General features: G+C 73.1%; 96 protein-coding genes and 4 pseudogenes (2 of these 100 running past the window's edge). 61 read left to right on the top strand and 39 right to left on the bottom strand.

Features of this window, described 5'->3' with window-relative positions:
• From OG594_RS21225 to OG594_RS21215, 3 genes are all read right to left on the bottom strand, one after another.
• Positions 1-820: the 5' end (the start) of a SpoIIE family protein phosphatase gene (locus OG594_RS21225; protein ID WP_266601241.1), read on the bottom strand. Its footprint begins 1,694 nt before the window's first position; 820 of the gene's 2,514 nt are visible here — the first part of the coding sequence; its start codon is at positions 818-820; the stop codon falls past the left edge of the window.
• Entirely contained in the window at positions 817-4,845 is a 4,029-nt protein-coding gene (locus OG594_RS21220; RefSeq protein ID WP_266601239.1) for a HAMP domain-containing protein, read from the bottom strand. The genes OG594_RS21225 and OG594_RS21220 overlap by 4 nt, the downstream gene beginning before the upstream one ends.
• Positions 4,846-5,001: 156 nt before the next feature.
• Positions 5,002-5,349 (bottom strand): STAS domain-containing protein, encoded by a 348-nt coding sequence (locus tag OG594_RS21215; RefSeq protein ID WP_266601237.1) that lies wholly within the window; start codon positions 5,347-5,349, stop codon positions 5,002-5,004.
• 350 nt (positions 5,350-5,699) lie between these two features.
• Between OG594_RS21215 and OG594_RS21210 the strand changes: the two genes are divergently transcribed.
• The 7 genes from OG594_RS21210 (at position 5,700) to OG594_RS21180 (ending at position 10,338) form a co-directional block, all read left to right on the top strand.
• The gene (locus OG594_RS21210; protein WP_266603113.1) at positions 5,700-6,497 is read left to right on the top strand and encodes a SigB/SigF/SigG family RNA polymerase sigma factor; all 798 of its coding nucleotides are present in this window, start codon (positions 5,700-5,702) and stop codon (positions 6,495-6,497) included.
• Positions 6,498-6,506: 9 nt separating this feature from the next.
• Positions 6,507-6,953, top strand: coding sequence for a lipid asymmetry maintenance protein MlaB (locus OG594_RS21205; protein ID WP_266601236.1), 447 nt, complete (start codon positions 6,507-6,509; stop codon positions 6,951-6,953).
• On the top strand, positions 6,950-7,933 hold the full coding sequence (locus OG594_RS21200) for a sensor histidine kinase (protein WP_266601234.1): 984 nt from the start codon (positions 6,950-6,952) through the stop codon (positions 7,931-7,933). Before OG594_RS21205 ends, OG594_RS21200 begins: the two co-directional genes overlap by 4 nt.
• 169 nt (positions 7,934-8,102) lie before the next feature.
• Positions 8,103-8,513 carry an ATP-binding protein gene (locus OG594_RS21195; RefSeq protein ID WP_266601232.1) on the top strand — a complete coding sequence of 137 codons (411 nt, stop codon included), beginning with the start codon at positions 8,103-8,105 and terminating at the stop codon, positions 8,511-8,513.
• A 134-nt stretch (positions 8,514-8,647) separates the two neighbouring features.
• Complete coding sequence (locus OG594_RS21190) at positions 8,648-8,770, top strand: hypothetical protein (protein ID WP_266601230.1); 123 nt, start codon at positions 8,648-8,650, stop codon at positions 8,768-8,770.
• Positions 8,771-9,058: 288 nt separating this feature from the next.
• Entirely contained in the window at positions 9,059-9,508 is a 450-nt protein-coding gene (locus OG594_RS21185; RefSeq protein WP_266601228.1) for an SRPBCC family protein, read from the top strand.
• A gap of 5 nt (positions 9,509-9,513) precedes the next feature.
• Positions 9,514-10,338 carry a DUF1206 domain-containing protein gene (locus tag OG594_RS21180; RefSeq protein WP_266601226.1) on the top strand — a complete coding sequence of 275 codons (825 nt, stop codon included), beginning with the start codon at positions 9,514-9,516 and terminating at the stop codon, positions 10,336-10,338.
• A gap of 37 nt (positions 10,339-10,375) precedes the next feature.
• Here the strand turns inward: OG594_RS21180 and OG594_RS21175 are convergent, their stop codons facing one another.
• Positions 10,376-10,810, bottom strand: coding sequence for a VanZ family protein (locus OG594_RS21175; protein ID WP_266601224.1), 435 nt, complete (start codon positions 10,808-10,810; stop codon positions 10,376-10,378).
• Positions 10,811-11,068: 258 nt separating this feature from the next.
• Here OG594_RS21175 and OG594_RS21170 point away from each other — a divergent pair, with 258 nt between their 5' ends.
• Positions 11,069-11,554, top strand: coding sequence for a DUF6328 family protein (locus OG594_RS21170; RefSeq protein ID WP_266601222.1), 486 nt, complete (start codon positions 11,069-11,071; stop codon positions 11,552-11,554).
• A gap of 13 nt (positions 11,555-11,567) precedes the next feature.
• Here the strand turns inward: OG594_RS21170 and OG594_RS21165 are convergent, their stop codons facing one another.
• From OG594_RS21165 to OG594_RS21150, 4 genes are all read right to left on the bottom strand, one after another.
• On the bottom strand, positions 11,568-12,692 hold the full coding sequence (locus OG594_RS21165) for a glutamate--cysteine ligase (protein ID WP_266603111.1): 1,125 nt from the start codon (positions 12,690-12,692) through the stop codon (positions 11,568-11,570).
• Between the two features lie 216 nt (positions 12,693-12,908).
• Positions 12,909-13,082 carry a CsbD family protein gene (locus tag OG594_RS21160; protein ID WP_078913400.1) on the bottom strand — a complete coding sequence of 58 codons (174 nt, stop codon included), beginning with the start codon at positions 13,080-13,082 and terminating at the stop codon, positions 12,909-12,911.
• Between the two features lie 122 nt (positions 13,083-13,204).
• Entirely contained in the window at positions 13,205-13,360 is a 156-nt protein-coding gene (locus tag OG594_RS21155) for a DUF6131 family protein (RefSeq protein ID WP_266601219.1), read from the bottom strand.
• Between the two features lie 150 nt (positions 13,361-13,510).
• The gene (locus tag OG594_RS21150; protein ID WP_266601217.1) at positions 13,511-13,894 is read right to left on the bottom strand and encodes a PRC-barrel domain-containing protein; all 384 of its coding nucleotides are present in this window, start codon (positions 13,892-13,894) and stop codon (positions 13,511-13,513) included.
• A 335-nt stretch (positions 13,895-14,229) separates the two neighbouring features.
• On the opposite strand from OG594_RS21150, the gene OG594_RS21145 reads away from it, so the two are divergent.
• The 4 genes and pseudogenes from OG594_RS21145 (at position 14,230) to OG594_RS21130 (ending at position 17,165) form a co-directional block, all read left to right on the top strand.
• A complete protein-coding gene (locus tag OG594_RS21145) occupies positions 14,230-14,958 on the top strand; it encodes a VOC family protein (RefSeq protein ID WP_266603109.1) in 729 nt (242 codons plus the stop codon).
• Positions 14,959-15,176: 218 nt separating this feature from the next.
• Positions 15,177-15,956 carry a YhjD/YihY/BrkB family envelope integrity protein gene (locus tag OG594_RS21140; protein ID WP_266601214.1) on the top strand — a complete coding sequence of 260 codons (780 nt, stop codon included), beginning with the start codon at positions 15,177-15,179 and terminating at the stop codon, positions 15,954-15,956.
• Between the two features lie 39 nt (positions 15,957-15,995).
• Positions 15,996-16,149 (top strand): annotated as a pseudogene (locus OG594_RS21135) (DUF2975 domain-containing protein); the annotation flags it as partial.
• 485 nt (positions 16,150-16,634) lie between these two features.
• A complete protein-coding gene (locus tag OG594_RS21130; protein WP_266601212.1) occupies positions 16,635-17,165 on the top strand; it encodes a hypothetical protein in 531 nt (176 codons plus the stop codon).
• Positions 17,166-17,370: 205 nt separating this feature from the next.
• Here OG594_RS21130 and OG594_RS21125 read toward each other — a convergent pair.
• The 3 genes and pseudogenes from OG594_RS21125 to OG594_RS21115 all read right to left on the bottom strand — a co-directional run.
• A pseudogene (locus OG594_RS21125) lies at positions 17,371-17,838 on the bottom strand (DoxX family protein); the annotation flags it as partial.
• 737 nt (positions 17,839-18,575) lie between these two features.
• Complete coding sequence (locus OG594_RS21120; RefSeq protein ID WP_266601210.1) at positions 18,576-18,974, bottom strand: contact-dependent growth inhibition system immunity protein; 399 nt, start codon at positions 18,972-18,974, stop codon at positions 18,576-18,578.
• An 86-nt stretch (positions 18,975-19,060) separates the two neighbouring features.
• Complete coding sequence (locus OG594_RS21115; protein ID WP_266601208.1) at positions 19,061-19,591, bottom strand: hypothetical protein; 531 nt, start codon at positions 19,589-19,591, stop codon at positions 19,061-19,063.
• A gap of 200 nt (positions 19,592-19,791) precedes the next feature.
• On the opposite strand from OG594_RS21115, the gene OG594_RS21110 reads away from it, so the two are divergent.
• Entirely contained in the window at positions 19,792-20,364 is a 573-nt protein-coding gene (locus OG594_RS21110) for a DUF4262 domain-containing protein (RefSeq protein ID WP_266601206.1), read from the top strand.
• A gap of 5 nt (positions 20,365-20,369) precedes the next feature.
• Here the strand turns inward: OG594_RS21110 and OG594_RS21105 are convergent, their stop codons facing one another.
• Positions 20,370-23,672, bottom strand: a complete 3,303-nt coding sequence (locus OG594_RS21105; protein WP_266601203.1) for a BTAD domain-containing putative transcriptional regulator — start codon at positions 23,670-23,672, stop codon at positions 20,370-20,372.
• 185 nt (positions 23,673-23,857) lie between these two features.
• Between OG594_RS21105 and OG594_RS21100 the strand changes: the two genes are divergently transcribed.
• Positions 23,858-24,871 carry an NADP-dependent oxidoreductase gene (locus OG594_RS21100; protein ID WP_266601201.1) on the top strand — a complete coding sequence of 338 codons (1,014 nt, stop codon included), beginning with the start codon at positions 23,858-23,860 and terminating at the stop codon, positions 24,869-24,871.
• A 99-nt stretch (positions 24,872-24,970) separates the two neighbouring features.
• Here OG594_RS21100 and OG594_RS21095 read toward each other — a convergent pair whose 3' ends face one another.
• Positions 24,971-27,148 carry a SpoIIE family protein phosphatase gene (locus tag OG594_RS21095; RefSeq protein WP_266601199.1) on the bottom strand — a complete coding sequence of 726 codons (2,178 nt, stop codon included), beginning with the start codon at positions 27,146-27,148 and terminating at the stop codon, positions 24,971-24,973.
• 90 nt (positions 27,149-27,238) lie between these two features.
• Entirely contained in the window at positions 27,239-27,598 is a 360-nt protein-coding gene (locus OG594_RS21090; protein ID WP_266601197.1) for an MmcQ/YjbR family DNA-binding protein, read from the bottom strand.
• 104 nt (positions 27,599-27,702) lie between these two features.
• Between OG594_RS21090 and OG594_RS21085 the strand changes: the two genes are divergently transcribed.
• From OG594_RS21085 to OG594_RS21075, 3 genes are read left to right on the top strand one after another with little or no spacing between them, the layout of a single operon-like run.
• Complete coding sequence (locus OG594_RS21085) at positions 27,703-29,823, top strand: DUF4139 domain-containing protein (RefSeq protein ID WP_266601195.1); 2,121 nt, start codon at positions 27,703-27,705, stop codon at positions 29,821-29,823.
• Positions 29,824-29,831: 8 nt separating this feature from the next.
• Positions 29,832-31,397 carry a DUF4139 domain-containing protein gene (locus OG594_RS21080; RefSeq protein ID WP_266601193.1) on the top strand — a complete coding sequence of 522 codons (1,566 nt, stop codon included), beginning with the start codon at positions 29,832-29,834 and terminating at the stop codon, positions 31,395-31,397.
• A 13-nt stretch (positions 31,398-31,410) separates the two neighbouring features.
• Positions 31,411-31,893, top strand: a complete 483-nt coding sequence (locus tag OG594_RS21075) for a hypothetical protein (protein WP_266601191.1) — start codon at positions 31,411-31,413, stop codon at positions 31,891-31,893.
• Between the two features lie 6 nt (positions 31,894-31,899).
• Here OG594_RS21075 and OG594_RS21070 read toward each other — a convergent pair whose 3' ends face one another.
• Complete coding sequence (locus OG594_RS21070; protein WP_266601189.1) at positions 31,900-32,568, bottom strand: TetR/AcrR family transcriptional regulator; 669 nt, start codon at positions 32,566-32,568, stop codon at positions 31,900-31,902.
• A 173-nt stretch (positions 32,569-32,741) separates the two neighbouring features.
• Here OG594_RS21070 and OG594_RS21065 point away from each other — a divergent pair, with 173 nt between their 5' ends.
• Complete coding sequence (locus OG594_RS21065; RefSeq protein ID WP_266601187.1) at positions 32,742-33,776, top strand: medium chain dehydrogenase/reductase family protein; 1,035 nt, start codon at positions 32,742-32,744, stop codon at positions 33,774-33,776.
• Positions 33,777-33,793: 17 nt separating this feature from the next.
• Here OG594_RS21065 and OG594_RS21060 read toward each other — a convergent pair whose 3' ends face one another.
• Positions 33,794-35,296, bottom strand: coding sequence for an alpha/beta hydrolase (locus OG594_RS21060; protein WP_266601185.1), 1,503 nt, complete (start codon positions 35,294-35,296; stop codon positions 33,794-33,796).
• Between the two features lie 319 nt (positions 35,297-35,615).
• Between OG594_RS21060 and OG594_RS21055 the strand changes: the two genes are divergently transcribed.
• Positions 35,616-36,704, top strand: a complete 1,089-nt coding sequence (locus tag OG594_RS21055) for a PI-PLC domain-containing protein (RefSeq protein WP_266601183.1) — start codon at positions 35,616-35,618, stop codon at positions 36,702-36,704.
• A 73-nt stretch (positions 36,705-36,777) separates the two neighbouring features.
• On the opposite strand, the gene OG594_RS21050 is transcribed toward OG594_RS21055, so the two are convergent.
• Positions 36,778-37,059: a WhiB family transcriptional regulator gene (locus OG594_RS21050; RefSeq protein WP_266601181.1), complete on the bottom strand. Its 282-nt coding sequence runs from the start codon at positions 37,057-37,059 to the stop codon at positions 36,778-36,780.
• Positions 37,060-37,106: 47 nt separating this feature from the next.
• Positions 37,107-38,195, bottom strand: a complete 1,089-nt coding sequence (locus OG594_RS21045; RefSeq protein WP_266601179.1) for a mechanosensitive ion channel family protein — start codon at positions 38,193-38,195, stop codon at positions 37,107-37,109.
• 136 nt (positions 38,196-38,331) lie between these two features.
• Here OG594_RS21045 and OG594_RS21040 point away from each other — a divergent pair, with 136 nt between their 5' ends.
• Positions 38,332-38,808: an ATP-binding protein gene (locus OG594_RS21040; protein WP_266601177.1), complete on the top strand. Its 477-nt coding sequence runs from the start codon at positions 38,332-38,334 to the stop codon at positions 38,806-38,808.
• A 143-nt stretch (positions 38,809-38,951) separates the two neighbouring features.
• On the opposite strand, the gene OG594_RS21035 is transcribed toward OG594_RS21040, so the two are convergent.
• Positions 38,952-39,878 carry a SigB/SigF/SigG family RNA polymerase sigma factor gene (locus OG594_RS21035; protein ID WP_266601175.1) on the bottom strand — a complete coding sequence of 309 codons (927 nt, stop codon included), beginning with the start codon at positions 39,876-39,878 and terminating at the stop codon, positions 38,952-38,954.
• A gap of 179 nt (positions 39,879-40,057) precedes the next feature.
• Here OG594_RS21035 and OG594_RS21030 point away from each other — a divergent pair, with 179 nt between their 5' ends.
• Positions 40,058-40,444: a helix-turn-helix domain-containing protein gene (locus OG594_RS21030; protein ID WP_266601173.1), complete on the top strand. Its 387-nt coding sequence runs from the start codon at positions 40,058-40,060 to the stop codon at positions 40,442-40,444.
• 25 nt (positions 40,445-40,469) lie between these two features.
• Here the strand turns inward: OG594_RS21030 and OG594_RS21025 are convergent, their stop codons facing one another.
• Both OG594_RS21025 and OG594_RS21020 read right to left on the bottom strand, forming a co-directional pair.
• On the bottom strand, positions 40,470-41,231 hold the full coding sequence (locus tag OG594_RS21025) for a YqjF family protein (RefSeq protein ID WP_266601171.1): 762 nt from the start codon (positions 41,229-41,231) through the stop codon (positions 40,470-40,472).
• A 45-nt stretch (positions 41,232-41,276) separates the two neighbouring features.
• Positions 41,277-41,503, bottom strand: a pseudogene (locus OG594_RS21020) (potassium transporter TrkA); the annotation flags it as partial.
• Positions 41,504-41,709: 206 nt separating this feature from the next.
• On the opposite strand from OG594_RS21020, the gene OG594_RS21015 reads away from it, so the two are divergent.
• On the top strand, positions 41,710-42,105 hold the full coding sequence (locus tag OG594_RS21015; RefSeq protein WP_266601169.1) for a DUF4118 domain-containing protein: 396 nt from the start codon (positions 41,710-41,712) through the stop codon (positions 42,103-42,105).
• Between the two features lie 27 nt (positions 42,106-42,132).
• Here OG594_RS21015 and OG594_RS21010 read toward each other — a convergent pair whose 3' ends face one another.
• Positions 42,133-42,837 carry a class E sortase gene (locus OG594_RS21010; protein WP_266601167.1) on the bottom strand — a complete coding sequence of 235 codons (705 nt, stop codon included), beginning with the start codon at positions 42,835-42,837 and terminating at the stop codon, positions 42,133-42,135.
• 294 nt (positions 42,838-43,131) lie between these two features.
• Here OG594_RS21010 and OG594_RS21005 point away from each other — a divergent pair, with 294 nt between their 5' ends.
• The 7 genes from OG594_RS21005 (at position 43,132) to OG594_RS20975 (ending at position 48,648) form a co-directional block, all read left to right on the top strand.
• Positions 43,132-43,374, top strand: a complete 243-nt coding sequence (locus OG594_RS21005; RefSeq protein ID WP_266601165.1) for a hypothetical protein — start codon at positions 43,132-43,134, stop codon at positions 43,372-43,374.
• Positions 43,375-43,427: 53 nt separating this feature from the next.
• On the top strand, positions 43,428-45,671 hold the full coding sequence (locus OG594_RS21000; RefSeq protein ID WP_266603103.1) for a cation-translocating P-type ATPase: 2,244 nt from the start codon (positions 43,428-43,430) through the stop codon (positions 45,669-45,671).
• Positions 45,668-46,198 carry a copper chaperone PCu(A)C gene (locus OG594_RS20995; protein WP_266601163.1) on the top strand — a complete coding sequence of 177 codons (531 nt, stop codon included), beginning with the start codon at positions 45,668-45,670 and terminating at the stop codon, positions 46,196-46,198. Before OG594_RS21000 ends, OG594_RS20995 begins: the two co-directional genes overlap by 4 nt.
• An 85-nt stretch (positions 46,199-46,283) precedes the next feature.
• Positions 46,284-46,793: an NUDIX hydrolase gene (locus tag OG594_RS20990; protein ID WP_266601156.1), complete on the top strand. Its 510-nt coding sequence runs from the start codon at positions 46,284-46,286 to the stop codon at positions 46,791-46,793.
• A gap of 78 nt (positions 46,794-46,871) precedes the next feature.
• Complete coding sequence (locus OG594_RS20985) at positions 46,872-47,735, top strand: SigB/SigF/SigG family RNA polymerase sigma factor (protein ID WP_266601154.1); 864 nt, start codon at positions 46,872-46,874, stop codon at positions 47,733-47,735.
• Positions 47,736-47,821: 86 nt separating this feature from the next.
• A complete protein-coding gene (locus OG594_RS20980; RefSeq protein ID WP_266601152.1) occupies positions 47,822-48,193 on the top strand; it encodes an STAS domain-containing protein in 372 nt (123 codons plus the stop codon).
• Positions 48,194-48,198: 5 nt separating this feature from the next.
• Complete coding sequence (locus OG594_RS20975; protein WP_266603101.1) at positions 48,199-48,648, top strand: ATP-binding protein; 450 nt, start codon at positions 48,199-48,201, stop codon at positions 48,646-48,648.
• 76 nt (positions 48,649-48,724) lie between these two features.
• Here the strand turns inward: OG594_RS20975 and OG594_RS20970 are convergent, their stop codons facing one another.
• Positions 48,725-48,970, bottom strand: a complete 246-nt coding sequence (locus tag OG594_RS20970; protein ID WP_266601150.1) for a DUF6296 family protein — start codon at positions 48,968-48,970, stop codon at positions 48,725-48,727.
• A gap of 263 nt (positions 48,971-49,233) precedes the next feature.
• On the opposite strand from OG594_RS20970, the gene OG594_RS20965 reads away from it, so the two are divergent.
• The 3 genes from OG594_RS20965 to OG594_RS20955 all read left to right on the top strand — a co-directional run bounded on the left by OG594_RS20965 (position 49,234) and on the right by OG594_RS20955 (position 51,463).
• A complete protein-coding gene (locus tag OG594_RS20965) occupies positions 49,234-50,133 on the top strand; it encodes an aldo/keto reductase (RefSeq protein ID WP_266601148.1) in 900 nt (299 codons plus the stop codon).
• Between the two features lie 422 nt (positions 50,134-50,555).
• Entirely contained in the window at positions 50,556-51,047 is a 492-nt protein-coding gene (locus tag OG594_RS20960) for a lamin tail domain-containing protein (RefSeq protein WP_266601146.1), read from the top strand.
• A gap of 140 nt (positions 51,048-51,187) precedes the next feature.
• A complete protein-coding gene (locus tag OG594_RS20955) occupies positions 51,188-51,463 on the top strand; it encodes a hypothetical protein (protein WP_266601144.1) in 276 nt (91 codons plus the stop codon).
• A gap of 47 nt (positions 51,464-51,510) precedes the next feature.
• Here the strand turns inward: OG594_RS20955 and OG594_RS20950 are convergent, their stop codons facing one another.
• Positions 51,511-52,554 (bottom strand): S66 peptidase family protein, encoded by a 1,044-nt coding sequence (locus tag OG594_RS20950; protein ID WP_266601142.1) that lies wholly within the window; start codon positions 52,552-52,554, stop codon positions 51,511-51,513.
• Positions 52,555-52,928: 374 nt separating this feature from the next.
• On the opposite strand from OG594_RS20950, the gene OG594_RS20945 reads away from it, so the two are divergent.
• Positions 52,929-53,342 carry a C40 family peptidase gene (locus tag OG594_RS20945; RefSeq protein ID WP_266601140.1) on the top strand — a complete coding sequence of 138 codons (414 nt, stop codon included), beginning with the start codon at positions 52,929-52,931 and terminating at the stop codon, positions 53,340-53,342.
• Here OG594_RS20945 and OG594_RS20940 read toward each other — a convergent pair.
• From OG594_RS20940 to OG594_RS20920, 5 genes are all read right to left on the bottom strand, one after another.
• On the bottom strand, positions 53,324-54,622 hold the full coding sequence (locus tag OG594_RS20940) for an MFS transporter (protein ID WP_266601138.1): 1,299 nt from the start codon (positions 54,620-54,622) through the stop codon (positions 53,324-53,326). The genes OG594_RS20945 and OG594_RS20940 overlap by 19 nt on opposite strands.
• A gap of 244 nt (positions 54,623-54,866) precedes the next feature.
• A complete protein-coding gene (locus OG594_RS20935; protein WP_266601136.1) occupies positions 54,867-55,463 on the bottom strand; it encodes an MBL fold metallo-hydrolase in 597 nt (198 codons plus the stop codon).
• 95 nt (positions 55,464-55,558) lie between these two features.
• Positions 55,559-56,065 carry a DinB family protein gene (locus OG594_RS20930; RefSeq protein WP_266601134.1) on the bottom strand — a complete coding sequence of 169 codons (507 nt, stop codon included), beginning with the start codon at positions 56,063-56,065 and terminating at the stop codon, positions 55,559-55,561.
• Between the two features lie 53 nt (positions 56,066-56,118).
• Entirely contained in the window at positions 56,119-57,291 is a 1,173-nt protein-coding gene (locus OG594_RS20925) for an epoxide hydrolase family protein (RefSeq protein ID WP_266601133.1), read from the bottom strand.
• 300 nt (positions 57,292-57,591) lie between these two features.
• Complete coding sequence (locus OG594_RS20920; protein WP_266601131.1) at positions 57,592-58,347, bottom strand: TetR/AcrR family transcriptional regulator C-terminal domain-containing protein; 756 nt, start codon at positions 58,345-58,347, stop codon at positions 57,592-57,594.
• A gap of 98 nt (positions 58,348-58,445) precedes the next feature.
• Between OG594_RS20920 and OG594_RS20915 the strand changes: the two genes are divergently transcribed.
• Both OG594_RS20915 and OG594_RS20910 read left to right on the top strand, forming a co-directional pair.
• Positions 58,446-59,708 carry an FAD-dependent monooxygenase gene (locus OG594_RS20915; protein WP_266601129.1) on the top strand — a complete coding sequence of 421 codons (1,263 nt, stop codon included), beginning with the start codon at positions 58,446-58,448 and terminating at the stop codon, positions 59,706-59,708.
• Between the two features lie 179 nt (positions 59,709-59,887).
• On the top strand, positions 59,888-60,532 hold the full coding sequence (locus OG594_RS20910; protein WP_266601126.1) for a ScbR family autoregulator-binding transcription factor: 645 nt from the start codon (positions 59,888-59,890) through the stop codon (positions 60,530-60,532).
• A gap of 93 nt (positions 60,533-60,625) precedes the next feature.
• Here OG594_RS20910 and OG594_RS20905 read toward each other — a convergent pair whose 3' ends face one another.
• Together OG594_RS20905 and OG594_RS20900 are read right to left on the bottom strand one after the other, a co-directional pair.
• On the bottom strand, positions 60,626-61,762 hold the full coding sequence (locus OG594_RS20905) for a hypothetical protein (protein ID WP_266601124.1): 1,137 nt from the start codon (positions 61,760-61,762) through the stop codon (positions 60,626-60,628).
• Between the two features lie 214 nt (positions 61,763-61,976).
• Positions 61,977-62,176: pseudogene (locus tag OG594_RS20900) on the bottom strand (hypothetical protein); the annotation flags it as partial.
• A gap of 105 nt (positions 62,177-62,281) precedes the next feature.
• Between OG594_RS20900 and OG594_RS20895 the strand changes: the two are divergent.
• From OG594_RS20895 to OG594_RS20885, 3 genes are all read left to right on the top strand, one after another.
• A complete protein-coding gene (locus tag OG594_RS20895) occupies positions 62,282-62,887 on the top strand; it encodes a TetR/AcrR family transcriptional regulator (protein WP_266601122.1) in 606 nt (201 codons plus the stop codon).
• A 259-nt stretch (positions 62,888-63,146) separates the two neighbouring features.
• A complete protein-coding gene (locus OG594_RS20890) occupies positions 63,147-64,829 on the top strand; it encodes a cellulose synthase catalytic subunit (RefSeq protein ID WP_266601120.1) in 1,683 nt (560 codons plus the stop codon).
• A gap of 14 nt (positions 64,830-64,843) precedes the next feature.
• On the top strand, positions 64,844-67,891 hold the full coding sequence (locus OG594_RS20885) for an acyltransferase family protein (RefSeq protein WP_266601118.1): 3,048 nt from the start codon (positions 64,844-64,846) through the stop codon (positions 67,889-67,891).
• A gap of 132 nt (positions 67,892-68,023) precedes the next feature.
• On the opposite strand, the gene OG594_RS20880 is transcribed toward OG594_RS20885, so the two are convergent.
• Entirely contained in the window at positions 68,024-68,449 is a 426-nt protein-coding gene (locus OG594_RS20880; protein ID WP_266601116.1) for a subtilase-type protease inhibitor, read from the bottom strand.
• Positions 68,450-68,846: 397 nt separating this feature from the next.
• Between OG594_RS20880 and OG594_RS20875 the strand changes: the two genes are divergently transcribed.
• Together OG594_RS20875 and OG594_RS20870 are read left to right on the top strand one after the other, a co-directional pair.
• Positions 68,847-70,022, top strand: a complete 1,176-nt coding sequence (locus OG594_RS20875) for an alpha/beta hydrolase (protein WP_266601115.1) — start codon at positions 68,847-68,849, stop codon at positions 70,020-70,022.
• Between the two features lie 127 nt (positions 70,023-70,149).
• Positions 70,150-70,989 carry a class I SAM-dependent methyltransferase gene (locus OG594_RS20870; protein ID WP_266601113.1) on the top strand — a complete coding sequence of 280 codons (840 nt, stop codon included), beginning with the start codon at positions 70,150-70,152 and terminating at the stop codon, positions 70,987-70,989.
• Positions 70,990-70,992: 3 nt separating this feature from the next.
• Here OG594_RS20870 and OG594_RS20865 read toward each other — a convergent pair whose 3' ends face one another.
• Positions 70,993-71,964: a YafY family protein gene (locus tag OG594_RS20865; protein WP_266601111.1), complete on the bottom strand. Its 972-nt coding sequence runs from the start codon at positions 71,962-71,964 to the stop codon at positions 70,993-70,995.
• A gap of 120 nt (positions 71,965-72,084) precedes the next feature.
• Complete coding sequence (locus OG594_RS20860; RefSeq protein ID WP_266601109.1) at positions 72,085-72,552, bottom strand: DUF5959 family protein; 468 nt, start codon at positions 72,550-72,552, stop codon at positions 72,085-72,087.
• Between the two features lie 83 nt (positions 72,553-72,635).
• Here OG594_RS20860 and OG594_RS20855 point away from each other — a divergent pair, with 83 nt between their 5' ends.
• Positions 72,636-73,361: a DUF2625 domain-containing protein gene (locus tag OG594_RS20855; protein WP_266601107.1), complete on the top strand. Its 726-nt coding sequence runs from the start codon at positions 72,636-72,638 to the stop codon at positions 73,359-73,361.
• 12 nt (positions 73,362-73,373) lie between these two features.
• Here OG594_RS20855 and OG594_RS20850 read toward each other — a convergent pair whose 3' ends face one another.
• Positions 73,374-73,955 (bottom strand): GNAT family N-acetyltransferase, encoded by a 582-nt coding sequence (locus tag OG594_RS20850; protein WP_266601105.1) that lies wholly within the window; start codon positions 73,953-73,955, stop codon positions 73,374-73,376.
• Positions 73,956-74,304: 349 nt separating this feature from the next.
• Here OG594_RS20850 and OG594_RS20845 point away from each other — a divergent pair, with 349 nt between their 5' ends.
• The 6 genes from OG594_RS20845 (at position 74,305) to OG594_RS20820 (ending at position 79,934) form a co-directional block, all read left to right on the top strand.
• Positions 74,305-74,952 carry a hypothetical protein gene (locus OG594_RS20845; protein ID WP_266601103.1) on the top strand — a complete coding sequence of 216 codons (648 nt, stop codon included), beginning with the start codon at positions 74,305-74,307 and terminating at the stop codon, positions 74,950-74,952.
• A 178-nt stretch (positions 74,953-75,130) separates the two neighbouring features.
• Complete coding sequence (locus OG594_RS20840) at positions 75,131-75,763, top strand: isochorismatase family protein (RefSeq protein WP_266601101.1); 633 nt, start codon at positions 75,131-75,133, stop codon at positions 75,761-75,763.
• Between the two features lie 23 nt (positions 75,764-75,786).
• Positions 75,787-76,740 (top strand): acetylglutamate kinase, encoded by a 954-nt coding sequence (argB, locus tag OG594_RS20835; protein WP_266601099.1) that lies wholly within the window; start codon positions 75,787-75,789, stop codon positions 76,738-76,740.
• A gap of 211 nt (positions 76,741-76,951) precedes the next feature.
• Positions 76,952-78,349: a lysine N(6)-hydroxylase/L-ornithine N(5)-oxygenase family protein gene (locus OG594_RS20830; RefSeq protein WP_266601097.1), complete on the top strand. Its 1,398-nt coding sequence runs from the start codon at positions 76,952-76,954 to the stop codon at positions 78,347-78,349.
• A gap of 6 nt (positions 78,350-78,355) precedes the next feature.
• The gene (locus tag OG594_RS20825) at positions 78,356-79,678 is read left to right on the top strand and encodes a condensation domain-containing protein (protein WP_266601095.1); all 1,323 of its coding nucleotides are present in this window, start codon (positions 78,356-78,358) and stop codon (positions 79,676-79,678) included.
• Positions 79,679-79,727: 49 nt separating this feature from the next.
• Positions 79,728-79,934 (top strand): MbtH family protein, encoded by a 207-nt coding sequence (locus OG594_RS20820; RefSeq protein ID WP_266601093.1) that lies wholly within the window; start codon positions 79,728-79,730, stop codon positions 79,932-79,934.
• A gap of 115 nt (positions 79,935-80,049) precedes the next feature.
• Here the strand turns inward: OG594_RS20820 and OG594_RS20815 are convergent, their stop codons facing one another.
• Positions 80,050-80,550, bottom strand: a complete 501-nt coding sequence (locus OG594_RS20815) for a GNAT family N-acetyltransferase (protein WP_266601091.1) — start codon at positions 80,548-80,550, stop codon at positions 80,050-80,052.
• 224 nt (positions 80,551-80,774) lie between these two features.
• On the opposite strand from OG594_RS20815, the gene OG594_RS20810 reads away from it, so the two are divergent.
• From OG594_RS20810 to OG594_RS20760, 11 genes are all read left to right on the top strand, one after another.
• Positions 80,775-81,014: a phosphopantetheine-binding protein gene (locus OG594_RS20810; RefSeq protein ID WP_266601089.1), complete on the top strand. Its 240-nt coding sequence runs from the start codon at positions 80,775-80,777 to the stop codon at positions 81,012-81,014.
• A gap of 37 nt (positions 81,015-81,051) precedes the next feature.
• Positions 81,052-82,395 (top strand): enterobactin transporter EntS, encoded by a 1,344-nt coding sequence (gene entS / locus OG594_RS20805; protein WP_266601087.1) that lies wholly within the window; start codon positions 81,052-81,054, stop codon positions 82,393-82,395.
• Positions 82,396-82,497: 102 nt separating this feature from the next.
• Positions 82,498-96,783 (top strand): non-ribosomal peptide synthetase, encoded by a 14,286-nt coding sequence (locus tag OG594_RS20800; protein WP_266601085.1) that lies wholly within the window; start codon positions 82,498-82,500, stop codon positions 96,781-96,783.
• Entirely contained in the window at positions 96,780-103,958 is a 7,179-nt protein-coding gene (locus tag OG594_RS20795; RefSeq protein WP_266601083.1) for an amino acid adenylation domain-containing protein, read from the top strand. The genes OG594_RS20800 and OG594_RS20795 overlap by 4 nt, the downstream gene beginning before the upstream one ends.
• A 78-nt stretch (positions 103,959-104,036) precedes the next feature.
• Positions 104,037-104,915, top strand: coding sequence for a siderophore-interacting protein (locus OG594_RS20790; protein ID WP_266601081.1), 879 nt, complete (start codon positions 104,037-104,039; stop codon positions 104,913-104,915).
• Between the two features lie 54 nt (positions 104,916-104,969).
• Positions 104,970-105,803: a 2,3-dihydro-2,3-dihydroxybenzoate dehydrogenase gene (locus tag OG594_RS20785; RefSeq protein ID WP_266601079.1), complete on the top strand. Its 834-nt coding sequence runs from the start codon at positions 104,970-104,972 to the stop codon at positions 105,801-105,803.
• A gap of 168 nt (positions 105,804-105,971) precedes the next feature.
• Positions 105,972-107,177 carry an isochorismate synthase DhbC gene (gene dhbC / locus OG594_RS20780; RefSeq protein ID WP_266601077.1) on the top strand — a complete coding sequence of 402 codons (1,206 nt, stop codon included), beginning with the start codon at positions 105,972-105,974 and terminating at the stop codon, positions 107,175-107,177.
• Entirely contained in the window at positions 107,174-108,922 is a 1,749-nt protein-coding gene (locus OG594_RS20775) for a (2,3-dihydroxybenzoyl)adenylate synthase (protein ID WP_266601075.1), read from the top strand. Before dhbC ends, OG594_RS20775 begins: the two co-directional genes overlap by 4 nt.
• A 12-nt stretch (positions 108,923-108,934) precedes the next feature.
• A complete protein-coding gene (locus OG594_RS20770; RefSeq protein WP_266601073.1) occupies positions 108,935-109,567 on the top strand; it encodes an isochorismatase family protein in 633 nt (210 codons plus the stop codon).
• Between the two features lie 53 nt (positions 109,568-109,620).
• Positions 109,621-110,283, top strand: coding sequence for a 4'-phosphopantetheinyl transferase superfamily protein (locus OG594_RS20765; RefSeq protein WP_266601071.1), 663 nt, complete (start codon positions 109,621-109,623; stop codon positions 110,281-110,283).
• A gap of 61 nt (positions 110,284-110,344) precedes the next feature.
• Positions 110,345-110,794, top strand: coding sequence for a DoxX family protein (locus OG594_RS20760; RefSeq protein WP_266601069.1), 450 nt, complete (start codon positions 110,345-110,347; stop codon positions 110,792-110,794).
• A 93-nt stretch (positions 110,795-110,887) separates the two neighbouring features.
• Here the strand turns inward: OG594_RS20760 and OG594_RS20755 are convergent, their stop codons facing one another.
• Positions 110,888-111,232: a MerR family transcriptional regulator gene (locus OG594_RS20755; protein WP_266601067.1), complete on the bottom strand. Its 345-nt coding sequence runs from the start codon at positions 111,230-111,232 to the stop codon at positions 110,888-110,890.
• Positions 111,233-111,341: 109 nt separating this feature from the next.
• Here OG594_RS20755 and OG594_RS20750 point away from each other — a divergent pair, with 109 nt between their 5' ends.
• Positions 111,342-111,914 (top strand): flavodoxin family protein, encoded by a 573-nt coding sequence (locus OG594_RS20750; protein ID WP_266601065.1) that lies wholly within the window; start codon positions 111,342-111,344, stop codon positions 111,912-111,914.
• Positions 111,915-111,934: 20 nt separating this feature from the next.
• On the opposite strand, the gene OG594_RS20745 is transcribed toward OG594_RS20750, so the two are convergent.
• Entirely contained in the window at positions 111,935-112,429 is a 495-nt protein-coding gene (locus OG594_RS20745; protein WP_266601063.1) for a cupin domain-containing protein, read from the bottom strand.
• A 467-nt stretch (positions 112,430-112,896) separates the two neighbouring features.
• Here OG594_RS20745 and OG594_RS20740 point away from each other — a divergent pair, with 467 nt between their 5' ends.
• Entirely contained in the window at positions 112,897-113,565 is a 669-nt protein-coding gene (locus tag OG594_RS20740; RefSeq protein ID WP_266601061.1) for a DUF4232 domain-containing protein, read from the top strand.
• 132 nt (positions 113,566-113,697) lie between these two features.
• Here OG594_RS20740 and OG594_RS20735 read toward each other — a convergent pair whose 3' ends face one another.
• Positions 113,698-114,471 (bottom strand): AraC family transcriptional regulator, encoded by a 774-nt coding sequence (locus tag OG594_RS20735; RefSeq protein ID WP_266601059.1) that lies wholly within the window; start codon positions 114,469-114,471, stop codon positions 113,698-113,700.
• Positions 114,472-114,608: 137 nt separating this feature from the next.
• On the opposite strand from OG594_RS20735, the gene OG594_RS20730 reads away from it, so the two are divergent.
• On the top strand, positions 114,609-115,343 hold the 5' portion of the coding sequence (locus OG594_RS20730) for an iron ABC transporter permease (protein WP_266601057.1). It continues 315 nt past the right edge of the window; 735 of the gene's 1,050 nt are visible here — the first part of the coding sequence; it begins with the start codon at positions 114,609-114,611; the stop codon falls past the right edge of the window.

Raw genomic sequence — 115,343 nt, 5'->3', positions numbered from 1 at the left:
TCCGCCCGCCGTCGGGCCGCTGGAGGTGTCCGATCGAGGGAGGTCCGTCGTGCTGGAGCCGGGTGAGGGTGACCAGTCGGCGCTCGTGCAGGGCGAGTCGGGCCACGGTGGAGACGCCCGGGGGGACGTGGCGCCAGCGCGCGGCTTCCCCGGGCGGGAAGCCGGCGTGGCCCGCGAGGGCCAGGGAGCCGTCGGGGGCCGCGCTCCAGACGGCGACGGCGTCCGCGCCCAGGGGCCCGAGGGCGTTCGTCAGGAGGGACTCGGCCACCGCCTGGGTGTCGTCGGCGGCGGCCAGCACCCCGCTTTCGGCCGTGCGCAGCCGCACGGAGACCGTGGTGGCCTCGGCCGGTTCCGGCGTGCCGGTGCGCCGGGCGAACGCGGCGGCGACCTCGCTGACGTGGTCGCGGGAAGCCTGGTTGACGATGTCGGCGGCGAGTTCGAGCGCGGACAACCCGGTCTCGCGGGACAGGTCGTCGAGCTGGCGGGCCGCGGCGGCGGGGGTGCAGCTCAGCTGTCCGATCAGGATGCCCTTGGCCAGTTCGATCAGGGCCCTGCCGTCCGCGGCGGCGTGCGCCGCCCGTACCTCGCGGCGGAGCCGTTCGACGGTGGCGACCAGGCGTCCCAGGGGTGGGGGCGCATGGTGCGGAGCCGGGTTCGAGGACGGCTCCTCGGCGATCGTTCCCGCAGCCGTTCCCGCAGCCGTGACCGGTCCCGTTCCCGAGGCCGTTCCCGCGGCCGTGACCGCGGCCGTGACCGCGGCCGTGACCGGGGCCGTTCCCGGCGGGCGGGCGTCGTCGTGCCGCTGCGTGCCGGGGGTCATCCGGTGAGCCAGTGCCGGACGCGGGCGATGAGGTCGTCGGTGTCGACCGGCTTGGTCACGTAGTCGCTGGCTCCGGCGGCCAGGCTCTTCTCGCGGTCGCCCGGCATCGCCTTGGCGGTGACCGCGATGATGGGCAGCCCCGCATAGGCGGGCATCCGCCGGATCTCGGCGGTCGCCGCGTAGCCGTCCAGTTCCGGCATCATCACGTCCATCAGGATCAGGTCGACGCCCTCGTTGCGGACGAGGGCGTCGATCCCCTTGCGGCCGTCCTCCGCGTGGAGGACGCGAACACCGTGCAGTTCCAGCACCCCGCTGAGGGCGTACAGGTTGCGCGCGTCGTCGTCGACGACGAGGACGGTGCGGCCGGCCAGGTCGTCGTCGAGGGGATGGGCGGTCTGCCGGTCCTGCGCCTCCTCGTGGACGAGGGGCAGCACGTCCCCCGGCCGCTCTGCGGACAGGTGCAGCACGATGCGTTCCCGGAGCTCGTCCAGACTCGACAGCAGTTCCAGCCGGCGCGACGCGGCCCGGTCCCGCAGCGCCCGGTCCTGCCCGCTCTGCAGGCGGGGGTTGTTGTGCGCGAGGACCGGGAGGGAGGAGAGCGCCGGGTCTCCGTCGAGCGCGTCGAGGAAGCGCAGGGCCTCGCCGCCGGGCATGTCGAGTTCGAGCACGACGCAGTGGAAGGAGTGCGAGGCCAGGGCGGCGGCGGCTTCCCGCGAGCTCGTGGCGTTGACCACCTGGACGCCCTCGCGGTGGCCCCCCGGCGGCAGGTGGTCGGGGGTGAGGTCGCGGTCGGCGCTCTCGGCGACGAGGGAGAGCAGGCCGCGGGGACGCTCCTCGATCACCAGAAGACGGCGGGCCCGCCGCTGCGGCGGTACCAGAGCGGCCGCGCCGACGGCGCCGGCGGGTACGGGACGTCCGGCGGCGGCAGCGTGCCGGGCCGCCGCGGCGTCCTCGGGGAGGGGTCCCTCCTCGTAGTCCGCCCGGCTGACCGGCAAGTAGAGGGTGAAGGTGCTGCCCTGGCCCGGTGTGCTCTCCGCTGTGACGGCACCACCGAGGAGTTGGGCGATCTCGCGGCTGATGGAGAGCCCGAGCCCGGTGCCTCCGTATTTGCGGCTGGTGGTGCCGTCGGCCTGTTGGAAGGCACCGAAGACGGACTCCAACTGCTGCTCCGGGATGCCGATGCCGGTGTCCCGTACCCGGAAGGCGAGCAGGGGCGCGCGGCCGGGGAGCCCGGCGGGGACCTCGGCCGGCGCCGCGGGTTCGATCCGCAGCTCGACGCCGCCGCGCTCGGTGAACTTCACCGCGTTGGAGAGCAGGTTGCGCAGGATCTGGCGCAGGCGGGCGTCGTCGGTGAGCAGGTCGGCCGGGGCGTCGGGGGCGGTGGTGACGGTGAAGTCGAGGCTCTTCTGCGTGGTCAGCGGGCGGAAGGTGGCGTCGACGTACTCCAGCAGCTGCGGCAGGTCGACCCGCTCGGGGTTGACGTCCATCTTCCCCGCCTCGACCTTCGAGAGGTCGAGGATGTCGTTGATCAGCTGCAACAGGTCCGAGCCCGCCGAGTGGATGATGCCCGCGTACTCGACCTGCTTCGGGGAGAGGTTGCGGGTCGGGTTCTGGGCGAGCAGCTGGGCGAGGATGAGGAGGCTGTTGAGCGGGGTCCGCAGCTCGTGGCTCATGTTGGCCAGGAACTCGGACTTGTAGGTGGAGGCGCGCGACAACTGTCGGGCGCGGTCCTCCAGCTCCTGCCGGGCCTGTTCGATCTCCAGGTTCTTGGCCTCGATGTCGCTGTTCTGGCTGGCGAGGAGGGCGGCCTTCTCCTCCAGCTCCGCGTTGGAGCGCTGCAGTTCCACCTGCTGGACCTGGAGCTCCTCGGAACGTGCCTGGAGCTCCCCGGTCAGCCGCTGGGACTCTTCCAGGAGTTCGTCGGTACGGGCGTTGGCGACGATGGTGTTGAGGTTGACGCCGATGGTCTCCATCAACTGGCCGAGGAAGTCCCGGTGCACGGGGGTGAAGGCGGAGAAGGAGGCGAGCTCGATCACCCCGAGGACCTGGTCCTCCACGACGATGGGCAGGATGATCAGGCTGCCCGGGGTGGTGTGGCCGAGCCCCGAGGAGATGACGTAGCCGCCGGGGACCTGGTCGGTGGCGATGATCCGGTGGCTGCGCGCGGCCTGCCCCACGAGGGACTCCCCGAGGGCGAAGCCGGTGCCCTCGTCGGTGCCCGCGGGGCGGCCGTAGGAGCCGACCAGGATGAGCAGGGGGCCGGCGGGGCCGTCCTCGGCGAGGTAGAAGGCCCCGTACTGGGCGGCGACGAGCGGCGTCAGTTCGTCCATGACGAGGTCCGCGACGGCGGCGAGGTCACGGTGGCCCTGCATCAGGCCGGAGATCCGGGCCAGGTTGGACTTGAGCCAGTCCTGCTCCTGATTGGCCCGGGTGCTCTCCCGCAGCGAACCGACCATGGAGTTGATGTTGTCCTTGAGCTCGGCGACCTCGCCCGAGGCGTCGACGGTGATCGAGCGGGTCAGGTCGCCCTCGGCGACCGCGCTGGCGACCTCGGCGATGGCCCGTACCTGGCGGGTGAGGTTGCCGGCCAGCTCGTTCACGTTCTCGGTCAGCCGCTTCCACGTGCCGGAGACGCCCTCGACCTCGGCCTGGCCGCCGAGCCGGCCCTCGCTGCCGACCTCGCGGGCGACGCGCGTGACCTCGGCGGCGAAGGAGGAGAGCTGGTCGACCATCGTGTTGATGGTGGTCTTCAGCTCCAGGATCTCGCCCCGCGCGTCCACGTCGATCTTCTTGGACAGGTCGCCGTTGGCGACGGCCGTCGTGACGAGCGCGATGTTGCGGACCTGGCCGGTGAGGTTGTTCGCCATGGAGTTGACGTTGTCGGTGAGGTCCTTCCAGGTGCCCGCGACGTGGGGAACCTGTGCCTGGCCGCCGAGCCGGCCCTCGGTGCCGACCTCCCGGGCCACCCGGGTCACCTCGTCGGCGAACGCGGACAGCGTGTCGACCATCGTGTTGATGACGCCGGCCAGCGCGGCGACCTCGCCCTTCGCCTCCACCATGATCTTCTGCGAGAGGTCGCCGCGGGCGACGGCGGTGGCCACCTGGGCGATGGAACGCACCTGGCCCGTCAGGTTGGACGCCATGACGTTGACGTTGTCGGTGAGGTCCTTCCACGTGCCGGAGACCCCGCGGACCGTGGCCTGGCCACCCAGGTTGCCCTCGGTGCCGACCTCGCGGGCCACCCGGGTCACCTCGTCGGCGAACGCGGAGAGCTGGTCGACCATCGTGTTGATGGTCTCCTTCAGCTCGAGGATCTCGCCCCGCGCGTCCACCCGGATCTTCTGCGTCAGATCGCCCTGGGCCACCGCGGTGGTGACCTCGGCGATCGAGCGCACCTGGGCGGTCAGGTTGTCGGCCATGACGTTGACCGACTCGGTGAGGTCCTTCCAGGTGCCGGACACGTCCTTGACGTCCGCCTGACCGCCGAGCCGCCCCTCGGTGCCGACCTCCCGGGCGACCCGGGTGACTTCGCCGGAGAAGGCGGACAGCTGGTCGACCATCGTGTTGATGGTCTCCTTCAGCTCGAGGATCTCCCCGCGCGCGGTGACGTTGATCTTCTGCGAGAGGTCGCCCTTGGCCACGGCCGTGGCGACCTGGGCGATGGAGCGCACTTGGGCCGTGAGGTTTCCGGCCATGAAGTTGACCGAATCCGTGAGGTCCAGCCAGGCGCCCCCGACTCCCGGTACGTCCGCCTGGCCGCCGAGCATTCCCTCGGTGCCCACCTCGCGGGCCACCCGGGTCACCTCGGACGTGAACAGCGACAGTTGGTCGGCCATCCCGTTGAACACGGTGGCGATCTCGCCGAGCAGCCCGTCCGCCGTATCGGGCAGCCGGGTACGGAAGTCCCCGTCCCGTACGGCCGTCAGGCCGGCCAGCAGCTGGCGCAGTTCCGATTCGCCGATCCCGTCCTCGCCGGGGACCGCCGGTGACCCGCCCGGTGCCTGCCTGCCCGTTCGCTCAGCCATCCGCCAACCTCACTCTAGACAACGACCGTGCCGGCACGGGGACAGGACGTGATGGGGTTCCGCCGTCGCCGCACGACCGGTGATGAAGGCTATCGTCGACGGGAGCACACCTGATCACCCGGTCGCGCGGACGGTGACGGACGGCGGCCCGGCCGGTCACGTCCCGCCGACCGCGTCCTCGACGCTCGGGTGGAGGGAGAGGACCGTATCGGCGCCCGTCAGGGCGAAGAGACGGCGGAGTTGCTCGCCCGGGGCGGCGATGCGCAGCGTGGTGAGGTGGTGCATCCGCAGCAGCAGGTTCAGGAACGAGGAGTCTCCGAAGGTGATGGAGCCCGCGTCCAGGACCACCAGCCCGTGCTGGTCCGCGGCAGAGGCGAGCGCCTCCTGGAGCGGGGCCAGCGTGTCCTGGTCGAGCTCCCCGTGCGCGGCCACCACCCACCCGGCTCCGGCCAGGTAGCTGTCCCCGACGACGCCTTGGTGGTTCGCGTCCCCTGCTCCGGTCATGTCCGCCTCCCCGGATCGTCACCTGTACGGCTTCCGAAGGGAGTATGCCTGCTCGCCGGCCGATCGAGGGCGCCGAGCCCCGCGGCGCTCGCATCCGGGGGCCGGCGCCACCTCATCGGCGGCAGCCGCGCAGAAAACTTTCCGCGAGGAGTGTGTAAGGGCGTCAAGTGCGGGCACAAGCGCCCGAGCAGCCGTCAGTCAATCGGGAGGGAACGGCCACCATGTCTCGCTCGGCCACCGTCGCAGGCCCCATTCGTGCAACAGACGCGCACCTGGCGCCGGCTGTGCCCGGCGCCGCGGAAGCCCCAAGGCAGGACGTGGAACTGCCCGAGGTGAAGGACGCCCGGGAGATGGCGCCCGCCGACGCGCGCGAGCTGTCGAAGCTCTTCTTCCTACGGCTCGGCACCCTGGAAGAGGGCACCCGCGAGTACCAGTACGCCCGCAACACCCTGATCGAGATGAACCTGTCGCTGGTTCAGTTCGCCGCGCGGCGCTTCCGCTCCCGCGTGTTGGGCGGGGGTCTGGACATGGACGACATCATTCAGGTGGGGACCATCGGTCTCATCAAGGCCATCGACCGCTACGAGCCCGAACGCGAGGTCGAGTTCTCCACCCTGGCCCTCCCCTACATCACCGGCGAGATCAAGCGCTACTTCCGTGACACCACCTGGGCGGTGCACGTCCCGCGCCGTCTGCAGGAACGGCGTACGGAGCTCGCCAGGGCCCAGGAGGCGCTGACCGAGTTGCTGGGGCGCTCCCCCACGGTCAAGGAGGTCGCCCAGCACCTCGAACTGACCGAGGAACAGGTCGTCGAAGGACTGGTCGCCGCGAACGGCTACACGAGCGGTTCCCTGGACACCTGCGCCGAGGGCGACGAGCCGTCGACGACGACGAGCCGGACGACGCGTCCGCTGGCGGACCGGATCGGTGAGGTCGATCCCGCCATGGAGCTCTTCGAGGAGTTCCACACCCTCGCGCCCCTGCTGGAGCAACTGGACGAACGCGACCGGACGATCCTGCGGCTGCGCTTCGGCGAGGACAGGACGCAGGCGGAGATCGGCGCGGAACTGGGCATCTCGCAGATGCAGGTCTCGCGCCTGCTGTCGCGGACCCTGGCCCGGCTGCGCGCCGGAATGCTCTCGGTGTAGGCAGCGGGCATGCCCTCACCCCACCGGCACGACGGACCCGTCCCGCCCGGCCCACTCGTCCCGCCCGTCGGCGCGCAGGCGCTCTACGACGACGGGACGTGGGCGGACGCGGTCGTGCGGAGCGCCAACGCCGCGACGGGTACGGCGGCGACGCTGACCGCCCGGCCGTTGCGCGACCGGCCCGGTGCCCTGCTGAGCGGCAGCTGCGACCTCGACACCCGGGCAGTCCTGGGCGCGGCGCTCGGCGTCGTCACCCGGATCCCCGGTCCGGTCGTCCATCTCGACCTCTCCGCCGTGGCCTTCCTGGACACGGCCGCAGTCGCCGCCCTGGTGCAGGCCAACGCCACCGTCACCGGCCAGGGGCGCCGCCTGCTGCTCCACCACCCCCCATACTCGCTCCGCAAGCTCGTGGAGATGTTCCCGGACGAATGCGCCGCGCTGGAGGTCGCAGCATGATCCGATTTCCTGCGTCCTGCGCCTCCGGGGCCTTCGTCCACCCCGCCCTCTTCTACCGGGGGCAGGCGGACTACCTGGCAGGCGTGGGCGGGTTCGTACGGGCCGCCCTCGCGGCCGACGAGCCGGTGCTCGTGGCCGTGCCCGGCCCGCGGCTGGACGCCCTGCGCGAAGACCTGGGCACCACGACCGGGGTCACCTGGACGGACATGACGCACCTGGGCCGCAATCCCGGCCGCATCCTGGCCGCCCTACAGGACTTCGCCGACCGGCACGCGGGCCGGCCGGCCCGGATCGTGGGCGAGCCGATCTGGCCCGGCCGCTCGCGGGCCGAGGTGCTGGAGGCCACGCGTCACGAGGCGCTCATCAACACCGCCTTCGCGGGGCGGCCGGCCACCGTCCTGTGTCCGTACGACGTCCTCGGCCTGCCGGCCGCCGTGGTGTCCGATGCCCGGCGTACGCATCCCACGCTGCTGGAGGACGGCACGGCCCTGCGGAGCCCGGACTACGCGGACGCCCCGTCGGTCTGCGCCGACTGCGACGCCCCACTGCCCGAGCCCGACGGCGGTGCGCCCTGGCTCGCCTACACCTACGGGCAGCTGAGCGAGGTACGTGCCTACGCCGAGGCCTTCGCCCGCGGCACGGAACTGAGTGCGGCGCGGCGCGGCGACCTCGTCCTGGCGGTCGGTGAGGCCGCCGCCAACTCCCTCGCCCACGGGGGCGGGAGCGGCGCGCTCCGGCTGTGGAGCACCGCCGGAGCCGGTACGGGTGCGGGTACGGGTGCGGGTGCGGGTGCCGAGGTCGTGGCGGAGATCCGCGACGGCGGTCATCTCGCCGACCCGTTGGCGGGGCGCCGCCGCCCCTCCCTGGCATCGGTCGACGGCGGCCGGGGCCTGTGGATGATCCACCAACTGTGCGACTTGGTGGAGATCCGCGCCGCGGACGACGGCTTCGCTCTAAGACTGCACATGACAACCTTCTGAGCGACCGGCGGTCCCCTTAGACTGTCACTCGCGTACTGGGGTGTCCTCGGCCCCACGGGGCCTGTTCGTTCCCGCGAACAGAGACCAATGTCAACGGTGGGGGTGGAAGACCACAGTGGAAACGATCGGGCCGGAAACCGGCGATCGTAGGCCTGCCGGGCTTTCCGTCGTGGGGCAGCGCCGTCGGCTGGCCCTGGCCGGCGTACGCGGACCCGTGGCCAAGGGCCGCGACTTCACGCGCCAGGCCCTGCTCGACTGGGGCTGGAGCGGGACCGAGACGTCCGAGGACGCCCTGCTCCTGGTGTCCGAGCTGCTGACCAACGCGTCACTGCACGCGGGTGGTTGCATCGAGCTCGCACTCTCGGCCGGTGAGGTCCTGCGGATCGAGGTCTTCGACGGCACGACGACGCCGCCCCGCCGCCACCCGTCCCCGCAGCGCGCCCTGCCCGGCGGCCACGGCCTCTACATCGTGGAGCGCGTCTCCGATCGCTGGGGCACGCACACCCACGAGGACGGCAAGGCCGTCTGGGCCGAGATCGAGGCGTCACGGCTGACCTCGGGCAGGTCCACGGGTCTGTGACCCGGCCGGGCCGCGCGGGGCCGCCCGTACCACCGGGCCGCCCCGCACCCGCGTACCCCGTACCACCGGGCCGCCCCACACCCGCGTACCCCGTACCCGAGCTTCGTTCCGCGTGACGGGGGCAGGCGCGCGGTATGACATCCCACGCGCTCGACTCCCTGGCCCTGACCCCGGCGCCCGGCCCCGCCTGGCTCCATCTGGCCGTCATCGCGTTCGCCCTCCTCGTCCTGCTCCACAGCCTGGCCCGGCACCGGTAGGCGCCTGCGGAACGGTGGTCCGACCACCCGGCGGGCGAGCAGACCGAGGCGGCACGGCACGAATTCTTTCCCCCGGTTCTGTTTGAGCCCTCGATTCGGGGCCAGACGCGTAGGTGTCGGCGGGTCGCCGTTTCGAGCGGGGCGGCGACCCGCCGAGATCCGCGGCCGCACGCCGGTGCCCCCTCCCCCCGGGCACCGCGTGCGGCCGCGGTCCTACAGGGTCCTGGCGGCGGTGCCGCCCTCGCGGGGACGCGGGGCGGGGCCGCCGACGACACGGAAGGGGTACGCATGTCGCACGTGGAGGAGTACGTCGAGGTCAACGTTCCGGCACGGACGGCCTACAACCAGTGGACGCAGTTCGAGGAGTTCCCCGCTTTCATGGAGGGGGTCGAACGCATCGAACAGCGCACGGACACGCTCACCCACTGGGTGACGAACGTGAACGGCGTGCGGCGCGAGTTCGACGCGCAGATCACCGAGCAGTTCCCGGACCGCCGCGTCGCGTGGATGACGGTGGGCGGGGAGACGCGCCAGGCCGGGTTGGTGACCTTCCAGCCGATCGACGCGACCACCACCAAGGTCGTCCTGCACATGAACTGGGTGCCCGAGGGGCTGGCCGAGAGCGCCGCCGACAAGCTCGGCTTCGTCAAGCGCCAGGTCGCCGGGGACCTGAAGCGGTTCAAGCAGTTCATCGAGTCCCGCGGAGCCGAGACGGGCGCCTGGCGGGGCGAGGTCTGACCCCGATGGGGAACGGCCGGGCACGCAGCGGCGTCCGGGCCGCGTCCCGCGGTGGCGGGGGCCGGGAGGTCACGGCGCGCTGCGGGCTGCTGGCCCGCGGGGTGCTGTACGCACTGGTCGGAATGCTGGCCCTGCGCGTGGCCTCGGGTGATCCCGGGGGCGGGGAGGCCGACCGCCAGGGCGCCCTCGAGGAGCTCGTGGGAAGGCCCTTCGGCGGCGTCCTCGTCTGGGCCGTGGGCATCGGGCTCGTCGGCATGGTGCTGTGGCGCCTGTCGGAGGCGGTGTTCGGCGCGGCCGGGCCCGAGGGGAACAAGCCGGTGAAGCGGCTGGCCGCGGCGGGCCGGACCGTCTGCTACGTCGCGGTCGCCTTCTCCGTCCTGTCGTTCGCGATGGGCGGGGGCGGGCGCTCCGGAGACCAGCAGTCCCGTGACATGACGGCGCGGGCACTGGACCTGCCCGCCGGCCAGTGGCTGGTGGGTGCGGCCGGGCTCGGCATCGCCCTCGCGGGCGCGGTCATCGCGGTGCAGGCGGCGCGGCGCCGCTTCCGCAAGCACCTCGCCATGGGCGGGGTCTCGGCGCGTTGGCGGGCGGCCGTCGGCTTTCTCGGGGTGACCGGCGGCCTGGCCCGGGGCGCCCTGTTCGCGGCGGTCGGCGGTTTCGTCGTGTACGCCGCCGTGCGCTTCGACCCGGCGCAGGCGAAGGGCACCGACGACACCCTGAGGTCCTTCGCCCTGACGCCGGTGGGGCCGTGGCTGCTGGTCGCGGTCGCCCTCGGGCTGATGCTCTTCGGGGCGTTCTCCTGGGCGATGGCCCGGTGGCGCGAGGTCTGATCCGGTGCGACCGGGCCGCTGCACGACCCGTCCGGGCTCAGCGGTGCCACCAGTGCCTGCGGCGCGGGTGAACGGCCCGCCCCAGCCGCAAGCCGATGAACAAGTACCCGATGAGCGCTCCGGCCGTGTTGAGGATGACGTCGTCGATGTCGAAGACGCGTCCGGTGATCAGGGCTCCCTGGGTGAGCTCCACCAGGGTCATCAGGGCGACGGTCACCACGGCGACCCGCACCAGTCCGCGTGCCGGGGGCAGCAGGACCGGCAGGAGCACCCCGAACGGCAGCCCCAGCAGCAGGTTCCCGCCCAGTTGGCGCACCGCCTCGATCGTCGACGTCCCGTCCAGATAGGCGCCGATCGAATGACCGGGGCGGACGTTGCTGTGTACAAGGGCCTCCGACGCGGCGGACGGTTCGAGCGTCAGCCGCGCCAGGGCCGCGCCGAACAGGACGGTGCCGACGAAGGCGATCACCATGGCCAGCGCCCGAACGGCCGGGTGTGCCGGACGGCGTTGCCGCCCGCCGGCTGCCGCGGTCCCTTCTCCGGACCTTCCGGTGTTCTCCGATCCCTCGAATTCCTCCGGTACCTCACCACGCCGTCGTGCGTACCTCCATGTCATGCGGGCGCGTTTACCCTGGGCACCGCTGCGTACGCGTGCTCCGCCGGCAGTCCGCCACGGCCGCACGGCGGTCCCCCGCGTGCGCGACGGCCCCGGCGGACACGAGGAGGCTTCATGGCGCAGGATGCCCGGAACGGGCGGAGCGAGAGCGCGGAGGAACGCGCGGACCGGCAGTGGCAGGAGCTCATCCAGGAGATCCGCGTCGCGCAGACGGGCGTGCAGATCCTCTTCGGCTTCCTCCTGACCGTCGCCTTCACCCCGCACTTCCAGGCCCTGCCCCAGACCGACAAGGTGATCTACATCGTGACCGTGGTGCTGGGCGCACTGGCCACGGGGGCGCTGATCGGCCCGGTCTCCTTCCACCGCATCGTCTCGGGCCGCCAGATCAAACCCGAGGCGGTCGCCTGGGCCTCGCGGCTGACCTTCACCGGACTGATCCTGCTCCTGGCCACCTGCACGTCCGCCCTGTTCCTGGTGTTGCGGGTGGCCACCAACAACGCCGTCGTGCCGTGGCTGGTCGCGGGCGTACTGGCCTGGTACCTCCTGTGCTGGTTCGTCCTCCCCCTCTGGGCACGCGTTCGCTACACCGCGGCCGACTGAGCGGCGGACGGCCTCAGAGGGCGGGTGTGGCCGTCGTCGTGTCGGCGCAGCCCAGGACCACGCCGGCGAGATCGCCCCGCTCGGCCAGCAAGGCGCGTTGGACGCGGGCTCCGTTGCCCCGTTCCAGGAGGGTGGCGATCTCCGCACTCACCCGTTCCTGGTCGCCGTGATCGACGAGCGCCTGGCGGACGTGCTCGTGGAGTGCCCGTACGGCGGCGGCGGGAGCGGTTTCCCGCATCGTCAGGGGGTGCAGCAGCGGTCCGTCCAGCCCTGACCGCCCGGCCCGCCAGCCGGCCAGTCGCAGCAGGCCCGTATCGACCCGGGCGGGCGGCTCCCCGGCCCGCCAGGCCCGGGCGGCCGTTTCGACCAGCGCGCGGACGAGGGAGGCCAGGAGCACCGTGGTCCCCGCCTCCAGGCACACGTCCGCGACCCGGATCTCCACCGTGGGGTAGACCGCCGACAGGCGCGCGTCGAAGTAGATCATCCTTTCGTCGTGCAGCACGCCGGTGTCCACCATCGTGCGGACCTGTTCGTGGTAGCGGTCGGCGGACCCGAAGACGTCCACCGGCCCGGCCGAGGGCAACCGGTTCCACACCCGGCTCCGGTAGCTTCCGTATCCGCTGTCCGTGCCCTGCCAGAAGGGGGAATTCGCGCTCATCGCGATCAGTACGGCGAGCCAGGGGCGGATCCTGTCCAGGACGGCCACGCCCTCCTCGTCCGACTCGACCGAGACGTGGACGTGGCATCCGCAGGTGAGCTGCTCCTGCGCGGTCAGGCCGAACTGCTCGGCGATCCACTCGTACCGCTGGCCGGCGCTGCGCGAGGGCCGCACGGGCAGGGGTGACGTGCCGAGGGCCGCCACGAGGGCGCCGGCGGACGCCGCGTGCCGGGCCGCCTCCGTGCGCCACCGGACGATCTCCTCCCGGAGCTCGCCCATCTCCGTCACCGGCTTGGTGCCGAACTCCACCTGCTCCCTCTGGAGCTCCTTCTCGAAGACGTGCTCCTTCGCTCCCCCGCCCTTGGAGCACTCCCCCGTGCAGTGGTCCGCCGCCGCCAGGACCGCGCCCGAGACGGCCAGCGGCTCACCGGTGGCAGCGTCCACCAGCAACAGCTCTTCTTCCACGCCCACGCTTCGCATTCCGCCGCCGCCCATCGCTCCCTGGTTCAGATCGATACAGGTGGCCGCGTTCGAGGTGAGCGCCCCGATGCCGCACGCACCCGCGGAAACCTTGCCGTCTCACGTTCACACGTATCGCGGTTGCCTGCATCCGCCGTCACGGACGATGCCGCCGTGAACATGCCGAGGTCCCGCACCCGTGGTGGGTGCGGGACCTCGCAGAGAGGCTGGTGCGCGTCAGCGCTTGAAGACGTCCTTCATCTTCTCCTTGGCCTGGCGGGCGTCGCCCTTGGCCTTCTCGGCACGGCCCTCCGCGGTCAGGCGTTCATTGCCCACCGCGCGCCCTGCTGTCTCCTTGAGCTTTCCCTTGGCCTGCTCGGCCTTGGCGCGGCTCTTCTCCTTGTCCGACACAGCTGATCACTCCCTGAGGAATTGGAACAGAAATGGGGACTGCGTACGTCTTTCATCCGACCGGAATCCCGATGGTCGAATTCCGAGCCCCGGCGTCGCTCGTACGGCGTAGGGCCGACCGTCTAGTAGTAGTGGCGGCGACCGCCGACCGCGTGCCCGACCGAGCCCAGGATCCAGAGCACCGCACCGACCACGAGCAAGATGATCCCGATGGTCCACAGGATGGAGATCCCGGTGAGAAATCCGACGAGCAGTAGAATAAGCCCGACAACAATCATGATTTCCTCGTTCCCGCTTCGGAATTCGGCGGAACTGTTGGATCCGCCGGGGCTTCTCATGAGGCGTCTACCCTAGAAATCCGTTTCTATCGGTTCCATGCCCGCCGATTTTCGGTGAGGGGAAATACCGCCACGCCGCGGGCAGGGCCGTCATCCGCGGTGGCTGCCGACCGGGCCTTCGCCGGGGAGCCACGTGATGCCGTAGTAGCTACCGACCTCTTCGCGGTAGCCGGGGTCCAGGAGGTGCTTCTGCCGGTGGAACTCGGGGGCGTTCTTGATCCGGTCCTTGTCGGCGTTCACGTAGACCTTCTCCTCCTCCAGGTCGATCCGGGACACCGTGCTCGCCGGGAGGAGCACCTCCTTGCCGAAGATCCACACACCGGTGTCGACGACCAGGTAGGCATCACCCACGTCGTAGGAGTGCTTGTCGACCTTCCCGATGTGACCGTCGGTCGCCTCGACCGTGTACCCGGTGAGATCGGCCCAGGTCAGGTGGCCCGATGCCGGCCGGAAGCTCCACACACGCTCAGTCACGCGAAACAACTCCTCCCGGTAGGGGTGACCCGTCGCGTCGCGTTCCCGACCGACCGGTCACGGACCGCACCGCGACACGCCGGACCTCCGTCGTGGGGCCCTACGTGTTCAGGCGGCTGCCCGCCCTGCCGTCGGCCAAACACGGGAGCTGGCGGCCCGGGGCCCGCCGCGCGGCCGAAGGGGGACATCGCCCGGTTCGAACCGCGCCTCGCGGCCCAGCGCCGCCGCCCGGTCTACGGTGGAAGGGTCCCGTCCCCCGCCCACGGCAGATGAGGCTGACAGCTGTGTCGACTTCGAGCCACGAGATCTTCGGTTCCCCGTGCTGGGTCAGCCTGCTGGCCCGGGATCTCGAATCCACACAGCGGTTCTACGCCGGGGTGCTCGGCTGGGACTTCCGCCCCACCCACCTCGGCGGCGGCATCATGGTCGCCTTCCGCGACGGGGCGCCCGTGGCGGGCATCGGCGCACTCGCCGGGAGCACCGGCGCGCCGGTGCTGTGGACGCCGTACTTCGCGGTCGAGGACGCCGACGTGACCGCCGCCCGGATCCTCGAACGCGGCGCCACCATGGCGGTCGGCCCCGTGGCCTTCGGCACCGGCCGGATCGCCCTGGCGGCGGACCCCGCCGGGGCCGTCTTCGGCTTCTGGCAGGGCGAGGTCGTCCCCGACTGGTCGGTCGGCCGTGGGAGTGCACCCGCCTGGCTGGAACTGCGGACGCGGGACGCGTTCGCGGCCGCCATCTTCTACGGGGAGGTCCTCGACTGGGCCGGTTCGCGTCCCGGCTGCTGCGCGGTCTCCTACGAGCACGCCCACGTCGTCCTGCGTCACGGGCACGACACCGTGGCCCGCATCAGCGGCGGCGCGCTCGAAGAGGCACCGGACCCCGAGGTCCGTCCCCGATGGCACGTCCACTTCCGCGTGCCCGACCTGGAGACGGTGGTCGAGGCCGCGATCCGGCTGGGCGGCAGGACCGCGTCTCCCGTACAGACGTCCAGCATGAGCCGGTCGATCGTCCTCGCCGATCCAGAAGGGGCGCTCTTCACCGTGGTGACACCGCAGGACTAACCGCCCTGACGTGCCCGACCGGGGCGAAGGCCGCGCCGATGGATTCCCCGACAGGAGAGTCCTATCGTGGGAGCGACACCTGGAGCGGCCATGCTCGTCACCTCACCCCCGGCCCATCGCTCCCGGTCACGGAACAGCGGTCGCCACGACGCGTCCGGGCGTGACCCGGCGAAATGATCGGGTCGGGCAGCTCCGGTCGGCTGTCGCCCGTCGGACGGATGCGCAGCGCGATACGCCGTGCGCGGGCCGGACACCACTGGGGGCGCGTCCGGGACGTCGAGCTGTGGCAGCGCTCCTTGGGGTTCTCGGCGCTGGGGTTCCTGACGCTGGTACCGCTGCTGATCGTCGTGTCCGCGGCGGACACCGCCACCGGGCAGGGCTTCGCACAATGGCTGGGGGACGGGCTCGGTGTGTCGCCGGCCGCGCGGGCGGAAATCGACCGGCTCTTCGCCCTGCCCGGCCAAGCATGGCGGACCACGACGGCATTCGGCCTCGCCGTGCTCACCGTGTTCGGCCTGTCCTTCGGGACCATGCTGCAGAGCGGCTATGAAAGGATCTGGGACCTGCCCCCGGCCCGCTGGTGGGCCAAATGGCGGCACGTGGTCTGGCTCGGCGTTCTGGTCGGCGTCTTGTACTTGTCGGCCATCACACCGCCCTGGCGTGAGTCTCCGGCCCGCGGGTTCGTCACGGTGGCCATCGGCACCCTGTTCTTCTGGTGGTCCCAGCGGCTGTTGCTCGGCGGCCGGGTGGCATGGACCGCTCTCCTTCCCGGGGCGGTCGCCACCATGATCGCGCTGCTCGGGCTGCGGATCTTCTCCCGACTCGTCTTCTCACCGCTGATCGCTTCCAACGCCGTCACGTACGGCCCCTTCGGAACCGTCCTCGTCATCCAGACCTGGCTCGTCGGCGTCGGCGTCGTCATCTTCGGTGGCGCACTCGCCGGTCGCCTGTTCCACGACGGACTGCCGCGCCGGTCCGGCCCTGCACAACCCGGGTAGACGATCGAGCCCAGCGGTGGACAGGGAACGGGCAGGGGGTTCCGGTGCGCGGAAGGAGTGATCGGCTCGATCGTGGCGGCTGCCCTGTCGTGGTTCGCGGTCGCGCCCGCCGAGGCTCCGGGCCAGCGGCAAGACGGACCCGGGCGTCACCGTCATCATGGGCGGGGTCGGCATGGCCGTGCTCGGGCTGGCGGACCGCCCAAGGATCGCATCCGCCAACCCGCTCGGGAGGTGCTCCCGTGCCGGCCGGCGCCGCAGGAGGATGGCCTACCCAGGGCGGCGGTTCGCCGATGGGCGGACCCGTCCGCCCTGGAGCGCCTTGGCGTACGGACCGATCTGCGGATCCGCCTGTACGACTGCAACGGGTCTGCGGCGCCGTGTCGACCCATGGGCGCCAAGGTGCAGACCGTCCGGGGGACTTCGGGCCGAATGCTCGGCGTCACCGGTGGGCGGGGACGTCGACCGCATTGTCATACCGCCCTGTTACGGTGCACGCGGACGGGCGTCGGACCCGGGTCGCACCCAAGTGGTTGCAGTCCACACCCACATGACGGGCCGCACGTTGCAGCGTGCGGGACACGCGGCGAGCAGTCGGGACGAGGGCCGCACATCCGCTGCTAAGGTGTCATGCGCCCATCAAGTCGGGCTCTCGCATACTGATATTTCAACGGGGTTGACGTGAAGCTTCGCCATGTCCGCGCGGTAGCCGTATTCGGTATCGCAATCTTCGCACTCACCGGAGCCCGTGGCTCCCACGGTGGCAGCTGCGGGGGCAGCAGCCACAGTTCCAGCTCGAGCTCCGGCGGTTCCAGCAGCTCCAGCGGCGGCACCAGCAGTGGCAGCGACAGCACGAGCGGCAGCACCGGCAGCAGCTCGGGCAGTTCCTCGGTCACCGGCGGGTCCGGCAACAACAAGGCCGAGCGCGACATCAAGATCGACGCGTGCAAGATGGACGCCTCGGGCAAGAACCTCGTCGCCAAGATCACCGTCACCAACAGCGGCTCGGTGGACTACACGTACAACATCTCGATGAAGTTCCGCGGGAGCACCGCCTCGGCGGCGACCCCCACCCAGGCCAAGGTCGCCGAGCTCACGGTCAAGGCGGGTACGTCGAAGCAGGCCGAGGCGACCACGGCGTACACCGGCAAGGGCGACGGCAGCGAGTACAAGGAATGCGTCGTCGACAGCGCGTCGAAGAGCGTCCTCTGAGCCGTTCCTGATCGAGCGGAGCCCCCCCCTCCTGGACGGTTGGAGCGGGGGCTCCGTCATGTTCGGACGGAGGCGGCCCGGCCGCCGGAGCGGATCACGGACTGACCCGGGCCCGGCCCCGACCCCGGGCCCGCCGGGCACCGGCGCGGGATCCGGCGGGCGTCGGGGTCGGGCCGGAGTCGGTGCGTGTCCGGGCGGCGGCACCGCGCCGCCGGTGGAGCAGCGCGTCGAGGGACAGCAGCGGCGCGCCCGCGAGGATCAGCGGAGTCCAGGCCAGCAGGTAGATCACGTCCGCACCGAAGTAGTACGGGGTGGTCGACCAGCTCATGGTCAGCCACAGGCTGAGTGAGATCAGCGCACCGCCGAGAGCCGCGATCCGGGTCAGCAGACCGGCCAGGGCGCCCAGTCCGACGGCCAGCTCGCCGGCGGCGATCGCCATGCCGAAGGCGACCGGTCGGGTCAGGGAGAGGTCGATCAGCGCGGGGATGCCCGCGGCGTCCCGCACGGCTTCCATCTGCTGGCCGATCGAGCCGTCGCCGGTGGCGGACAGGAACGCCGGGTCGGTCAGCTTGTCCAGACCGGCGTAGACGAAGGTGACGCCGAGGAAGAGGCGCAGCGGCAGGAGTGCGTACTCGGAGGCTCTCGCACGGAGGCCGGCAGAAGGCGTGTTCATGACCCTCACACGAGGGCCCCCGCCATCCGGTTCGACCGTCGGAGCCCGCTCTTCACGGCCACGGAGGCCACCGGGCCCGTCCGGGTCACGGCAGGTGACGGCGGCCGGCGTTGTTGGAACGGGTGCGGGAACTGGTGGCCGTCCAGTGGAGCCGGGATCGGGTGTGGGCCCGGTTGCTCCGACCCGTCCTTGACGAACGTGCCCCGGTGGCGTCTGCCAGTTGACTGACGACGCCGTCATCTCGACCTGCTCGTCTCCGGCGTCCTCGGGAACCAGGTGCCGATCAGGGAGACGGTCAGGGGCCGGATCTCCGTGCTGGCGGAGACCCGGGCCGGCGCGAAGTCCTCGCACCGCAGATCGTTCAGTGCCGTGACGGAGGCGCACCAGGCCCCGTGAAGCTGATCGAAGGCGACGGAAGTACCGTCTGCCCGAGGGACCTGGGGAGATCTCTCCTACCCGGCACGGGGCTACGTCATCACGACGCCGAAGCCGGCCACCGCGCTGCGGCTGTTGCCTGCCGACGCCGCCGCCGCGGCCTTCGCTGCCCTCCGGCGTGCGTGTTCAGCCACACGTGTCATCGGGCTCGGCGATCTGGCGGAGCGGACGTGCTGCTGATGCGCGTAGGACCGGTCACCGGCGCAGGTCGGCGCCGGGGGTACCGGCTCAGTGGGCTGGGTACGCGGGTGATGCTGCGGAGCGGCGCGTGCCCGGTGCCGAACGGCCCTGGCTCCGGCCGCTCAGCCCCACCGCCCGGCCAGCCCGTAGGTCCTGAGCTCAGCCCGTTCCTCCTCCGGCAGATCCGCGACGACGGCCGCCAGCTCCTCCCGCAGGTCGGGGAAGAGCGCCCAGGCCGATTCGGGCCGGCCCAGGGCGGCGAGCAGCAGGTCCCCCGGGTAGAAGTACGCGTCCAGCAAGGGCTCTTCGAGGAGCAGGCGCACCGCCAGGGGCAATGTGTAAGGGAGGCCCACCTCTTGGGTGATCAGCGTGCGCAGGTCGGCCGGGGTCAGGTCGCCGAGGCGTTTGCGGCGCAGGGCGTGGACCTTCGTGACCAGGGTGGTGGTGGGCGAGGGCGGCGGGGGCCACGGCGGTCCGTCGAGCTCGTCGAGGGTGCGGTCCAGGTGGAGCAGACGGTTCATGCGCACATTCTTGCGGGTCGGGCGGACGGGGCCGGGGAGACCGGACCCGTCCGCCCGGCCCGGTCCGGGCTGCGGCCGGGCTCGGTTCAGTGGAAGAGCATGGACGCGTCCCCCGCCGGGGTGGTGACCGATCCCGGGCACAGGAAGCTGCCCGAGGCCTTGGCTGCGGTGAAGGCCCGGTTGACGTACTTCCGGCTCGTCGCGTCGCGGTCCCACACGATGCCCGTCGCCTTGTAGCGGCAGGAGATGAAGCTCTGCCTACCGGTGATGTCGATCAGGTCGGTCCGCGCCGTGCCGGCGGTGTCGTCGAAGGTGAAGGCGGGGTTGTTGTTGAGCGTGGCGGCGATGCCGCCGCCACAGGCCAGGTTGCCGCCCGGGGTGTTGATCGTCGAGCGGTCGACGGTGAGGGCGTTCGGGGGGACGGCGCTGGTGCTCGCGTTGGTCCAGCTACAGCTGTTGCCGGCGACCACCATCACGCCGTCGACCTTCTGGTCGACGGCCGAGGCGCCGGTGCTGTGCGCGAGGGCGGTGCCGGTGCCGGTGAACGCCGCCGCGACGACCAGCGTCGCGATACCGGCGAAGCGTGAGATGCGGGTGCCGTGCGTGATGTGCCTCATGGTTCGCTCCTCCATGCCACGTACTGGTGGGGGTGGGCGAGGCGTGGGGCCTCACAGAGTGTGCGGAGTGCGTGCCGGGAGAGTCCCACAGCGGGCCTGAACTGTCAGGAGCATGTCAGTGCGATGCCGAGAAATGGCCGAAAATGCCGAGCCGCGCCCCTGCCGGGTCGCGCGCCCCGCGGGCCCCGTAGCCTCGCCGCATGCTCCGTGATCGTTTCGAATGCCGCTGCGTCCTCTGCCACGACTACGGCGACCGCGCCGAGGCCGACCATATGGACGGGCGCATCATCAGCGACGTGCAACGGCACGGCTGGCACGTGGTCATGGTCCCCGAGGATGAGATCGGACCCGGGTTCGCCTACACGATCGGTCTCGCCCACACGCACGGCGCCCCCGAACTGTGCACGTTCGGACGTGATGTCCACGAGATGCACCGCATGCTCAACGCGCTCGGCGACCTCGCCGCCACCGGCGCCGCGTCGACGGACGGGCAGGAAGACGGGCAGGAAGACGGGCAGGAACACGAGGGCGTGGTGGACGGCGGGCCGGTGCGGCTCCGGAGCGTCGACATGCGCTGGTGCCGGACCTTCTTCGGCCGGGCCATCGGGTTCTACCGGCGGCCCCCGCTCCCCTTCCTACAGGTCACCTGGCCCGACGCGGGTGGGCGCTTCCACTGGGAGGAGCGGGCGGACGAGGACCACCGGGAGTCGCAACCCCGGCTGTGGCTGCCGCCCGACGACCACCCCGTGGGGGTCTGGACCGCCGAACTCTGACGCGGTCACGGCCCGGCGCGCTCGATCAGCGCGGCGACCTGCGCCTGCGGCGACAGGGTACGGCCGCGCGCGAACGCGGTGGCGAAGGCGTCGTCGCCCAGCCGCGCGCGGAGGCGGACCGTCGCCCGGTCCACGTCGTGCCGTTCCGCCGGCGGCAGCGGGGTGCCGAGGGACTCCCGCAGCGCGGCGGCCGTGCCGAGGAGCGCCGCCGCCGCGGCGGCCCGGTCCCCCGGGACGGCGGCCACGGACCCGGCACCCGCCAGCCCCTCGAAGGCCAGTGCGAGGGCGCGCGGGTCACCCGAGCGGCGGGCCGCCGCGAGGCCGTCCCGGTGCAGGGTCTCCGCGAGCGGGGCGTCACCGCGCGATTCGGCCACGTACCCCAGCTGCGCCAGGATCAGCGCGACGCTGATGTCCACCCCGAGCCTGCGGCTCCAGTCGAGCCACGGCCGCAACCACGCTTCGGCGGCGTCCAGGTCGCCGTCCCGGCGGGCCCCGAGGGCCAGTCCGATCTCCGCGAACTGCTGGGCCGGCCGGTGCGACTGCTCGTCGGCCAGCCGCCGGGCCTGCTCGTGGAGGTCCGCGGCCCGTGCGGTGTCCCCCGTGAGCAGGGCGATGCGGCCCTGCTGTGCCAGCCGGAAGGAGACCTGGGTGAAGAGCTCCAGTTCCCGCGCGCTCCGTACGCCGTCCTCGTGCAGCCGGGCGGCCCGTGCGTAGTCGCCGCTGATCTCGGCGAGGACGCCCAGCTGTTCCGAGGCCTGGAGCCGGCCCCACTGGTCGCCGAGTTCCGCGAACAGCCGTGCCCCGGCCTCGGCGTTGCGGCGCAGCTCCGTGAGGTCGCCCCGGTACAGGGCCCTGGTGGCGAGGCCGCTGAGCGCGGCCGCCTCGCCCCAGCGGTCTCCGAGGCCCCGGAACACCGCCGGCAGCCCTTCGAGGACGTCGTCGTCCGCGGCTGCAGCAGTGACGTCGGCATCGGACCCGCTCGTGAAACCGATCCGGGCGAACTCCAGCAGCCACCTCCCCCGCGGGTCGGCGCCTTCGAAGTCGCCGCCGAGCAGGCTGTCGTCCCCGGCGAGCACGGCGAAGGCGGCCAGCCGGGCCCGCGCACCGGCGACGGCCGGCCCGTCCTGCCCGCCCGCGGCGGCCGCGCACGCCAACGCGGACCCCAACGCCGTACGCGCCTCGCCGATCCGGCCGCGCAGGAACCAGTACCAGGCCGACGCGTTGACCAGCCGCAGTGCCGCACCGGCCGCTCCCGCCGCGACCGCCGCGTCCAGCGCGGCACGCAGGTTGAGGCCCTCGGAGTCGAGACGGCGCAGCCGTCCGCGCTGTTCGGGACCGTGCAGGTGGACCGCGGCCCGCTCAGCGAGGTCGGCGAAGTGCTCGGCGTGCCGCAGCCGTGCGGCCGCGGCCTCGCCCGCCCCGTCGAGCCGTTCCAGGCCGTACGCGGTCACCGATTCCAGCATCCGGTAGCGCGGCGCCCCCGTATCGCCGCCACCGTAGGGTGCGACGACCAGTGAGCAGTCCACCAGCCGCGTGACCAGGTCCAGGACGTCCTCGGCGGCGGTGTCGCCCGCGGCGCACACCGCCTCCGCCGACTCCAGCGTGAACCCGCCCGAGAACACGGCCAGCCGGCTCAGTGCCGTCTGCTCGGCCGGGGCCAGCAGCTCCCAGCTCCAGTCGATCATCGCCCGCAGGGTCCGCTGCCGGGCCGGCGCGTCCCGACGTACCTGGTTGAGCAGCCGGAACCGGTCGTGCAGCCGCTCGGCGAGTGCGTGCACGCCGAGCGCCCTGACCCGGGTGGCGGCGAGTTCGAGGGCGAGCGGGAGTCCGTCGAGGCGGCGGCACACCAGGGCCACGGCCTCGGCGTTGTGCGGGCCCAGGGTGAACCCGGGCGTGCCGGCGGCGGCGCGGGCGGCGAAGAGCTCCATCGCTTCGGCCCCCTCGAGCGGGACGACCGCTTCCAGGGTCTCGCCGGCGAGGGCGAGCGGCTCCTGGCTGGTGACGAGGACGCGCAGCCCGGGGGCCTGCCGCAGGAGCTGCCCGGTCAGGTCGGCCACGGAGGTGACGACGTGCTCGCAGTTGTCGAGTACCAGGAGCAGCCGGCGCGTTCCGAGCGCTGCGGCCAGCCGGTCCCGGGCGGCGGCCCCGCCTCCCGAGCCGGTGGCGGCACCGCCTTCGGCGCCGGCGTCCTCGCGCACCCCGAGGGCGGCCGCGATCACCGCGGCCACGTCGCCCCGCGCGCCCGCGAGTTCGACGAAGCGCACGCCGTCGGGAAACGGACCCGGCCCGGCATCGGCGAGGCGGGCCGCGGCGGCGAGCGCGAGGCGGGTCTTGCCGACGCCACCGGGCCCGGTGAGCGTCACCAGGCGGCCGGCCTCGACCGCCGCGCACACCCGGGCGACGGCTTCCTCGCGCCCGACGAGCGAACTGACCGGGGTGGGGAGGTTCGTCCCGGGCCGGAACGGCCGCGCCTCCACGACGGCGGGCACCGGCCCCGACACCAGCTCCGGCCCCGACCCCGGCCCCGACGCTGGTTCCGGCACCGGCACCGGCGCGGCCGTCAGTTCCGGATCCTGCCGCAGGATCGCCTCGTGCAGCGCGCCGAGTTCGGGGCCCGGGTCGATGCCCAACTCCTCCGCGAACCGTGTCGTCAGCTCCCGGTAGGCCGCGAGCGCCTCGTTCTGCCGCCCCGCACCGTAGAGCGCCCGCATCCGGGCCGCGTACAGCCGCTGCCGGAGCGGATGCTCCGCGATCAGGGCACCCAGTTCATCGGCCAGTACGACGTGTTCGCCCAACTCCAGCCGCGCCTCGGCGAGGTCCTCCTGCGCGGTGATCCGCCGCTCCTCCAGCCGGACCGCCTCGGTGCCCACGAAGGCGGCGTCCGGGAAGTCGGCGTAGGCGCGACCCCGCCACAGCCCGAGTGCCTCCGACAGCAGCGCGGCCCGCGCCCGCGCCCCGTCCTCCTTGCGGGCGAGCGCGGTCAGTTCGGCGAACCGGCCCGCGTCCACCGCTTCGTCGGCCACCCGCAGCGCATAGCCCGCCGGACCGAACCCGACCAGGGCCCGACCGCCCTCCTCGGCCCGTGCCAGGATGCGCCGCAGCTGGGAGACCTTGGTCTGCAGGGTGTTCCCCGGGTTGCCCGGCAGGTCCTCGCCCCACAGCTCGTCGATCAGCCGGTCCACGGACACGGGCCGCCCGTACCGCACGAGCAGAGCGCCCAGCAGCGCCCGGACCTTCGCCTCGGGCACGGGGACGGGGGTCCCCTCATCGGTTCGTACGGTCAGTGGTCCCAGCACCTCGAAACGCATGCCGCAACGTTACTTCTTCCTCGTCAACAGCCCGTGGGCGGAAGGCCGGTGGTCCCAGAACCCCGCACTTCCGCAGCGCGTGCGCGGCCCGTGCGTCGCCCGTCGGCGGCCCGTGCGCGGCCCCTTGCACGGTGTTCCTGTGACCGCGAACGAGCGGTCCTCAACCGCACCGGAAGGAACACGCCATGACCGTCTCCCGTGAGATCCGCCTCGTCTCCCGCCCCACCGGTACCCCGAAGCCCGAGAACTTCCAGCTCGTCGCCGCCCCGCTCCCGGAGCTCGGCGAGGGGCAGATCCTGGTGCGCAACACGTGGATGTCGGTGGACCCGTACATGCGGGGCCGGATGGACGACGCCCCTTCCTACATGCCGCCGTTCGCCCTCGGCTCCGCCCTCGAAGGCAGCGCGGTCGGCGAGGTCGTCGCCTCCCGTGCCGCATCGGTTCCGGTCGGGGCGACCGTCTCGCACTTCCTCGGCTGGCGGGAGTACGCGGCCCTGGACGCCGGCGCCGCCACCGTCGTCGACACCTCGATCGCCCCGCCGACCGCCTACCTCGGCGCGCTGGGCGCCACGGGCCTGACCGCGTACGTCGCGCTGACCCGGACCGCGCCGGTCGAGGAGGGCGATGTCGTCCTCGTCTCCGCAGCGGCCGGGGCGGTGGGCAGCATCGCCGGGCAGCTGGCACGGCAGTTGGGCGCGTCCCGGGTCATCGGCTCGGCCGGCGGCCCCCGCAAGACCAAGAAGCTGCTGGACGTGTTCGGCTACGGCGCGGCCGTCGACTACCGCCGGGGCGATCTCCCCGGCCAGCTCGCCGAGGCCGCCCCCGAAGGCATCGACGTCTATCTGGACGCCGTCGGCGGCGACCACCTCCAGGCGGCCGTCGGCGCGATCCGTCCCGGTGGGCGGATCGCCATGGTCGGTGCCATCAGCGGCTACGGCGCCGTGCGGCCGGCACCGGGTCCCGACAACCTCTTCCGGGCCGCGGCCCACGAGGTGACCCTGCGGGGGATGCTGGTCTCCAGCCACTTCGACCTGTTCCCCGAGTGGATCGGCAAGGCGGCCGGCTGGCTGGCCGACGGGACCCTGCGCACGGAACAGACCGTCGTCGACGGGATCGAGCGGGCGCCCGAAGCCCTCCTCGGCGTGCTGAGCGGCGCCAACATCGGGAAGATGCTGGTCCGGCTGGGCACGGACCACTGAGCGGACCACTGAGCGCCGACCGCTGAGCGCCGCTGCCCCGGGCGGGCCCCGGGCGGGCCCCAGGCGGACCCCGGCGGCCCCCGACGTACCGGCGGCGGTTCAGATGCGGTGCGCAGCGGTGGAGGGGACCGGGCCCTCGGTGCGCAGCAGCAGGAGGGCGATGTCGTCGCGGCGGGGGCCGTCGCGGTGGGCGTGCTCGATGAGTTCGTCCGCCAGGTCGGCGAGCGGATGGTGCTCGGGGGCGTCGCCGATGAGGCCCGCGACCGCGCCGATGGCGTCCTCGATGTCCCGGCCGGGGGCCTCGACGAGTCCGTCGGTGTAGAGGGCGAGGAGGGTTCCGGGGCTGAAGGGAATCTCAACAGCGGTGTACGAGGCCCCGGGCTCGATGCCCAGGAGGAGTCCGGCCGGCAGGTTCACCATCTCGGTCGTCCCGCCGGGGTGGCGCAGCAGCGGCGGCGGGTGGCCGGCGGAGGCCAGGCGGACGGTGTGGCCGACGAGGTCGATGTGGGCGTACAGGCAGCTGGTGAACAGTCCGGGTTCGAGGTCGGTCAGGAGCCGGTTGGTGCGGGCGAGGACCTCTTCCGGGGGTGCGCCGGCGCCCGCGTGGACGGCGGTTCGGACCTGGCCCATGAGGGCGGCGGCATTCACGTTGTGGCCCTGAACGTCGCCGATGGCGGCGACGACGGTGGTGGCGTCGATGCGGATGAGGTCGTAGAAGTCGCCGCCGATGTCGAGGCCGTACGCGGCCGGGAGGTAGCGGGCGGCCACGTCGAGGCGGGGGACGCGGGGCAGGGTGTGGGGCAGGAGGCCGGTCTGCAGGCTGCGGGCCAGCTGGTGGGTGGCGTCGTAGAGGCGGGCGCGGTCGAGCGCCTGCGCGATGAGCCCGGCGATCGAGGTCAGGACGGCGCGCTCGCCGGGGGCGAAGACGCGGGGGTGCGCGTAGGCGAGGACGAGGGAGCCGATGGGGCGGTTGGAGGCGATCAGCGGCAGGAACGCCCAGGCGGCCATGCCCTCCTCGACCACCGCGTCGGGGTGGGCGGCCAGGAGCTCGCCCACGTCGCCGAAGAACAGCGGGGTGGAGGTGCGCAGGATGTGGGTGATGGCGGTGTCGGCCGAGACGGGGGTGCCGTCGAGCTCCGCCAGGTGTTCGGCGGAGTACCCGCGGTGACCGACGATCCGCACCCGCCCGTCCTGCTCGGCCAGCAGGGCCAGGGCGTGGGCTCCCAAGGAGGGAACGATCTGGTCCGCGGCCTTCTCCACGACGTCCTGCGCGTGGGCGGCCTCGGTGAGGGTGACGGCCAGCATCATGAGCGGGTAGAGCGCGGCGGCCCGGCTGGGTGCGGCCCGCTCGGGGTCCGCCGGGGCGAGGGGGGCCGATGAGCCGGCCCGATCGCCGACCGTGGTGATGCGGACGCTGATGCCGGTGTTGTCCGGGTAGAGCTCGAAGCACAGCTGCTGTCCGGTGGGACGTCCGGCGGTGAAGCTCCGGGGCAGCCGGCTCATCGCGGTGGCCCGGTAGTGGTTCTCGATGGCGGGGGTGTCCATCCAGGGAAGGGCCTCCCAGGGCAGGGCTCCGAGCAGGGCGGAAACGGGCGCGCCGAGCAGGTCGGCCGCCTCCTGGGTGATGAAGGTGATGGTGCCGTTCAGGTCGAGCGCGCAGTTGCCTCCGGGGAGGCGCCGGACGAAGGCCATGGTGGCCGCCGCCTCGGCCGGGCCCGGTGTGGGTGAGGGGAGCGGCCGCAGGATGACCGGATGCGGTGTCGGCCGCAGCGGCAGGCCGTCGCCGGCGGCGCGCAGCAGGATGCGCGTCAGGAGGCCGCGGACCGATTCCAGGGCCTTGCGTTCCCGCTCGTCGAGCTCGGGCCCGTGCGAGCCCGGCCACAGGAACACCAGGCCCGCCCCGGTGGGCTCGGTGGCCCTACCTGCGGCTTCCCCGGTCAGGGGGACGGCGGCGAGCGCGAAGTCGTACGGGAGGACGAGGCCGAGGCGCGGATAGCGGCGGGCCGTGTCCTCCTGGCCGCCGAGCCAGACGAGCCGGCCCTCACGGACCGCGTCGGCCACCGGAATGGGGTCGTCCAGGGCGACGCGAGACCAGGGTGCCGCGAACTCGCGGGAGAGCCCGGAGGCCAGTGTCAGGTGCAGTACGCGCCGGGTGGGGTCGGGGTCGGGCAGGTAGAGCATCCCGATGGACGCTCCCGCATCGGCACAGGCCCCGACCAGTGCCTCTCTCAGCGCACGCCGGTCGGCCTGCTGATCACGCCCGGGAACGTTTCGCACCTGACCATGGTCTCTCCATATCCCCCCTCCCGTCGGTACCCGCCCGTCCCGGCGAGCCCGTACGAGCCGTCTTCGGCCCCGCCCGGGCTCTCAGGCCGGTCCCGGGGGCCCGAGGTCGGGGTGGTCCTTGAGCAGGCCGGGAGGGGCGGCCTGGCGCCAGGAGTCGACGACGATGGCACGCAGCTCGTCGCTGTCGTCGAGGGCCACCAGGCGCGCCCGTACCCAGGCGAAGGACGCCTCGTGGTCCGCGACCCAGAACTTCTCGGGCTCGGCGCGGACGAGCTCGTCGCGTTCTTCCTTGGGGCAGCGGACGGCCAGCGACGTCTCGTCGTCGGGCAACGTCAGGAACATCTTTCCGGCGACCCGGAAGGTGGGCATGGCCCAGGCTTCCTTCTCGGTCGTCTCCGGGAGGGCGAGGGCGATTTCACGGACTTCGTCGGACGTGCACACACCCTGACCGTACGACAGGCCACTGACATCGGGTCTCGGCAGGTACCCGCGGACCGCTCGGGCGTAGGCTTCGATCGGCACGGACGCATCGGGGGGCGGGGTACATGACGGCGGAGACGGCACAGCGGTGGGTTTCGACCCTCGATTCGGTCGTGGTGTACGCGCAGGGCGCGGTCTGCCGCCGGCTGGTCCGGGGCAGCGTGCCGGCGGACGGACGGGTGCGCGTGACGGGGCTGCCCCGCTCGCTGGACCCTGGATCGCTGCGCGCGAGCGTGCTGGGCGCCCCCGGCGTGCGCGTGACCGAGGCCCGGGTGGAGGTCGAGGCCGAGCCGCGCACCACCGGCGCACCCGGTGCCTTGCGGCGCGAGGTCGAACGGCTGCGCGACGCGTACGCGGAGGCGCAGGGCCGCCGGGACCGGCAACGGGTGCTGATCGACGAGGTCAGGGCCCTGCGGCCGGTGCCCCCGGCCCCGGACCCCGAGGCCCCGCACCGCCGCACTCCGGTCGACGCGTGGCTGGAGCTCGCCGACTTCGCCGAGGAGCGGCTGAGGGGGCTGCACGCCCGCCTCGTCGAGTTGGAGGACGCGCTGCGCCTCGCCGGGCACGATCTCGGCGTCGCCGCGGACCGGCTCGCCCGCGCCTCCACCGACGCTCCGCAGGCGCACGTGGAGACCACGGTCTCCGCGCTCCTGACCCTCGACACCACGGGGGACGCGGAGGGCGCTGCCGGGGAGGTCGAGCTGGAGCTGGAGTACGGGGTTCCGGGAGCGGTCTGGGTGCCGGCGTACCGGCTCACGCACCGTCAGGGCGACGGCGACGGCCGGCTGGTGCTGCGCGCTTCGGTCGCCCAGCGCACCGGTGAGGACTGGACCGGTGTGCGCATCGCCCTGGCCACCGCCGACCTCCGGCGCCGCACCGACCTGCCGAAGCTCCGTTCGGTCCGGATCGGGCGGCGGCAGCCCGCCCCCGCGCCGTCCGGCTGGCGCGAGCCTCCGGCGGGTCTCGCCGACCTGTTCGCCGGCTACGAGGCGGCCGGCCGCCGCCGCCCGTCCCCGACCGTCGTGCCCCCGGCCGTCAGCGTCGGCTCCGCGGCAGGTCCCGTACCGCCGCCCCCTCCGCCGCCGCCCGCCCCGGCAGCCGCGGCCGCTCCCGCGCCGCAGGCGTACGGTGCGCTCCCGGTGCCCGGCGGCGCGTACGACGCCTCCCCGGACTTCGCCGGCGCGATGCCCGCCCTCGCCCAGCCGGTCCGCCCGCGGCCGGCCGGCAGGCCGCGGGGCGGCGGCGCCTTCGGCGGGGCACCCGCCCCCGCGGCTCCCGCGGCCCCCGGCCGGGCCGCTCCGCCGGCGCCCGCGCCCGCGCCGGCTCCGGTGCCGGAGCCGGTGGCCGGTCCGCCGCAACCGAGCGGCGCCGAGCTCGACTACGCCGCCCTCGTCCTGTGCGGACCCGACGAGCAGGGCGGTCGCAGGGGCCGGCTGTTCGCCGACTCCCGCGCCGACCCTGTGGCGGCCGAACACCGCCGCCGCGCCGAGGCGGTGGGCGGGCTGTCGCTGCCCGGACACGCCGTGCGGCCCCGGGAGTCGGCGGGTTCCTTCGACCACCGCTTCGACGCCGCCGCCCGCGCCGACGTTCCGTCGGACGGCACCTGGCACACCGTCACCGTCGGGGAGATCCCGGTCGGTCTGCGCACGGAATACGTCTGCGTGCCGTCCGTGGAGCAGACCGTGTACGCGACGCTGGTGCTCTCCAACGCCACCGACCAGGCGCTGCTGGCCGGCCCGGTGGAAGTCACCGTCGGTGAGGACTTCCTGCTGACCGCCGCCCTGCCCACGCTCGCCCCCGGTGGGGTCCGCCGGGTGGGGCTCGGACCCGCCGAGGGCGTCCGGGTCACCCGTCGTACGAACCTGCGCGAGTCGACCGCGGGCCTGCGCAACAACATCACGGTGCTCGACCACCAGGTCCACGTGGAACTGGCCAACCGGCTCGCCGGACCCGTCACCGTCGAGGTCCGCGAGCGGGTGCCCGTCACCTCCGATCCGGATGTCCGGATCGAGGAACGCGCCGGCTGGACGACGCCCGAGGACGGCGCCGGGCCGGAACAGCACGCCCCGGGCACCCGCGTCTGGCGGGTGGACCTGCCCGCCGGGGGGACCACCGCCCTCGACGGCGGCTACGAGATCCGCATCCCGGCCGGCAAGGCCCTGGTCGGCGGCAACCGCAGGAGCTGACACCCATCATGTCCACGGCCCCGAAGCCGATCGCCCTTCCCGTCACCGCCGTCACCTGCCTGGAGGACCGCGCCCACATCGAGCGCGCCGCCGTACTGGACCTGGAGGCGGGGGTCCAGCGGCTGCGGCTCGGTCCGGTCAGCGCGCTGGCCGTCGACCGCACCCTGCACGCCGAGCTGGCCGCCGAACACCGGGCCACCGTGCTCGACGTGCGGATCGTCCGCAGCTGGGAGCCGCGCGGACCGCTGCCGTCCGCCGACGAGGACTCCGCCCTGCGCCACCGCGTGCACGTCCTCGAAGAGGAGCAGATCGCCCTGGGACAGCAGCGCGACCGGCTGCTCGCCCGGCTCGACGTGCTCGGCCGCCTCGCCGCCGATCTCCTGCGGGAGATCGGCGAGGGCGCCGGCTCCGGGGAGAGCGACGGGCCCCGCTGGGCCCGCGAGATGGACCGGGTGGACGGCGAGCGCGATGCGTACGGCGAGCGGTTGCGCTCCGTGGACGCCCGGTTGGCCGCCCTCGCCGTCGAGCTCGGGGAGACCCGGCAGGCCATGGACCGTGCCGAGACCGAGCCCGCCGAGCTGGTCGGTCACATCGAGCTGACCGTGGACAGCGCGGCCGCCGGTCCGGTCCGGCTGCGACTGGGCCACCTCACCCCGTGCGCACTGTGGCGGCCCGCCTACCGGGCCGTCCTGGACGGGGACTCGCTGACGCTGGAGACCGACGCCATCGTCTGGCAGCACACCGGCGAGGACTGGTCCGACGTACGGCTGACCCTGTCGACGGCCCGGTCGGCGCTGGCCACCGAGCCGCCGCGACTGGGCGAGGACCGTCTCACGCTGGGTGACCGCACGGCGGCGGAGCGCCGCACGGTCGACGTCGAACTGCGCGAGGAGGAGATCGGGGACCTCGGTCCGGCGGCCCCGGTGCTCGGCCTGCCCGGGGTGGACGACGGGGGCGAGGCGCGGGTGCTGCACTCTCCCGTACCGGTCTCCGTACGCGCGGACGGCCGCGCCCACCGGGTGCCGCTCTCCGCCTTCAGCACGGCCGCGAGCAGTGAGTACGCCTGCTCCCCCGAGCTGTCTCCGCTGGTCACCCGGGTGGTGTCCTTCGACAACCGGTCCGGTCACGCGCTGCTGGCCGGTCCCGTGGACCTGGTCCGCGGCAGCGGGTTCAGCGGACGCGGCACGCTGGACTTCACCGCCCCGGGCGCCCCGGTCGAGCTCGCCTTCGGCAGCTGCGACGACCACCGGGTGGTCCGGTACGCCGAGGAGTCCCGCGACTCGGCCGGATTCACCCAGCGGACGGTGGTCACCCGCACGGTCCGACTGCACCTGTCCCGGTTCTCCGCCCCCGGGGACCACGGCGAACGCGTGGTCGTCGTCCGGGAGCGGATCCCGGTCTCCGAGGTGTCGGCGGTGGACGTGCGCCTGCGCAAGGAGGCCTGCTCGCCGGCGCCGGACTCGGTCGATCCCGAGGGCATCGCCCGCTGGGACGTCCCGCTCGCGCCGGGCGGCCGGCGGACGGTCACCCTGGTCTACGAGCTGTCGGCGAGCGCCAAGGTCACCGGGCTGTGAGCGGGACCGGCCGGTGACCGACGGCCACCGGCAGTCCCTCTGGACGCTGCTGCGGGAGCTCGACGCCTCCGGGGACGCGGAGTTCCCGCGCGACTTCGACCGGACCGCCACCCGCGAACGGTTCGGCGAACTCGTCGCCCGCATCGACGCCGAGTTCGGCCGCTCGTGCCTGGACGAACAGGACGTCCAGGAGGCCGCCTACCACGGCCGGATCATCGTCCCGGTGGCGGCGACGGCCAGCGCCGACTTCATCACCGTCCTGGTGAGCAACTTCGGCGACCTCGCCCTCATCACGCTCGGCAACCCGGACAGCTACGACGAGGAGGAGACCGAGTACCTCCTGGACGCCACCGATCTGGGCCGTATCGCCGGCATCCTCGACGGGCTCGGCTACCGCACCGTTCCCGAGCACCTGCTGTGGGCGGACTACGACGGCGTGCTGGACCTCCGCTCCCACGCGACGTGTTGGCTCGACCGGTTCTTCTTCTGGACCTGACGCCGATCAGGGCGTCGGGAGGCGGTCGACCTCGGCGGCGAAGAGCAGGGCCGGGTCGAGGCCCATGCCGGTGAAGTGGCCCGCCAGCTCCAGGGACAGCACGCCGTGCAGACGGCTCCAGAAGGTCAGGGCCAGGTGCAGCGCCGACGGCGGGGCGTCCGGGTGGCTGCCCGCCCATGCGCGGTGCGCGGCCAGGTGCTCCTCGACGGCGTGCGGCTCCGCATCCGGGGTCGCGGTCGGTACGGCGGCGGCGCAGGCGTCCAGCAGGACCGACATCAGTTCCGAGGCGATCACGGTGACGTCCGGCGGCGCGTGGTAGCCGGGCACCGGAGTGCCGTAGACGAGGAAGTAGCGGTGCGGGTCCGCGAGGGCCCAGGTGCGCAGTACCTGCGCCAGCCCGGCGAGGCCCGGCCGGCCCGCTCCCCCGCCGTCGGCGGCGACGAAGGCGTCGGCGAGGCTGCGGTAGGCGTCGCGGATGAGTTCGGTGATCAGCTCGTCGCGGTTGGCGAAGTACCGGTACAGCGCCGGTCCGCTCATGCCCATCTGCTTGGCGATCGCATTGAGGGAGAGCGCCGAGGCGCCGGAACCGGCGATCTGCTGCCAGGCCTTCTCCTTGACCTCCTCGCGCACTTGCTGCCGGTACCGCTCCCGGGGGGTCTTCGTGCTGCCCGTCATGCCCGCCGCCTCTCACCGCTCGCCCTTCACCACCAGATGAGTTAGAGGCTATCACCATCGGCATAGCCACTCTCGATCGGACGAGCCACTCCCTTGACATCGACGAGATAGCCGATCACTCTTGTTACAGCTTCTAACGAACACGAGAAGCAGGAACTCAACCGGAGGTCATCATGACGAACACCGTCGAGCGGGTCGAGATCGTTCTGCCGGGCAAGGTCGAACCGGAGGGGCTGCAGCTCCACCGCGGCCCCGTCCCGGTGCCGACGGCCGGCCAGGTGGTCGTCGCCATGGAGGCGACGGGCGTGTCCTTCGCCGAGCAGCAGATGCGGCGGGGCCGGTACTACGACCAGCCTCCGTTCCCCTTCGTCCCCGGGTACGACCTGGTCGGCACGGTGCTGGCGGTGGGTGAGGGCGTCGGCTCGACGCTGCTCGGCAAGCGGGTCGCCGCCCTGACCAAGACCGGGGGCTGGGCGAGCCACGTCGCGCTCACCGCCGCCGACGTGGTGGAGGTACCCGACGGCGTCAGCCCGGTGAACGCGGAGACCGCGGTCGTCAACGGCATCACCGCCTGGCAGATGCTCCACCGCAAGGCCCGGGTGCGCGCCGGCCAGACCGTCCTGGTCCACGGCGCCAACGGCGGGGTCGGCTCGATCCTGGTCCAGCTGGCGCTGGCCGCGGGCGCCCACGTGATCGGCACTGCCTCCACCCGCCACCACGAAGCACTGCGCGCCCTCGGGGTGACCCCGATCGACTACCGCTCGGGCAACGTCCCCGCACGGGTACGGGCCCTCGCGCCCGGCGGAGTGGACGCGGTGTTCGACCACGTGGGCGGCGACGGCATCGTCGAGTCCTGGCGGCTCCTGGCCCCCGGCGGCACGCTCGTCTCCTACGGCAGCGCCGCCACCCGCGACGACGAGGGCTCCGGCGCGTGGCCGGTGCTCAAATTGCTCGGCCGGGTGTGGGTGTGGAACGCGCTGCCGGGCGGCCGCCGCGCGTACTTCTTCAACGTGTGGGCCGGGCGCGCCTACGCGAAGGAACGCTTCCGGGCACGTCTGCGCGCCGACCTCACCCAGGTGTTCACGGCCCTCCAGCACGGCGAGATCACCGCCAAGGTCGCGGCCGAGATCCCGCTGGCCCGCGCCGCCGAGGCGATGCGCCTCGCCGAGTCCGGCACGGTCGCCGGGAAGGTCGTCCTCGTCCCGTGACCCGGCCGCCGGACGCTTCAGGAGAAGGGCAGCCGGTCCGGTTGGCAGGTCGTGCCGGGCGGCGGGAGCGTGCCGTCGATGAAGTAGCGGCTCTCGTAGGTGTTGATGCAGGTGCTGTTGTTGTTGAAGAGTGCGGTGTGGCCGAACCCGTTGTTCGTGAGCAGCCGGGCGTCGGCCAGCTCCTCGGCCATGGCCTGGGCGTCCGAGTGGGGCGTCGAGGGGTCGTACGTGGTGCCGATCACCAGGACGGGGTTGGCCGTGGGGTTGTTCCAGGGGCCTTCGTACCGGTTGGCGGCCCGGGCCGGCCAGGTGGCGCACGGCTCGCCAGACCAGGTCCAGTAGCGTCCGGCGTCGCCGGCCCGCTTGGCGCTGTCCTCCTCCAGACCGTGGTAGACGGCCGGGTCGCGCGGGTTGGGGCTGTCGCCGCACCACACGGCTCCCGCCTGTTCCTCACCCAGGTACGGATTCGGGTTCGCGACCGGGGGCGGGGGCGGGTACTGGGCCGGCTTCGGGGCGCGGCCCTGCCAGAGCTCCTGGAGGCGGGAGGCGAGATCGGTCCAGCCGGGGCGGACGATGTAGAGGCTGCTGACCGCGTCGGCAACGGTGGTGGCGTACGTCCACGGGCCCACCGGGTGCTCGCGCAAGCGCCCCATCAGCTGGTCGAACTTGTCACGGGTGGCTTGCGGGCTGCCGGCCGAGAAGGCGCAGTGGGCGGTGGTGGCCGATCCGCAGAGGTCGAGGAACTTGTTCAGGGTCGCCGCCGCGGTGCGGTCGGAGCCCATGCGCAGGAGGGTCGTGGTCCGCGGTTCGCTCGTCGAGGCGTTGTTCGTCCAGGCCAGCGGGTCGATGTTGCTGTCGAGGACCATGGCGCGGACCTTGTCGGGGAACAGGTTGGCGTAGGTGGCGCCGAGGATCGTGCCGTAGGAGACGCCGAGGTAGTTGAGCTGCGGCTCCCCCACGGCCCGGCGGAGCAGGTCGAGGTCCTGGGCGGTGTCGGTGGTCGACACGTGGCGCAGGAGGTCGGGGTCGCGCTTCTCGCAGCGGCGGCCCAGGTCCTCGTACGCGTCGATCCAGGTCGTGCGCTCCTTCTCGCCCACCGGGAAGCCGCTGGGCTTGGACGCACCCCAGGTCCGGGCCTCTTCGGGGCTGTCGAAGCAGTTCACCGCGGTGCTGTTGCCGATGCCCCTGGGGTCCCAGCTGACGATGTCGAACCGCTCGCGCAGGTCCTTCGGGAAGGAGTCGTAGTTCTGCGGCACCTGCACCGTCCCGGGGCCGCCGGGGCCACCGGGGTTGACGAACAGCGTGCCCAGGCGTTTCGCGGGGTCGCCCGCCGTGCGGCGGATGACGGCCAGGTCGATCGTGCGGCCGGCGGGGGCCGCGTGGTCCAGCGGCACCCGGGCGGTCGCGCAGTCGTACGGGCTGCCGGGTTTGCAGGGGCTCCAGTCCAGCCGGGGGACGGTCGGCGAGGGCGAGGGCGAAGACTCCGCGCGGGCCGCGGCGAGGTCCGGGGCGATGAGCATCGAGGAGCAGACCGCCGCGACGGCGAGCGCTGCCGCGCACCGGCGGCGACCGGACGTCGGGCGGGGTGCGGGTCGAGATACAGGTGCAGGTGCAGGTGCAGGTGCTGGTGAGGCTCCAGGTCCGGGCATGGTCCGCCCTCCTCCGGCACGTCGGGGGCGTGGTGCGGCAGCCGGTGCCCGCGCACCGGCACGCGCCGCTTGCTCATGGTTCAACCAAACCCCCTTTCGCCGACGCGCGCGAGCCGGGGTGCCGGCCGGAGCACGGCCGCGGTCGTCCGCAGGGGGGCGGATCCACGGCCCGCGCGCTATCCTCCGCGCCATGTTGATTGACATGGACATGCGCTTACGGGTGCGGTCGCGCGCCCTGGTGTGCCTCCTCCTGCTGGCCCTCCTGGGCACGGTGACCACAGCGGCCGCCGCACCCCGGACCGCGGCCCCGGCTCCCGCCACGGCCACGACCTCGACCACGACCACGGCCGCGAAGGCCCCGCCGGCCACCGCGAGCAGCGCCGCCGCGGCGGCGGCCCGCTGGGGCGACCGGCGGCTCGACGAGGTCGCCTTCCTGACCACCCACAACGCCTTCACCAACTACGAGGACTCCCGCTGGAGCTCGGTGAACCAGTCCGAGTCGGTGCGCGCCCAGCTCGACAACGGCGTGCGCGGTCTGAGCTTGGACACGCACTGGTACGAACGCAGCACCTGGCTGTGCATCATCAGCTTCGGCAGCGACTGCTACCCCAGCGACGTGTACCTGTGCCACGGCGACTGCAAGACCTTCGCCGGAGCCACGTACGCCCTGCCGCGGCAGACCTTCCACGGCACGATGCAGACCGTGGTGGACTTCCTCGCCGCCCATCCGCAGGAGGTCGTGACCGTCTTCCTGGAGGACTACGTCGGCGCCGATCAGCTGGCGGCGTCCCTCGGCCGGGTCAGCGGACTGCAGGACCTGGTGTTCCGGCCCGACCAGTGGGGCGTACGGCAGCACGGCTGGCCCAAGGTGGCCGACCTCGTCGCCTCCGGCAAGCGGTTGCTGATCTTCTCCGACCGCTCCGACCGGGAACACCTGGGCGTCATGTACGACAAGTCCTGGACCGTGAGCAACTTCTGGAGCCTCGGGGACCTGGGCAACGACCTCTCGTGCGTCAGCCGCTGGTCGGACGTGCCGCTCGACCGCCAGGAGCCCGGATTCCGGCGCCTGTTCACGATGAGCCACCACCGCAACGTGCCCACCGTCCTCACGGCGGCCCTGGACAACGGCGCCAAGCTGCGGGACCGGATCGCCCAGCAGTGCCGGTCGGCCACCGGGGGCCGCGACCCGAACTACGTCTCCGTCGACTTCCACCGCCTGTCGGACGGGAGCGGCCACACGCCCGCCTCGATCGTCGCGGAACTGGGCGCGCGCCGCTGAGTGTGCCCGTCGGCCTGCCGGCCGGGTGCCGGATGGATCGCCGCGTACGGCGCGGCACGGCGCACCCGGTCGGTCAGCCCGCCTTGCGCGCGCCCAGCGCCCGTCGCTCGTCCTCGGTCAGTCCGCCCCACACCCCGTACGGCTCCTGCACGCGCAGCGCGTGGCCCAGGCATTCCGCGCGCACCGGGCACAGCGCGCAGACCTCCTTGGCCTCCTGCTCCCGCACGGAGCGCTCCTCACCGCGCTCCCCCGCCGGATGGAAGAACCGGTCCGTACCGAGCTCCCGGCACGCCGCGTCCTCCTGCCACTCCCACAGGTGCTCCGCACGGCCCGGCAGGCGCGCCACCTTCGACATGTCCCGGCTCCTCTCCTCCGCCTTGCTGATATCTTTCGACTCCTTGCTCACGCGTCTGACCCGGGTGCCCGTTTCGAAACGCCGTCCTCGTACGTCGACGGGACGGCGGCCGCGGACGTGGAGACCCGCGGCAGGGCGTACGGGTGCTTCTCGGCCAGCCAGGCGACGAGCTGTTCGCGCACCGCACAGCGGGCGGTCCACAGGTCGTCCGCGTCCTTCGCAGTGACGATCGCCCGCACCACGATGGCGCTGGGCGTCGTGTCGGTGACCGCCAGGTCCCAGCCCCGGCCGTCCCACGCCTCGCAGCCCTCCAGGACCTCCTGGAGCTTCTCGCGCATCAGCGCGACGGGGGCGGTGTGGTCGCAGTGCAGGAAGACCGTGCCGGTCATCTGGACCCCGCCGCGCGACCAGTTCTCGAAGGGGCGCCCGGTGAAGTACGAGACGGGCATGGTGATCCGGCGTTCGTCCCAGGTGCGCACGGCCAGGAAGGTGAGCGTGATCTCCTCGACCACTCCCCACTCGCCGGCCACCACGACCGTGTCGCCGATCCGCACCATGTCGCCGAAGGCGATCTGGAATCCGGCGAAGAGGTTGCCGAGGGTGGACTGGGCGGCCACGCCCGCGACGATGCCGATGATCCCGGCCGAGGCCAGGAGCGAGGTCCCGACGGCGCGGAGGTCGGGGAAGGTCAGCAGCATGGCGGCCGCGGCCACCACGGCGACCACGGCGGTGACGATCCTCATGATCAGCGTCACCTGGGTACGGACCCTGCGCACGCGTGACGGGTCGCGGGTGCCGAGCGCGTAGCGGGCGTAGGAGGACTCGACCACGGCGGAGGTGACGAGGACGACGCACCACGCGCTCGCCCCGATGAGTACCAGGGTCAGGACCCTGCCCACGGCCGCCTCGTGCTCCTGGAGCGGCTCCCACGCGATCTGCCGGTACACGGCGCGCAGCACCGCGGCGAACAGCAGCACCCTTACCGAGGTACGGCAGCGGCGCAGCATGTTCCAGAGCGGTGTTTCGGGGTGTCGGGCATCTGCGCGCCGCAGCAGCAGGTCGGTGACCCTGCCCGCGGCGAAGGTGAGCAGGATCGAGCCGCCCATGACGGCCAGTACGTGCACGAGGCTGTTCATGACTCCTCTGGATGGGTCTGGGGGACGGGTCCCGTCGCGCGTGCCCGGCCCCTGCCCCGGACAAACGGGGCGTCCGTTCCGTAAAGGCGGGTACAAGCGACCACGACACGACAGCCGAGGACGAGGTGAGTGCGCAGTGCAGACCATCGGACCGGACACCGGCGGGCCCGTACCGGACGCGCGGGGGCCGGCCTTCCCCCAGCTCCGCCGGCTCGCCCTGCGCGACGCCTTCCGGCAGGTGGCGCGTGGCCGCCAGTTCACCCGCGAGGCGCTGGAGGACTGGGGGTGGGACGGTCAGGAGGCCGCCGAGGACGCGGTCCTGGTCGTGTCCGAACTGGTCACCAACGCCAAGCTGCACGCCGGCGGCTGCCACGAGCTCATGCTCCGCGCCGGGAACGCGTTCCGCGTCGAGGTGTACGACGGGTACGGAGAGCTCCCGCGACCGCTGCCCGCCTTGCGTCCGGGGCGTCCGGGCCGACCGGGCGGGCACGGTCTGCGCCTGGTGCACCTGCTCGCCGACCGCTGGGGCGTCCAGGCGATCGGGCACGGCAAGGTCGTCTGGGCCGAGTTCGACGCCGAGCGCCTGCGGACGGGCCGACGCGGGCACGGCTGAACCCGCCGGGCCGGCCCGGCGGGTTCAGCCGTGCCCGGGGACGTTCCGGTCCGGGCGTTGGGACGTTCCGGTCCGGGCGTTGGGACGTTCCGGTCCGGGCGTTGGGACGTTCCGGTCCGGGCGTTGCGGGTCAGCGTTGCGGGTCAGGCGTGCAGCAGCTCCTCGCGCAGGGAGCCCAGCGTGCGGGTGAGCAGGCGGGAGACCTGCATCTGGGAGAGGCCGATCTCCGCGCCGATCTCCGCCTGGGTCATCTCCTGGCCGAAGCGCAGCTCCAGGATCTGGATGGAGCGCTCGTCCAGGTCGGCGAGCAGGGGCGCGAGGGCGTGCCGGTCCTCGACCGCCTCCAGGGCGGGGTCGATGTCGCCCATGGTCTCGGCGAGGCTGCGCGCGGTCCGTGCGGCGGCGGACACCTGGGTACCGCCGGCGGCGCCGTCCTGGGGCACGTCGAGGGACTGCGTGGAGTAGCCGTTGGCCGCGACCAGGCCCTGGCGGACCTCGTCCTCGGTGAGGTCCAGCCGCTCGGCGAGTTCCGAGGGGGTGGGCGCGTGGTCCGTCTCGGCGGTCAGCTCCTCGGTGGCCTTCGCGAGCTCCAGGCGCAGCTCCTGGAGGCGGCGCGGCACCCGCACGGCCCAGGTGGTGTCCCGGAAGTGGCGCTTGATCTCGCCCGTGATGTAGGGCAGGGCGAGCGTGGTGAGCTGGGTGTTGCGCTCGGGGTCGTAGCGGTCGATCGCCTTGATCAGTCCGATGATGCCGACCTGGACGATGTCCTCGGTCTCGGGGCCGCCGGGGCGGTCGCGGAACGGGCGGGCGGCGAACTGAACCAGTGAGATGTTCATCTCGATCAGCGTGTTGCGCACGTACTGGTACTCGCGGGTCCCCTCTTCGAGGCTCTGCAGCCGTTCGAAGAAGATACGGGTCAGCTCCCGGGCGTCGCGGGTCGACAGTTCCCGTGGGCAAGGGACGTCCGGCAGCCCGCCCAGTGCGGGGGCTTCGCCGGTGCCACCGCTGGGGGTGGCCGTCGTCGGGATCGTCGTCGGGGTCATGGCCTCGGCCGTGGCCGTGAAGGTCATCGTCTTCGCTCCTTGGGCACGTGTGCTTGCGGTGCGGTGCGTCGCTCGATTGCTCTGGTCATGCGGAACTCTGCTTCCGCTTCCCCTGCACCCTGTCGGGGCCGGGGACGCACGTCAAGTAATACCGGAAAACCAGTTCTGGAATTGCATTTCGTGAGTCATCCCTCAAGAATGACGATGTGGAGAGCGAGCGCACGGGTCACCGCCGTAACGGCTGGACCTTCCTGACGAACCACGCCCGGGTGCTGATCGCCATCGCACGCGACCCTGGCATCCGGCTGCGCGACATAGCGGTGGAATGCGGTCTGACCGAGCGCACCGTGCAGGCGATCGTCACGGACCTACAGGCGGACGGGTACCTCAACAAGACCCGGGACGGGCGGCGCAACCGCTACGTCGTCGCCCCCGGCGCCCGCTTCCGCCATCCGGCGGAGGCCGGCCACGAGATCGCCGGCCTGCTGGCCTACCTCGCCGGCCCGCTGAGCACGCAGTCCGCCGAGGTGGAGCAGTCCGCCGAGGTGGCGAACGACACACCCGGCCACGGCGAGCCCCGCACGACCGTGTAGCCCCCCGGCGGACGCCGTACCCGCGTCAGGAACGGCCCAGGGACGGCCGCCCGAACCGTACCGGGACCCCCGGCGAGTAGAGCACGCTCACGGGCGGCCCGGCCGGGGCCGGCAGGCCCGCCGCGACCACCAGGTCCTCGTCGCAGTCGAGGAGCTCCGCGCGGTGCAGCGGCCAGCGCGGATGCGCGTTCGGTACGTACAGCGGCCGACCGAAGAGCTCCGCGTGCATGCCCCAGCGGGCGGTCAGGAAGTGCTCCAGGGCGGTCGGCTCCGCGATGCGCCCGCCCACGCGTACGGCGATCCGGCTGTGCGCGCCGCGCGGGCCGGGCAGGCGTCGACCACTGGTGTACGTGATCGTGTCGCCGTCATGACGGACCGCCATCCGGGACCAGACGTACGGCAGTCGGAACGCGGCCCGGCCCACGGCCACCGGGATCAGCCGGGAGGCGTCCAGCGAGCGGAAGACGACGCCCCGGCGGCCCCGGGCGTCGACCGAGTAGAGGCGGACGTTGGTCTCGGGGAAGGAACCCAGGTAGGGGACGCCGGGAAGGCGGAACCAGCCGACCTCGTGCATGCGGAAGGCCACCAGGCCGACGTAGGTGACCCCGTCCAGGGTGTCCGGCACCGTGCCGGCCGGCAGCAGCGGGGCGACCCGGGCCGGGTCGACGGCCCAGTGCAGGAACGCCAGGTCGAGCCAGGACTGGGTGAGCAGGGGGCGGTCCACCGGGTGCGGCGGGTCGGCCGTTATCGGCTCCGGAACCACGGCGGGCGGCGGCGTCTGACGCATTCAGCCAGTATTCCCCGCGCGCCCGATGCCGACGCCGACGGGCTCGCCGGTCTCGGTGCGGATCCGGGTCTCCCCCGACATCCGTCCGTTCCAACGGGAATGCGCGGAGGGCTCGATCGCGCACTCGTCGGGATCTTCACGGCGGTACGAGTACAGGCTCCGCGTCCCGTCGCGGTGGGCCATCACCGAGATGCGACGGCGCCACGCGTGGTCAGGTCGTCGCGGACGCCGATGCCCGGCAGCGGTGTTCTGCCCGGACGCGGCGCGGGCACGGGAAACCCCCCAGTGTGCGCGGTGACCGACCGAAGGGTGCCGCCAAGTCTCCGCCCCGGCAGCCACTTTGGCCACGCTTCGTTCGGGCGGCCGGGCGCGATGCGTGGAGCGGAACGCGCCCGCTGACGGCCCGGGATGCCCTCCCCCGCTGGTGCATCATCTCCGAGAGCCCCATCGGCGGGGCATCGCGCGAAGGAGGCGTCGCATGGTCGAGTGGAAAAGGATCAGTTCGGGCATTCGTCCCGTACCCAGCCCTGCCGCGACGACCTCGGTCTGGGCCGCGGCGGCCGTCGCGGCCGTCGCTCTGGTCGCCCTGCTCAACCTCATGGACGGACCCGACGACCCCACCGTCGACCTCATGGCGCTCTCCCTCGCCGTGGCCGTGGTGAGCACCGGAGCCCGCCTCACCGCCGCCCCCGGGACCGCCCTGCTCTGCTGGCTCGTCCTCAACGTCTTCGCGACCGCGCCCGTGGGCGAGCTCAGCTGGGACACCCCGTACGACCTGGTGCGCCTCGTCTGCCTGCTCGCCTCGGCAAGCACGGGAACCGTCGTCGCCCGCCTCCTCCACGCGCGCGCCGCGCACCGGCGGCTCACGCCGTAGCAGCGCGGCGGCGCCCGATGCCGTGGGTCAGCCGGCGGGCGTGGCTGCGGAGGTCTTGCGCAGCACGCCTATCTTGTCGATGCGGTGCTCGGGGTTGCCCTGGGCGTCCTTCCAGAAGTTCCCCTCGGCGTGGTCCTCCGGCGTGGCACAGGTCGAGATCGTGATCATGGCCTGGGTGGGGGCGGCCCCGGGCGCCCCGGGCACGGCGGCGCGCTGTTCGCTCAGCGAGCGCTCCGAGCGGAAGGACGTCTTGCGGGTGGTGGTGATCTCGTAGGTGTACACCACCTCGCCCACGGTCACGAGGACCGTGTCGCCCGGCCCGACGGCGGGCAGGTGCCCCAGCGGGCCACCGGCCGACAAGCGGTGTGCGGTGATCAGGAAGTTGCCCACCTGGCCCGGCCCGACCCCGCCCCGCTTCCCGTAGGGGCTGGCCGCCACGCCGAGGTCCTGGATACGGGTTCCCGCCACGTCGTCGGTGGTGCCCTCGTACGGAACCACGCGCAGCCCGGTGACACCGGCGGCGGGTATGGACAGCGTGGAGGCCACGGGCGCGGGAGCGGGGGCGGGGGCAGGAGCAGCGGCGGGGGTGACGACCGCGGGGGGCGTGGTGGCCGGGACGGAAGCCGGTACCGCGGCGCCGGCGGCGGTCGAGGGGGTGCACGCCACCAGCAGGGCGGTCACGGCACCGGCCAGCACGGCCGGGACGGCTCGGTACGGGAACGGCAAGGACATGGGCGTTTTCCCTGTCGGTCAGTCGGGCGGGCGGCCGGGGGTGCGTACGTGCGGTGGGTGGGGTGACCCGACGCGCCCGGCCAGAGTGACATACGGAGCAAGAGGTCCATAAGGGTCCGACCCTGTGACCTCGCTCCCGACGCGCGTGGAGGCGGACACACGGAATCCGAAGTCGCGGGAACTTCCTTCCGTTCCCCTGCGACTACCTCGCCGGAGGAAGTGCCGTCCCGGCTCCGGCACGGCCCGATCGGCACCTCGTCCGTCTGGAACCGAGTACAAGAATCCGGAGAGACGATGACGGACCGGCTTGAGTACCCGACCCTGGCGATCACCGCGCTGAAGCGCTGGGCCCCGCCGCCCGCTCTCGCCGGCTTCCTGGCGCTGCTCATAGTGATGTTCGGCGCGGCGTACGCGGTGGGAGCGGGCGCCGGCCCGGTGGCCCCCGGCATGCGGTCCACCGAAGTCGAGAGTCCGGCCTTCGTCGGGGACCTGGGACGGCCGCACGGGCACAGCGGCGGTACGGGTGGCACGCGGTGACGGCCGAGCGGACGGAGGTGGTGCTGGGCACCACCGATCTGGTCGTCGGCGGGATGACCTGCGCGGCCTGCGTGAACCGTGTCGAGAAGCGGCTGGCCAGGATCGAGGGCGTGAGCGCCACGGTCAACCTCGCCACCGGGCGGGCCCGGGTGCTGCATCCGTCGCACGTGACGGTGGGAGACCTCGTCTCGGCGGTCGAGCGGGCGGGCTACAGCGCCGAGGTGCCGGCGCCCCCCGAGCCCGCGGAGAACCGGACCGCGCCGCCAGCGGGCGCAGGGGCTTCCCCGGGCGGCGAGCAGGTGCAGCGGCTGCTGATCACCGCCCTGCTGTCCGTTCCGGTTCTGGCGCTGTCGATGGCGCCCGCCCTCCAGTTCCGCAACTGGCAGTGGCTGTGCTTCGTGCTGGCCGCGCCGGTCGCCGTCTGGGGTTCACTGCCGTTCCACACCCGGGCGGTACGAGGGCTGCGGCACGCGGCGGCGACGATGGACACCCTGGTGTCGCTGGGCGTCGTCGCTTCCTTCTCCTGGTCGGCGTACGCGCTGTTCCTGGGCGGGGCGGGCGATCCGGGGATGCGGATGCCGTTCAGCCTGCTGCCTTCGGCCGGCGGCGACGTGGCGCACATCTACCTGGAGGCAGCGGTCGGGGTCCCGCTGTTCGTGCTGACCGGGCGTTTCCTCGAGTCCCGGGCCCGCCGCGGCGCGGGGGAGGCACTGCGCTCGCTCGCCGGTCTGGCCGCCAAGGACGTGACCGTACGGGAGGACGGCCGCGAGCGGCTCGTCCCGATCGGGCAGTTGCGGGTGGGGCAGGAGTTCGTCGTCCGGCCGGGCGAGCGGGTCGCGACGGACGGGGTGGTGGCCTCCGGCGGTTCGGCCGTCGACCTTTCCCTGGTCACCGGCGAGAGCGAGCCCGTCGAGGTGGGCCCCGGTCGGGCCGTGGTCGGCGGTGCGGTCAACGCGGGCGGTCTGCTGACCGTCCGGGCCACCGCGGTCGGCGCGGACACCCAGCTCGCCCGGATCACCCGCATGGTCACCGAGGCGCAGTCCGGCAAGGCTCGGGCGCAGCGCCTGGCCGATGCGGTGGCGGGGGTCTTCGTTCCGGTGGTGCTGGCGCTGGCCGTCACCGTTCTCGGCTTCTGGCTCGGTGCCGGGGCCGAGCCGCAGGCAGCCGTCACGGCCTGTGTGGCCGTCCTGGTCGTGGCCTGTCCCTGCGCGCTGGGGCTGGCGACCCCCACCGCCCTGCTGGCGGCGACCGGCCGGGGCGCACAGTTGGGCCTGCTGGTCAGCGGCCCTCGGGCGCTGGAGACCCTGCGGCACGTCGACACCGTGGTCCTGGACAAGACCGGCACGCTGACGACCGGCCGGATGACCGTCGCGGGCGTGACGGCCGTGCCCGACGGGATGGGCCGGGAGCGGGCCCTGTGGCTGGCCGCGGCCGTGGAGCAGGGGTCCGAGCACCCGCTGGGCCGCGCCGTGGTCGCGTACGCCCGGCAGGATCAGCACCGTGGCCCGCTGGCCGAGGTGACCGAATTCCGAGCCACCGCGGGCATCGGCGTGACGGGGATGGTGGAGGGGCACCGCGTGGAGGTCTGCGCCGCCGGCGCGGACCTGCACCCGTCGCTGGACCGGGCCCTGGCCGGGGCCGAAGCCGCGGCACACACGCCGGTCCTGGTCCGGGTGGACGGCGCCGACCAGGCTCTGATCGCCCTCGGGGACGTCCTGCGCCCCGGCAGCTACCGGGCCGTCGACCGGCTGCGGCGGCTGGGGGTGGAGCCGGTACTGGCCACCGGTGACCGCGGGGCCACCGCGGCTCGGGTCGCCGCCGCGCTGGGGATCCGGGACGTGCACGCGCACTGCTCGCCCGAGGACAAGGCGCGGCTCGTCAAGGAGTTACGCGATCAGGGGCGACGGGTCGCGGTGATCGGCGACGGGGTGAACGACGCCGGCGCCCTGGCCGGAGCCGACCTCGGCATCGCCATGGGGAGCGGAACGGACGTGGCCATCGGCGCGGCCGATGTCACGCTGGTGCGCGGCGACATCGAGGCGGTCGCCGACGCCGTCGAGCTGGCCAGGCAGACCCTCAGGACGATCCGGGCCAACCTGGTCTGGGCCTTCGGCTACAACGTCGTCACCGTGCCGCTCGCCGCGGTGGGGCTGCTCAACCCGATGGTCGCGGCCGCGGCGATGTCGGTGAGTTCCCTGATGGTGGTGGCCCACAGCCTCCGGTTGCGCACCTGGCAGCCGGCACCGCACGTACGCCGGGCGGGCACGAGCAGCCGGACGAGGGGTACGGGGCGATGACGCATTCACCTTCGGAGCGGTCCCCGGGCGGCCGTCTCCCGATCGATCGACGCGTGCGCGAGGGGCTGCGCGCCGCGCTCGTCCCGGTGGTCGCCTGTACGCTCGCGCTGGCCGGCCTGACGGCCTGGACCTCGGCCGGCGCCGCGGGCAGCCCGCCGCAGATCGCCGCCGGGAACGGCCGGGTGCTGCTGCCCGACGGTGGGGGCCGGGACACGGCCGCCTTCTTCGACATCACCAACATCGGGGGCGCGGACGACCAGTTGACCGACGTGACGTCATCCGGTGTCGAGAAGACGCTGCTCAGCCGGCGGGAGAGCACCGGGCTCGGGCCCGACGTCGTCCGGACGGCGGCTCCGGTGCGGGTGCCCGCGGGCGGCACCGTCACCATGTCCCCCTTGGACCTGAGCGTCACGACGCGGACGAAGGAGACCCGTTGGGAGGCCGGCGACATGGTGCCGTTCGTCCTCCACTTCCGCTACAGCGCGCCGGTCGAGGTGGTGGCGGTGGTGGTCCGGCCCGGTAGCTGACCCGCTGTCGGGTGTCCGCCCGGTCCCGTGGCCGGGCGGACACCCGTACGGGCTTCCGGGCGAGGCCCCTGCGATCATGTGCCCCATGGGCGAACTGGTCGAGCGGGTCGACGAGCAGGACCACGTCGTGGCCGTCGTGGACCGGGCGGAGGCGATTCGGGAGCGCTGGCCGCACCGCATCGCGACGATCGTGTGCCGTGACGGCGACGGCCGGATCCTCGTGCACCGTCGCCCGGACGACGCGTCGCGGTTTCCCGGTCAGTTCAACTGGATGCTCGGTGGCGCCGTCGAGGTCGGCGAGTCGTACGAGGAGGCCGCGGCCCGGGAGCTCGCGGAGGAGCTCGGGGTCCGCGCCGTTCCCCGCTTCGTACTCAATTTCCTGTGCGACGGGGCGATCAGTCCCTACTGGCTGGGCCTTCACGAAGTCGTGATCACAGCGCCGGTCCGGCCCGACCCCAGGGAAGTCGCCTGGTTCGACTGGCTGACCGAGCCCGAACTCGATGAGCTCGTCCGCAGCTGCGCGTTCGTACCGGACGCCCGTGAGGCGTTCGACCGCTATCGCGCCCCGGGGCGCCCGCCCGCACACGAAGAGTGACGTACGGCCACGGCCCGCACAGCTTGAACCCCTCGTGAGCGGGTATGGGGCTCTGAGGGAACTCCCCGAGGAGGCTCCATGCCTGCCACTCTCCGTAGCCAGCCCGGCTCCGCGCCGCAGGATCCCCGCGAGATGCGCGATCCGCGGTCCGTGAGCACCGCCGACGCGCACGACCTGTCGGTCACGCTCTTCCGGCGGCTGCACGAACTGGACGAGGGGACCGCAGAGTACTCGTACGTGCGCAACACCCTGGTCGAACTGAACTTGAGCATGGTCAAGTACGCGGCCACGCGCGTCCGGCACGTCGGCGCGCCGTGGGAAGACGTCTTGCAGGTCGGCACCATCGGTCTGATCAAGGCCATCAACAGGTTCGATCCGGAGCTCGGGTTCGAGTTCATGTCGTTCGCCCTGCCCACCATCGTGGGGGAGATCAAGCGGTACTTCCGTGACACGAGTTGGGCCGTCCGCGTACCGCGGCGGCTGCAGGAGCTGCGCATCGACCTGGCCAAGGCGAGCGACGCCCTGGAGCAGGAGCTCGGCCACGTTCCGGGTGCGCGCGAGCTCGCCGAGCGGCTGGACATCACCGTGGAGGAGGTCCGCGAGGGTCGGCTCGCGGCGAACGGCTTCACCAGCCTCTCCCTCGACGTCCCCGTGACGGCGGAGGACGACGAGGCCCCCGGCGTGTCGTCCCGGAGCCTGGGCATCGAGGAGAGCCGCTTCGAGACGGTCGAGGACCTGGAATCGCTGAGGCCGCTCTTGGGAGAGCTGTCCGAACGGGACCGGACGATCCTCACCCTGCGGTTCGGGGAGGAGCTGACCCAGGCCGAGATCGGCGAGCGCCTGGGCATGTCGCAGATGCACGTCTCCCGGCTGCTGGGCCGCATCCTGGGCCGGCTGCGGGAGGGGCTGCTCGCCGAGGAACCGCCGACCGAGGCGGGATGAGGCGCCCCCTTCCGTACGCAACGGACGGGCATAGCCCGCCGGAACCCGGGCAGGTGCAGAGTGCACGACGGGAAGGGTGATGCCGGATGGTGCCGGAAGCGGAGAACGAACGCTTCACCGTCGCGGTGAGGACCGTGGACGGAGCGGTCGTCCTCACGCTCGCGGGGGAACTGGACCACGACACGGCGCAGCCGCTGCGGGACGCGCTCGACGGGGCGCTCGCCCCGGGCCGTCGGCTGCTGGTCGATATGACGGGCCTCGGATTCTGCGATTCCACCGGGTTGAACGTGCTGCTGAACACGCGCCTCGCGGCACAGGAGGCGGGAGCCGGCCTCGAACTGGCCGGTCTACACGGACCTGTCGCCCGGATGTTCCGCATCACCGGTGCGGACGGCGTGTTCCCCGTCCACGCCGATGTGACGGAGGCCCTGAGGGCGCCACACGGCGGAGGGACTTGAGCATCGTGGAGCAGCGCGGGCCGTCCGACCGGATCTGGAGCCTGATGCTGTCCGGAACCACCGATGTCGTCTCGCGCAGCCGTGACTTCGCCCGCCAGGCACTGACCGCCTGGCGCTGGCTCCCGGGGACGGGGGAAATCGACCGCGAGAGCGCCGAGGACGTGCTCCTGCTGGTGTCGGAGGTGGTGGCCAATGCCTGCCTGCACGGTGGCGGGCCCCGTGCGCTCGTCCTCGACTGCTCGGCCGAGCGGCTGCGGATCGAGGTCACGGACTGCAACCCGGCCCCGCCGGTGCGGGTGCCGGCGCACGGGCCGGGCGACCCGGGAAGGCCGGTCGGTCACGGACTGCTGATCGTGGAGCGTCTGGCCCGGGCCTGGGGCTCGGAACCGGGGGTGGACGGCAAGCGCGTCTGGTGCGAGGTTCCGTGCCCGCCGGGGATCAGCGTTCCCGGATGACGGTGGCGAACCAGTGGCGGACCCAGTGGCGCACCCCGCACCGTCCGGCCACTCCGCGCCGGCGGGCCACTCCACGTCACGCGCTGGGCACGGCCCGCACGCTCACCCGCGATGCGGGTTCCTGGTGGCCGCCGCTCGCGATCATGCGTACGTCGCCCTGGTCGCTGATCTCCGCCTGCACGATTCCGGTCTCGTCGGCGTAGATCGGATGGCCGCCGGGGCCGGTCCGATCGGTGCGGTGAACGAGGACGGACTCCTCGCCACCCGGTACCGCATGGTCAGGGCCGGCGAATACCAATTCGTACCTGCTGTCCCGTCCCATTCCGGCCTCCTCGCGTACGAATACCCCGTCGCCACCATTATCGGGCAGAGCGACTCGGCTGCGCGCTCCCGGGCACGGGCTGGGGCGAGGAAGCTTCAGCAGGAATAACGCCCCGCACACCTTCAGGATTCCGGGTCGCGATGTGATCTTCCGCCACCCCTGCACGCCTTTCCGGCACGGCTTCCACCTGCGCATACTCCAGGACCCGCCTCGCCCCGAACCATCGGGGGACGATGGCCGATCGGATGGAGTTGATCAATCAGATGACGTCGCACACGGTTACCGCGGCAGCTTCGGGCACATGGGTGCTCGGTGATCTCACGGTCAACCGGATGGGCTTCGGCGCCATGCGCCTGACCGGCAGCGCGGCCTTCCACGAGGGCACTCCCAGCGACCGCGGGCGGGCGATCGCCGTACTGCGCCGGGCGGTCGAGCTCGGCGTCGACCACATCGACACCGCCGCGTTCTACTTCTCGCGGCTGCGTTCGGCCAATGAGCTGATCAACTCGGCGCTGGCGCCCTACGCGGACGACCTCGTCATCTCCACCAAGGTCGGCCCCGCCCGGGACGCCTGCGGCAGGTGGGCCGAGTCGGCCCGGCCCGACCAGCTGCGCGGCCAGGTCGAGGAGAACCTGCGCCAACTCGGCCGGGACCACCTCGACGTGGTGAACCTCCGCGTCATGGGCCAGGAGTCCGTCAGCGAGCACTTCGGGGCCCTGTCCGAACTGCGCGACGCCGGGCTGGTCCGTCACCTCGGCATCTCCCACGCCCGCCCGAAGCACCTGGCCCAGGCCGAGGCGATCGCACCGGTGGTGTGCGTCCAGAACCGCTTCGGAATCGACGCGCCCGACCCGAAGGGGATGCTCCGCGCCTGCGCGGCGCGCGGCATCGCCTTCGTGCCCTTCTTCTCCATCGCGGGAGAGGGTGCCGAGGCCGGCACCGTCCGGACCGAGCACGACGCGGTCCTCGCCGTCGCCCGGGCGCACGGAGCGTCACCGGCGCAGGTGCGGCTCGCCTGGATCCTGGGGCAGGGCGCCCACGTTCTGGCCATCCCCGGGACGGGCAACCCGGACCACCTCGCCGACAACGTGGCAGCGGGGGCACTCCGACTGGCGCCGGAGGAGCTACGGCTCCTCGATTCGATCGGCCGCTCCGCAGCCTGATGCCGGCGGCGCGCCCTTGGCTCCCGCCGGGAGCTCGGGGCGATGGAACACCAGAACCGCTCGCGTGCGGGCGTCCGAAGAAACGGTCGGACCATTCGTTACAGGGGCCTGAACCCGTTCGGCGCAGAGCGGGAGGGGGTCGCGAGGGCGGCACGTCGGTGTACGAGCGCCTCCGTCTCCGGGCCTGCCAAGGCTCGTTCGGTGCGCGCCCTCCGTTCGCGTCAGCGCGGCATTGACATGTGTCCGATACACGGGAGAGTCACCGATACATCCGCATTTTGCAACACGCCCCGAATTAGTGGCTTTTGATGGTGGTTGGGGGTCAGAGTGTGGCTCCTCGGCAGGACGCCGGGAACGGTTCCAGGCCCACCCGCCGTACACGAGGCGGGACCGGGCTGCTGTCTGTTGAAGGGGTCATCTTCATGTCTGCTTCTCTCGCCACCCGCCGGTTCGTCGCCGCGCTCCTGGCTGCGGGCGCCCTCGTCGGCGCCGCCGCCCTCCCGGCCACCGCCGACGACCACGGGCGCGACCGCGACCGCGACCACCGGGCTCCGCACTCCTCGATCGTCATCAGCGACGTCCAGTACGGCACCGGCGGCCGCGACCGCTCCGCCCGTGCGCTGAACCGGGAATGGGTCGAGGTCGAGAACACCGGGCGCAGGAGCGTCAACCTGCGCGGCTTCACCCTCACCGACCGGCAGGGCAACCGGTACCGGTTCGGCGACTTCCGCCTGGACGGCCGGTCCAGCGTGCGCGTCCACACCGGCCAGGGTCGCGACACCCGCCACGACGTCTACCAGGACCGCCGCCACCAGATCTGGGACGAGCGCGACTCCGCCACCCTGCGCGACAACCGTGGCAACGTCCTCGACACCGACTCCTGGAACGGCCGCCGGCACCACCGCAACGGCTGACCCCGACGGGTCACCGGCCTGACGCGCGCCCGCACTCCCCGCACGGTGGGGGTGCGGGCGCGCGCCGATATCGGGCTGCAACTGTCAGAGGGGGGTGGCAGGATCATCGGCGGTGATCCGACCACCTACAGGGGGCAGGGATGGGGAGCACGACGTTCGAGTGGCCGCGCGGCGCGGAAGCACGGGACACGGAGGCGCTGGAGTCGTGGCTCGCCGTGCACGGCTGGGAGGTCGACCCGACGGTGTTCATGGCCGGCGGACTCGGCCCGGCCGTACAGGTGCAGCCGATCGGCGGGGCGGGTCAGGACGGGGAGCCCGGGCTGTTGATCCTGCCGGGCGAGACCGTGGAGTACGCGCGGGACCGGATGCGCATCGCTCCCCGGTCGGCCGCTCCGGCCGCCTGCGGGGCCTCGTAGGACCGCCCGCCCGGAGCCCGGGCCCGGTACGTGACTCAGTGCGTGACTCAGTACGTGACGACGATCCGGCGTGCCGGGCCGTCCACCCGGATGCGACCTCCGACGGGGATCACGACCTGCGGGTCGGTGTGGCCGAGGTCGACGTCGAACACCGCCATGGTGTCGGGGGCGTACTGGTGCAGGGCCCGTAGGACGGCCTCGCGCTGTTGCCGGCGGAACTCCGCCTTCGCCCCGGCATCGAGCCGGTTCTCGAACGACCAGCTCTTCGCCCTGCCCATGAGCAGCGCGGGGAACTGCCGCAGCAGCCCGCGTTCGCCCATGCCGCGCAGGATCCGGTAGACCCCTTCGGCGGGCATCATTTCCTCGTCGGTCTCCAGGAACAGCACGTTGCCGGCGTAGGATTCGACCGGCCCCGCCACGCGGTCGGCCATGAGCAGCCAGGAGATGATCTCCAGGTTGCCGCCCCAGCTGATGCCTTCGACGACCCGGTCGGGGTTGTGCCAGGACCAGCCGTCGGCGGGTTCCATGGGGGGTTCGGACGCGAAGGTCTGCGGGTCGTCCCAGGGCCTGTCGGTGTCCCCGCAGGCGCTCGCCGCGGTGAGTTCGTACTCGCCCGAGGTGAACAGCGCGGCCCGGAGGGAGTCGGCGGTCGACGGGTGCATCGCGCCGGGCCGTCCGAGCCCGACCATGACCGACCCGCCGTGGTAGCCGACGATGCCCAAGTCCCGCAGGAACAGCAGCAGGTTGGTGTTGTCGCTGTAGCCGAAGAACGGCTTGGGGTTGGCGCGCAGGAGATCGCGGTCGAGGTGGGGAAGGACGGTGATCTGGTCGTCGCCGCCGATGCTGGCGATCACCGCCTTGATCTCGGGGTCCGCGAAGGCCGCGTGGATGTCCGCGGCCCGCGCCTCGGGGGTCGCACCCATCGTCCGGGTCGTCGGATACTCCACCGCCTTCAGCCCGAAGTCGTCCTGGAGTCTGCGCAGCCCCAACTCGTAGGGCTGCGGGAACAGGCCGGGGAGGCCGGACGAGGGCGAAAGTACGGCGACCGGGTCTCCGGGGCGGGGCTTCACGGGATAACGGGGATTCTCCATCCGATGATCATAGGAGTCGGCGGATCCGACCCCGCATCGATTATCCGGGGCGAGCCGGCATCAGCACGACGGACCGGCGCGTCAGGCGCGCCCATGTGACGATCATTCAGACCTATGATCTCGAATCGAATGCAAAATCGAGACAAATGAGACTGTGTCCCGCGCTGCTCGGCGGATCCCGTCGGAGAAAACTGGTCCGCCGTCAGAGCCATGACGTATCCGACCGAGAACAGGACCCCGACCACTGATCTGACTGCTACCTGCCAACCGACTGCGGAGGTATCACGATGTCCTGCTTGAGGACCGACTTCCGAAAGGCCCCCAAGGGCCTTCACACCACGTGTTGTTGCTCCAGAGCCCGCGCCATACTCTCCTTGCTGCTGCTGACGGCCGCCGTAACGACCGGCCCCGCGGCCCCGGCGCACGCCGCCGCCGCCCCCTACGGCGCCAAAGCCGTCGCGGTGGCCGCCTCCAAACAGGGCTCGCCGTATGCCTACGGCGCCACCGGACCCAAACGCTTCGACTGTTCGGGCCTGACCCTCTACGCCTTCAAGAAGGCGGGCAAACGGCTGCCGCGCACCGCCGAGCAGCAGTACGAGCACACCCTCCACATTCCCGAGGCCGATCGCGCGGCCGGGGACCTGGTCTTCTTCCCCAGCGGCGCGACCATGACCCACGTCGGGATCTACGCCGGCGACGACCGCATCTGGCACGCTCCACGTCCCGGCACCCGGGTGCGCCTGGAACGGATCTGGAGCTCAGCGGTCCGCTACGGGCGCGCCACCTGATCGGGCGCCCGGCCGGTCCGGGCCCTTCGGTCCTGGTCTCCCGCCGCGACGGCGGCCGGACCCGGGTCCGCGGGCAGCCTGCGTACCGCCCGTACGCTCGGGGCGAGCAGCAGCACCAGGCTCGCCAGGACCATCAGTGCGGCACTCCAGAGAAGGACGGACTCCGTACCGAGGGAAGTCGCCGCGGCGCCCACGACGAGATAGCCCAGCGGCACGGACATGAGCTCACCGGCCTGGTTCAGGGAGCTGACCCGCCCGAGCACCTCGGACGGAAGCTGTTCCTGCACGGCGGTGTTCCAGCACACGATCGCGATGTCGAGGCCGATGCCCGCCATGGCGCTCGCCCCGGCCAGCACGGCGAGCGGCGCGCCCCAGGCGAGCGCGAGGAACGGCAGCGCGAGAGGCAGGTTGGCGCACACGCACACGACCATGAGCCTGGACGGCTTCCATTTGAGTGAAACGATCCCACCCAGGAGCAGGCCCACCGCGAACGCCCCCTGGACGATTCCCCAGGAAGGAGCACCCAGATGACTGCTCTGGGCCACCACCGGGCCGAGGAGCTGATAGCCGCCGAGCCAGAGGGCGACGACCACGGTGCCGGACAACGTATAGGACCAGATCCAGAAGAGACGGGAGAACTCTTTCCAGCCGTCCTTGAAGTCACGGAAGACTGAAGCCGCGGTCTTGGCGGGTCCGGACACGTCGAGACGGCTACAGAGGAAGGCCGCGACCGCGAAACTGGCGGCGTCCCAGCCCAGGGTCAGTTCCGGGCCGACGAGGGCGACGAGGGCGCCGCCGACCGCCGGCGCGAGGATGCGGATGAGATTGAGGGGCAACCGCATCAGCGCGTTCGCCTGCTGCAGCTCGCCGGGATCGACGAGCTGCGGCAGCAGGCTGTTCATGGCGGGCTGGGTCAGTGCCGACGCACAGCCCGCCAGTGCCGCGAACAGGGCGATCCGCCCGGTGGTGGCCGTTCCCGTCGCCACGAGCAGTGCGACACAGCCCTGGGTGACGGCAGGCAGCACGTTGCCGATGACGATGACCCGTTGCCGGGAGAACCGGTCCGCGAGCACTCCTCCGACGAGGAGCAGGACGAGCTGCGGGGCGGTATTGGCGGCGAGGACGATCGCCAGGGAGGCCGGGCTGCTGTCGAATCCGAGCACGGCGAAGGCCAGGGCCACGGGGGCCATCGCCGTTCCGCTCATCGAGATCAGGCGTGCCAGGAGGAATAACCTGAACGGCTTGTGCCGCAGCGTGGAGAGGGATCCGTGTCGAACCATTCGAGGGACACTAACCTGCTCCCGCGCAGGTGGCGGAGCCAGGGGCGGGCTAGGTCCGGTCGTCACAGTGGCGTCGGCCGAGCCCGCGGCGTCCGGTGCCACGGGGTCTCCCCAGGCCCGCAGGGCCGAGGGGAAGCAGGGAACCTGGGGGTCCCCCGGACGGAGTCCGGGAGATCATGTGCGGTGCCGGGCGTCGCGGACCCGACGGGACCTTGACGACAGGACCTAGGAGGGAGCCGGCGCCTCAGAGCGATTCGCCGGGCCGCAGATAGCGGTAGCCGTGCGAAGTCTCCTCACCGAGCCAGCCGTTGACGCTGCTGAGACCGCGGTCGTTGATCTGCGCGTCATGAATGGCGAACGCCCGCTGCGGCGCCACGGCCTTGACGAAATCGATCACCTCCGCCATTTTCAGCCACGACCCCTGCACCGGCACCAGCAGCGTCTCGATGTCCTGCTCGGGCACGTGCAGCGAGTCACCCGGGTGGTAGAGCGCGTCGTCGACGACGTATCCGAGGTTCGCGCAGTCGGGTTGACCACCGTAGATGAAGGCATGGCGGCCGCCGACCGCCCGTATGCGAAAGCCCGCGGCGGTGAACTCCGTACCGGAGGACACCCCGATGACGTCCAACGTGGGGATGTCCGCCTCGGCGGGGGCGTAGACCGGTACGCCGAGCCCCGCCAGGCGCAGTACGTCGACGTGGTCGGTGTGCTCGTGGGTCACCAGCACGGCGTCCGCGCCGGCCAGGGCGGCCGGTTCGCTCCACGTACCGGGATCGATGACGAGGACCCGGCCGTCCTGCTCGATCCGGACACAGGCATGGGTGTACTTCGTGATGCGCATGGCTTCGGACCGTACCGCGCCGGCCCCGCCACCGCCCGGCAATCTTCCGGGTCATGGGCGGGGCACGGGCGGGGGCACGGGCGGCCACGGCGGGGTCATTCCCCGGTCGTGCCGTCGATGGCCTCGCGCAGCAGGTCCGCGTGCCCGTTGTGGCGGGCGTACTCCTCGATCATGTGGGCCAGGATGTAGTGCAGCGAGTACGACTGGTCGCCGGAGTGCCCCGTGACGTCGAGGGACTCGGCGGCGTCCACGATCGCGCGCGACCGCTCGCACGTCTCCTCCCAGATCCTGAACGAGTCCGCCACGTCCGCGTCCTCGACGAGGAACTCCGTCCGCTCCCCCGCCTCGTTCTCCGGGAAGTAGCCCCGTACGTCCTCCCCGCCCAGGACGTTGCGGAACCATCCGCGCTCGACCTCCGCGAGGTGCCGCACCAGCCCCAGCAGGCTCAGCCGGGACGGGGCGACCGCCCTCGTCCGCAGCTGCTGCTCGCTCAGCCCCGCGCACTTCATCATCAGGGTGTCCCGCTGCCCTTGCAGGACGCTGGTCAAGGTGGCGCGCTCGTCGCCCGTCAATGCGGGCCGGGTCCGCTGTTCGTCGATCACCGGGCGATCATCACATCCGGCCCGGGCCCCGGCCACGCCTTTCCACATGCTGGTCAGCGCAGTTGTCGGAAGAAGGCGCGGATGTCCCCCACCAGCAGATCGGGCACCTCCATGGCGGGGAAGTGGCCGCCCCGGTCGTACGAGGTCCAGCGCACGATGTTGTCGGTGCGCGCGGCGACGTGGCGCAGCGGGATGAAGTTGTCCCGGGGGAAGTCGGCCAGTGCGGTCGGGGTCCGCGACACCTCGGGCGGCCGGCCGGCGTACGCGGCGCGGGCCCGCTCGTAGTAGATGCGGGCCGCGCTGCCGGCCGTTCCGGTGAGCCAGTACAGCGTCACGTTGGTCAGCATCTGGTCCCGGTCCACCGGGCACGCGGGATCGCTCCACTCGATGAACTTCTCCGCGATCCAGGCGAGCAGCCCGACCGGCGAGTCGTTGAGCCCGTACGCGAGGGTCTGCGGCCGGGTCGCCTGGATGTCGGCGTACCCCTGCCGCTCGCGCGCCCACGTCCGGTACCGCTCCCAGGAGGCCAGCGTCCGCTCCCGTTCGGCGGGGGACAGCGCGGCCAGTTCCTCCGGTCCGGGTTCGGCCGTGGCCCCGCCCCCGGGCAGCAGGTTCAGGTGCACTCCGATCACGTGGTCCGGCCGGATCAGCCCGAGTTCCCGCGAGATCGCGGCGCCCCAGTCGCCGCCCTGCACCCCGTACGACCGGTGGCCGAGGCGGTCCATCAGCACGCCGAAGGCCCGGGCCACCCGCTTGAACTCCCAGCCCGTCTCGGTCGTGGGTCCCGAGAGGCCGAAGCCGGGGATGCTCGGCAGTACCAGGTGGAAGGCGTCCGCCGGGTCGCCGCCGTGCGCCCGGGGATCCGTGAGCGGGCCCACGACGCGCTGGAACTCCACCGGCGAGCCCGGCCAGCCGTGGGTCATCAGCAGTGGGGTCGCGTCCGGCTCGGGCGAGCGGACGTGGGCGAAGTGCACCCGCGCGCCGTCGATGACCGTGGTGAACTGCGGCCACTCGTTCAGCCGGGCCTCGGCCGCCCGCCAGTCGTACTCTTCGCGCCAGTAGTCGACCAGCTCCCGCATCCGGGCGAGCGGCATCCCGTACGCCCCGCCGACCCCGGGCAGTTCGTCGGGCCACCGCACCCGGCCCAGCCGCTCCCGCAGGTCGTCCAGCTCCCCCTGGCCCACGTCGATCCGAAACCGGTGCATCCGCTCGTCAAGATCACTCATGCCGCGCATGCTAGGTCCTGTCGTCACAGTGGCGTCGGCCGAGCCCGCGGCGTCCGGTGCCGTGGGGTCTCCCCAGGCCCGCAGGGCCGAGGGGAAGCAGGGCGAGGCGGAGGGGCGCCCGTGTACTAGACGTACTCGGGCGCCCCGACAACGCACCGAGGTGCGGTGCCGGGCGGCGCGGGCCCGACGGGACCTTGACGACAGGGCCTGGGCGGCGAGGTACCCCCGCAGCGCTGTCAGAGCGGGTGAGAAGGCCGATTCCGGGGGTGCCGCACCGTCCCGGCCGGCCCGTGCGTGATGTCAGTTCCCGTCCGCGCGGCGGGTCATCAACAGTTCGAGCCCGTCCAGGATGCGAGCCAACCCGAACTCCAGGGCCTGGTCCCGCCCGCCGTGTTCCGCCGCCGAGGCCAGGGCCGCCCCGAGTGCGGGGAAGCGGTCCCCGTGCGTGCGCATCACCTCGCCCAGCACCGCCGCGAGCTGGGCGTCCGGCCCCTCCCCCACGGCCCCGGCCCCGGACACGGACCCGGACCCCGCACCGGCGGCCCGCTCCTGCTCGGCGATCCCGCGTACGTGCCCGGCGAGCAGCACCACCGCGTCCATCGCCTCGGCCCCGGTCAGCCCGCACCCGTCGAGCGCGGCGAGCGCCCGCTCCATCCACTCCAGTTCCCGGGGGCCCATGACCCGCACGCCGACGGTCGCTTCCAACAGCCACGGGTGGAGCCGAAGGCCCTCCAGCAGCCCCCGCGCCCACTCTTCGAGCCGCTCCCGCCACGGGCCGCCCGGCGACTGCGCCGCCGCGGGCATCGCGCCCTCCACCATCAGCGCGACCAGTTCGGCCTTCCCCGGCACGTACCGGTACAGGGCCATCTTGGTGACGGCCAGCTCCGCGGCCACCCGCTGCATCGACGCGCCGCCCAGGCCCTCCGCGTCGGCGATCTCGATACCCGCCCGGGCGATCCCCTCCAGCGTGAGCCCCCGCTTCGGTCCGCGCGCGGGCCCGGCCGGCGGCGGCCCCCACAACAACCGTACGGCCGGGCCCCACTGATCGCTCGTCATCGCCTTCACCTTGCGCTCGCACCAAAACTGCGTCTACCGTACACGGTATCGAATCAGTGTCCGCTGGACACAGTTGTTTTCCAGACCAGGAGTCCTCCATGACCGCATCGCTCGCGCGGACCGACTACCCTCGCCCCGCGGCCCGCACCGTCCTCGTCTCGGGCGCCGGCGTCGCGGGCCCGGCCCTCGCCCACCGCCTCGCCCACCACGGCCTGCGGCCCACCGTCGTCGAGGTCGCCCCCGCCCTGCGCCCGGGCGGCCAGGCCGTCGACTTCCGCGGCGGGACCCAGCTCCGCGTCCTGCGACGGATGGGGATCTTCGACAAGCTCCACCGCGTCCGGACCGGCGGCAGCCCGATGACCTTCGTCGACGCCGACGGCCGCGAACTCCTGCACCTACCCGCCGAGTTCGCGGGAGGCGACATCGAAGTCCTGCGCGGCGACCTCTCCCGGATCCTCTACGAGGCCTCGCTCGCCGCCGGTGCCGCATACGTCTTCGGGGACTCCCTCACCTCCCTCACGGAGACGACCACCGGCGTCGACGTCACCTTCCGCCACGCCCCGCCCCGCACCTTCGACCTGGTCATCGGCGCCGACGGCCTCCACTCGAACGTCCGGCGCCTGGCCTTCGGCCCGGACGCCGACCACGTCACCCACCTCGGCCACTACGCCGCCACCTGGAGCCTGCCCCACCACTCGGGCCTGGGCCTGGACCTGCGCCCCGGCGCCGGCTCCATCGGCCACAACGCCCCCGGGCGCTTCGCCAGTGTCGCCGCGGACCACACCGACCCCGCCCGGGCCCGCGCGTTCCTCGTCTTCGCCTCCCCCGAGCTCGCGTACGACCGCCATGACCCCGAGGCCCACAAACGCCTCCTGCGCCGGGCGTTCGCGGGCCTGCCCTGGAAGGTGGACCGCCTCCTCGACTCCCTCGACACCGCCGACGACCTCTACTTCGACTCGATCAGCCGCGCCGACGTCCCCGCCTGGTCCGCCGGCCGGATCGCCCTCCTCGGGGACGCCGCCTGCGGCGCGACCATCGGCGGGATGGGCACCGGCACCGCGGTCCTGGGTGCGTACGTCCTGGCCGGCGAACTCTCCCGCTCCCCCGGGGACCACCGGGCCGCCTTCACCCGCTACGAGTCCCTGCTGCGCGACTACGCCCAGGACCGCCAGAAGGGCGGTGACCGCACGGGCCGCTTCCTCGCCCCCTCGTCGAAGCTGGGCCTGCGCCTGCGCAACGCCCTGCTCAGCAAGCCCCGCATCCTCGCCCGGATGCTCGAGGCGGCGAAGGACGCCACCGCGCTCGCACTCCCCGACTACCCGGACCGCCCTGTCAACTCGCCTTCGACATCGGCCCATTGACGTCCGCACACGTGCGCCGCCGAAAAAGAATCACGCAAAGAGCCACACAACTCCCCGAACCGCTCCCCGCCTCCGCAAAAAAGTACCTGCCGACTGGTTTCCTTTCGCGTTGCCCGACTAGATTGACGGGACACCGCGGCGAACACCGCTCGGGCAGTGACCAAGGGGACGAGCAGGACGTGGCGAGGGCCAGACAGGAGCGGGCCGAGATCACCCGCCAAGCCATACTCGACGGCGCGGCGACCGCCTTCGACCTCAGCGGGTTCGAGGGCACCAGCCTCAGCGACGTCGTCAAGCACGCCGGAGTCACCAAGGGCGCCCTCTACTTCCACTTCCCGTCCAAGGAAGCCCTCGCCCGCACCCTGATGGACGAGCAGTTCCAGGTCTCCGAACGCGTCCCCGCCATCGAGAACCCGGGCCTGCAGACCGTCATCGACCTCACCCACCACATGGCCCACGGCCTGCGCACCGACGTCCGCATCCGCGCCGGCATCCGCCTGGTCATCGAGTTCGGCTCCTTCACCCACCCCGACCCGACCCCCTACGACGCCTGGATCGACATCTGCCGCAGCTGCCTGACCCCCGCTCAGCAGCGCGGCGACATACACCCGTCGCTCGACGTCCGGGACCTCTCGACCCTGCTCGTCGGAGCCTTCACCGGCATCCAGGTGACCTCGCACGTCCGTACCCGCCGCGAAGACCTCCACACGCGCGTCACCGACCTGTGGAACTTCCTCCTCCCCGCGATCGTCCCCCCGCAGCGCATCACCCGTTTCCACCCCACGGGCACGCCCGAGACGGCCCCGCCCTCCCCCACCCACTGACGCAGGACGGCCCCGCACACGCCGTGGCGAACCACGGGGGTGCTCGCCACGGCGTGCCCGAGACCGCCCTGCCCGGAACGAACCGACCCGGCCCTACGGCCGGGGACCCTCCAGGACGTACGCCTGCTTGGACGCACAGGTCCAGATCACCGGCCGGACCCGGTTCTGCGCGTCCAGCGCGGCTCCCCCGACCCGGTCGTCGTCCGTGACGGCGAAGGCGGCGGTGAACAGGGACGGGCCCAGCCCCGGCAGGACGCGCATCGGCCCCTTGCCGGTCCAGTACTGCGCCCGGGCCGGCGGGCTGTCCGGCGGGAGCGGCGACGCGTAGCTGAACTCCGCCAGGCCGACCGCGACGCCGGTGTTCGGGCTGATCGAGTCGAACGTTCCGCCGATCGCGCCGGGTGCCCGGGGCGCGTACGCCGCAGGGCCGTCGGGGCGGTTCCACACCACGGCGAACTCCGCGCTGTCGGGCCCCTGGCCGCGCCGCGCATAGCCGACGATCCGGCCCGAGTCGTCGATCTCCCGGGTGACGTGGTGGTCCCCCGTGTCGTCAAAGGGCGCCAGCACCGAGGGCGTCGAGTCCGGGTACGCGGACCAGTAGAGCCCCGGGGCGGCGAGGAACTGGGCGCCGGGGCGCCGTTCCAGCTCCCACCCGTTGCCCGATACCTGCCCGGCGTTGTTGAGGCCCGACGTCTCGTAGAGCACGTATCCGGCGGGCGAGGGCAGTTCGCGGCGCACCCTGCCGCGCGACCATTCCACGCCGATGGTCCGGTTCTGGGCGGCGTCCCAGAGGCTGCCGACGATGACGCCGCGGTCGTTGACCCCGCCCACCTTGTCCCCGCCGGGCAGTACGGTGATGGCGGGATCGCCGTGCCGGTAGCTGAACGCCTTGCTGCCCTCGCGGGTGGTCACCTGCCCGACCATGAGGCCGGACCGGTTGACGTCCACGACCCAGCCCGTGCTGGATCCCTCGGGCACCGGCACCGCGTACACCTGTTCCCCGATCCAGTACGCCGGCTTCATGCCGGACATGCCGACCGCCAGGCGCGAGTGCCCCGGTGCGATGGCCGAGACCTGGGTGCGGCGCACCCAGGGGCTCGGGTGCGGATCCTCGGTGGCGGACAGCGTCTGGAGGACCTGGATGGAGGGCTTGCAGGATGCAGCCGTTGCCCCCGCGGCCGCCTGCGCGGGAGCCGTCATGCCGAGGGCGGCGAGGAAACTGCCCGCCACGGCGAAGCCCGTACGCCTCGTACGTCCTGCGCCCCTCGTGTTCCTGGTGCGTCGCGTTCTCGTTGTCATGAATCCCCCCGGATCACGTCACGTGGAAGCCGAATCGCAGGGAGACATCCTTGCCCCACCGGACCGGGATGAACAGCGACGATCCGGACAAGCGGCGCGTCACTTCCGGACCTGTCCACGGACTCCGGGAGCACCGGGCCTGGAACACCGCACGGAGCTCGGGAGCGACGATCACCGGCTGCTCCAGCCACTCGGCGAGGCGGGGGCGCCACGCCGTGGGGGCGGCTCGCGTCGGACGCTGCGGCCCGGGTCCCCGGGGGTGTCGAGAGCGTAGACGGGGCGCTCGGCGCTGAGGGCGAGGGTGTTGGGGTGCCACGGGGCGGAGCAGCCCCCGAACCGTGCACCCGTTCTTCGCGATACGACCGTATCGCATAGCTGGTACGGCGGTACCATAAAGAGGTCCGGAACGGCCGGATGCGAACCCGCCACCAACAGTCGGAGGCCCGGCACATGCCGAAGCGCGTGGACCACGAGGAACGACGGGCCCAGATCGCCGAGGCGCTCATCCAGGTGGCCGGACGGCGCGGCCTGCACGCCGTGGGCATGCGCGACGTCGCGGCGGAGGCGGGCGTATCGCTGCGACTCGTGCAGTACTACTTCGAGACCAAGGAGAAACTGCTCTTCTACGGACTCCAGCACCTCACGGACCGCTTCACCGCACGCGTGGGCGAGCGCCTGCGCGCCGTCGGCCCGAACCCGGGCCCGCGCGCGACCATCGAGGCGCTGCTGCTGGCCTCCCTCCCCACCGACGAGGAGGGCCGCACCTTCCACCTCCTCTACAGCTCGTACTCGATCCTGTCCGTGACCGACGAGGCGCTCGCCGCCCAGCCGTTCATCGACAACCCCGACGCCGCGGAGAACGCCATCGCCGGCCTGCTCCAGCAGGCGCAGGAGAGCGGCCTGGCCGATCCGGACGCCGACGCGCGCATCGAGGCGATCAGCCTGCTCGCCATGACGGCGACCATGGGCACGAGCATCCTGGTGGGCCAGCGGAAGCCCGAGTCGGCCGTCGCGGTGCTCCACCACCACCTCGATCGGATCTTCACCACGGCCTGACCCCCACCCCACCCCCCGATCCGCGACGGCCCGGCCGCTCCGGCGAGTTCCAGGACTGTTCACCCCCACGTGACCCGCACCTTCCCGGACCCACCGGGCACGGCCGGTCGAATGGCGACCCAAGAGGTCTGGACCACTGAAGTCACGCCAATCCGTGGCGCATTGGCTCCGGTGCCACACTCTCGCAACGACTGGTCTATACCTTTGGCACTAGGATGGGTCACCTGAAACGGGTACATGCACAGCCGTGGGGGGCTTTATGACCTTTCATCATCTTCCACAACCACCGTCCGACGAAGAGCTCTACTGGTACTTCGGTCCGCAGCGCCGCTGGGTCCTCGTCAGCACCTCGCTCGCCTTCGTGTTCACGGCGGCGACCATGTTCGCCTTCGCCCTGCGGACACCGGCCCTGTGGGCGTTCCTGGCCGTCCTCGGCCTCAACCTCGTCGCCCTCGTCCTGTCCTGCGTCAACAGCCTGCGCCAGCGCCGGCTCACCCGGCGGTCGCACGAGGTGCTCATCCGGGCCTGGCGGCCCGCGACCTTACCGGACGTCGATCTGTACCTGCCCACCTGCGGCGAACCGCTCGACGTCCTGGGCAACGCCTACCGCGCGGTCGCGGCCGCCGACTGGCCCGGCGCGCTGACCGTCTGGATCCTGGACGACGCCGACCGGCCGGAAGTCGCCGCGCTGGCCGCCTCGTACGGCTACGCGTACGTCGTACGGCCCGACCGGGGGCACCTGAAGAAGGCCGGCAACCTCAACCACGCGCTCTCCCTGAGCAGCGCCGAGTTCATCGCGATCCTGGACGCGGACTTCGCCCCGCGGCCCGACTTCCTGCGCCACCTCGTGCCCTACCTGGCCGACCCGGCCGTCGGCATCGTGCAGAGCCCGCAGTGCTTCGACACCGACGAGACCATGGGGTGGATCCAGCGGGCCGCCGGCTCCGCGCAGGAATGGTTCTTCCGCTGGATCCAGCCGTCCCGGGATGCGAGCGACGCCGCCATCTGCTGCGGCAGCAACGCCGTGTACCGGCGCAGCGCGATCGATCTGGCCGGCGGCTTCGCCCGGCTCGACCACAGCGAGGACCTGTACACCGGCCTCGCCCTGCACGAGCAGGGGTTCCGCACCCTGTACGTACCGGTGCTGGTCGCCAAGGGCACCTCGCCCGACCGGATCACCTCCTTCGTCAACCAGCAGTACCGGTGGGCGATGGGCAACCTCCATCTGCTCGGCACGCCCGTGCTGCGGCGGATGCGGGCGCCCTGGCGGATGCGGCTGTGCTTCTACGAGGGCATCGTCGGCTATCTGACCACCGCCGTGAACACCTTCGCGGCGCCGTTGCCACCGCTGGTGATGATGTTCTGGTTCCCGGACCACATCCGGCCCTGGCACGTACTGCCCCTGCTCGCCCCGCTGTGGCTGTGGCACGTGCTGCTGCCGCGGATCAGCCGCACCCGCTGGCGGGTGGAAGTCATCCGGGCGAACGTCCTGACCAGCGTGGCCGCCGCGACCGCGTTCGTGCACACGCTGCGGGGGCGCACCGCCGCCTGGGTGCCCACCGGCGCGCGGAGTGCGGGGGCTCCGGGCGGGATGGCCCGCCGGGTGGTGGCCGTCTCGCTCGTCTGGCTCGTCCTCTCCAACGGCGCCGCGGCCACCGGTCTCGCGCTGGCCGTGGCCCGGGGCGGCTGGGAGCCCAACTGGGGGCTGCTCCTCTACCTCCTGGTGCAGTGCCAGATCAACGTCCCGCTGATCCGGGACCTGGTGGCCGAGCTGTACCCGGAGGCGGGGCCGGTGCGCGCCCGGGTGCGGGCCGCGCTGCGCTCGCGCGGCGGCGTGCTGCCGCGCCGCTGGCCCGAGACCGTCGCCGCTTCCGCGGTCCTCCTACTGACCGGCCTGCTGGCATCGGGGTGGGTCGACCCGATGCTTCCCTGGCTGAGTTGAAAGGCACCATCCGCATGTCCTTCCTCGTCACACCCGGCCGGCACCGGCCCCGCGGGAGCGCTGCTCCTGGGGCCGGAGAGCTGCCGTCCGGCTCCCGCTCCGGCAACGAGTCCGGGCCGAGCCCGCACCGGTCCGCCTTCCGACCCGACATCGAGGGCTTGCGCGCGATCGCCGTCCTCGCGGTGCTCGCCTTCCACGCCGGGCTCCCCTGGGCGACCGGCGGTTTCGTCGGCGTGGACGTCTTCTTCGTCATCTCCGGCTACCTCATCACCGGCCTGCTGGTCCGGGAGGCGATCACCACCGGCCGGATCCGGCTCGGTGACTTCTTCTCCCGGCGGGCCCGGCGGCTGCTGCCCTCCGCCGCCGTGGTGCTCGCCGCGGTGGCCCTCGCCGGCGCCTGGCTGACCGTACCGCTGCGCCGCACCGACGTGGAGCACGACGTCGTCGCGGCGGCCCTGTCCTTCGCCAACTGGCGGTTCGTGGCGCAGCGGACCGACTACCTCGCCGCCGGGCACGACCAGAGCCCGCTGCTGCACTTCTGGTCCCTCGCCGTCGAGGAGCAGTTCTACCTGCTCTGGGCCCCGCTGCTGGCGGTGCTGGTGCTGTGCGCGGCCCGGGCGGTCCGCCGGGGCCGGGCCGTACGGCTCCTCGTGGTGCTGGCCGCCGTCCCGCTCACCCTGGCCTCGTTCGCGCTGGCGGTGTACTGGAGCGAGCACTCCGTATCGCTCGCGTACCTCGGAACTCCCTCTCGGGTCTGGCAGTTCGGCGTCGGGGCGCTGCTCGCCCTGCTGCCCTGGCACCTGATGCGCGGGCCGCGCCCGCTGCGGCTGCTGTGCGGCTGGTCGGGGGCCGCGGCGATCGGCTGGTGCGTCGTGTCGTACGACGCGGGGACCCCATACCCCGGTTGGGCGGCGCTCGTGCCGACCCTGGCCACCGCCGCCGTGATCCTCGCCGCGATACCCGGCCGGGGCGAACGGCACGCACAAGGGCCGTGGGACGTGGGGCGGCTGCTGGCGGGGCGGGCGCCCCGGGCCGTCGGGCGGCTCTCCTACACCCTGTACCTGTGGCACTGGCCGGTGCTCGTCCTCGCCGAGGCCCGGCTCGGTGCGCTCGGCTGGCCCGCGAAGACCGCGCTGACCCTGGCGGCCGTACTGCCCGCCCTCGCCACCATGCGCTGGGTCGAGCAGCCGCTGCGCCGCAGCCGTACGGTCTGCGAACTCCCCCGCCGCGGACTGTCGGTGGGCGTGTCGGCGATCGTGCTGCCGGTGGTCCTCGCGCTGGTGGTGGGGACGACCACGCTGCGCGTGCTGGGTCCGGCCGGCCCGGTGGACACCCAGGGGCTGCCCCCGGGCGCCGCCTCGGGCCCCACCCTGCTCGCCCACACGGCCGGTACGCCGCTCGTCGACGGGCCGGTGGTGCCCAGTCCCGCCCAGGCACGGGGGGACTTCCCGCCGGACGGGGCCTGCGAGGTCGCCCCGGCCGAGACGCGCAGCCCGGACTGCCTGTTCGGCGCGGTGGACAGCCCGGACCGGATCGTGCTGCTGGGCGACTCGCACGCCGGGCAGTGGTTCTCCCCGATGCTGGCACTGGCCTCGCAGCGGGGCTGGGCGCTGCAGGAGCTGGTGAAGCAGGGCTGCCCGCTGCCGGAGCTGGCGGTGGACAGCCCGCAGCTCGGGCGTGCCTACCGGGAGTGCGACACCTGGCGGGCGGACTCCCTGGAGCGGCTCCGGCAGCAGCCGAAGCCGCGCCTCATCGTGATCTCTTCGCTCAACCGGTACACGGACGACGCGAAGCTGCTGGCCGAGGCCTGGGAGAAGACGCTGACGCCGCTCCGGGCCCTGGGGGCGCCGATCGTCTACGTCGAGGACACGCCCGTACCCGGCCGGGACATCCCGGCCTGCGTGTCCGGCAGTCCGGGATCGCCGGCCGACTGCGCGTTCAGCCGCGCGGACGCCCAGCTGCCGGATCCGCTGGCGAGGCGGATCGCGTCCGGAGCCCTGCCCGGCGTACGCAGCGTCGGCGTGAACCAGGTCCTGTGCCCGGGCGACGGGCCGACCTGCCCGGCCGTGCTCGACCGGATCCTGCTCTACCGGGACGACGCCCACCTGACCAACGCGGCGGCGGTGGTCCTGACCAACCGGCTGGAGCGGCTGCTCACGGAGGCCGGGTCGCTGCCCGCAGCGGGTGGAGCGGCGCCGGGGCCGGCGCCGGGGACGGCAGCAGGGGCGGCGCCGGGGGCGGACGGGTGGACGCGGCTGCTGCGCGACGACTTCGACGGCCCGGCGGGCACCCCTCCGTCCGCCGCCGACTGGATCCACGACATCGGCACCTGCTACCCGGGCTGCCCCGCACCGCAATGGGGCACCGGCGAGATCGAGACCATGACCGACTCGACCGAGAACGTCCGCCTCGACGGGAAGGGCGCGCTGGAGATCGTGCCCACCCGCAAGGACGGGCGGTGGAGTTCGGGGCGGATCGAGACGCGGCGCTCCGACTTCGCGCCCCCGCCCGGCGGGGTCCTGCGGATCGAGGCGTCGATCGCCCTGCCGGACGTGACCGGGGAGAGGGCGGCGGGATACTGGCCGGCCTTCTGGACCTTGGGGGCACCGCTGCGTGACGGCTACACGGGGTGGCCGGGCGTCGGGGAGCTCGACGTCATGGAGTCCGTGAACGGGCGGGACACCGTCTTCGCCGCGATGCACTGCGGTGTCCTGGACGGCGGCCCGTGTCAGGAGCCCGCCGGCCTGACGTCCGGTCCGCAGCCGTGCGCCGGCTGCCGGACGGCGTTCCACTCGTACGCCGTCGAAGTCGATCTCGCACCCGGCGCGCAGGAGGTGCGCTGGTACCTGGACGGGCGCGCGTACCACCGGGTGACCGCCGACCGGATGGACCCCGGGACGTGGAAGGCGGCCGTGGACCACGGCCTGTTCCTGATCCTCAACGTGGCGATCGGTGGCGGCATGCCGCTCGCCGACGGCGCGAGCGCGGGCCCGGCCACCGAGCCGGGCCGTGCGATGCGGGTGGACCACGTCACCGTCTCCACCCGGGAGCGGACCGCGTAGACGCCTAGGGGTGCGGACCTGTGGCGGGGGGAGCGCCTCGCTCCGGGCCGGTCGACGGTCCGTGAGCGGGGCGCGCTCCACGGGAAACCCGGAGCACGCCCGGCGCCTGCGCGGCACAGGTCCGACGCGGGATCAGAACGCGAAGACGGCGTTCCCGTTGAGGGTCGCGGACATCACGCAGGTGTTGGAGAAGGTGTGCTTCCAGGCGACGCGGCTGCCCTTCCACACGCCGTCGGCGGTGACGGTGACCGGGGCGTAGTGCATCGGGCAGGCGCGGTCCGGGTTCGGTGAGGCCAGCAGGCGGTCCAGCGCTCCGCCGGTGGAGTTGAGGGCGGCGCAGGCGGCCTGCGGGTCCGGGTGGGTACCCTGCGCGGTCGGGGCGCAGCTGAGGGTGGAGGCCCGGACGATGGTCGAGGTGGCTACGTCGTCGCCCTGCGCGACGGTGAACACCAGGGCGGACGGGGCGTACAGGCTGGAGGGTTGGGCGGCTGCCATGCCGGTGGCGCCGACCAGACAGAGGAGCGTGGCGGCGGAGGCAGCTGCGATGCGGTGGCGCACGACAAAACTCTCTTTCGATTCGAAGGTTGAACGCGATATTTGGTTTCGATATCGCGTCGTTGCGGCTTCAGACTGTCTGACGTGAAGCCGCGCCGCACATCGATGACCGATTTACGGACAGTGCGTCCGCATATCGGCGAACGACGGGCCGTTCGGGCAGCTCACAGGGGTCGCCCCCGCTCCACCGCCACGCCCCGGCGCCGGCCGCGCCGCCCGCGACGTGCGGCCCCACCCCTCCCTGACCTGCTGCCGGCCGCGCACGGTTCACCCGACGGCCACTCAGCTTGACCGGATGTGCACGCTCGAGCCCCGAGAGCACCGCGCCCGGGCGGTCCAACTCCACGACATCTCAATAAAGTTAGGTAAGCCTTGCCTAAAAATGACTTACGATGCCGGCATGAAGAAGATCATCCGCGTGCTGACGGCGGTGGCGACCGGTCTGGTCCTCACCGCGCCCGGCACGCTCGCCACGCCCGCCGCGGCCGCGGCCCCGCCCGCCCCGGCCGGCGTCTCCCGACTGGAACTCCCGCGCCCCACCGGCGGCTTCGCCGTGGGACGCGACACCCTCCACCTCGTGGACCGGGAGCGCAAGGACCCCTGGGTTCCCACGGCCGACCGGGAATTACTCCTGTCGCTCTACTACCCGGCGCTCGCGCACACCGGACGTCCCGCTCCCTACATGAGCGCTCCCGAGGCCAAGGCGCTGCTGACCGACCGGGGGCAGCTGGGTGAGTACGTCACCCCCGAACGCGTCGCGGCCACCCGCACGAACGCGCGGACGGACGCGCTGCCCCGGCCCGCCGCGAACCGCTACCCGCTGATCGTGCTCTCCCCCGGCTTCACCATGCCCCGCTCCTCGCTGACCACCCTGGCGGAGGACCTCGCCAGCCGCGGGTACGTCGTCGCGACGGTGGACCACGCGTACGAGTCGGACGGCACCGTCTTCCCCGGCGGCCGGATGCTCACCTGCAAGGCGTGCGAGCAGGTGTTCCCCGACGGGTCGCTGCACCGGGTCTCCGACGGCCGGGCCCGTGACGTCCCGTTCGTCCTGGACCGGTTGACCGGCTCGCACCCGGCGTGGCGGTACTCCTGGCTGATCGATCCCCGGCACATCGGCATGGCCGGGCATTCGATCGGCGGTGCGGCCGCATCGGCCACCATGGCCGTCGACCCGCGCGTGGACGCCGGGGTCAACATGGACGGCACCTTCTTCACACCCGTACCCCAGTCCGGTCTCGGCGGGCGGCCCTTCCTGATGCTCGCCAGTGACCCCGCCCTGCTGCCGCCCGACTTCCCCGACACCTCCTGGGAGGACACCTGGCCCCGGCTGGACGGCTGGAAGCGCTGGCTGACCGTCACGGGGGCCGGACATCCCGGTTTCACCGACTGGCCCGTCCTGGGCGACCAGGTCGGGTACCCGCACCCGGAGACACCGCTGTCGGGCACCCGCTCGCAGCAGATCACCCGGGCGTACGTCGGCGACTTCTTCGACCTGCACCTGCGCGGGAAGCCGGCGCCGCGCCTGGACGGTCCGGCGGCGGCCGACCCGGAGGTCGTGTTCCACCGCAGCTGACGCCGTGCACGGGGGCGCCCACCCGTTCCGGGCGCCCCCGTACCCGCCCCGATCCTCACCGTTCCACGTCGAACCCGTCGATCCAGTCGATCCAGTCGAACCGAGTCGAACCGAGGAGTCCACGCGCATGTCGAACACCTCCGAGGGCGGCGGCGCCGCCCATGGCCTGAGCGGTGTGGCCATGACCCTGCTGACCCCCCTCTACGGCCGCGCCCACGCGGCCGAGCTCCTCCCGGGCACGGCGTTCCGCGACCCGGCGGCCGCCTCCGTACTGGCCTCGACCGGATACCGCGCGCCCGAGGTGCTGACCGATCGGAGCAATGCCCTCGGCTCGGTCCACCGGGCCATCGTCTTCGACGAGTTGACCGCCGCCTTCTGCCGGGCCCACCCCGATGCGGTGGTCGTCTCGGTGGGCATCGGCCTCGACACCCGCGCCGAGCGGCTCGCGGGCGCCTTGCCCGCCTCCGTCACCTGGCTCGGCGTCGACGTGCCCGAAGTCGTACGGTTGCGGGCGGAGCTGCTGCCGAGGGACCACTCCCGCGTGTTCGCCGCCTCGATCACCGAACCCGACTGGGCGGAGCAGCTGTTGCCCCTCGTCGGGGCGCGGCGCGACGTACTGGTCCTGGCCGAGGGCGTCCTGATGTACCTGGACCCGGCCGGCCTGAAGGCCTTCCTCACCTCCTGCCGGTCCGCCTTTCCCACCGCGGAGCTGGTGGCGGACTTCTTCCACCCGAAGGTCGCGCTCAGCGGCCGGCACCCCATCGTCAAGGCGACGGGAGCGCAGTTCCGCTCCGGTGTCCGGGGCGGCCGCGGGCTCGCCGCCGTGGCACCCGGCTGGGAGTGGATCGGTGACCACCGGGTGATGGAGCGCATCAGCATCGGCCACCGCGCGGCCGCGGGTCTGTTCCGCCTGCTGGCCCTCGGCGCCCCGGCCTACTCCGCGGCCCGACTGCGCGCCACGCGGTAGCGCTCAGTACGGGTCTGCGTAGCGGGCGGCGAGGGCGGCGGCACGGTCGCGCAGGGAGGCGCGCAACGACGGCGGGGTCAGGGCTTCCGCGTCCGTGCCGAGCTGCCACAGCGCCCATTCGGCGTGTCGTGAATCCTGGAAGGTCAGCTCCAGCCGCAACCGGCCGTCCGGGTCGGGTTCTTCCGCGCGGACGGCCACCGCGGTGTCCAGCAGGTCCTCCCGCCTCGCCGGGTTCACCCGGACCAGCACGGTGATGTGGTCGTCGCTCAGGAACTGCGCGGCGCGTTCCCGCCAGATCCGGTCCAGATCGACCCGGTCCGGCCGCTGGGCGGCTTCGGGGAGTTCCTCGGCGGCCAGGACCCGGGACAGCCGGTAGGTACGGTCCGCGCCGGATCGCGTGGCCAGCAGGTAGACCCGGTCGCGTACGGTGACCAGGCCGATCGGGTCCACCGTGCGCCACTGCGGGGGCCGGCCGGTGGCCGCGTAGTGGATGCGCAGCTTGTGTCCGGCGAGCACCGCGCGCCGGACCTCGATCATGGTGGTGCCGGGTACCTCGTCCGCGACCAGCCGGCGTGAGAGCAGGTCGGTCTCGGGTTCCACGAGAAAACGCCGCGCCGCGTCGCTCGCGGTGGCCCGGTGGCTTTCGGGCAGCGCGTCGACCACCTTGCGCATGGCCGAAGCGAGCGCCGAGCCGAGGCCGAACGCCCGCTCGCCGCGCCCCGATCCGGCGGCCAGCAGGGCCAGGGCCTCGTCGTGGTTGAGTCCGGTGAGCTCCGTACGGAAACCGGGCAACAACGCGAAACCGCCGTACCGCCCGCGTTCGGCGTAGACCGGGACGCCGGCCGCCGACAGTGCCTCGATGTCGCGCAGCACGGTGCGGGTGGACACCTGCAGCTCGCGGGCCAGCGTGTCCGCGGTCAACCGACCGCGCTGGCGCAGCAGCAGCACCAGTGAGACCAGCCGATCGGCGCGCATACGGGAACCGTAACGGAATACCTGACCGAGGGTGTCGCGAGGGGTGGGGCACCGACCACCACGCTGCTCGAGGGGACCGCCGTCGCCTGATCCGACCGGCGCGGGGGTCTGCGCCGCGGCTCAACCCCTGCGCCGGGAGCTCCACTCGTAGGTGGTGCCCGTTCCGACGACCTCGCTGGGCCAGGTCGCTCGAACCCGGTCAAGTCGCTGGTGGTGGTCCTGGATCCACGTCTCCTGTGGCGCGATCCCCAGCGCGACGCTCAGGCGGTCGGGGTCCTGGACCATCAGCGACACGTCGCGGTCCTCGTGCACGAAGAAGTCGACGCTCGGCCCGCGGTCGCCACCGATGGTTGCGCCTTTGCCCGGGGCGAGCCGGGTCAGGTCGTGCTGCCAGGCGTCGAGGTCCTGCTGGCGCAGGTGGAGCTCGAGCCTGACGTCGACGAAGCTCGCGGAAACCACGAGATCGGCGCGCAACACGTCGTGGCCGGTCAGCACTCCGGGCTGGTAGCGGCCGGTCACGCGGACGACGCAGCGGTTGCCGTCCGCGTCTCCCACGTCGATCAGGTTCACGGGGGCCGGTTCGGTCACTGCTGGTCTCGCTCTCTCGTGGGGCACGGGCCGGGGCCCGGCCCGATGGCCGAGGTCGGGCGGGCTGCTGCGATCATCCTCGGATGCGAGGAATCGACGAGTTGGCCGAGGTGGACGATCCGGCTTGGCCTGAGCTCCAGGGGATGCTCACCGAAAGTTCCGTGCCCGTGCAGGTGCTTCCCGTCGACTTCGACGAGGGGCGCCGGTGCCTCGTGCAGATGCAGGTCACCGCACGGTCGACGCTCGGTGCACTCGCGTTGAACACGGGCGGGCTGCTCTTGGACGACGGATGGGTGCGGGTGTTCGGCGGAGGTTCGGCCCTCGACGGCGGCCTGCCGAGCCTGGGGCGGGTCAACGGCTTTCCCACGGCTTTCGATCCCGCTTGGAATCCCGGGACCGGACTCGTCGTGGGGCACGATGCCCTCGGCGGGGTCTTCGCACTGAACGGCCGTGATCCTGCGGCTTCGGGCCGCCCGGGGGCGCCTGGGGAGATGGCCTACTTCGCTCCCGACACGCTCGCGTGGGAGGTGCTGGAGATGGGCCACTCCGTGTGGGTGTCCTGGCTGCTCTCGGGCGACCTCGAGACGTTCTATGAAGGGTTGCGCTGGCCCGGTTGGCGGGAGGAGGCCACCGCCCTCGCCCTCTCGCAGGGGATCACCGTCTACCCGTTCCTGTGGTCCGAGGAGGCCCGTGCGGATCTCGCGGCCACGAGTCGGCAGGCCGTGCCGATGCGCGAGGTCCTCGGGGCGGCGGCCGACTTCGCCCGGCAGATGGGGCCGGCCGATCCCGGAGCTCTCGGCTACGTGTGAGGCCACCTCGGATCAGGGCCTGCGTGGCCGTACGGGGTCCTGGTCCGGCAGCGGACCGCTGCGCCCCGGCCGCACGCCGAACCACTGCTCGGCGCCGTACTCCTCGAACCTCTCCACCTCGGTGAAACCCAGCTTCGCCGCGAGGCGCATCGCGCGGTCATTGGCGGTCTGGGTACAGAGGACGACCGGCTCGCCCGGATGCGCGTTGGCGAACCAGTCGAGAGCCGCCGCGCACGCCTCGGCGGCGTACCCGTGGCCCCACGCCTCGGGGAGGAACATGTAGCCGAGTTCGGTCTCCCCGGCCTCCGGGCGGACGTGCCCCTGGCGCTCAGGGCCGCGCCGATCGAGCGTGATCATGCCGATCATCGCTCCGTCGACGGCGACCACGAAGAAGCCGGGGCGCCGCCCGGGCACCTCGGGCACCGCGCGTTCGAGCTCGGCCCGCGGTCGCGGGCCGCCGACGTAGGTGCCCACCTCCGGCGATGCGAACAGCTCGATGAACGCCGCACGGTCCTGGGCCTCGGACCGGCGCAGCACGAGCCGTTCGGTCTCGATCGGGGCGGGTGGCCAGGTGACGGCTCCGGCTTCAGTCATGCAGGGCAACCTATCGCAAAGGCGTACGAGTGGTCCGGGGGAACGGCCCGGCAGTCACCGTGGGCGGGCCTCTCCGGTCCGGCGATCCGCGGCCGCGGCCTTTGGCCGGTTGCAGCCTCTTATCGGGTGAGACCGCCGATTCGCGCACCGTCGCCGGTGGTCTGCGGCACACTGTTCGGCCATGAGTGATGCACGCACCGGCCGACGAAGCCGGTTCACCGTTCAACTTCCGCATGGTCCGACCGGGTTGGGACGGGGTCGGCGCCCCGGGAATCCCACGACTGCGGTCGCACATCTCCCCTTGCACTCCACAATTAGGTTAGGCTTACCTAAGAGTGGGGGTGCGGGGATGCAGGACAACGCGCGAGACCAAGCGCAGCAGGACGAGTGGGCCGACGAGGTACTGGCCTGGATAGGCTCCCAGGAGGAGATGGACCGGGCATTGCGCGACGCACTGCGCCGCACGCCCAGCCAACGGGAGGAAACGATCGCCCGGATGGCGGACGCCCTCCGCGGGGCGGCCCAGGGGCTGACCATCCCCGGGTGCGCGGCGGCGGCCGGCGTCCCCGAGCGAATCCTGTGCGAGTGGCTGGAGATCGACGCCAGCTTCGCCGCGGCGCTCCGCGCCGCGCACGCACTGGCCGAGGCGCACGGGCTGAACCCGGGCGCGACGCCCACCCCGGCCGCGTTACAGCTGATGCTGAACGCGATCCGCAAAGGGGCTGCCTGGCCGGCCGCGGCGACCCTCGTGGGCATCTCCGTGCGCGGGTTCAACCGCCTGCGCGCCGAGGCGCCACCGGTGGGGGCCCTGATCGCGGCGGCCCAGCGGGCGCGCTCGATGCAGGCCGGTGCGGGTCGGCGGCGCAGACCTCCCAAGGCGGCGAGCCGGCGGGTCGGGTACCGGATCGTGCAGCTCGACGACCCGCTCCTGTCCCCGGACAGCCAACCGGACGACCCCTCGGGCGGGTTGAGCGACCGCGCGTCACGCCGGGACTGAACGCCCGATCGCACGAGGAACGAACTCGAAGGGCGTCTCTCACCCCGTACCCGAGGAACTTAGGTTAGGCTAAGCTAACTACCAGATGAAGGGCGGGGCATCTCCGCCCCTCGTCGAGCTCCGCGCGCCCGTTCACCACCGGCGCTCCGCGCAGCGCCGGTGACAAGGAGATCCAGCCGTGGGCCCTGTGACCATCGACCCATATCCCATGCCCACCCAGGACCTCGTGCCGCGCTCCGTGGCACCTTGGTCCATCGACCCCGACCGGGCCGCCCTGTTGATACACAACATGCAGAACCATCTGCTGCGGCCCTTCCCCCGCGATCACTCACCCCTCGTGGACCTGATCGGCAACATCACCGACCTGCGCAGGTCCGCACGACGGCTCGGCCTCCCGGTCGTCTTCAGCGCCGTACCGACGGGCGAACGACCCGAACAGCGGGGCCTCGCAGCCGAGATGGAAGCCGAACCGGCGGCGGACCGAGACGTGTCGATCACCGAGGAACTGACCCCCCGCCGGGGGGAGCACGTGATCACCAACGCACGGCACAACGCCTTCCTGCGCAGCCACTTGGAGCGCATCCTGCGCACCACGGGCCGGGACCAGCTGATCCTGTGCGGGGTGTTCGCCCACGCGGGCGTGCTGCTCACCGCGGCGGACGCGTTCATGAACGACATCCAGCCGTTCGTCGTCGCCGACGCGGTGGCGGACACCTCCGCCGAGGAGCACGCGCTGGCCCTGCGCTGGACGGCCGCACGGGGCGCCGTCGTACACACCACCACGACCCTCATCGACGAACTGGAAGCCTGAATGACGACCGCACACCCCACCCCATGAGCGGACAGGCGGCGCCACGGGCGCGCACGCTCATCGAGGCCCTGCCATGGCTGGAGCGGTTCCAAGGACGCACGGTCGTGGTCAAGTTCGGCGGCAACGCCATGGTGAACGAGGAGCTCAAGGCGGCCTTCGCCCAGGACGTCGTCTCCCTGCGCTACGCGGGGCTCCGGCCGGTCGTCGTGCACGGCGGCGGCCCCCAGATCAGCGCGATGCTCGAACAGCTCGCGCTGGAGGTCCGGTTCGCGGCGGGGCTACGGGTGACGACCCCCGCGGTGATGGAAGTCGTCCGCATGGTGCTGGCCGGGCAGGTCCAACGGGACATCGTCGGACTGATCAACCGTCACGGAGCCTTCGCCGTGGGGATGACCGGCGAGGACGCCCGCACCCTGTCCGCCGTCCGGCGGCCGGCCGTCGTGGACGGCGCCGAGGTGGACATCGGCCTGGTGGGCGACATCGTGCACGTCGCCCCCGACACCGTACGGGGGCTCCTCGAGCGCGGTCGCATCCCCGTGATCTCCCCCATCGCCCGGGGAGCGCACGACGACAACGTCTACAACATCAACGCGGACCTCGCGGCCGCCGCCCTCGCCGAAGCCCTGGACGCCGAGAAGCTGGTGATGCTCACCGACGTCGCGGGCCTCTACGCGGACTGGCCGCACAGCACGGAGGTCATCGACCGGCTCACGGCCGGTGAGCTGGCGGAACTGTTGCCCTCGATGGCGGGCGGCATGGTGCCCAAGATGGAGGGCTGCCTGCGTGCGGTGCGCTCCGGGGTGCGGATGGCGCACGTACTGGACGGCAGGGTTCCGCACGCCCTGGTCCTGGAGGTCTTCGCCGACGAGCACACCGGCACCACGGTCGTGCCCGACGGCCCGTCCGACGGCCCGCCGGACGGGTCGCCGGACGGTTCGCCTCAGGTTTCGCCGCGCGGGGAGCACCTCCCCCACTGAACCGGGGGAGGGTCGACCTGCCCCGGCCCTCTCCCACCCCACCCCGGAGCCGCTACGGCTCCGGGGCCTTCCGCGTGCCCAACTCTGCTGGTAGTAAACCGGTTTGGTGCGGATCGAGGCGGTCGCGGTCCAACTTGACAGCTTCCGGCCCGTCAGAGATGTTAGGCCAGCCTTACCTAACCAAATAGGGTAGGACCGAGGAAGGATGGGCATGTCCGCACCGCACGCGAGCTCCACACCCGGGGACGCTCTCCCGGACATCAGGGACCTGGTGGGCATCGGCTTCGGGCCGGCCAACCTGGCCCTGGCGATAGCGATCCGGGAGCACAACGGCCGACGCGCCCCCGGTGAGGCGATCCGGGCCTCGTTCATCGAGCGCCAGGACGACTTCGGATGGCACCAGGGCATGCTCCTCGAAGGGGCCACCATGCAGGTCTCCTTCCTGAAGGACCTGGTGACGATGCGCAATCCGGGAAGCTCCTTCAGCTTCCTGCACTACCTGCAGGACCGGGACCGGCTGGCCGACTTCATCAACCAGAAGTCCTTCTTCCCCACCCGCCTCGAATTCCACGACTACTTCCGCTGGTGCGCCGCCCCCTTCAGCGGGCTGGTCGACTACGCCACCGAGGCCGTCGAGGTACGCCCGGCAGGTCCGGACGGCGCCGCGGACCTGCTGGACGTCATCACCCGGCCCGCGTCCGGCACCGGGCCGCAGCGCGCCACCCGCACCCGCAACCTCGTACTCGGGACCGGGCTGCGCCCCCGCGTCCCGGACGGGATCAGCACCGGACCGCACGTCTGGCACAACCGCGACCTGCTGCACCGCGCACCGCAACTGACGGCCCGCCCCCATCGCCGGTTCGTCGTCGTCGGCGCCGGACAGTCCGCCGCCGAGACCGCCGACCACCTGCACCGCACGTTCCCGGACGCCGAGGTCTGCGCCGTGTTCACCCGGTACGGGTACAGCCCGGCCGACGACAGCCCGTTCGCCAACCGGATCTTCGACCCGGCCGCCGTCGACGAGTTCTTCAGCGCCCCGGAGGAGGTCAAGCAGCAGCTCATCGGCTACCACGCCAACACCAACTACGCGGTGGTGGACGGCGAACTGATCGAGCAGCTGTACCGGACCGTCTACCAGGAGAAGGTCGCCGGCACCGAACGGCTGCGCATACTGAACGCGACCGCCCTGACCGCCGTGGAGGAACTCCCCGACGGGGCACGGGCCGTGGTGCGCTCCCTCACCACGGGAGAGACCCTCGCCCTCGATTGCGACGCGGTGGTGCTGGCCACCGGTTACCGACCCACCGAGCCGGCCGAGTTGCTCGGCGACCTGGCCGAGGAGTGCCTCACGGACGGACGGGGCAGGCTGCGGGTGGGCCGCGACCACCGGGTGGAGACCACCGACCGCGTCCGGGCCGGCATCTACGTCCAGGGCGCGGCCGCCGAGCACACCCACGGCATCACCGCCTCCCTGCTGTCCACGCTGGCCGTGCGCTCGGGCGAGATCTGCGACTCCCTGCTGCTGCGCGTCGCCGAGCGCGAGGTGCGGGCCGCACTGGCGACCAGGGCGGCGGCCGTCGCCGACGGCGTCCCCGCCCAGCGGGGCTGAGCGGCCGTGCCGCGCACCGATCCCCCGGCGGCGGCCGGGCCGGCCGGACTCACGGCGGCGCAGGCGCACGTCCTGGCGGCGCAGAGCGCGGATCCCTCGTACGCCGGCCACAACGTGGGCCAGTACATCGAGCTCGTGGGCCCGCTCGACACGGCGGCGCTCGACGAGGCCGTGCTGCGCACCCTCGACGAGGCTCCTTGGCTCCGCTCGCGGCTGATGACTCGGGGCGGCCTGCCGCGCCTGGACACCTCCGCGGCGGCCGACCCGGTGGGCGCTGCCGTCGGCCTGGTCCGCGGCCAGCTCGCCTGTCCGCCCCGGCCCGAGCTGCTCACCGCCCCGGCGGGCACCGGCCTCGCGCCCGACCTCACCGGCGCCCTGCTGGTCAGGGTCGGCCCCGAACACCACCTGCTGGTGCAGTACTTCCACCTGCTGGCGGTCGACGGGTACGGGGTGGCGCTGCTGAGCCGGCGGATCGCCGAGGTCTACACGGCCCTGGTGCACGGCCGCCCGCCCGGCCCCACTCCCTTCGCGCCGGTCTCCGTACTGACCGACGCGGACCGCGCCTACACCGGCTCCGCGGCGCAGGCCGCGGACCGGCGGTACTGGACGGGGCGGTACGCCGACCGCCCCGCTCCCGCCTCCCCCGCCGGACGGGCGGCACCGGCACAGGACACCGCGCGGCGGCACACCGTGCACCTCGACGCGGTGGACAGCGCGGCCGTCCGGGCCACCGCCCGTTCCGCGCGCGTCACCTGGGCCGAGGTCGTGCTCGCCGCGACCGCGGTGCGGGTGACCGCGCAGGTCGGCGCGCGCGAGGCGGTCCTCGCCGTGTACGCGGCGGCGCGGACCGCCCCCGGGACGCTACGGGTGCCCGCGACGGCCGTGAACGTCCTGCCGGTGCGGCTGCCCGTGCGGGGGGCGGACACCTTCCGGTCGCTGCTGGGCACGGCGGCCGGCGAGCTGACGCTGCTCCGCCGCCACCAGCGGCTGCGCAGCGAGGAACTGGCGCGCGAGGTGTGGCCGGAGTACGGGGGCGGCCGCGTCCCCGGGCCGCTGGTCAACCTGCGGCCGTTCGAGACGGAGCTGGACTTCGGCGCGATCCGCGGCCGGGTCGTCAGCCTCGCCTCGGGGCCGGTCGACGACCTGTCGGTGTCCGCCGCGGCGGGCCCCGACGGGCGGCTGCGCCTGGACTTCGACGCGAACCCGGCACTCTACGAGGAGGCCGAACCCGCCAGGTTCGCCCGCCTGTTCACCGAGGACCTGGCGGCGCTCTGCCGCGCCCCCGACGTACCGATCGCCTCCCTGCAGGCTTCCCCCGTCCACCACTGACCCCCTTCCCGAACCGACCGTCCCGGTCATCACCCAAAGGAGAGACACCATGGCCACCAACCCCTTCGAGGACGACGACGCCCGCTACTTCGTGCTCGTGAACGCCGAGAACCAGCACTCGCTCTGGCCCGCCTTCGCGGAGGTTCCCGCGGGCTGGACCGTCGTGCACGGCGAGGACAGCCGGGAGGGCTGCGCCGCGTACACGGAGACGCACTGGACCGACATGCGGCCCGCCAGCCTGGTCGCCAAGAGCTGATCCCGGGGGCCACCCGGCCCCCGTGGTCCACGCGCGGGGCCGGACCGGAGCACGTGCTCCGGTCCGGCCCCGGTCGTGTGCGGACCGTAGGGGTGCCTCGCCACCCCGCCAGGGTTCACAGCCTCCTGGAGAGCACCTCCGAGCCGCGTGCGGGGTCCAGCGCCCCGGCCCAGGCGGCGGGCGCCCGTCCCGGGCCGGCCGGCACGAAGCCGTGCCGGCCGAAGAAGGCTGCGCCACTCGTGGTCGCGGTGAAGACCTCCCGTACGAGGCGGCTCCGGGCGTCGGCGAGCGCGGCGCGCAGCAACGCGGCGCCCAGCCCCTGGCCCTGGTTCCCCCGGGCGACGCAGAAGTTGTAGAGCACTGCGACCCCCTCCCCCTCGTCGCTCAGGGCGAGGCAGCCCAGGACCGCGGTGCGACCGCGACGGGTCGCGAGGAGGAACTCCCCGGCGTGCGCCAGGTAGTGGTCGATGCTGCGGTGCCGCAGGGCACCGGAGCGGATGAAGGCCAGTGAGAGGGCGTGCAGGGCGGGGGCGTCGTGCAGACGCGCCCGCCGGACCAGCGGCGGGAGACCGTCCGTGCCGTACAGCGGGGGACGGGGGGTGGCGGCAGCAATCACGAACTTAGGTTAGCCTTCCCTAAATTGACCCGCAATTCGCCTCTCGACCCAACACATCACACCCAGAGGCCAGTTCATCAAAGCGGCAGTCACGACATCACCGCACCCGGCTTGACGTGCACCTTCGCGTTTAATTAGGTAAGCCTTACCTAATGGAACGCTGACGTACTGCCGTCGTTCCGCCCTTCCGCCCTTCCGTCGATCCCCGAGGAGAGAGTCCCTCCATGTCCGCTTCCCCGCCCTTCACGCTCGACCGGCTGGTCCGAGACGTCGCCGACGTGCTCTACACGGAGCCCGCCGACGTCTCCCTGGAAGAGGACCTGCTGGACCAGGGCCTCGACTCGATCCGGCTGATGTCGCTCGTCGAGAAATGGCGGGCCGAAGGCGCCCGCATCAGCTTCGTGGACCTCGCCGAACGACCGACCCTGCGCCAGTGGGCCGAGCTGCTCACCGCAGCCCCCTGATCCCCCTCCCCCACACCTGCCCGCCCCGGAGCCTGCCGTGCCTCTGCGTGACTTCGTCATAGACATCGAACCCCTGCGCACCAGCAGGGACTTCCGCGCCATCTTCATCGCCCGCGTGGTGTCCCTGTTCGGCCTCGGCATGGCGACGGTGGCCCTGTCCGCCCAGGTGTACGGACTGACCCGGTCCACCTTCAACGTCGCCGTCGCCAGCATGATCATGAGCGTCACCGTGCTGCTCGGTTCGCTCTGGGGCGGCGTCATGGCCGACCGGACCGACCGCCGGCGGCTGATCGTGTGCGCCCGCGGCGCCGCCGCCCTCGCCTTCGCCGGCCTCGCCGTGAACGCGATGCTGCCGGACCCGACCCTGTGGGGCATCTACGTGTGCGTCGCTTGGGACGGCCTGGCCACGGGCGTCAGCGTGACGGCCCTGATGGCCGTCGCCCCGACGCTCGTGCGCCCCGACCAACTCCCGGCCGCGGGCGCCCTCATCTCGCTGACCGGTGAGATCGGCTCCATCAGCGCGCCCTTCCTGGGCGGCTTGCTCCTCGCCGTGTGGGGGCCCGGCCCGGTCTTCGCCTTCACCGCCGTCACCACGGCCGTCACCACCCTCCTGATCTCCCGGATCCGGCCCCTGCCCCCGGTCAAGGGCGACGAGGACGACGAGGACGAATACGGCGCCGACAGCGGATCGCTGCTGGTCGCCTTCAAGTACGCCGTGCGCAACCGCGTCGTCGGCGGCCTGCTCACCCTCGGCGGCGTGATGGCCCTCTTCAACCTCCCGGTCGTGCTCTTCCCCGAGATGGTCGACCGTCAGTTCCACGGCGGCGAGGTCATGCTCGGCCTCCTCTACACCGCCCCCGCCGTCGGCGCGGTCGCCGTCTCCGCCACGAGCGGATGGCTGACCCGGGCCGCCCGGCCCGGCCGGCTGCTGATCATCGCGGCCTTCACCGGCGGTCTGTCCGCCGTGGGCTTCGGCCTCAGCGGCGACATCTGGGTCGCCTTCGCGCTGCTCGCCGTGGGCGGCGCCGCCGGCACGGTGTACGAGATCCTCGAGTACGCGCTCGTCCAGCACAGCACCCCCGACCGGCTGCGCGGCCGCATCGTCAGCGTCATCACCACGCAGGGCACCACCGGAGGCGTCGTCGGCGACGTCGAGGTCGCCGCCCTCGCCCGTTGGTTCAGCCCCGGCGGGGCGGCCGTCGTCAACGGCGCGATCTGCGCCGTGGCCGCCGTCGCCGTGGCGATCGCCGTGCCCGGCCTGCGCAGGGCCACCCTCCCCCGCGAGGAGCGGGACGCCGAGGACGGCCGCGACGACGGGCCCGGACCCGGCCCCGACACCGCCGGTCTGAAGCCCGCAGCACCCGCAGCACCCGCCGTCTAACGGGTCTCCCCCGCCCGCCCGCAGGCCCCCGCATCCCGTCGACCTCCCCCGCCGGTCCCGCCACCGGACGGGGACCCGCAGCGAATCTGGAGCACGATGTCCATGACCGAGCGTCCCTCCCAGCGCCTCCCCCTCACCGGGGCCCAGACCGGTGTCTGGTACGGCCAGCGGCTCGACCCCGACTCCCCGGTCTACAACGTCGGCCAGTACGTCGAGATCGACGGCCCGCTGGACGCCGGTCTGTTCGTGACGGCGCTGCGGCGGACGGTCGCCGAGAGCGAGGCGCTCACGGCGCGCTTCGCGGAGGACCCCGACGGCGAGCCGTACCAGGTCACCTGGAGCGGCCCGGCCGCCGGACCGCTGGTCGCCGTGCTCGACCACACCGGCCAGGACGACCCGTACGGCACCGCGCTGTCCCTCATGCGCGCCGACATGGCCCGCCCGGTGGACCCGGTCCGGGACTCCCTGTACGTGTTCACGCTGCACAAGGTCGGCCCGGACCGCACCCTCTGGTACCAGCGGGCCCATCACATCGTGCTGGACGCCTTCGGGTTCTCCCTGCTCTCGCGCCGCACCGCCGAGGTCTACACGGCTCTCGTCGGGGGCGCGGAGCCGACGCCCGACCCGTTCGGCGGCCTGGAGGTGGTCCTTGCCGAGGAGCACGCCTACCGCGCCTCCCCGCGGTTCGCCGAGGACCGGGACTACTGGCTGGAGCGACTCGCGGACCGCCCCGAGCCGGAACCGCTGAGCGGTGCCCGCTTCCCCGCGGCGCACGCGTTCCTGCGCGACGGTGCCACGCTGACCCAGCAGGAGACGGCGGGGCTGCTCGCCATTGCTCGTACCGCCAAGGCCAGTTGGGCCGACGTGCTGACCGCCGCGTTCGCCGCCTACCTGCACCGGGCCACCGGCAGCCGGGACGTGCTCCTGTCCGTGCCCGCCATGGCGCGGCTCGGCTCGGCGGCCCTCAAGGTTCCGTCCATGGTCGTCAACGTGCTGCCGCTGCGCGTCGCCGTCCGCCCGCAGACCCCCTTGGCGGAGCTGGTCGCCGCGGTCGCGGCCGACGTCCGCGACCTGCGCCGCCACCAGCGCTACCGCGCCGAGGACATCCGCCGCGACCTCGGACTGGCCGGTCGCGAGCAGGGCCTCCTGGGGCCCGTGGTCAACATCAAGGCCTTCGACAACTCCCTCGACTTCGCCGGATCGGCCGGCTCCGTGCACAACGTGGCCGCCGGCCCGGTGGACGACCTGACGCTCGGCGTCTACCACGACGCCGCCGAGGGCCGGATCCGCTTCGAGCTCGACGCCAACCCGCAGGCGTACGACGCCGGAACGCTGGCCGCGCGCCGCGCCGAATTCGCGCACTTCCTGCGCGAGGCCGCCGCGGCCGGGCCGCAGGCCCCCGTCGGGCGCCCGGACCTGCTCGCGCCGGCCGCCCGTGACGCGCTGCTGCTCGACTGGAACGACACCGACCACCCGGTACCGGCCGGCACCGTCGTCGACGCCTTCGAGCGCGCCGCCCGGCTGCACCCCGAGGTTCCCGCCGTGATCGCGGGCGCCGACACCCTGGACTACGCCGCCCTGGACGCGCGCGCCAACCGGCTCGCCCGGCTGCTCATCGGCCGCGGCGCCGGCCCCGAGAGCATCGTCGGGCTCGCCCTGCCCCGTACCGCCGACCTCGTGGTGGCCCTGCTCGCCGTGTTGAAGTCGGGCGCCGCCTATCTGCCGCTCGACCTCGACTACCCCGCCGACCGGCTGGAGTTCATGGTCGAGGACGCCCGCCCGCTGTGCGTCCTGACCACCTTGGACCACGCGGCCGCCGCCCCGGTCGTGGACGGGGTCGAAACCGTCGTCCTCGACGCCCCCGACTCCCTCACCGAGCTCGCCGACGCCGCCGCCTGCGCCCCCGCGGACGCCGATCGCACCGCGCCGCTGACCGGTGACCACCCCGCGTACGTGATCTACACCTCCGGGTCCACGGGCCGCCCCAAGGGGGTCGTCGTCCCGCACGCGGCCCTGGCCAACTTCCTGCGCATGCAGGCCCACGCACTCGAACTGGCCGCCGGACAGCGGCTCGTCGCGGTCACCACCATCTCCTTCGACATCGCCGCCCTGGAGATCCACACCCCGCTGATCAGCGGCGCCACGGTGGTCCTGGCCGACCGCGACACCGTACGGGACCCGGCCGCGCTGGCCACGCTCGTCGATGCCCACCGCCCCTCCGTCATGCAGGCCACGCCGTCGCTGTGGCACGCCCTGCTGGAAGACGGCCGCCCGGCGTCGCTCGGCGGCACCCGGGTGCTCGTCGGCGGGGAGGCGCTGCCCGCCGCGCTCGCCGAACGCCTCGCGCGCACCGCGCGCTCGGTCACCAACGTGTACGGCCCGACCGAGGTCACCGTCTGGGCGACCTCCCGCCGGCTCGACCCCGCGCACACCGGGGTCCCGGACATCGGGGTGCCGTTCTGGAACACCCGCGCCCATGTCCTCGACGGGGCCCTGCGCCCGGTCGGCGTCGGCCGTCCCGGGGAGCTGTACCTCGCCGGGGACCAGCTGGCCCGCGGCTACCTCGGCCGGCACGCGCTGACGGCGGAACGTTTCGTCGCCGACCCGTACGGACCGGCCGGCACCCGGATGTACCGCACCGGCGACCTCGTGCGCCGTCACGCGGACGGCCGGATCGCCTTCCTCGGCCGCGTCGACGACCAGGTCAAGCTGCGCGGCTTCCGCATCGAACTCGGCGAGATCGAGAGCGCGCTGACCGCCGGCGAGGGCGTCGACCGGGCCGTAGCCCTGGTCCGCGAGGACCTCCCCGGCTTCCCGCACCTCGTCGGCTACGTCACCCCGGCCGCCCAGGGTCCCGCCCCCGACGCGGCGGGCCTGCGCCGGGCGCTGGCCGAGCGGCTGCCCGAGTACATGGTCCCGTCCGCCGTGGTCGTCCTCGACGCCTTCCCGCTGACCGCCAACGGGAAGATCGACCGCCGCTCCCTGCCCGCCCCCGACCTGGCGGCACTGGTCGGCAGCGGGGCGCGCGCTCCGCGCGGCGCCCGCGAGGAGATCCTCTGCGGGGTCTTCGCCGACGTCCTCGGCCTGGAAACCGTGGGCCCCGACGACGACTTCTTCGCCCTCGGCGGCCATTCGCTGCTCGCCGCGCGGGTGATCGCCCGGGTGCGTACGGCCCTGGGCACCGAATGCGGGATCCGGGACGTGTTCGAGGCGCGCACCGTGGCCGCGCTCGCCGCGCTGCTGGCCGGGCGCACGGCCGCCGCCCGTCCGGCGCCCGTCGCGGGTCCGCGCCCCGACCCGCTGCCGCTCTCGTACGCCCAGCAGCGCCTGTGGTTCGTGCACCAGGTGGAGGGCGCGAGCGCCACCTACAACATCCCGTTCGTGGTGCGCTTCGACACGGCGCTCGACGCGGACGCCCTGGACGCGGCCCTGCGCGACGTGGCGGGCCGCCACGAGACCCTGCGCACCGTGTTCGGGGAGCGGGACGGGGAGCCGTACCAGCGGGTGCTGGACCTGGCGGACGCCGGGGTGCGGCTGCACGTCCACGACGTGGCCGCCGAAAGGTTCGAGGCCGCAGTGCGGGACGCGCTGGGGCACCTCTTCGACCTGTCCGGGGAGGCCCCGCTGCGGGTGACGCTGGTGCGCGACGGGGCGCGCGGGGAGCACGCCCTGGTGGTCCTGCTGCACCACATCGCGAGCGACGAGTGGTCGATGGGACCGTTCCTGCGCGTCCTGGAGCGGGCGTACGCGGCCCGGCGCGCCGGCGAGGACCCGCAGCTCGGGGTTCCGGCCGTGCAGTACGCCGACTTCGCGCTGTGGCAGCGGGAGCTGCTGGGCGGGACGCGGACCGACGGTTCGCTCGCCGCGACGCAGGCGGCGTACTGGCGCGGGGCCCTGGCGGAGCTGCCGCCGGAGGCCGGGCTGCCGGCCGACCGGCCGCGCCCGGCGGTGGCCGACCCGGCCGGTGCCATGGTCTTCAAGGCGGTGCCGCGCGAACTGGCGGCCGCGGTGCGCTCGCTGGCCCGCGAGACCGGCACCAGCGTGTTCATGGTGGTGCACGCGGCCGTGGCCGCGGTGCTGCACCGGCTCGGCGCGGGCGAGGACATCGTGCTCGGCAGCCCGGTCGCCGGGCGGAGCGACAGCGCGCTCGACGAGCTCGTCGGCTTCTTCGTCAACACGGTGGTGCTGCGCACGGACCTGTCCGGCGACCCGTCCTTCACGGACCTGCTGGACCGGGTGCGCACGGCCGACCTGGCCGCGCTCGACCACGCCGACCTGCCCTTCGACACGGTCGTGGAGGAGGTCAACCCGCAGCGCTCGCTGTCCCGCCACCCGCTGTTCCAGACGATGGTCTCGCACAGCACGGTGACCCAGGACGTGGCGAACCTGTTCGGGCAGCCGGCCCGGGTGGACCGGGTGGATCCCGGGGTCACCAAGTTCGACCTCGACATCACCTTCTCGGACGCGGCCCACGGCGAGGACCTCGAACTGGAGGTGTTCTACGCGACCGCGCTGTTCGACCGCGCGACCGTGGACACCTTCGTCCGGCGCCTGCTGCGCGCCCTCGCCGCGGCGGTGGCGGCCCCGGCCGACCCGGTGTCCTGGTGGGAACTGCGGGACGAGGCCGAGCGGGCCCGGCTGGCCCGCTGGAACGACACGGACCGGCCGGTGGAGCCGGGTGCGGTGACGGAGGTGTTCGCGGCCCGGGCGGCCGCGGCTCCGGGCGCGGTGGCCGTGGTCGCCGGGGAGCAGCGCCTCACCTTCGCCGAACTGGAGGACCGCGCGGGCCGGCTGGCGGCCGTACTGGCCGAGCGCGGCGTCGGCCCGGACGCGGTGGTGGCCCTGGCCGTCCCGCGCTCCGCCGACACCGTCGTGGCCACGCTCGCCGTCCTGAAGGCGGGCGGCGCCTACCTGCCGCTGGACCTGGACCACCCCGCCGAGCGGATCGCGTTCATGCTCGGCGACGCCGCGCCCGTGTGCGCGGTGACCACCCGGGCGGTCGCGGACCGGCTGCCCGGCGTGGACCTGGTGGTACTGGACGACCCCTCGACGGTGGAGGCGCTGGCCGCCGCCGTGCCCGGGGCGGACGTCACCGTGGACCCCGAGCACGCCGCGTACGTCATCTACACCTCCGGTTCCACCGGCCGTCCCAAGGGCGTCGTGCTCCGGCACGCCGGTCTGACCCGGCTCTTCCGCGACCACGAGCGGGAGCTGTACCTGCCGGTCGCCGAGCGGCTCGGGCGCCGGGTACGGGCGCTGCACACCGCTTCCTTCTCCTTCGACTCCTCGTGGGAGCAGCTGCTGTGGCTGGTGGCCGGACACGAGCTGCACGTCCTGGACGAGTACGGGCGCCGGGACGCCGACGCGGTCGTGGCGTACGTGCGCGCGCAGCGGATCGACACGCTCGACGTCACCCCTTCGTACGGCCGGCAGCTGGTCGACGCCGGCCTGCTGGCGGGCGAGTGGCGGCCGCCGCTGTTCCTGCTGGGCGGCGAGGCGGTGCCGCCCGCGCTGTGGGAGGAGCTGCGCGCCGTCCCCGGGGTGGAGGTCGTCAACTACTACGGGCCCACCGAGTTCACGGTGGACGCCCTGGTGGCGCGGGTGGACGACTGCGTCTCGCCGGTGGTGGGCCGGCCGCTCGACAACAGCCGGGCGCACGTGCTGGACGGCCGGCTGCGGTCGGTGCCCGTGGGCGTACCGGGTGAGCTGTACTTGGCGGGTGAGCAGAGCGCCCGCGGTTACCTGGGCCGGGCCGCCCTCACGGCAGAACGTTTCGTCGCAGATCTGTTCGGATCTCAGGGCTCCCGGATGTACCGCACGGGCGACCTCGTACGGTGGCGGCCCGACGGCCTGCTGGAGTTCCTCGGCCGGGTCGACGACCAGGTCAAGATCCGCGGCTTCCGGGTGGAGCCGGCCGAGGTGGAGGCCGAACTCGCCGCCCTGGACGGGGTGACCTCGGCCGCCGTGGTGGTCCGCGAGGACACCCCGGGCCTGCCGCGCCTCGTCGGCTACGTCACGGGCCCGGCCGATCCGGTCCGGCTGCGGGCGGAGCTGTCCGAGCGGCTGCCCGAACACCTGGTCCCGGCCGCCGTGATGGTGCTGCCGGTGCTGCCGACGAACGTGAACGGCAAGCTCGACAAGGCGGCGCTGCCGGTTCCGGTCGTGGCGGCCGACACCTGCGGTCGGGCCCCGCGCGGGGCCGCCGAGGAGCGGATCGCCGAGGTCTTCGCCCAGGTGCTGGGCGTCCCCCGGGTCGGCGCCGACGAGGACTTCTTCCGGCTCGGCGGGCACTCCCTGCTGGCCACCCGCGTGGTGGCCCGGATCCGGACGGCGCTGGGCACCGAGTGCTCGGTGCGCGACGTCTTCGAGCTGCGCACGGTCGCGGCGCTCGCCGAGCGAATGGCCGGCCGCCGCGCCGCGGTCCGTCCGGCCCTGGTGGCGGGTCCGCGCCCGGAGCGGCTGCCGCTGTCGTACGCCCAGGCCCGGCTGTGGTTCCTGCACCGGATGGAAGGCCCGAACGCGACGTACAACATCCCGCTGGCCCTGCGGCTGCGCGGGGAGCTGGACGCGGCCGCGCTGGAGGCGGCCGTGCACGAGGTGACGGCCCGGCACGAGGCGCTGCGCACCGTGTTCGCGGAGGACGCCGAGGGCCCGTACCAGCGCGTGCTGGAGCCTTCGGACACGGTCGTGCCCTTCGCGGTGGCCGATGTCGAACCGGCCGATCTGGGCCGGAGCCTCGATGCGGCCGCCGGGCACGCCTTCGACCTGGAGACCGAGACGCCGCTGCGGGTGACCGTGCTGCGCACCGCGGCCGACGAGCAGGTGCTGCTCCTGCTGCTGCACCACATCGCCGGCGACGAGTGGTCGGCCGGCCCGCTGCTCGCCGACCTGGCCGCCGCCTACGCGGCCCGGTGCACGGGCGGGACCCTGGAGACCGCGCCGCCCGCGGTCCAGTACGCGGACTACGCGCTCTGGCAGCGCGAGCTGCTGGGCGACCCCGCCGCTGCCGGGTCGGTGGCGCACGGTCAGGCGGAGTTCTGGCGGGAGGCCCTGGCAGGGCTGCCGCAGGAGCTGACGCTGCCGCTCGACCGCCCGCGCCCGGCCCGCCCCTCGCACGAGGGCCGGACCGTGACCGCGGCCCTGCCGTCCGAACTCGTGGCGGAGCTGGAGGCCCTGGCCGGGGAACGGGGCACCACGATGTACACGGTGGTGACCGCCGCCGTGGCGGCGCTGCTGCACCGGCTCGGCGCCGGCACCGACGTCCCGCTGGGCAGTCCGGTGGCGGGTCGCGGCGAGGAGGCCCTGGACGAGCTGGTCGGGTTCTTCGTGAACACCCTGGTCATCCGGGCCGACCTGGCGGGCGAGCCCTCCTTCGCCGAACTGCTGCGCCGGACCGCCGCCTTCGGAGCGGCCGCCCTCGCCCACGCGGACCTGCCCTTCGACGCGGTCGTCGAGGCGGTCAACCCGGAGCGCTCGCTGTCGCGCCACCCGCTGTTCCAGACGATGGTGGCCTACGAGGACGGCGGCGCCGAGCCGCTGCGCGCCCTCGGTTCCCTGCCGGCCGAGGAGTTCCCGGTCGCGGCGGGAGACGCCAAGTTCGACCTGGAGATCCTCTTCCGCCGTACCGCGGGCACCGCCGGCTCGCCCGCTGCGATGACCTGCGGGGTGCGGTACGCGACCGACCTGTTCGACGCGGAGACCGTACGGTCCCTGCTGGCCCGGCTGCTGCGGCTGCTCGCCGCGGCCGCGGCGGCCCCGGAGGTCCCGCTGGCCGAGCTGGAGCTGCTGGACCCCGCCGAGCGGGCCCAGGTGCTGGAGGGGTGGAACGACACCGAACGGCCGGTGGCGCCGCAGACCCTGGACTCGCTGGCGGCGGCCGGCTCCCGGCGCGATCCGCTGGCCACGGCCCTCGTCTTCGAGGGGCGCGAGCTGTCGCGCGCCGACTTCGAGGAGCGGGTGAACCGGCTGGCGCGGCTGCTGATCGGCTCCGGCGTGGGCCCGGAGTCGGTGGTGGCCGTGGCCCTGCCGCGCTCCTTCGACCTGGTGGTCGCCCTGCACGCGGTGGTCCGGGCCGGCGGCGCCTACCTCCCGCTCGACCTCGGCCTGCCGACCGAGCGCCTGGCGTACATGGCGGAAACCGCCGCTCCGGTCTGCCTGCTGACGGACCTGCCCTCGCTGGGGGCGCTGCCGGAGCTGCCCGACACCGAGGTCCTCGTCCTGGACGCCCCCGAACGGGCGGCCGAGCTCGCCGCGCTGCCGGGCGGTCCGGTCGCGGACGCGGAGCGGCGCGCGCCGCTGCTGCCGCTCCACCCCGCCTACGTGATCTTCACGTCCGGCTCCACCGGCATGCCCAAGGGCGTACTGGTCGAGCACGGGGCGATCGTCAACCGGCTGCGCTGGATGCAGGACGCCTACGGCCTCGACTCCACCGACCGGGTGCTCCAGAAGACCCCGGCGAGCTTCGACGTCTCCGTCTGGGAGTTCTTCTGGCCGCTCGCCGAGGGCGTTCCGCTGGTCATCGCCCGCCCCGAGGGCCACAAGGACCCGCGCTACCTCGCCGAGCTGATCCGCGAACAGCGCGTGTCCGTCCTGCACTTCGTCCCGTCCATGCTCGCCGCCTTCCTGGGCGAGACCGAGGTCGCCGACTGCCCGTCCCTGCGCCTGGTCGTGTGCAGCGGCGAGGCGCTGCCCGGCGAACTCGTCGCCCGCTTCCACGCCTCCGCTCCCGGTGGCGCGACCCGCCTGGCCAACCTGTACGGCCCCACCGAGGCGGCCGTCGACGTCACCGCCGCGGACTGCCCGGCAGCCGGAGCGGGGGCGGGTACCGCTTCCGCCTCCATCGGCAGCCCCGTGTGGAACACCCGGGTGTACGTCCTGGACGCCCGGCTGCGGCCGGTGCCCGTCGGGGTCCCCGGCGAGCTGTACCTGGCCGGCGTCCAGCTGGCCCGCGGCTACCTCGGCCGCCCCGCACTGACCGGCGAACGCTTCGTCGCCGACCCCTACGGCGCCCCCGGCACCCGGATGTACCGCACGGGCGACGTGGTGCGCTGGAGCCGGGACGGACGACTGGAGTACCTCGGCCGCACCGACGACCAGGTCAAGCTGCGCGGGTTCCGCATCGAACTCGGAGAGATCCAGGCCGTGCTCGGCGGTTCCCCGGGCATCGCGCAGGCCGCCGTCGTCGTCCGCGAGGACCAGCCCGGCGTACGCCGCCTGGTGGCCTACGCGGTCCCGGCGCCCGGCGCCACCGTCGACCCGGCCGCCCTGCGCGCCCTGGCCGCCGCCCGCCTGCCCGAGTACATGGTCCCGGCCGTGGTGGTGCCGCTCGAGGCGCTGCCGACGACGGCCAACGGCAAGTTGGACCGGCGGGCGCTGCCCGCGCCCGCCGCACCGGCCCCGGGCGCCTCACGGGCGCCGCGCGACGCCCGCGAGGAGATCCTCGCGGGGATCCTGGCCGACGTACTGGGCCTGGACTCGGTCGGTGTGGAAGACGACTTCTTCGCCCTCGGCGGCCACTCGCTGCTCGCCGCCCGCGCCGTGAGTCGCTTCCGGGCCGCCCTGGACGTGGACTGCGCCATCCGCGACCTCTTCGAGACGCGGACGGTCGCCGCGCTGTCCGCCCTCCTCGCGGAGCGCACCGGCGCGGGGCGTCCGCGCCTCGCGGCGGCGGCCCCGCGGCCCGAGCGGCTGCCGTTGTCCTTCGCGCAGCGCAGGCTGTGGCTGCTGGACAGCGTGCGCGGTCCGAGCACCACCTACAACGTGCCGCTCGCGGTGCGGCTGCGCGGGCCGGTGGACGCGGCGGCCCTGGAGGCGGCGGTGGGCGATCTGGTCGCCCGTCACGAGAGCCTGCGGACCGTGTTCCGTGAGCACGAGGGCGAGCCGTACCAGGTGGTCCTGCCGGTCGAGCGGGCCGGTGCGGCGCTGAGCGTGCGCGAGGTGGCGGCGGACCGGCTGGAGGAGGAGGCGGTCCGCGCCGGCGGGCACGTCTTCGACCTGGCCGCCGAGCCGCCGGTGCGGGTCACACTGCTGCGGGCCGCTGCCGACGACCACCTGCTGGTGGTGCTGGTGCACCACATCGTCACGGACGAGGGTTCGGCCGGCCCCCTGCTGGCGGACCTGGACCGGGCGTACGCCGCCCGGTCGGCGGGCGCGGAGCCCGATTTCGCCCCGCTGCCGGTGCAGTACGCCGACTTCGCGCTGTGGCAGCGGGAGCTGCTGGGCGACGCCGGCGACCCGAAGTCGGTGGCGGGCCGGCAGGCCGCGTACTGGCGGCAGGCGCTGGCCGGCGCCCCCGCGGAGCTGGCGCTGCCCGCCGACCGGCCGCGGCCGGCGGTCCCCTCGTACGAGGGGGGCGTGGTGACCTTCGAGGTCCCGGCGCGGACCGGGGCGGGGCTGGCGCGGATCGCCCGGGAGGGCGGGGCGACGCTGTTCATGGTGGCGCACGCGGCCGTCGCGGCGCTGCTGCACCGGCTGGGCGCGGGTGAGGACGTCCCGCTGGGCAGCCCGGTGTCGGCACGGGAGGGCGAGGAGCTCGACGGGCTCGTCGGCTACTTCCTCAACACGCTGGTGCTGCGGGCCGATCTGTCCGGGGACCCGAGCTTCGCCGAGCTGGTGGCCCGGGTGCGGGACACCGGGCTGGCGGCCTTCGCCCACGGCGATCTGCCGCTGGAGGCGGTGGTCGAGGCGGTGGATCCGGAGCGCTCGCGTTCGCGCAACCCGCTGTTCCAGACGATGGTGACCTACCACTCCACGGACGGCGCGGTTCCGGAGCTGTTCGGGCTGCCGGCGCGGGAGTTCACGGTGGAGACCGGCGGCGCCAAGTTCGACCTGGAGATCGCCTTCGGTGCCTCCGAGGAGCACGGGGCGATCGCGGGCGGCATCCGCTTCGCGACCGACCTCTTCGACCGTACGACCGTCGAACTCCTGGCCCGGCGGCTGCTGTTGCTGCTGGACGGGGTCGTGGAGGCGCCGGACCGGCCGGTCTCGGCGGTCGAGGTGCTCGACCCGGCGGAGCGGGAGCTCGCGCTGAACGGCTGGAACGACACCGACCGCGCCCCGGGCGGACCGCGTACGCTGGCCGCTCTGGTGGCGGCGGGCGCGAAGGAGGAGACCGGCCCCGCGCTGGTCTTCGAGGGGCGCGAGCTGTCGCGCGCCGACTTCGAGGAGCGGGTGAACCGGCTGGCGCGGCTGCTGATCGGCTCCGGGGTCGGACCCGAGTCGGTGGTGGCCGTGGCCCTGCCGCGCTCCTTCGACCTGGTGGTCGCCCTGCACGCGGTGGTCCGGGCGGGCGGTGCGTACCTGCCGCTCGACCTCGGCCTGCCGGCCGAGCGCCTGGCGTACATGACCCGTACGGCCGAGCCCGTCCTGATACTTACCGACACGCTGTCGGGAACCTTGCTCTCCCCCGAAGTGGGCAGGGAACGGGTCCTGTTGGACGCCCCCCGCGTCCGGTCCCGCCTGGCCGAGCTGGACGGCTCGGACCTGGCCGAGGCGGAGCGGCGCGGGCCCCTGCTGCCCCACCACCCCGCCTACGTGATCTTCACCTCCGGCTCCACCGGCATGCCCAAGGGCGTACTGGTCGAACACGGGGCGATCGTCAACCGGCTGCAGTGGATGCAGGGCGCCTACGGCCTGCGCCCGGGAGACCGGGTGCTCCAGAAGACCCCGGCGAGCTTCGACGTGTCGGTGTGGGAGTTCTTCTGGCCGCTCGCCGAGGGCGTTCCGCTGGTCATCGCCCGTCCCGACGGGCACAAGGACCCGCTGTACCTCGCCGAGCTGATCCGCGAACAGCGCGTGTCCGTCCTGCACTTCGTCCCGTCCATGCTCGCCGCCTTCCTCGGGGAGAGCGCCATCGCCGACTGCCCCGCACTGCGCCTGGTCGTGTGCAGCGGCGAGGCGCTGCCCAGCGAGCTCGTCACCCGCTTCCACGCCTCGGCCGCCGGTGCCCCGGTGGCACTGGAGAACCTCTACGGCCCCACGGAGGCGGCCGTCGACGTCACCTCCGGTGCCTGCACGGCGCTCACCGCCGCCGAAGGACGGGCCTCGGCCTCCATCGGCCTGCCGGTGTGGAACACCCGCGTGTACGTCCTGGACGCCCGGCTGCGGCCGGTGCCCGTCGGGGTCCCCGGCGAGCTGTACCTGGCCGGCGTCCAGCTGGCCCGCGGCTACCTCGGCCGCCCCGCACTGACCGGCGAACGCTTCGTCGCCGACCCCCACGGCGCCCCCGGCACCCGGATGTACCGCACGGGCGACCTCGTACGCCGCCTCGCCGACGGCCGGCTCGACTACCTCGGCCGCACCGACGACCAGGTCAAGCTGCGCGGGTTCCGCATCGAACTCGGAGAGATCGAGGCCGTCCTGACCGGCGCGCCGGAAGTGGACCGGGCCGCGGTCGTGGTCCGCGAGGACCAGCCCGGCGTACGCCGCCTGGTGGCCTACGCGGTCCCGGCGCCCGGCGCCACCGTCGACCCGGCCGCCCTGCGCACCCTGGCCGCCGCCCACCTGCCCGAGTACATGGTCCCGGCCGTGTTCACGGTGCTGGAGCAGCTGCCGCTGTCGGCCAACGGGAAGCTGGACCGGCGGGCGCTGCCCGCGCCGGTGATCGCCGTACCGGCCGCACCGCTCCCGCAGGCCGCTCAGGTGCCCGCCGGGACCCCCGAGCAGATCCTGTGCGCCCTGATGGGCGAGGTGTTGGGCCTGCCCGGGGTCGGCCCGGACGCCAACTTCTTCGAGCTCGGCGGCGACAGCATCGTCTCCATCCGGCTGGTGGGGCTGGCCCGCAAGGCCGGGCTGACCGTCTCCGCCCGGCAGGTCTTCACGCACCCGACCCCGGCCGCGCTCGCGTCGGTCGCCACCGTGCCCGAGGGCGCTGCGGCACCCGCCGCCCGGACGGCCGACGCGGGCCCCGGCCCGCTGCCGCTGCCCCCGGTGGCCTCCTGGCTGGCCGAACGGGGCGGACCGTTCGCCTCGTTCGCGCAGGCCCGGCTGGTCCGGCTCCCCGCCGGGGCCCGGCGCCCGCACCTCACCACCGCGCTGCAAGCCGTACTGGACCACCACGACGGGCTGCGCCAGCTGCTGACCGTGCCCCGCCCCGGGGTGTGGAGCGCGGAGGTCCGCCCGGTGGGTGCCGTGGACGCCGCCGCCGTCCTGGAGGGCGTGGACGCGGCGGGCCTGTCCGAGGCCGCCCTGCGCCAGCTGGTCACCGCCGAGTCCGAGCGCGTCTGGCGGCTGCTGGATCCCCAATCGGGGGCGCTGGTGCGCGCCGTGCACCTCGACCGGGGTCCGGCCGAGCCGGGCCGGCTCCTGCTGGTCGCCCACCACCTCGCGGTGGACGAGGTGTCCTGGCAGATCCTGCTGCCCGACCTCCAGACGGCCCACGAGGCCGCCACTGCGGGCCGGACACCGGCCCTGGAGCCGGTCGGGACCCCGCTGCGGGCCTGGACCACGCACCTGCTGGCCGAGGCGCAGAGCCCGCGCCGCACCGCCGAGCTGGACCGCTGGCTGGCCGCCGCCCCGGGTGGGCCGCTGCTCGCCGGACGTCCGCTGGACCCGGGCACCGACACGGCGGCCACCGCGCGCCGGCTTTCCGTACGGATCTCCGCCGAGCGCACGGCCCCGCTGCTCCAGGCCGTTCCGGCCGCCTTCCACGGCACGGTCGGGGACACCCTGCTGAGCGCGCTGGTGCTGGCGGTCGGCGACTGGGCGACCCGCTCGGGCCGGCCCCGGCCGGACGGGTTCACGGTGGACCTGGAGGGTCACGGCCGCGAGCAGGAACTGCTGCCGGGCGCCGACCTCACCCGCACGGTGGGCTGGTTGACCAGCATCCACCCGCTGCGGCTGCCGGTGGGCGCGTACGACCCGGCAGCGGTCGCCGCCGGACGCACGGACGCCGGGGCGCTGCTCAAGGAGGTCAAGGAGCTGGTGCGGGCCGTGCCCGACGGCGGGCTCGGGGCCGGCCTGCTCCGGTACAACAACCCGGCCACGGCACGCCTGTTCGACCCGACGGCCCGGGCCGAGATCCTGTGGAACTACCTGGGCCGGCAGACCGGCCGGGCCGATTCCGCCTGGGGCCCGGCCCCGGAGGCGGACGCCCTGTCGGCCCGCCCCGACCCGGCGATGCCGCTCTCCCACGTACTGGAGATCACCGCGGAGATCACCGACGGGGACGGCGGGCCGGAACTCACCGCCCACTTCACCTGGGCGGGCGAGGCGCTCTCCCAGGACACCGTGGGGCAGCTCGCGGACGGCTGGACGGCCGCCGTGGACGCCCTCGCCGCCTGGGCCGACGGCGGCACGTCCGCGGGGCACACCCCCTCGGACCTCGACCTGGTCGATCTCGACCAGGACCAGATCACCATGCTCGAAGAAATGTGGAGGGCCCAGCAGTGACGCAGGCTCGAATCGAGGACATGCTTCCGCTGTCCCCCTTGCAGCAGGGCATGCTGTTCCATTCCGTCTACGACGCGAGCGCGCCGGACGTGTACACGGTGCAGGTCTCCGTGTCGCTGGCCGGCCCCGTGGACGCGGACCGGATGGAGCGGGCGGGCGCGGCACTGCTGCGCCGCCACCCCAACCTGCGGGCCGGCTTCTGGCACGAGGGGGTGCCGCAGCCGGTGCAGTTCGTGCCGGCCGAGGTGCCCTTCGTGCTCGGCCGGGCGGACCTGTCGGCGGACCCCTCGCAGGCCGCCGTGCGGCGGGTGGAGCGGGCCGAGCTGGACCGCCGGTTCGAGCTGCACCGGCCGCCGCTGCTGCGGCTGCTGCTGGTGCGCCGGGGCCGAGGCGACCACCTCCTGGTGGTCACGGTGCACCACATCCTGGTCGACGGCTGGTCCATGCCGCTGCTCGTCGGGGACCTCCTCGCGCTGTACGAGAGCGACGGCGATTCCTCGGCCCAGCAGCCGGTGCGCCCCTACCGCGACTACCTCAAGTGGCTGAAGGCGCAGGACGTGCCGGCCGCCGAAGGCGCCTGGCGGACCTCGCTGGCCGGGCTGGACGAGGCCGTGCTGGTGGCTCCGGCCGACGCCTCCCGCACCGCGGTGCGGCCCGGTGTGCACCGCGTGGAGCTGTCGGAGGCTGCCACCGCCCGGCTGACGGCGGCGGCGCGGTCGCTGGGCACCACGCCCAGTACGGTGATCCAGGCGGTCTGGGGGCTGCTGCTCGGCAGCCTGACGGGCCGCCGGGACGTGGTCTTCGGACTCACGGTCGCGGGCCGGCCCGAGGAGATCCCCGGCGTCGAGTCGATGGTCGGACTGTTCATCACCACCGTCCCGGTGCGGCTCACCGCGCGGCCGTGGGAGAGCGTCGCGGACCTGCTGAGACGGTTCCGGGACGAGCAGAACGCCCTGCTCGCCCACCACCACCTGGGCCTGCGCCTGATCCAGAAGCAGGCGGGCGGCGGCGAGCTGTTCGACACCCTCGTCGTCATCGAGAACTATCCGGTGGACCCCTCCGCCCGCCCGGCGCTGTCCGACGGGGTGCGGGTGACGGACGTCGAGGCCCGGGACGGCACGCACTACCCGCTCACCCTGTCCGTGTCCTTGGACGAGCGGGCCGAACTGGCCCTGGAGTACCGACCGGACCTCTTCGAGGCCCGGACCGCCGCCCGGGTGGCCGAGCGGTTCACCGCCCTGCTGGAGCAGGTCGCCGGCGACCCGGGCCGCCCGGTCGGCACGCTGGATCCGCTGACCGCCGCCGACCGCGCGGAGCTGCGTACCGCTGAGGCGGGCGCCGCGCGGGAGGTCGTCGACGGTACGGTCGCCGACTGGTTTGCTGCCCAGGCCGCCGCGACGCCGGACGCGTGCGCCGTGGTTGCGGGACCCGACCGGCTGACCTTCGCGGAACTCGATGACCGGGTGGACCGGCTGGCCGCGCTGCTGGCCGCGCGCGGCGCCGGACCCGAATCGGTGGTGGCGCTGGCCGTGCCGCGCTCGGCCGCATCGGTGGTGGCCATCCTGGCCGTGCTGAAGTCGGGGGCCGCCTACCTGCCGCTGGACCTGGACTACCCCGCCGACCGGATCGCCCTGATGCTGGACGACGCGGCGCCGGTGTGCGTGCTGACCACGGAGGCGGCGCTCGCGCTGCTGCCCGCCGGGGCGGCGGGCGGACCGGCCCGGATCGCCTTGGACGCGGCGGAGACGACCGCGGAACTCGCCTCGCTCGGCAACGGTTTCCGGCCGTCGCGCACGGAGTCCGGGCACCCGGCCTACGTGATCTACACCTCCGGGTCCACGGGCCGCCCCAAGGGCGTCGTCCTGACCCACGGCGGTCTGTCGAACCTGTACTCCAACCACATCGCGGACGTCTTCGCCCCCGCAGTCGCGGCGGCCGGCGGGCGGCCGCTGCGGGCCCTGCACACCGCCTCCTTCAGCTTCGACACCTCGTGGGAGCAGCTGTTCTGGCTGGTCTCGGGCCACGAGCTGCACGTCCTGGACGAGATCGGCCGCCGCGACGCCGAGTTCACCGTCGGCTACGTCCGCGAGCACCGGATCGACGCCATGGACGTGACGCCCACCTACGCCGGGGCCCTGTTGGAGTGGGGGCTGCTGAGCCGTTCGCACCACCGGCCGGGGCTGCTGCTGCTCGGCGGCGAGGCCGTTCCCGAGGCGCTGTGGACCGAGGTCCGTGCGGCGCCCGGAGTCATGTCGGTGAACCTGTACGGGCCCACCGAGTACACGGTGGACGCCCTCGGCGCCGACCTGGCCGACTCGACCACCCCGATCGTGGGCGGGCCCATCGGCAACACCTGCGCCCGCGTCCTGGACTCCGCCCTGCGGCCCGCGCCGGCCGGGACCCCCGGTGAGCTGTACCTGGCGGGCCACGGACTGGCCCGGGGGTACCTGGGCCGGTTCGCGCTGACCGCCGAGCGGTTCGTGGCCGATCCGTACGGCCCGGCGGGCTCGCGGATGTACCGTACGGGCGACCTCGTACGGCTGCGCAGCGACGGGCAGTTGGAGTTCCTGGGGCGGGCCGACGACCAGGTGAAGGTCCGCGGCTACCGGATCGAGCTCGGCGAGGTGGAGTCGGCCCTGTCCACGCTGCCCGGGGTCGGGTCCGCCGCCGTGGTGGTCCGCGAGGACACCCCCGGGGTGAAGCGGCTGGTCGGCTACGTGACCGGCCCGGTCGAGGGGGCGGCGCTCCGGGATGCGCTGGCCGCCGTACTGCCCGACTACATGGTCCCGGCAGCCGTGGTGGCCCTGGACTCGCTCCCGACGAACGTCAGCGGCAAGCTGGACCGGGGCGCGCTGCCCGCGCCCGAGCTGGGTGCGGCGCAGTCGTCGCGGGCGCCGCGCGACGCCCGGGAGGAGGCGCTGTGCGCCGTCTTCGCGGAGGTGCTGGGGCTCGCCTCGGCAGGGATCGACGACGACTTCTTCGCGCTGGGCGGGGACAGCATCGTCTCCATCCAGCTGGTGACCCGGGCCCGCAAGGCGGGCCTGGTCCTCACCCCGCGCGACGTCTTCGAGCAGCGGACCGTGGAGCGAATGGCCGCGGCGGCCCGCAACGCCGGTGACCAGGAGGGCGGTTACCTGGCGTCGGCCGGTCCGCTCGTCACCCTCGACGCCGGGCAGGAGGCCGCGCTGGCCGCGGTGTTCCCGCACGTCGAGGAGGTGCTGCCGCTGGCGCCGCTGCAGGAGGGCCTGTACTTCCACGCCGTCTACGACGACCGGGCCCTCGACGTCTACCTGATGCAGAACTTCGTCGAGCTGCTGCACGCCGTCGACGGGCCCGCCCTGCGCGCCGCCTTCGACACGCTGCTGCGCCGCCACCCCAACCTGCGGTCCGGTTTCTGGCACGAGGGCCTGGACGGCCCGGTGCAGGTGGTTCCGGGCGAGTGGGAGCTGCCGTGGCGGGAGATCGACCTCAGCCACCTCGACCGGGCGGCGCAGGACGAGGCGCTGCGGGAGTTCTCCCTCGCCGACGCGGCAGCCCGGTTCGACCTCGCGGCTCCGCCGCTGCTGCGCGTGGCCCTGATCCGCTTCTCGGCGGAGCGCTGGATGCTGTGCGTGACGCAGCACCACATCCTCACCGACGGCTGGTCGGAGTCGCTGTTCTTCGAGGAACTGTTCGCCCTGTACGGGCACGGCGGCTCGGCGGACGTGCTGGCGCCCGTCACCCCCTACCGGGACTACCTGCGCTGGTTGTCGGCGGTGGACCGGGAGGCCGCCGAACAGGCCTGGCGCACCCACTTGTCCGGGCTGGACCAGGCCACGCTGGTGGCCCGGGCCGATCCGGACCGGCAGCCGGTGACCGCCGAGGTGGTGGACCTGTCCCTGGACGAGTCGACCAGCGACCGGCTGCGGTCCTTCGCGCGCGGCTGCGGGGTCACCCTGAACACCGTGCTCAGCACGGCCTGGGCGATGGCACTGGCCGGGATGACGGGCCGCGACGACGTGGTGTTCGGCGCCACCGTCTCCGGCCGTCCCGCGGACCTCGTCGGCGTCGACCAGATGATCGGCATGTTCATGAACACGCTGCCGTTCCGGGTCGCCCTGCGCCCCGACGAGCCGCTGCGCGATCTGATGGTGCGGGTGCAGGGCGAGCACGCGGCGCTGCTGCCGCACCACTACGTGGGGCTCGGCCCGATCCAGCAGCTGACCGGCCTCGGACAGCTCTTCGACACCCTGTACGTCTTCCGCAACACGCCGCTGAACGACGCCGCCCGCGAGGAGGCGGTGGCGGCCCACGCGATCGGCTGGACGCACAGCGTCGACGGCACCCACTACCCGCTGACCCTCGCCGTCACCCCCGGCCCGGCCCTGGAGCTGAGCCTCGGTTACCGGCCCGACCTGTACGACGAGGCCACCGCCCGGCACCTGGCGAGCCGGCTCGCGCTGCTGGTGGAGCAGCTCGCCGACGGCGGGTCGGTTCCGGTGGGCCGGCTGGTCACCCTGGACGCGGTGGAGCGAGCCGAACTGCTGGCGACCGGGGACGACACGGGCCACGCGGTCCCGGACACCACGGTGATCGACCTGTTCGCCGAGCAGGCGGCCAGGACGCCCACGGAGACCGCGCTGGTCTTCGAGGACCAGCGCCTCAGCTACGCGGAGCTCGACTCCCGCGCGAACCGGCTGGCCCGGGCCCTGGTGGCGCGGGGTGCGGGGCCGGAGGCCGTGGTGGCCCTCGGGCTGCCCCGGTCGGCCGACTTCGTGGTCGCACTGTTCGCCGTACTGAAGACCGGTGCGGCCTATCTGCCGCTGGACCTGGACCACCCCGTGGACCGGCTGGGCGCGATGGTGGCGGACGCCGTCCCGCTGTGCCTGGTCACGACGGCCCCGGTGACGGACCGGGTGCCGCAGGTGGAGGGCGTACCGGCGCTGCTGCTGGACGATCCGGCCGTGCTGGCCGAGCTGGCCAAGCAGCCGGAAGGGCCGCTGGCGGAGGCGGAGCTGAAGGGGGTCCGGGACGGCCGGCACCCGGCGTACATCATCTACACCTCCGGCTCCACGGGGCGGCCCAAGGGGGTCGTGGTCCCCTACTCGGGTCTGACCAACATGCTCCTCAACCACCGCGAGCGGATCTTCGCTCCGGCGGTGGCGCTCGCGGGCGAGCGCCGGATGAAGGTGGCGCACACCGTGTCCTTCGCCTTCGACATGTCGTGGGAGGAGTTCTTCTGGCTGGTCGACGGGCACGAGGTGCACGTCATCGGCGAGGAGCTGCGCCTCGACCCGGCGGCCCTGACCGCGCACTACGACCGTGTGGGCATCGACGTGGTCAACGTGACGCCGTCCTACGGGCTCCAGCTGGTCGAGGCGGGCCTGCTGGACGCGGACCGGCACCGGCCCACGCTGTTCCTGCTGGGCGGCGAGGCGGTGCCCGACGGGCTCTGGGAGCTGCTGAAGCGCACCGAGGGCACCATGGGTTACAACCTGTACGGCCCGACCGAGTACACGATCAACGCGCTGGGCGCCGATGTCGACGACAGCATCAGCTCGTGCGTCGGGCGGCCGATCTACAACACCCGGGCCTACGTGCTCGACAGCGCGCTGCGGCCGGTCCCGGCGGGTGTGGCCGGTGAGCTGTACCTCGCGGGTGCGGGCCTGGCCCGCGGCTACTTCGACCGGCCGTCGCTGACGGCGGAGCGGTTCGTCGCCGACCCGTTCGGCGAGCCGGGGACGCTGATGTACCGCACGGGCGACCTGGTGCGCTGGCGCGGAGACGCGCAGATCGACTACCTCGGGCGCGCCGACGACCAGGTCAAGATCCGCGGCTTCCGCATCGAGCTCGGCGAGGTCGAGTCGGCCGTCGCGGCCGAGCCGGGCATCGCCGCGGCGGCCGTGGTCGTCCACACCGGGCCGACCGGGGTCAAGCGGCTGGTCGCCTACACGGTGGCGTCGGCCGCGGACGCGCCCGAGCCGGCCGCCCTGCGGGCCCGGCTGTCGGCCGCGCTGCCGGAGTACATGGTTCCGTCGGCCTTCGTGGAGCTGTCGGCGCTGCCGCTGACGGTGAACGGCAAGGTGGACCGGGCGGCCCTGCCCGCCCCCGACTTCGGGGACGCGGGCGGCGGCCGGGCGCCGAAGGACGCGCGCGAGGAGCTGCTGTGCGCGATCTTCGCGGACGTGCTGGGCCTGGAGCGGGTCGGCGCCGAGGACAACTTCTTCGAGCTCGGCGGCCATTCGCTGCTGGCGATGCGGCTGGTCGGTCGGATCCGCGCGGAGTTGGGCACCCCGGTCCAGGTCGGGGCCGTGATGGCCGCGCCGACGGTGGCCGACCTGGCCGCCCGGATCGGCTCGGACGCCCGCCGGGACGCGCTGCGGGTGCTGATGCCGTTGCGCGAACGGGGCACGGCCGCGCCGCTGTTCTGCTTCCACCCGGCGTCCGGTTTCGCCTGGCAGTACACGGGCCTGCTGCGGCACCTGGACGCGGACCGGCCGGTGTACGGGCTCCAGTCGCCGGGGCTCGCGGGAGAACAGCCCGAGGTGGCCGACGTGGCCGCCCTCGCGGAGCTGTACCTGGAGGAGATCCGTACGGTGCAGCCCGAGGGCCCGTACCACTTCCTCGGCTACTCCTTCGGCGGGACCGTGGCACAGACGCTGGCCGCCCTGCTCCAGGAGCGCGGGGAAGAAGTGGCCTTCCTGGGGCTGCTGGACGCGTACCCGCCGGAGATCGAGGACTGGTCGTACATCGACGCCCCGGACTGGCGCGAGCGGCTGGAGCGCGAGGAGAGCGGCTTCCTGCTCTCGGTGGCCGGGCTCAACCAGCCGGAGGCAGGCGCTCCGGTGGACCGGGCCGAGGCGGTCGGTGCGATCCGCGACAGCCAGGGCCTGCTGGCCGGCTTCGACGAGGCGCTGTTGGGGGCGATCGTCGACACGAACGTGCACTGCGTACGGCTCCTATCGCGCAGCCGCACCCTCCGCTACCGCGGTGACGTGCTGTTCTTCACCGCGTCCCGGTCCACTCCGGCGGAGGAGGCACCGGGGCTGGTCTGGCCCGCGTACCTGGACGGCCGGATCGAGGAGCACGTCCTGGACTGCTCGCACGACGACCTGATGTCGCCCGCGGTCCTGGCGCAGATCGGCCCGGTGCTGGCGCGTGCGCTGGCGTCGGGCGGGCCGGCCGCCCGCGACTGACCCGCCGGGGTGCGGGTGGGGGCGCTGTGCGGCGCCCCCACCCGGACCCCTCCCCTCCGAGGAAGAGAGACCGTCATCATGACCAACGGCCCCCGCCCCGGGCCCCGCATCGACGTCGTCCACCACGACATCGCCGTGCGCACCCTGGAGGTGTTGCGCGTGCGCCGGGTGACTGCGCGGATGGTCCGCGTCACCCTCGGCGGGCCCGAGCTCGACGGCTTCGTCGACCGCTCCCCCGCCGATCACGTGAAGGTGTTCTTCCCCGAGCCGGGCACCGGACGGCTCGTGCTGCCGCGAGTGGCGGACGACGGCGACGGACTGGAGTTTCCGACGGAGCCGCCGTTCCCGATCTCCCGCGACTACACCACCCGTCGCTTCGACCCCGTGGCCGGTGAGCTGGACCTGGACTTCGTCCTGCACGGCCGCGGCACGGCCGCGCGGTGGGCGGAGCGGGCTGAGCCGGGGATGCGGCTCGGTGTGGCGGGGCCGCGCGGTTCGATCGTGGTCCCGCGGGAGTTCGACTGGTACCTGTTCGCGGGCGACGAGACGGCCCTGCCGGCCGTCGCCCGGATGCTGGAGGACCTGCCGCAGGGGGTTCCCGCCAAGGTCTTCCTCCTCGTCGACGACGCGGGCGAGCAGGAGGAACTGCCGACCCGGGCCGACGCCGAGATCGTCTGGCTGCACCGGAACGGTCTCGCGCACGGCGAGGGCGACTTCCTGGACGAGGCGGTACGGGGCGTGGACTTCCTGCCGGGCTTGCCCTTCGTCTGGGTCGCCGGTGAGGCCGGGGAGCTCAGGCCGGTCCGCCGCTACCTGCACCGGGAGCTGGGCCTGAACCGGGCTTACACGGACGTGGACGGCTTCTGGAAACGCGGTGTCGTGGGCCTCGACCACCACGAGCCGCAGGACGACGAGGACGGGGACGCGGCTCCCGCGGACAACGTGCCTGCCGCATAGCGCCGTTCAGCATTTAATTAGGTTAGGCTTACCTAAGATTGAGGAGGGGGCGGCATGTCCGACCACCGTGTGCCCGGCAACCCCGGGACCAGCGGATTCACCGGCAAGGTCGCGCTCGTCACCGGCGCGGGGCAGGGCATCGGCGAGGCCGTCGTCCGTACGCTGTTCCGCCTCGGCGCCACCGTCGCGGCGACGGACGTCTCGGAGAAGGCCGTCACCGCGCTGGCGGCGGAACTGGACCCGGAGCCCCAACGCGCGCCGGCCTCCGGCGACGGGGCCGTCCGCGCCTACGCGCTCGACGTCACCGACCCGGCGGCCGTCGACCGGACCGTCGGACGGATCGGGCGGGAACTCGGCCCGGTCGACGTCCTGGTGAACGTGGCCGGGGTCCTGCGCACCGCACCGGTCGCGGAACTGACCGACGAGGACTGGGCGGCCACCTTCGCGGTCAACGTCCAGGGCGTCTTCTTCACCTCCCGCGCCGTCGTCCCCGGCATGGCGGCCCGTGGCTGCGGCAGCGTGGTCACCGTCGCCTCGAACGCCGCCGGGATCCCGCGGACCGGCATGGCCGCGTACGCCGCCTCGAAGGCCGCGGCCGTGATGTTCACCAAGTGTCTGGGGCTGGAGTACGCCCGCAGCGGGGTGCGCTGCAACATCGTGGCCCCCGGCTCCACCGACACCCCCATGCAGTGGGGGCTCTGGACCGACCCGCAGGCGCCCGCCCGGGTGCTGGACGGGGACCTGGCCAGCTACCGGACGGGAATCCCGCTGGGCCGGATCGCCGACCCGCAGGACATCGCGGACGCCGTCGTGTTCCTCGCCTCGGACCAGGCCCGCCACATCACCATGCAGGACCTCTACGTGGACGGCGGAGCCACGCTGCGCTGACCTCGCGGCAGCCCCCGCCCCGCCCCGCGCACCACGCGCGATCCCCGCGCCACGCGTACCACCCGCGCCACGCGCACCTCCCCGCACCTGCGCACCACCCCGCAGCCGGCGACCGCCCGGCCGCACCCACCTGCCCCGCACCTGCCCCCACCCTGAAGAGGAGTCACCGTGCCGACGGTCCACCAAGTCGCCACGCCCCCCGCACCGGCCGATCCGGTGCACCCCTCCGTCGGCGCCGCCACCACGCTGCTCGACGCCTACCGCCCCGGAGCCCGGTTCCTTGCGACGCCCACCCGGACGCTGCTGGCCCAGGGCATCCGCCAGGAGGTCGCCCACTCCGCCGAACCCCTGCCGCACCGCGTCGCCCAGGCCCTGGCCGAGGCCCGGCGGGCCGGGCACCCCTACCCCGTGGTGATCGGCGCGATCCCCTTCGCCCCGGACGCGCGCGCCGCCCTCGTCGTCCCGGAGTCCCTGCGCAGCGGCCCGCCGCTGGCCTCGGACCCGCTGATCGCCCTGCCCGCCGCCGGTCCGGCGCCCGCCGACTGGGCCATCGCCTCCGTCCCCGAGCCGGACGTCTACGCCAAGGGCGTGGCCTCGGCCGTGGACCGGATGTGGCAGGGCGAGTTCAGCAAGGTCGTACTGGCCCGGACCCTGGAACTCGCCTCCGACGGGCCGCTGGACATACCCGCCATGGTCCAGCGGCTCGCCCGCCGTGACCCCTCCGGCTACACCTTCGCGCTCCCCACCGGCCCCGGCCGCAACCTGCTCGGCGCCAGCCCCGAACTCCTGCTGTCCCGCCGGGGCGACCGGCTCATCTCCAATCCGCTGGCCGGGTCGACCCCGCGCAGCGCGGACCTCGCCGAGGACGTCCGCCGGGCCGCCGCCCTGCTCCAGTCCGCCAAGGACCTGCACGAGCACGCCGTCGTCGTCGACGCGGTGCACCAGGCCATGGCTCCGTACTGCACCTCCCTCGACGTCCCGGAGCGCCCCACCCTGCTCCGTACGGCCACCATGTGGCACCTGTCCACCACCGTGACCGGAATGCTCGCGCGGCCCGACGTCTCCGCTCTGGAGATCGCCTCCAGCCTGCACCCGACCCCGGCCGTCTGCGGCAGTCCGACCGACGTGGCCCGCAAGGTGATCGAAGAGACCGAGTCCTTCGACCGCGGCTTCTTCACCGGCATGATCGGCTGGGAGGACGGCACCGGCGACGGCGAGTGGGTCGTCACGATCCGCTGCGCCGAGGCCGAGGAGAACCGGCTGCGCCTGTACGCAGGGGCGGGGATCGTCTCCGCTTCCGAGCCCGATGCCGAGACCGCGGAGACCGCGGCGAAGTTCCGCACCTTCCTGCAGGCCGTCGGAGCCGAACTGTGAGCGACCCCCACGACCCCCACGACGACCACGGCTCCCGCGACGACCACGGCGCCGCAGCCGCGGCCGCCGCCTGGCGGCCCTGGCCGGCCGAGTTCGCCGAGCGCTACCGGACGGCCGGCTGGTGGCGGGGCGAGACCTTCGGATCCGTCCTGCGGGAGCGGGCCGCGGACCACCCCGACCGGATCGCCCTCGTGGACCCGACCGGCGGCCCGGACGGCGGCCGGCGCACCTGGAGCTACGGCGATCTCGACGCGCGGGCCGACCGGATGGCCGCGGGCCTCACGGCGCGCGGCATCGTCCCCGGTGACAAGGTGGTCGTACAACTACCCAACACCGCCGAGTTCTTCGAGGTCGTCTTCGCGCTGTTCCGGATCGGCGCCCTGCCCGTCTTCGCCCTGCCGGCGCACCGCCGCACCGAGATCTCCTACTTCTGCTCCTTCACCGGGGCGGCGGCGTACGTGATCCCCGCGGTGCACGGCGGCTACGACTACCGCGAGCTCGCCGCCGCAGTCCGCGGCGAAGTCCCGGGACTGCGCGAGGTGTTCGTCGCGGACGCCGACCCGGGTGACTTCACCGCGCTGGCCGAGGTCCCGCTGGACGTACCCGCCGGAGGGCTCGGCCCCGGGCCCGCCCCGCACGACCTCGCCTTCCTCCAGCTCTCCGGCGGCAGCACCGGCGTGCCCAAGCTGATCCCGCGCACCCACGACGACTACATCTACTCGCTGTGGGCCTCGAACGAGATCTGCGCGGTGGACGCGGACTCGGTGTACTTGGTGGCCCTGCCCGCCGCCCACAACTTCCCGCTGTCCTCGCCCGGTTCGCTGGGCGCCCTGTACGCGGGGGGCCGGGTCGTGCTGTGCCCGCAGCCGGTGCCCGACGTCGCCTTCCCGCTGATCGAGTCCGAGGGCGTGACGATCACCGGCCTGGTCCCTCCGCTGGCCCTGCTCTGGACGGAGGCCGCCGCACGCACCGACCGGGACCTCGGCAGCCTGGACGTCCTGCTGGTGGGCGGCGCCAAGTTCAGCGAGGAGGCCGCCCGCCGGGTCCGGCCGGGCCTGGGCTGCACCCTCCAGCAGGTGTTCGGGATGGCGGAGGGGCTGGTGAACTACACCCGCCTCGACGACCCCGAGGAGACCGTCGTCACCACCCAGGGCCGGCCGATCTCCCCGGGCGACGAGATCTTGATCGTCGACGACGAGGACCGCGAGGTGCCCCCCGGCGGGTCCGGCCACCTGCTGACCCGCGGCCCCTACACCATCCGCGGGTACTGGAACGCGCCCGAGCACAACGCCCGGTCGTTCACCGCGGACGGTTTCTACCGGACCGGGGACATCGTCCGGATGACGCCCACCGGGCACCTGGTCGTCGAGGGACGCGCCAAGGACCAGATCAACCGGGGCGGGGAGAAGATCGCGGCGGAGGAGGTGGAGAACCACATCCTGGCGCATCCGGCCGTCCACGACGCCAACGTGGTCGGCGAACCGGACCCCTATCTCGGCGAACGCACCTGTGCCTACGTGATCCTGCGCGAGGGCGCCGGAGAACTGCGGCCCGCCGCCGTGAAGAAGTTCGTGCGGGAGCGCGGCCTCGCGGCGTACAAGGTGCCGGACCGGGTGGAGTTCGTCGCCGCCTTCCCCAAGACCGGCGTGGGCAAGGTCTCCAAACGGGACCTGCGCACCGCCGCACCCGCCGCTCCGGCTGCTCCGGCCGCCGTCCCCGTCCCCGTACCGCCCCATCAGCACTGAACGGATGAACCCATGGCCCTGCCCGCCATCGCCCCCTACCCGCTGCCGACCGCCGAGGAGCTGCCGGCCAACCGCGTCGACTGGACGGTGGATCCGGACCGCGCGGTCCTGCTCGTCCACGACCTGCAGAACTACTTCCTGTCGGCCTTCGACCGCGAAGCACAGCCCGTCACCGGCATGCTCCAGCAGGTCGCGCGGCTGAAGAAGGAGGCGGGCCGGGCCGGGGTGCCCGTGTTCTACACCGCGCAGCCCGGCGGCCAGAGCCCGGCCGAGCGCGGGCTCCAGCAGGACTTCTGGGGGCCCGGTCTGCCCGCCGACCCGACGGCCGCCGCGATCCCCGCCGCCGTGGCGCCCGGCCCGGACGACACGGTGCTCACGAAGTGGAAGTACAGCGCCTTCGTCCGGACCGACCTGCTGGAGCGGCTGCGCGCGATGGGCCGGGACCAGCTGGTGATCACCGGCGTGTACGCCCACATCGGCGTCCTGATGACGGCCTGCGACGCCTGGATGCAGGACGTCCGGGCCTTCGTGGTCGCCGACGCCGTCGCCGACTTCTCCGAGCGCGAGCACCGGATGGCCCTGGAGTGGGCGGCGGGCCGCTGCGCCGTGGTCACGACGGCCGACCGGGTCTGCGCGCAGCTGTGAGACCGGCCCCGCTCCGGGCCCGACCGCGGCCGGCCGCCGCGCACGTACCGCCCGTGCATCCCGTGCCGCTGCCGGTGGCCCTGCCCGGGCAGACCCGCGTGTGGGCGGCTTCGGTGGCGGAGAACGCGGCGGCCGCCACGGCCCGGCGGGGCGAGCTCGACCGTACCGAGTCCCTGCGGGCGGACCGTTTCCGGCGGTTCGCGGACGTGGACCGCTTCCTGGTCGCGCACGTCTGCCTGCGGGACGTCCTCGGCACGGTGCTCGGAACTCCGCCGGCCCGCCTCATCATCGACCGGGAGCCGTGCGCCGCGTGCGGCGGTCCGCACGGACGCCCCTACCTGCCGGGCCGCCCCGTCCACTTCTCCCTCGCGCACGCGGGCGACCTGGTGCTGCTCGCGGTGGCCCCCGTACCGGTGGGCGTCGACGTGGAGGACCTGCCGTCGGACGCCCTGGTGCACGAGACCATGGCCGGCCTGCACGAGGACGAACGCGCCGAACTGCTGGCCCTGCCCCGGCCCGCCCGGGCGGCCGCCTTCGCCCGCTGCTGGACGCGCAAGGAGGCCGTGCTGAAGTCCACCGGGCAGGGCCTGGCGCACGGCACGCACCAGCCCTACGTGGGCACGGCCGCGCAACCGGCGCACACCGCCGAACACCGGGTGTACGACCTGCCGGTGCCCACCGGCGGGGCCGCCGCCCTGGCCCTCTGGACCGGCTGACGGTCCTCCCCCGCCCTCCCCCTCTTTCCCCACGTCCCCGTTACCCGACGAAGGATCTCCCATGACGGAACGTCTGAACGCCGCCCGGCCCTACGCCCTGGGCCTCTTCCGGATCGTCACCGGCCTCCTGTTCGCCTGTCACGGCGCCGCTTCCCTCTTCGGCGTCCTCGGCGGCGCGCACGGCGGCGGCACGGTGCCCTTCGGGGCCTGGCCGGGCTGGTACGCGGCGGTGATCCAGCTCGTCGCCGGCGCCCTGGTGCTGCTCGGCGCCGGGACCCGCAGCGCGGCCTTCCTCGCCTCCGGCTCGATGGCGTACGCCTACTTCACGGCCCACCAGCCGGACGCCCTCTTCCCGATCCAGAACAGCGGCGAGTCCTCCGCGATGTACTGCTGGGCCTTCCTGCTGCTCGTCTTCACCGGCCCGGGCGCCTTCGCCCTGGACCGCCTCCTGCCCGCCCGTGGGAACCGGACCGCAAAGGGCGAACAGCGGCCCCGGCCGGCCGCCGCCTGAGGCCGTGCCCCCGCTTCTCCCTGAGCCCCGCCCCACTTCCCCGGGGGCGGGGCTCAGGGCTGCTCAGAGCTGCTCAGGGCTGCCCAGGGCTACTCAGGGCTGCTCCAAGTAGCCGGCCAGGGCGGCGCGGCTGTGCCGCAGGCCCTCGATGCGCGCGTCCATGGCGGCCAGTTCGCCGTCGAGGACGGACCGGATCTCCTCGCACCAGGCGAAGCGCACCCCCTCGCCCCGCACGCACGGCAGCACCGCGCGGATCACCTCGGTGGACAGGCCGGCCGCGAGCAGGGCGCGCACCTTGCGCACGGCGGCCACGGAGTCCGCCGTGTAGTCGCGGTATCCGTTCGGGCCGCGCTCCGCGTCGAGCAGCCCCTGCGCCTCGTAGTAGCGCAGCAGCCGGGAGCTGACGCCGGTGCGCCGGGACAGTTCGCCGATCAGCATGTGCCGTACCTCTGCATCCGGTTGACCTTCACATTGATGTCAACGTCTAACGTCGGCCCTACCGGCGGGCATTCCGCCGGCCCGATCGCGCACCGCTGGAGTGATGTTCATGACCGACCGCTCGTTCCTCTTCGTCCTCGGCAGCTCCCGTTCGGACGGGAACACCGAGATGCTCGCGAGGGCGGCCGCCGAACAGTTGCCCGCCGGTGTCCGGCAGCGGTGGGTCGACCTGGCCGGGGCGGCGTTGCCCGACTTCCAGGACGGGCGGCACGAGGCCGAGGGCTGGACGCCCTCGGAGAGCGAGGAGGCCCTGCGGTCGGCCACGCTGGAGGCGACGGACGTCGTCATCGCCTCGCCCCTGTACTGGTACGCGCTCTCCGCGCACACCAAGCGCTACCTCGACTACTGGTCGGGCTGGCTCACGACCCCCGGCTCGGACTTCAAGCAGCGGATGGCGGGCCGGACCCTGTGGGGCGTGACGGCCATGGCGGACCCCGACGAGCTCCGCGCCGAGGGGCTGGTGACCAGCCTTCACCACACCGCGGCCTACCTGCGGATGGGGTTCGGCGGGGTGCTGCTCGGCAACGGCTCCCGGCCGGGCCAGGTACGGGACGACGAGCGGGCGATGCTCCGCGCCAAGACCTTCTTCGCGCAGGACGCCCCCCTGGCCCGATTCCCGTAGGGGGTCCGGCGCTTCGGGGGTCAGCCCGTGGCGGCCCGGGGGATGAGGCGGGTGCCGCACCAGCTGCAGTACCGGGCGTCGGCCTCTATGGCGTGCCGGTGGCACTGCTCGCAGACGAGGTGGAGCGGGCACTGCGGTGTGCGGGGTTCGGTGCGGGGCGGCCGGCCGATGGCCATGCCGGCCCGTCTGCGGTGCGCGGTGAGGAACACCAGTCCCTCGGGGCCGGCGCGGAGCGAGCGGGCGGAGCCGCGCGGCAGCAGGGCGAGGGAGCCGGGCACGACCTCCACCGCGGCGCCGTCCAGGGTCAGGGAACCGCCGCCCTGTACGACGGTGAGCAGGACGTCCACCTCGGGTTCCCGGTGTACGGCGATCTCGGCTCCGGGCAGCACGCGCACCAGATTCGCGTCGAGTTGTCGGCCCTTGTGCCGTAGTCGCCACAGGGCGCCGCTCTGGCCGTCCGCGGCGGCCTCGACCAATCCCGTGACCGTGACACCCACGGCTTCCCGCTCGACCACCCCGTAGTCCTTCCCGCGTGTTCGGCCGCTCTGCCGACCTCGTGATCGCCCATGAGATCACTTCGGTAGGTGTCCGCACCAACCAACGGGGTGCGCAGCGGTCGCCCGAGCGCCAGGACGTGTGCCGCTCGGCCCGCCCGACGCGGCGGACCGGCCGTACCGACCGTTGGGGTCAAGATATGCCGGGTCACGGGTTTGTCCCGGCGCACGAAGACCTCGTACGGGTGCCCGAGAGCGACGCAAACCGCCGTACCGGCCGGTTGGAGGCGCCCCCGGGCTACCGCGGGCGTGTCGGGTTCGACGGTACGTGTAACAGGAAGGTACGGGTGGGCGGTCGGGTGGAACGGCGGTGCGGGTCGGGCGACTCCTGTTGAGCGAAGACACCCTCCCGAACCGAACCGAACCGAACCGAACCGATCCGCACCGACCGCCCGCACCTCCGTCCGATCGATCCTGAGGAAGAAACGATGCGCGTTCACCAGCTGACCCTCGCCGCCGTGGCCGTCGCCGCGAGCCTTTCGCTCACGGCCTGCCAGAACGGCGACGACGGGGCGGCGCGGAGCACCCCGTCGGCTTCGTCAGCCGCGTCCGCCCCGTCCACCGCCTCGCCTTCGGGGGGCGGTTCGGATCAGGGCGGCGGGAAGCCCTCGCAGGGGACGGGCTCCGACGGCAAGGGCACGGCCGGGGCCGGGACCGGCTCCGACGCGAGCGGCAAGGTCGGCAAGTGCCGGACCGACGAGCTGGCGATCAGCGCCGCGGAACGCACCATCGGCGGCGACAAGGACGGCACGGTCGCGGTGACGCTGAAGAACCGCGGTACCCGGGACTGCACGATCTCCGGGTACGCGGGTGTCGATCTGAAGACCGACTCGGGCTCGTTGTCCGCGCAGCGTACGGGGCAGCAGGCCGACACGGCCGTCCTCAAGAAGGGTGAGTCGACCTACTTCGGCATCAGCTACCCGCTCAACACCTCGGGCGGCTCCGGCGTCCGCGTCACGGGGCTGGTGGTGACCCCGCCGGACGAGACCAGGTCGGTGACCCTCGCCTGGCCGGGCACCGGCACACTGCCGGTCACGGAGGGCGGCGGCGCCCCGGTAAAGGTCGGCCCGGTGGGAAGCGCCGGCCAGGGCGGCTGAGCCGGACACCCGAATGCCAACTGCCCCGTACCCGGGTCGTGACCCCCGGGTACGGGGCAGGTCCGTTTCCACCCGCGGGGACCGCGGGGAGCGCGGCGATCCGTCGGGCGGCGGGGGGCCAGCCGGCCGCCGCTACGCGGACCGGTCCAGCGAGCTGCGCACGTACGCGCCCGGGGTCTGCCCGAAGTGGCGGCGGAAGGCCAGGATGTAGCCGTTGGTGCTGACGAACCCCACCCGAGCGGCCACGGAACTCACCAACTGGCCCTGCTCCAGCAGGCCCAGCGAATGGTTGAGCCGGAGCCGGGTGCGCCATTCGGAGAAGGCCATCCCGGTCTCCGCGCGGAAGGCCCGGCGCAGGCTGGTCGAGCTCGTGTAGAGGTTCTCCGCCCACTCCGTCGCGGTGCGCGGGTCGCTCGGCGTCCGGGCCAACTCCCGCGCCACGGCGCCGGCGGTGTGACTGGTGGGCTGGGGCAGCGGCAGGCAGTTGCGGTGCCCCGCGGACAGCGCGGCGAAGACCTCCGGGTCCTCCTCCTGGGCGCAGGTGCTGCGCATCCGCCCGAGGACGAGTCTGCGCTGGGCGTCGGTGATGTTGATGGTGGTGACGTCCCGGTACGGCAGTTCGAACCGGTCCGCGTCGAAGGACTCGACCGCGATGACGGAGTCGGCTCCGAACCGTGCGCTGTGCGCGATGCCCGCCGGGATCCACAAGGCCACCGAGGCGGACAGTTCGTAGTCCCGGCCGAGCGCGGTGACCACGATCCGGCCCACCGGAACGTGCAGGAACTGGTGGAACTCGTGGACGTGCAGCGGGTGTCCGCCTTCGGCGATGAAATCGTCATCGGCCATGATCGCTTCCTCCGCGCGGGTCTCCTCGGCCCGCACGCTGCGCAGTCCCGTCTCGGCCACAACATCCTCCCCTACCGCAGGGTCCACATTCTTGACCCCTGATTGTGAGCGGTTCGACTCCGGCATTGGACCGGACCCCGCTTCGGTAAGGCTAACCTAACTTCGAGCTTGAGCAGGTGAGGAGTACCCGAAGACCCATGAAGCAATCGGCTTCGCCGGCCGCACCACCGACCCCGACGCCCGCGCGGCCCCGTGCCCCGCGCGCAGCGGTGGTCGTGGTGTTCGCCGGCCTGATGCTGGCCGCCGTGACCATCGCGAGCATCGGCCTCGGTGCGCGTGACATATCCCCGCTGGAAATCGTGCGGATCCTGCTGCACCCCGGCGCGGAGGGCTACAACGGCGACGTCCTGTGGACGGAGCGGATACCCCGCACGCTCCTCGGCCTGACCGTCGGGGCCGCCCTCGGCGCCTCCGGGCTCATCATGCAGGCACTGACGATGAATCCGCTGGCGGAGCCGGGCGTCCTCGGCGTCGAGCAGGGCGCGGCCGTGTTCGTCGTACTCGGCATCCTCTTCCTCGATACGTCCGGCGTGCACGGCTACTTCTGGATGGCGCTGACGGGCTCGGCGGTGACCGCGGTCCTCGTCTTCCTGATCGGGACCCGCACCAACGCGGGCAGCAGCACGATCGGCCTCGTCCTCGCGGGCGTCGCCGTCGCCGCGGTGATGTCCTCGCTCATCACCCTGCTCGTCGTGCGCGACGAGGCCGTCTACGCCCACCTGCGCTTCTGGTCCGTCGGTCAACTCACCGGCCGGGGCCAGTTCCTGGGCCAGGTGCTCCCGTTCGCGCTCACCGGCCTGCTGCTGGCGCTGCCCCTGGGGCGCACCCTGAACCTGCTGAGCCTCGGTGACGAGACCGCCCGCGGGCTCGGC

The sequence above is a fragment of the Streptomyces sp. NBC_01214 genome, assembly GCF_026340975.1.
Taxonomy (GTDB): Bacteria; Actinomycetota; Actinomycetes; order Streptomycetales; family Streptomycetaceae; genus Streptomyces.
The sequence above is the reverse complement of the archived record's forward strand: the minus strand, read 5'-3'. Positions and strand labels throughout refer to the sequence as shown.

Bases quoted from the DNA above. Each gene is read 5' to 3' on its own strand.
- OG594_RS21220 (WP_266601239.1), bottom strand. From the start codon at position 4,845: ATGGCTGAGCGAACGGGCAGGCAGGCACCGGGCGGGTCACCGGCGGTC.
- OG594_RS21215 (WP_266601237.1), bottom strand. From the start codon at position 5,349: ATGACCGGAGCAGGGGACGCGAACCACCAAGGCGTCGTCGGGGACAGC.
- OG594_RS21210 (WP_266603113.1), top strand. From the start codon at position 5,700: ATGGCGCCCGCCGACGCGCGCGAGCTGTCGAAGCTCTTCTTCCTACGG.
- OG594_RS21205 (WP_266601236.1), top strand. From the start codon at position 6,507: ATGCCCTCACCCCACCGGCACGACGGACCCGTCCCGCCCGGCCCACTC.
- OG594_RS21200 (WP_266601234.1), top strand. From the start codon at position 6,950: ATGATCCGATTTCCTGCGTCCTGCGCCTCCGGGGCCTTCGTCCACCCC.
- OG594_RS21190 (WP_266601230.1), top strand. From the start codon at position 8,648: ATGACATCCCACGCGCTCGACTCCCTGGCCCTGACCCCGGCGCCCGGC.
- OG594_RS21185 (WP_266601228.1), top strand. From the start codon at position 9,059: ATGTCGCACGTGGAGGAGTACGTCGAGGTCAACGTTCCGGCACGGACG.
- OG594_RS21180 (WP_266601226.1), top strand. From the start codon at position 9,514: ATGGGGAACGGCCGGGCACGCAGCGGCGTCCGGGCCGCGTCCCGCGGT.
- OG594_RS21175 (WP_266601224.1), bottom strand. From the start codon at position 10,810: ATGGTGATCGCCTTCGTCGGCACCGTCCTGTTCGGCGCGGCCCTGGCG.
- OG594_RS21170 (WP_266601222.1), top strand. From the start codon at position 11,069: ATGGCGCAGGATGCCCGGAACGGGCGGAGCGAGAGCGCGGAGGAACGC.
- OG594_RS21165 (WP_266603111.1), bottom strand. From the start codon at position 12,692: ATGCGAAGCGTGGGCGTGGAAGAAGAGCTGTTGCTGGTGGACGCTGCC.
- OG594_RS21155 (WP_266601219.1), bottom strand. From the start codon at position 13,360: ATGATTGTTGTCGGGCTTATTCTACTGCTCGTCGGATTTCTCACCGGG.
- OG594_RS21140 (WP_266601214.1), top strand. From the start codon at position 15,177: ATGCGCAGCGCGATACGCCGTGCGCGGGCCGGACACCACTGGGGGCGC.
- OG594_RS21120 (WP_266601210.1), bottom strand. From the start codon at position 18,974: ATGAACCGTCTGCTCCACCTGGACCGCACCCTCGACGAGCTCGACGGA.
- OG594_RS21115 (WP_266601208.1), bottom strand. From the start codon at position 19,591: ATGAGGCACATCACGCACGGCACCCGCATCTCACGCTTCGCCGGTATC.
- OG594_RS21110 (WP_266601206.1), top strand. From the start codon at position 19,792: ATGCTCCGTGATCGTTTCGAATGCCGCTGCGTCCTCTGCCACGACTAC.
- OG594_RS21105 (WP_266601203.1), bottom strand. From the start codon at position 23,672: ATGCGTTTCGAGGTGCTGGGACCACTGACCGTACGAACCGATGAGGGG.
- OG594_RS21100 (WP_266601201.1), top strand. From the start codon at position 23,858: ATGACCGTCTCCCGTGAGATCCGCCTCGTCTCCCGCCCCACCGGTACC.
- OG594_RS21085 (WP_266601195.1), top strand. From the start codon at position 27,703: ATGACGGCGGAGACGGCACAGCGGTGGGTTTCGACCCTCGATTCGGTC.
- OG594_RS21080 (WP_266601193.1), top strand. From the start codon at position 29,832: ATGTCCACGGCCCCGAAGCCGATCGCCCTTCCCGTCACCGCCGTCACC.
- OG594_RS21070 (WP_266601189.1), bottom strand. From the start codon at position 32,568: ATGACGGGCAGCACGAAGACCCCCCGGGAGCGGTACCGGCAGCAAGTG.
- OG594_RS21065 (WP_266601187.1), top strand. From the start codon at position 32,742: ATGACGAACACCGTCGAGCGGGTCGAGATCGTTCTGCCGGGCAAGGTC.
- OG594_RS21060 (WP_266601185.1), bottom strand. From the start codon at position 35,296: ATGCTCATCGCCCCGGACCTCGCCGCGGCCCGCGCGGAGTCTTCGCCC.
- OG594_RS21055 (WP_266601183.1), top strand. From the start codon at position 35,616: ATGTTGATTGACATGGACATGCGCTTACGGGTGCGGTCGCGCGCCCTG.
- OG594_RS21050 (WP_266601181.1), bottom strand. From the start codon at position 37,059: ATGTCGAAGGTGGCGCGCCTGCCGGGCCGTGCGGAGCACCTGTGGGAG.
- OG594_RS21045 (WP_266601179.1), bottom strand. From the start codon at position 38,195: ATGAACAGCCTCGTGCACGTACTGGCCGTCATGGGCGGCTCGATCCTG.
- OG594_RS21035 (WP_266601175.1), bottom strand. From the start codon at position 39,878: ATGACCTTCACGGCCACGGCCGAGGCCATGACCCCGACGACGATCCCG.
- OG594_RS21025 (WP_266601171.1), bottom strand. From the start codon at position 41,231: ATGCGTCAGACGCCGCCGCCCGCCGTGGTTCCGGAGCCGATAACGGCC.
- OG594_RS21015 (WP_266601169.1), top strand. From the start codon at position 41,710: ATGGTCGAGTGGAAAAGGATCAGTTCGGGCATTCGTCCCGTACCCAGC.
- OG594_RS21010 (WP_266601167.1), bottom strand. From the start codon at position 42,837: ATGTCCTTGCCGTTCCCGTACCGAGCCGTCCCGGCCGTGCTGGCCGGT.
- OG594_RS21005 (WP_266601165.1), top strand. From the start codon at position 43,132: ATGACGGACCGGCTTGAGTACCCGACCCTGGCGATCACCGCGCTGAAG.
- OG594_RS21000 (WP_266603103.1), top strand. From the start codon at position 43,428: ATGACCTGCGCGGCCTGCGTGAACCGTGTCGAGAAGCGGCTGGCCAGG.
- OG594_RS20995 (WP_266601163.1), top strand. From the start codon at position 45,668: ATGACGCATTCACCTTCGGAGCGGTCCCCGGGCGGCCGTCTCCCGATC.
- OG594_RS20990 (WP_266601156.1), top strand. From the start codon at position 46,284: ATGGGCGAACTGGTCGAGCGGGTCGACGAGCAGGACCACGTCGTGGCC.
- OG594_RS20985 (WP_266601154.1), top strand. From the start codon at position 46,872: ATGCCTGCCACTCTCCGTAGCCAGCCCGGCTCCGCGCCGCAGGATCCC.
- OG594_RS20980 (WP_266601152.1), top strand. From the start codon at position 47,822: ATGGTGCCGGAAGCGGAGAACGAACGCTTCACCGTCGCGGTGAGGACC.
- OG594_RS20970 (WP_266601150.1), bottom strand. From the start codon at position 48,970: ATGGGACGGGACAGCAGGTACGAATTGGTATTCGCCGGCCCTGACCAT.
- OG594_RS20965 (WP_266601148.1), top strand. From the start codon at position 49,234: ATGACGTCGCACACGGTTACCGCGGCAGCTTCGGGCACATGGGTGCTC.
- OG594_RS20960 (WP_266601146.1), top strand. From the start codon at position 50,556: ATGTCTGCTTCTCTCGCCACCCGCCGGTTCGTCGCCGCGCTCCTGGCT.
- OG594_RS20955 (WP_266601144.1), top strand. From the start codon at position 51,188: ATGGGGAGCACGACGTTCGAGTGGCCGCGCGGCGCGGAAGCACGGGAC.
- OG594_RS20950 (WP_266601142.1), bottom strand. From the start codon at position 52,554: ATGGAGAATCCCCGTTATCCCGTGAAGCCCCGCCCCGGAGACCCGGTC.
- OG594_RS20940 (WP_266601138.1), bottom strand. From the start codon at position 54,622: ATGGTTCGACACGGATCCCTCTCCACGCTGCGGCACAAGCCGTTCAGG.
- OG594_RS20935 (WP_266601136.1), bottom strand. From the start codon at position 55,463: ATGCGCATCACGAAGTACACCCATGCCTGTGTCCGGATCGAGCAGGAC.
- OG594_RS20925 (WP_266601133.1), bottom strand. From the start codon at position 57,291: ATGAGTGATCTTGACGAGCGGATGCACCGGTTTCGGATCGACGTGGGC.
- OG594_RS20920 (WP_266601131.1), bottom strand. From the start codon at position 58,347: ATGACGAGCGATCAGTGGGGCCCGGCCGTACGGTTGTTGTGGGGGCCG.
- OG594_RS20915 (WP_266601129.1), top strand. From the start codon at position 58,446: ATGACCGCATCGCTCGCGCGGACCGACTACCCTCGCCCCGCGGCCCGC.
- OG594_RS20895 (WP_266601122.1), top strand. From the start codon at position 62,282: ATGCCGAAGCGCGTGGACCACGAGGAACGACGGGCCCAGATCGCCGAG.
- OG594_RS20890 (WP_266601120.1), top strand. From the start codon at position 63,147: ATGACCTTTCATCATCTTCCACAACCACCGTCCGACGAAGAGCTCTAC.
- OG594_RS20885 (WP_266601118.1), top strand. From the start codon at position 64,844: ATGTCCTTCCTCGTCACACCCGGCCGGCACCGGCCCCGCGGGAGCGCT.
- OG594_RS20875 (WP_266601115.1), top strand. From the start codon at position 68,847: ATGAAGAAGATCATCCGCGTGCTGACGGCGGTGGCGACCGGTCTGGTC.
- OG594_RS20870 (WP_266601113.1), top strand. From the start codon at position 70,150: ATGTCGAACACCTCCGAGGGCGGCGGCGCCGCCCATGGCCTGAGCGGT.
- OG594_RS20865 (WP_266601111.1), bottom strand. From the start codon at position 71,964: ATGCGCGCCGATCGGCTGGTCTCACTGGTGCTGCTGCTGCGCCAGCGC.
- OG594_RS20855 (WP_266601107.1), top strand. From the start codon at position 72,636: ATGCGAGGAATCGACGAGTTGGCCGAGGTGGACGATCCGGCTTGGCCT.
- OG594_RS20850 (WP_266601105.1), bottom strand. From the start codon at position 73,955: ATGACTGAAGCCGGAGCCGTCACCTGGCCACCCGCCCCGATCGAGACC.
- OG594_RS20845 (WP_266601103.1), top strand. From the start codon at position 74,305: ATGCAGGACAACGCGCGAGACCAAGCGCAGCAGGACGAGTGGGCCGAC.
- argB (WP_266601099.1), top strand. From the start codon at position 75,787: ATGAGCGGACAGGCGGCGCCACGGGCGCGCACGCTCATCGAGGCCCTG.
- OG594_RS20830 (WP_266601097.1), top strand. From the start codon at position 76,952: ATGTCCGCACCGCACGCGAGCTCCACACCCGGGGACGCTCTCCCGGAC.
- OG594_RS20820 (WP_266601093.1), top strand. From the start codon at position 79,728: ATGGCCACCAACCCCTTCGAGGACGACGACGCCCGCTACTTCGTGCTC.
- OG594_RS20810 (WP_266601089.1), top strand. From the start codon at position 80,775: ATGTCCGCTTCCCCGCCCTTCACGCTCGACCGGCTGGTCCGAGACGTC.
- OG594_RS20800 (WP_266601085.1), top strand. From the start codon at position 82,498: ATGACCGAGCGTCCCTCCCAGCGCCTCCCCCTCACCGGGGCCCAGACC.
- OG594_RS20790 (WP_266601081.1), top strand. From the start codon at position 104,037: ATGACCAACGGCCCCCGCCCCGGGCCCCGCATCGACGTCGTCCACCAC.
- OG594_RS20785 (WP_266601079.1), top strand. From the start codon at position 104,970: ATGTCCGACCACCGTGTGCCCGGCAACCCCGGGACCAGCGGATTCACC.
- OG594_RS20770 (WP_266601073.1), top strand. From the start codon at position 108,935: ATGGCCCTGCCCGCCATCGCCCCCTACCCGCTGCCGACCGCCGAGGAG.
- OG594_RS20760 (WP_266601069.1), top strand. From the start codon at position 110,345: ATGACGGAACGTCTGAACGCCGCCCGGCCCTACGCCCTGGGCCTCTTC.
- OG594_RS20755 (WP_266601067.1), bottom strand. From the start codon at position 111,232: ATGCTGATCGGCGAACTGTCCCGGCGCACCGGCGTCAGCTCCCGGCTG.
- OG594_RS20750 (WP_266601065.1), top strand. From the start codon at position 111,342: ATGACCGACCGCTCGTTCCTCTTCGTCCTCGGCAGCTCCCGTTCGGAC.
- OG594_RS20740 (WP_266601061.1), top strand. From the start codon at position 112,897: ATGCGCGTTCACCAGCTGACCCTCGCCGCCGTGGCCGTCGCCGCGAGC.